At 53.9% G+C, this 115343-nt stretch carries 91 protein-coding genes, 1 tRNA gene and 2 pseudogenes (2 of these 94 running past the window's edge); 73 read left to right on the plus strand and 21 right to left on the minus strand.

From position 1 onward, the window contains the following. From F605_RS0105655 to F605_RS0105695, 9 genes are all read left to right on the plus strand, one after another. Positions 1 to 344 carry the final stretch of a hypothetical protein gene (locus F605_RS0105655; protein ID WP_022864923.1) on the plus strand. Its footprint begins 418 nt before the window's first position, so 344 of the gene's 762 nt are visible here — the last part of the coding sequence; its start codon lies beyond the left edge, outside the window; its stop codon occupies positions 342 to 344. A gap of 78 nt (positions 345 to 422) precedes the next feature. Then, positions 423 to 1748, plus strand: a complete 1326-nt coding sequence (gene hisD, locus F605_RS0105660) for a histidinol dehydrogenase (RefSeq protein ID WP_022864924.1) — start codon at positions 423 to 425, stop codon at positions 1746 to 1748. A gap of 19 nt (positions 1749 to 1767) precedes the next feature. Further along, positions 1768 to 3018, plus strand: coding sequence for a dicarboxylate/amino acid:cation symporter (locus F605_RS10095; RefSeq protein ID WP_022864925.1), 1251 nt, complete (start codon positions 1768 to 1770; stop codon positions 3016 to 3018). Positions 3019 to 3152: 134 nt separating this feature from the next. After that, entirely contained in the window at positions 3153 to 4277 is a 1125-nt protein-coding gene (locus tag F605_RS0105670) for a histidinol-phosphate transaminase (protein WP_022864926.1), read from the plus strand. Beyond that, positions 4274 to 4873, plus strand: coding sequence for an imidazoleglycerol-phosphate dehydratase HisB (gene hisB, locus F605_RS0105675; protein ID WP_022864927.1), 600 nt, complete (start codon positions 4274 to 4276; stop codon positions 4871 to 4873). Before F605_RS0105670 ends, hisB begins: the two co-directional genes overlap by 4 nt. Then, positions 4870 to 5637, plus strand: a complete 768-nt coding sequence (locus F605_RS11540; protein ID WP_022864928.1) for a hypothetical protein — start codon at positions 4870 to 4872, stop codon at positions 5635 to 5637. Before hisB ends, F605_RS11540 begins: the two co-directional genes overlap by 4 nt. Then, positions 5630 to 6268 carry an imidazole glycerol phosphate synthase subunit HisH gene (gene hisH / locus F605_RS0105685; protein WP_022864929.1) on the plus strand — a complete coding sequence of 213 codons (639 nt, stop codon included), beginning with the start codon at positions 5630 to 5632 and terminating at the stop codon, positions 6266 to 6268. The genes F605_RS11540 and hisH overlap by 8 nt, the downstream gene beginning before the upstream one ends. Positions 6269 to 6277: 9 nt before the next feature. Continuing rightward, positions 6278 to 7003: a bifunctional 1-(5-phosphoribosyl)-5-((5-phosphoribosylamino)methylideneamino)imidazole-4-carboxamide isomerase/phosphoribosylanthranilate isomerase PriA gene (priA, locus tag F605_RS0105690; protein WP_022864930.1), complete on the plus strand. Its 726-nt coding sequence runs from the start codon at positions 6278 to 6280 to the stop codon at positions 7001 to 7003. A 1-nt stretch (position 7004) separates the two neighbouring features. Then, positions 7005 to 7784, plus strand: a complete 780-nt coding sequence (locus F605_RS0105695) for an SseB family protein (RefSeq protein ID WP_027723636.1) — start codon at positions 7005 to 7007, stop codon at positions 7782 to 7784. A gap of 40 nt (positions 7785 to 7824) precedes the next feature. Here the strand turns inward: F605_RS0105695 and F605_RS10105 are convergent, their stop codons facing one another. The 3 genes from F605_RS10105 to F605_RS0105710 are packed head-to-tail and all read right to left on the minus strand — an operon-like array spanning position 7825 to position 10507. Further along, positions 7825 to 8817 carry a metal ABC transporter permease gene (locus tag F605_RS10105; RefSeq protein ID WP_022864932.1) on the minus strand — a complete coding sequence of 331 codons (993 nt, stop codon included), beginning with the start codon at positions 8815 to 8817 and terminating at the stop codon, positions 7825 to 7827. After that, positions 8817 to 9551, minus strand: coding sequence for a metal ABC transporter ATP-binding protein (locus tag F605_RS10110; protein WP_022864933.1), 735 nt, complete (start codon positions 9549 to 9551; stop codon positions 8817 to 8819). The genes F605_RS10105 and F605_RS10110 overlap by 1 nt, the downstream gene beginning before the upstream one ends. Then, positions 9542 to 10507 (minus strand): metal ABC transporter substrate-binding protein, encoded by a 966-nt coding sequence (locus tag F605_RS0105710; RefSeq protein WP_022864934.1) that lies wholly within the window; start codon positions 10505 to 10507, stop codon positions 9542 to 9544. Before F605_RS0105710 ends, F605_RS10110 begins: the two co-directional genes overlap by 10 nt. A gap of 242 nt (positions 10508 to 10749) precedes the next feature. Between F605_RS0105710 and F605_RS0105715 the strand changes: the two genes are divergently transcribed. The 6 genes from F605_RS0105715 (at position 10750) to F605_RS0105740 (ending at position 18551) form a co-directional block, all read left to right on the plus strand. Beyond that, positions 10750 to 12144: a glycine--tRNA ligase gene (locus tag F605_RS0105715; RefSeq protein ID WP_022864935.1), complete on the plus strand. Its 1395-nt coding sequence runs from the start codon at positions 10750 to 10752 to the stop codon at positions 12142 to 12144. A 13-nt stretch (positions 12145 to 12157) separates the two neighbouring features. Then, positions 12158 to 13507, plus strand: coding sequence for a YibE/F family protein (locus F605_RS10115; protein WP_022864936.1), 1350 nt, complete (start codon positions 12158 to 12160; stop codon positions 13505 to 13507). Further along, positions 13497 to 14711: a tRNA dihydrouridine synthase DusB gene (gene dusB, locus F605_RS0105725; RefSeq protein WP_022864937.1), complete on the plus strand. Its 1215-nt coding sequence runs from the start codon at positions 13497 to 13499 to the stop codon at positions 14709 to 14711. The genes F605_RS10115 and dusB overlap by 11 nt, the downstream gene beginning before the upstream one ends. 35 nt (positions 14712 to 14746) lie before the next feature. After that, on the plus strand, positions 14747 to 16000 hold the full coding sequence (locus F605_RS0105730) for a deoxyguanosinetriphosphate triphosphohydrolase (RefSeq protein WP_022864938.1): 1254 nt from the start codon (positions 14747 to 14749) through the stop codon (positions 15998 to 16000). Positions 16001 to 16049: 49 nt separating this feature from the next. After that, complete coding sequence (gene dnaG / locus F605_RS0105735) at positions 16050 to 18071, plus strand: DNA primase (RefSeq protein WP_022864939.1); 2022 nt, start codon at positions 16050 to 16052, stop codon at positions 18069 to 18071. Between the two features lie 219 nt (positions 18072 to 18290). Continuing rightward, positions 18291 to 18551, plus strand: a complete 261-nt coding sequence (locus F605_RS0105740; RefSeq protein WP_022864940.1) for a DUF1540 domain-containing protein — start codon at positions 18291 to 18293, stop codon at positions 18549 to 18551. A gap of 200 nt (positions 18552 to 18751) precedes the next feature. Here the strand turns inward: F605_RS0105740 and F605_RS0105745 are convergent, their stop codons facing one another. Continuing rightward, positions 18752 to 19726, minus strand: a complete 975-nt coding sequence (locus tag F605_RS0105745; protein WP_022864941.1) for a diaminopimelate dehydrogenase — start codon at positions 19724 to 19726, stop codon at positions 18752 to 18754. Between the two features lie 96 nt (positions 19727 to 19822). After that, entirely contained in the window at positions 19823 to 20608 is a 786-nt protein-coding gene (locus F605_RS0105750; protein ID WP_022864942.1) for a glucosamine-6-phosphate deaminase, read from the minus strand. A gap of 194 nt (positions 20609 to 20802) precedes the next feature. Between F605_RS0105750 and F605_RS0105755 the strand changes: the two genes are divergently transcribed. The 4 genes from F605_RS0105755 (at position 20803) to F605_RS0105770 (ending at position 25035) form a co-directional block, all read left to right on the plus strand. Then, complete coding sequence (locus F605_RS0105755; protein WP_022864943.1) at positions 20803 to 21846, plus strand: LacI family DNA-binding transcriptional regulator; 1044 nt, start codon at positions 20803 to 20805, stop codon at positions 21844 to 21846. Positions 21847 to 22029: 183 nt separating this feature from the next. Then, complete coding sequence (locus F605_RS0105760; RefSeq protein WP_022864944.1) at positions 22030 to 23394, plus strand: MFS transporter; 1365 nt, start codon at positions 22030 to 22032, stop codon at positions 23392 to 23394. Positions 23395 to 23400: 6 nt separating this feature from the next. Further along, the gene (locus F605_RS0105765; protein WP_022864945.1) at positions 23401 to 24246 is read left to right on the plus strand and encodes a phosphatidylinositol-specific phospholipase C domain-containing protein; all 846 of its coding nucleotides are present in this window, start codon (positions 23401 to 23403) and stop codon (positions 24244 to 24246) included. A gap of 9 nt (positions 24247 to 24255) precedes the next feature. Beyond that, positions 24256 to 25035 carry an inositol monophosphatase family protein gene (locus F605_RS0105770; protein WP_022864946.1) on the plus strand — a complete coding sequence of 260 codons (780 nt, stop codon included), beginning with the start codon at positions 24256 to 24258 and terminating at the stop codon, positions 25033 to 25035. A 255-nt stretch (positions 25036 to 25290) separates the two neighbouring features. Here the strand turns inward: F605_RS0105770 and F605_RS0105775 are convergent, their stop codons facing one another. The 3 genes from F605_RS0105775 to F605_RS10120 all read right to left on the minus strand — a co-directional run bounded on the left by F605_RS0105775 (position 25291) and on the right by F605_RS10120 (position 31118). After that, positions 25291 to 27660 carry a glycogen/starch/alpha-glucan phosphorylase gene (locus tag F605_RS0105775; protein ID WP_022864947.1) on the minus strand — a complete coding sequence of 790 codons (2370 nt, stop codon included), beginning with the start codon at positions 27658 to 27660 and terminating at the stop codon, positions 25291 to 25293. A 172-nt stretch (positions 27661 to 27832) separates the two neighbouring features. Continuing rightward, positions 27833 to 29566, minus strand: a complete 1734-nt coding sequence (locus tag F605_RS0105780; RefSeq protein WP_022864948.1) for a glycoside hydrolase family 13 protein — start codon at positions 29564 to 29566, stop codon at positions 27833 to 27835. A 31-nt stretch (positions 29567 to 29597) separates the two neighbouring features. Next, positions 29598 to 31118 (minus strand): DEAD/DEAH box helicase, encoded by a 1521-nt coding sequence (locus F605_RS10120; RefSeq protein WP_244865187.1) that lies wholly within the window; start codon positions 31116 to 31118, stop codon positions 29598 to 29600. A 358-nt stretch (positions 31119 to 31476) separates the two neighbouring features. On the opposite strand from F605_RS10120, the gene F605_RS0105790 reads away from it, so the two are divergent. Continuing rightward, complete coding sequence (locus F605_RS0105790; RefSeq protein ID WP_027723640.1) at positions 31477 to 32082, plus strand: ferritin-like fold-containing protein; 606 nt, start codon at positions 31477 to 31479, stop codon at positions 32080 to 32082. A 150-nt stretch (positions 32083 to 32232) separates the two neighbouring features. Here F605_RS0105790 and F605_RS10125 read toward each other — a convergent pair whose 3' ends face one another. Beyond that, entirely contained in the window at positions 32233 to 32460 is a 228-nt protein-coding gene (locus tag F605_RS10125) for a DUF3107 domain-containing protein (protein WP_022864951.1), read from the minus strand. A gap of 261 nt (positions 32461 to 32721) precedes the next feature. Between F605_RS10125 and F605_RS0105800 the strand changes: the two genes are divergently transcribed. Further along, entirely contained in the window at positions 32722 to 36006 is a 3285-nt protein-coding gene (locus tag F605_RS0105800) for a PD-(D/E)XK nuclease family protein (RefSeq protein WP_022864952.1), read from the plus strand. Further along, positions 36003 to 39491 carry an ATP-dependent DNA helicase gene (locus F605_RS0105805; protein WP_022864953.1) on the plus strand — a complete coding sequence of 1163 codons (3489 nt, stop codon included), beginning with the start codon at positions 36003 to 36005 and terminating at the stop codon, positions 39489 to 39491. Before F605_RS0105800 ends, F605_RS0105805 begins: the two co-directional genes overlap by 4 nt. A gap of 15 nt (positions 39492 to 39506) precedes the next feature. Here F605_RS0105805 and F605_RS0105810 read toward each other — a convergent pair whose 3' ends face one another. Then, on the minus strand, positions 39507 to 40589 hold the full coding sequence (locus tag F605_RS0105810; protein ID WP_022864954.1) for a phosphotransferase: 1083 nt from the start codon (positions 40587 to 40589) through the stop codon (positions 39507 to 39509). Positions 40590 to 41097: 508 nt separating this feature from the next. On the opposite strand from F605_RS0105810, the gene F605_RS0105815 reads away from it, so the two are divergent. From F605_RS0105815 to F605_RS0105845, 6 genes are all read left to right on the plus strand, one after another. Beyond that, positions 41098 to 41421, plus strand: coding sequence for a hypothetical protein (locus F605_RS0105815; RefSeq protein WP_022864955.1), 324 nt, complete (start codon positions 41098 to 41100; stop codon positions 41419 to 41421). 210 nt (positions 41422 to 41631) lie between these two features. Continuing rightward, entirely contained in the window at positions 41632 to 42132 is a 501-nt protein-coding gene (locus F605_RS0105820; protein WP_022864956.1) for a PH domain-containing protein, read from the plus strand. Then, a complete protein-coding gene (locus F605_RS0105825) occupies positions 42133 to 43815 on the plus strand; it encodes a PH domain-containing protein (protein ID WP_022864957.1) in 1683 nt (560 codons plus the stop codon). 298 nt (positions 43816 to 44113) lie between these two features. Further along, on the plus strand, positions 44114 to 45001 hold the full coding sequence (locus F605_RS0105835; RefSeq protein WP_022864959.1) for a patatin-like phospholipase family protein: 888 nt from the start codon (positions 44114 to 44116) through the stop codon (positions 44999 to 45001). A 136-nt stretch (positions 45002 to 45137) separates the two neighbouring features. Then, positions 45138 to 47810 carry a YhgE/Pip domain-containing protein gene (locus F605_RS0105840; RefSeq protein WP_022864960.1) on the plus strand — a complete coding sequence of 891 codons (2673 nt, stop codon included), beginning with the start codon at positions 45138 to 45140 and terminating at the stop codon, positions 47808 to 47810. Then, positions 47807 to 50158 carry a YhgE/Pip domain-containing protein gene (locus tag F605_RS0105845; protein ID WP_022864961.1) on the plus strand — a complete coding sequence of 784 codons (2352 nt, stop codon included), beginning with the start codon at positions 47807 to 47809 and terminating at the stop codon, positions 50156 to 50158. Before F605_RS0105840 ends, F605_RS0105845 begins: the two co-directional genes overlap by 4 nt. A 98-nt stretch (positions 50159 to 50256) precedes the next feature. Here F605_RS0105845 and F605_RS0105850 read toward each other — a convergent pair whose 3' ends face one another. From F605_RS0105850 to F605_RS10130, 4 genes are all read right to left on the minus strand, one after another. Beyond that, positions 50257 to 52578: a YhgE/Pip family protein gene (locus F605_RS0105850; RefSeq protein WP_081639152.1), complete on the minus strand. Its 2322-nt coding sequence runs from the start codon at positions 52576 to 52578 to the stop codon at positions 50257 to 50259. Positions 52579 to 52617: 39 nt separating this feature from the next. Further along, on the minus strand, positions 52618 to 53142 hold the full coding sequence (locus F605_RS0105855) for a dihydrofolate reductase (RefSeq protein WP_022864963.1): 525 nt from the start codon (positions 53140 to 53142) through the stop codon (positions 52618 to 52620). A 9-nt stretch (positions 53143 to 53151) separates the two neighbouring features. Beyond that, complete coding sequence (locus F605_RS0105860; protein WP_022864964.1) at positions 53152 to 53946, minus strand: thymidylate synthase; 795 nt, start codon at positions 53944 to 53946, stop codon at positions 53152 to 53154. 120 nt (positions 53947 to 54066) lie between these two features. Further along, on the minus strand, positions 54067 to 54897 hold the full coding sequence (locus tag F605_RS10130; protein WP_022864965.1) for a hypothetical protein: 831 nt from the start codon (positions 54895 to 54897) through the stop codon (positions 54067 to 54069). A 132-nt stretch (positions 54898 to 55029) separates the two neighbouring features. Here F605_RS10130 and F605_RS11040 point away from each other — a divergent pair, with 132 nt between their 5' ends. The 7 genes and pseudogenes from F605_RS11040 to F605_RS0105895 all read left to right on the plus strand — a co-directional run bounded on the left by F605_RS11040 (position 55030) and on the right by F605_RS0105895 (position 63256). Next, entirely contained in the window at positions 55030 to 55548 is a 519-nt protein-coding gene (locus tag F605_RS11040; RefSeq protein ID WP_022864966.1) for a DUF2505 domain-containing protein, read from the plus strand. A 67-nt stretch (positions 55549 to 55615) separates the two neighbouring features. Next, positions 55616 to 57064 carry a sensor histidine kinase gene (locus F605_RS0105875; RefSeq protein WP_027723642.1) on the plus strand — a complete coding sequence of 483 codons (1449 nt, stop codon included), beginning with the start codon at positions 55616 to 55618 and terminating at the stop codon, positions 57062 to 57064. Beyond that, positions 57065 to 58003, plus strand: coding sequence for a TatD family hydrolase (locus F605_RS0105880; RefSeq protein ID WP_022864968.1), 939 nt, complete (start codon positions 57065 to 57067; stop codon positions 58001 to 58003). It begins immediately after the preceding gene. 205 nt (positions 58004 to 58208) lie between these two features. Continuing rightward, positions 58209 to 58397 (plus strand): annotated as a pseudogene (locus tag F605_RS11640) (ubiquitin-like domain-containing protein); the annotation flags it as partial. Between the two features lie 594 nt (positions 58398 to 58991). Beyond that, positions 58992 to 59261 (plus strand): annotated as a pseudogene (locus tag F605_RS11610) (aggregation-promoting factor C-terminal-like domain-containing protein); the annotation flags it as partial. 12 nt (positions 59262 to 59273) lie between these two features. Next, the gene (gene rsmA, locus F605_RS11460) at positions 59274 to 61388 is read left to right on the plus strand and encodes a 16S rRNA (adenine(1518)-N(6)/adenine(1519)-N(6))-dimethyltransferase RsmA (RefSeq protein ID WP_022864970.1); all 2115 of its coding nucleotides are present in this window, start codon (positions 59274 to 59276) and stop codon (positions 61386 to 61388) included. Further along, entirely contained in the window at positions 61385 to 63256 is a 1872-nt protein-coding gene (locus F605_RS0105895) for an ABC-F family ATP-binding cassette domain-containing protein (RefSeq protein ID WP_244865182.1), read from the plus strand. The genes rsmA and F605_RS0105895 overlap by 4 nt, the downstream gene beginning before the upstream one ends. A gap of 80 nt (positions 63257 to 63336) precedes the next feature. Here the strand turns inward: F605_RS0105895 and F605_RS0105900 are convergent, their stop codons facing one another. Continuing rightward, positions 63337 to 63873, minus strand: a complete 537-nt coding sequence (locus F605_RS0105900) for a MarR family winged helix-turn-helix transcriptional regulator (protein WP_022864972.1) — start codon at positions 63871 to 63873, stop codon at positions 63337 to 63339. A 298-nt stretch (positions 63874 to 64171) separates the two neighbouring features. Between F605_RS0105900 and F605_RS11410 the strand changes: the two genes are divergently transcribed. The 5 genes from F605_RS11410 to pth all read left to right on the plus strand — a co-directional run bounded on the left by F605_RS11410 (position 64172) and on the right by pth (position 67872). Then, positions 64172 to 64243 (plus strand) — tRNA-Gln (locus F605_RS11410). 55 nt (positions 64244 to 64298) lie between these two features. Beyond that, positions 64299 to 65318, plus strand: a complete 1020-nt coding sequence (locus tag F605_RS10150; protein WP_022864973.1) for a bifunctional UDP-N-acetylglucosamine diphosphorylase/glucosamine-1-phosphate N-acetyltransferase GlmU — start codon at positions 64299 to 64301, stop codon at positions 65316 to 65318. Positions 65319 to 65388: 70 nt separating this feature from the next. Further along, a complete protein-coding gene (locus F605_RS0105910; RefSeq protein ID WP_022864974.1) occupies positions 65389 to 66366 on the plus strand; it encodes a ribose-phosphate diphosphokinase in 978 nt (325 codons plus the stop codon). A 194-nt stretch (positions 66367 to 66560) separates the two neighbouring features. Further along, a complete protein-coding gene (locus F605_RS0105915; protein ID WP_022864975.1) occupies positions 66561 to 67184 on the plus strand; it encodes a 50S ribosomal protein L25/general stress protein Ctc in 624 nt (207 codons plus the stop codon). A gap of 91 nt (positions 67185 to 67275) precedes the next feature. After that, on the plus strand, positions 67276 to 67872 hold the full coding sequence (gene pth, locus F605_RS0105920; protein ID WP_022864976.1) for an aminoacyl-tRNA hydrolase: 597 nt from the start codon (positions 67276 to 67278) through the stop codon (positions 67870 to 67872). 22 nt (positions 67873 to 67894) lie between these two features. Here pth and F605_RS0105925 read toward each other — a convergent pair whose 3' ends face one another. Continuing rightward, entirely contained in the window at positions 67895 to 69025 is a 1131-nt protein-coding gene (locus F605_RS0105925) for a hypothetical protein (protein ID WP_156005300.1), read from the minus strand. 56 nt (positions 69026 to 69081) lie between these two features. Here F605_RS0105925 and F605_RS10155 point away from each other — a divergent pair, with 56 nt between their 5' ends. From F605_RS10155 to F605_RS0105960, 7 genes are all read left to right on the plus strand, one after another. After that, positions 69082 to 69546 carry a ribosome maturation factor RimP gene (locus F605_RS10155; RefSeq protein WP_022864978.1) on the plus strand — a complete coding sequence of 155 codons (465 nt, stop codon included), beginning with the start codon at positions 69082 to 69084 and terminating at the stop codon, positions 69544 to 69546. Between the two features lie 17 nt (positions 69547 to 69563). Continuing rightward, a complete protein-coding gene (gene nusA, locus F605_RS10160; RefSeq protein ID WP_022864979.1) occupies positions 69564 to 70553 on the plus strand; it encodes a transcription termination factor NusA in 990 nt (329 codons plus the stop codon). A gap of 308 nt (positions 70554 to 70861) precedes the next feature. Beyond that, the gene (infB, locus tag F605_RS0105940; protein WP_022864980.1) at positions 70862 to 73678 is read left to right on the plus strand and encodes a translation initiation factor IF-2; all 2817 of its coding nucleotides are present in this window, start codon (positions 70862 to 70864) and stop codon (positions 73676 to 73678) included. Positions 73679 to 73747: 69 nt separating this feature from the next. After that, positions 73748 to 74323, plus strand: a complete 576-nt coding sequence (gene rbfA, locus F605_RS10165; protein WP_022864981.1) for a 30S ribosome-binding factor RbfA — start codon at positions 73748 to 73750, stop codon at positions 74321 to 74323. Between the two features lie 9 nt (positions 74324 to 74332). Further along, entirely contained in the window at positions 74333 to 75379 is a 1047-nt protein-coding gene (gene truB, locus F605_RS10170; protein WP_022864982.1) for a tRNA pseudouridine(55) synthase TruB, read from the plus strand. Positions 75380 to 75388: 9 nt separating this feature from the next. Beyond that, on the plus strand, positions 75389 to 75541 hold the full coding sequence (locus F605_RS11415) for a hypothetical protein (protein ID WP_022864983.1): 153 nt from the start codon (positions 75389 to 75391) through the stop codon (positions 75539 to 75541). Between the two features lie 3 nt (positions 75542 to 75544). Further along, positions 75545 to 76534, plus strand: a complete 990-nt coding sequence (locus F605_RS0105960; RefSeq protein WP_022864984.1) for a bifunctional riboflavin kinase/FAD synthetase — start codon at positions 75545 to 75547, stop codon at positions 76532 to 76534. Between the two features lie 20 nt (positions 76535 to 76554). On the opposite strand, the gene F605_RS0105965 is transcribed toward F605_RS0105960, so the two are convergent. Both F605_RS0105965 and F605_RS10175 read right to left on the minus strand, forming a co-directional pair. Continuing rightward, on the minus strand, positions 76555 to 78141 hold the full coding sequence (locus F605_RS0105965; protein WP_022864985.1) for an aspartate:alanine exchanger family transporter: 1587 nt from the start codon (positions 78139 to 78141) through the stop codon (positions 76555 to 76557). Between the two features lie 48 nt (positions 78142 to 78189). Continuing rightward, on the minus strand, positions 78190 to 79053 hold the full coding sequence (locus F605_RS10175) for a TetR/AcrR family transcriptional regulator (protein WP_022864986.1): 864 nt from the start codon (positions 79051 to 79053) through the stop codon (positions 78190 to 78192). 82 nt (positions 79054 to 79135) lie between these two features. Between F605_RS10175 and F605_RS10180 the strand changes: the two genes are divergently transcribed. Continuing rightward, a complete protein-coding gene (locus tag F605_RS10180) occupies positions 79136 to 83713 on the plus strand; it encodes an acyl-CoA dehydratase activase-related protein (protein WP_022864987.1) in 4578 nt (1525 codons plus the stop codon). A gap of 430 nt (positions 83714 to 84143) precedes the next feature. On the opposite strand, the gene F605_RS0105980 is transcribed toward F605_RS10180, so the two are convergent. Further along, entirely contained in the window at positions 84144 to 84701 is a 558-nt protein-coding gene (locus tag F605_RS0105980; RefSeq protein ID WP_156005303.1) for a hypothetical protein, read from the minus strand. 316 nt (positions 84702 to 85017) lie between these two features. Between F605_RS0105980 and F605_RS0105985 the strand changes: the two genes are divergently transcribed. The 25 genes from F605_RS0105985 (at position 85018) to smpB (ending at position 114441) form a co-directional block, all read left to right on the plus strand. Further along, on the plus strand, positions 85018 to 86997 hold the full coding sequence (locus F605_RS0105985; protein WP_022864989.1) for an acyltransferase family protein: 1980 nt from the start codon (positions 85018 to 85020) through the stop codon (positions 86995 to 86997). Between the two features lie 211 nt (positions 86998 to 87208). Continuing rightward, positions 87209 to 88612 carry a DUF2252 domain-containing protein gene (locus tag F605_RS10185; RefSeq protein ID WP_022864990.1) on the plus strand — a complete coding sequence of 468 codons (1404 nt, stop codon included), beginning with the start codon at positions 87209 to 87211 and terminating at the stop codon, positions 88610 to 88612. A 353-nt stretch (positions 88613 to 88965) separates the two neighbouring features. Next, on the plus strand, positions 88966 to 89235 hold the full coding sequence (gene rpsO / locus F605_RS0105995) for a 30S ribosomal protein S15 (protein WP_027723647.1): 270 nt from the start codon (positions 88966 to 88968) through the stop codon (positions 89233 to 89235). A 207-nt stretch (positions 89236 to 89442) separates the two neighbouring features. Further along, positions 89443 to 91797, plus strand: coding sequence for a polyribonucleotide nucleotidyltransferase (locus tag F605_RS0106000; protein ID WP_419184828.1), 2355 nt, complete (start codon positions 89443 to 89445; stop codon positions 91795 to 91797). Positions 91798 to 91870: 73 nt separating this feature from the next. Further along, positions 91871 to 92275, plus strand: a complete 405-nt coding sequence (locus tag F605_RS0106005; RefSeq protein WP_022864993.1) for a hypothetical protein — start codon at positions 91871 to 91873, stop codon at positions 92273 to 92275. Positions 92276 to 92339: 64 nt separating this feature from the next. After that, complete coding sequence (locus tag F605_RS10190) at positions 92340 to 93659, plus strand: M16 family metallopeptidase (RefSeq protein ID WP_022864994.1); 1320 nt, start codon at positions 92340 to 92342, stop codon at positions 93657 to 93659. Positions 93660 to 93668: 9 nt separating this feature from the next. After that, the gene (locus F605_RS0106015; protein WP_022864995.1) at positions 93669 to 94145 is read left to right on the plus strand and encodes a hypothetical protein; all 477 of its coding nucleotides are present in this window, start codon (positions 93669 to 93671) and stop codon (positions 94143 to 94145) included. Between the two features lies 1 nt (position 94146). Continuing rightward, positions 94147 to 94902: a 4-hydroxy-tetrahydrodipicolinate reductase gene (gene dapB / locus F605_RS0106020; RefSeq protein WP_022864996.1), complete on the plus strand. Its 756-nt coding sequence runs from the start codon at positions 94147 to 94149 to the stop codon at positions 94900 to 94902. A gap of 1 nt (position 94903) precedes the next feature. Then, positions 94904 to 95476: a GNAT family N-acetyltransferase gene (locus F605_RS0106025; RefSeq protein WP_022864997.1), complete on the plus strand. Its 573-nt coding sequence runs from the start codon at positions 94904 to 94906 to the stop codon at positions 95474 to 95476. Positions 95477 to 95539: 63 nt separating this feature from the next. Beyond that, positions 95540 to 96442 (plus strand): 4-hydroxy-tetrahydrodipicolinate synthase, encoded by a 903-nt coding sequence (gene dapA, locus F605_RS0106030; protein WP_022864998.1) that lies wholly within the window; start codon positions 95540 to 95542, stop codon positions 96440 to 96442. A 156-nt stretch (positions 96443 to 96598) separates the two neighbouring features. Next, positions 96599 to 98290, plus strand: coding sequence for a ribonuclease J (locus F605_RS0106035; RefSeq protein ID WP_022864999.1), 1692 nt, complete (start codon positions 96599 to 96601; stop codon positions 98288 to 98290). Beyond that, positions 98291 to 101617 (plus strand): bifunctional lysylphosphatidylglycerol synthetase/lysine--tRNA ligase LysX, encoded by a 3327-nt coding sequence (lysX, locus tag F605_RS10195; RefSeq protein WP_022865000.1) that lies wholly within the window; start codon positions 98291 to 98293, stop codon positions 101615 to 101617. Positions 101618 to 101644: 27 nt separating this feature from the next. Continuing rightward, complete coding sequence (locus F605_RS0106045; protein ID WP_022865001.1) at positions 101645 to 102595, plus strand: PfkB family carbohydrate kinase; 951 nt, start codon at positions 101645 to 101647, stop codon at positions 102593 to 102595. Between the two features lie 103 nt (positions 102596 to 102698). Continuing rightward, on the plus strand, positions 102699 to 105206 hold the full coding sequence (locus tag F605_RS10200) for an FtsK/SpoIIIE family DNA translocase (protein WP_022865002.1): 2508 nt from the start codon (positions 102699 to 102701) through the stop codon (positions 105204 to 105206). Positions 105207 to 105256: 50 nt separating this feature from the next. Further along, positions 105257 to 106465 carry a CDP-diacylglycerol--glycerol-3-phosphate 3-phosphatidyltransferase gene (gene pgsA / locus F605_RS11050; RefSeq protein WP_081639161.1) on the plus strand — a complete coding sequence of 403 codons (1209 nt, stop codon included), beginning with the start codon at positions 105257 to 105259 and terminating at the stop codon, positions 106463 to 106465. 176 nt (positions 106466 to 106641) lie between these two features. Continuing rightward, on the plus strand, positions 106642 to 106962 hold the full coding sequence (locus F605_RS0106060) for a helix-turn-helix domain-containing protein (protein WP_022865004.1): 321 nt from the start codon (positions 106642 to 106644) through the stop codon (positions 106960 to 106962). A gap of 4 nt (positions 106963 to 106966) precedes the next feature. Next, entirely contained in the window at positions 106967 to 107221 is a 255-nt protein-coding gene (locus F605_RS10210) for a DUF3046 domain-containing protein (RefSeq protein ID WP_022865005.1), read from the plus strand. Between the two features lie 280 nt (positions 107222 to 107501). Next, positions 107502 to 108575: a recombinase RecA gene (recA, locus tag F605_RS0106070; RefSeq protein ID WP_022865006.1), complete on the plus strand. Its 1074-nt coding sequence runs from the start codon at positions 107502 to 107504 to the stop codon at positions 108573 to 108575. Positions 108576 to 108596: 21 nt separating this feature from the next. Continuing rightward, entirely contained in the window at positions 108597 to 109181 is a 585-nt protein-coding gene (locus F605_RS0106075) for a regulatory protein RecX (protein WP_022865007.1), read from the plus strand. A gap of 30 nt (positions 109182 to 109211) precedes the next feature. Beyond that, positions 109212 to 109691, plus strand: coding sequence for a CinA family protein (locus tag F605_RS0106080; protein WP_022865008.1), 480 nt, complete (start codon positions 109212 to 109214; stop codon positions 109689 to 109691). Positions 109692 to 109732: 41 nt separating this feature from the next. Continuing rightward, positions 109733 to 110854 (plus strand): peptide chain release factor 2, encoded by a 1122-nt coding sequence (gene prfB, locus F605_RS0106085; RefSeq protein WP_022865009.1) that lies wholly within the window; start codon positions 109733 to 109735, stop codon positions 110852 to 110854. Between the two features lie 107 nt (positions 110855 to 110961). After that, complete coding sequence (ftsE, locus tag F605_RS0106090; protein ID WP_022865010.1) at positions 110962 to 111654, plus strand: cell division ATP-binding protein FtsE; 693 nt, start codon at positions 110962 to 110964, stop codon at positions 111652 to 111654. An 8-nt stretch (positions 111655 to 111662) separates the two neighbouring features. After that, positions 111663 to 112577 carry a permease-like cell division protein FtsX gene (gene ftsX / locus F605_RS0106095; protein WP_022865011.1) on the plus strand — a complete coding sequence of 305 codons (915 nt, stop codon included), beginning with the start codon at positions 111663 to 111665 and terminating at the stop codon, positions 112575 to 112577. Positions 112578 to 112579: 2 nt separating this feature from the next. Then, positions 112580 to 113899: a peptidoglycan DD-metalloendopeptidase family protein gene (locus F605_RS0106100; RefSeq protein ID WP_022865012.1), complete on the plus strand. Its 1320-nt coding sequence runs from the start codon at positions 112580 to 112582 to the stop codon at positions 113897 to 113899. Positions 113900 to 113925: 26 nt separating this feature from the next. Further along, positions 113926 to 114441 carry an SsrA-binding protein SmpB gene (gene smpB / locus F605_RS0106105; RefSeq protein WP_022865013.1) on the plus strand — a complete coding sequence of 172 codons (516 nt, stop codon included), beginning with the start codon at positions 113926 to 113928 and terminating at the stop codon, positions 114439 to 114441. Between the two features lie 147 nt (positions 114442 to 114588). Here smpB and F605_RS0106110 read toward each other — a convergent pair whose 3' ends face one another. Together F605_RS0106110 and F605_RS0106115 are read right to left on the minus strand one after the other, a co-directional pair. After that, positions 114589 to 114837: a WhiB family transcriptional regulator gene (locus F605_RS0106110; protein ID WP_022865014.1), complete on the minus strand. Its 249-nt coding sequence runs from the start codon at positions 114835 to 114837 to the stop codon at positions 114589 to 114591. 184 nt (positions 114838 to 115021) lie between these two features. Further along, positions 115022 to 115343 carry the final stretch of an FtsK/SpoIIIE domain-containing protein gene (locus tag F605_RS0106115; RefSeq protein ID WP_022865015.1) on the minus strand. 2930 nt of this gene lie beyond the right edge of the window, so only the last 322 of its 3252 coding nucleotides appear in the window; the start codon falls outside the window, past its right edge — the gene reads right to left on this strand; the stop codon is at positions 115022 to 115024.

Below are 115343 nucleotides of genomic sequence, written 5' to 3' on the forward strand. Positions count from 1 at the left end.
GGTTGTCTTTGTCCGGGGTAATGGTTTTCAACGGTTTCGGAACGTCCATGTGGCTTAGGATCGGTTCCCTGATCGTGATGGTGATTGCCCTGATTTTGGTGACCTGGTACCAGGGAGATGCGCAGGAAAAATCGAATACTTTCCTCACCGGTACCCTAATGGGGGCGGTTTGTGGTTTTATTGCCGGCCTGATTGTGGTAGCTGCCTCGCTATATCTGGTTTCCCCGATTCCTGCCTGGTATCCCTGGGTATTGTGGCTGGTCTGTGCGGTACTGCTGTACCTTACCTATCGCGGTTTCCGGGATTGGGTAATGCGGAACTTACAGAAGAAACACCAAAAGTAGTTTCACTATATAAGTCAAAATATTTTATTTATTGGACTAGACTGCGGTCTCTTTTCTCAAACCCAATAACATATCCCCATGCTGTCAATTACTGATTTCCGCACTACTATGCCAACCGGGATGGAACTGCGCCAAGCGCTACCGCGCGCCCAAATGAATATTGAGGACGCGGCAGAGAAAATTCGTCCTCTGATGCAGGAGGTAAAAGCGCGCGGTGCCGTCGCTCTGCGGGAGCTTTCCGAAAAGTTCGATGGGGTCAGGCCAGAGCATCTGCGCGTACCGGAAGAAGAGCTCTCCTCGGCATTGGAGCAGCTTGATTCGGCAGTGCGGGAAGCCATGGATATTTCTATCGCCCACAATCGCGCCGGGCATCGCGCTCAGGTTCCCAGTGAGCGAGTAACCGAAATAATGCCCGGCGGGATCGTGAAACAGCGCTGGATTCCGGTCGAGCGGGTAGGGTTGTATGTTCCCGGCGGACTAGCCGTATATCCGTCCTCCGTAATCATGAACGTGGTAGCCGCCCAGGAAGCCGGGGTAGGGCAGATAGCAGTCGCCTCCCCGCCGCAAACTCGGTTCGGAGGCAGGGTACATCCCACGATTTTGGCCGCCTGTCAGCTGCTGGGGGTAAAGGAGGTTTACGCCGTAGGTGGGGCACAAGCGATCGCCATGTTTGCCTATGGGGCTAGCGGGGAGGCGGGCATAGATCCCGATCCGCTGTGTCAGCCGGTTGACGTGATTACCGGGCCGGGAAATATTTATGTGGCGGCGGCTAAACGTTTAGTGCGCGCAGTTTGCGGAATCGACGCGGAAGCCGGCCCCACAGAAATTGGGATTATCGCAGATAAGAGTGCTAATCCCACCCTGGTGGCAGCAGATATGATTTCGCAGGCCGAGCACGACCCCAATGCGGCCTCGGTACTTTTTACCGACTCTGAGGAACTTGCGCGCAAAGTAGAAGCAGAAATCGTTCCGGCCGCGCAGGCGACTAAGCATTCGCAGCGGGTTTGTCAGGCTCTCAGTGGCCCCCAATCCGGAATAGTGCTGGTAGCCGATATTGCTAGCGCGATTGACGCGGTTAATGCTTACGCTCCCGAACACCTAGAGATTCATACCGTAGAAGCGGGAGAAGTAGCGAATCAGATCCGTAACGCCGGAGCGATTTTTGTCGGCCCCTATACGCCGGTTCCCCTGGGTGACTACCTGGCGGGCTCTAATCACGTCCTCCCTACCGGTGGTACCGGGCGTTATGAGGGCGGGCTGTCAGTAATGGCGTATCTAAAACCGGTGCAACAGATTGAATACCAGCGCGGGGCTCTAGAAAAAATGGCGCGTCCCTTAACCGCGTTTGCGGACGCCGAAGACCTTCCGGCACACGAAGAAGCCGTGAACTGCCGATTTGAATAAATAACAGATAGGAACAACGATGGCAAATAAAAATGTAGGTATCCCCAGCCTCTTTAGGCAGCTGCTATTTTGGGTGCTAGTGGCGATCGTGGCCGGTGCTTTGATCGGTATGATCCCCGGACTCCCCAAAGGGTTTATTTCTCCTTTCGCCACTTTTAACGATATTTTCGGTAAATTCTTAAGTTTTTGTATCCCCCTGATCATTTTGGGGCTAGTAGGGCCGGCGCTCGCAGACCTAGGGCGCGGAGCTGGTAAATGGCTATTGGCCACAGTCGCGATTGCCTACGGATCCACTTTGTTCGCCGGTTTCGGCACCTACGGGATTGCGTCGCTTGTTTTCCCGCGCATCCTCACCGAATCAGCTCCCGAACTTAAAGAGCCCAAGAACGCGGTGGCCTCCCTGCTAGGGGATAACCTGAACATTACCCCGGTACTGGATGTGACCGGTGCTTTGATTTTGGCTTTCATCCTGGGCATTTGCATGGCGGCGCTGAACACCCCCACTTTGCATCGCGCCTACTCGGAGTTCCGGGATATCACCATGTTGATGATTAAACGGGCGATTGTGCCGCTGCTGCCGCTATTTATTTTCGGTACCTTCCTCAATATGTCCTACTCGGGGCAGATTGCCCTGGTCATCAAGGTAATGATCAAAGTTATTTTGGTGTCAGTGATCCTGACTGTGGTGCTATTACTACTGCAATACACCGTGGCCGGTGCGATTGCGAAAGTTAACCCCTTCACTGCACTAGGCCGGATGGCGAAAGCCTATTTCACCGCGCTGGGGACTGCTTCTTCGGCAGCTACCATTCCGGTGACCTATCAGTGTGCCCGTAACAACGGGGTTTCGGCAGAGATCGCGGGCTTTACCATTCCACTGTGCGCCACCATCCATCTGGGTGGCTCCACGGTGAAAATCACTGCCTTTGCCCTGGCAGTCCTGCAGATGACCGGACAATCCGTTACCTTCGGGAAGATGGCGATGGCCATCATTATCTTAGGGATCACCATGGTGGCGGCACCGGGGGTTCCCGGCGGCGCGATCGCTGCTGCGCAGGGAGTTTTGATGGGCTTCCTGGGCTTCTCTCCCGAGCTGTATTCGCTGATGGTCGCACTCTATGTGGCGATTGACTCCATTGGTACTGCCACTAACGTGACTGGGGATGGTGCTATCGCCCTGGTGGTGAACACGCTGGCGGGCGGCTCCCTGGGTAATGAAAAAGGTAAAGCCATGGCCACCGCTGAAACCATGGTTTCGGCCTCCGACTAAGTAACTAAAGTATTTTGCCCTCGCCGCTATTGGCCGGTTTCGTCCTCAGAAAAACCGAAACCTGCTAATCGGCGAGGGCAAAACAATATCTGGGTAATGCCTTTAGAATGGGAGCCAGAAAGGATCGAAGATTTATGGAACAGTCCCCCTTGCTGCCGCTGCGAGAAGAACTCGCCCAGGTTACCCCCTATGGGGCGCCGCAACTAGAGGTGTCTGCCCGGCTGAACGTAAACGAAAATCCCTATTCTCCCAGCCTCGAGATGATCACCGATATTACCCAGGCGGTTAGCGAGGCAGCGGCGGGTCTTAACCGTTACCCGGATCGAGATTTCACTGCCCTGCGGGAGGCCTTAGCCGGCTATATTAAGCGCGAATCTGGCCTGGACTTTCCGGTCGAACAAATCTGGGCAGCTAATGGCTCCAATGAAGTGATGACCCAACTGTTGGGAGCCTATGCAGGGCCCGGACGCACGGTTTTGGGAACCGAGTATTCTTACTCGATGTATCCGGAGTACGTGCGGGGCGCGCACTCGAAATATGTGACGGTTCCCCGACAAAGCGACTGGAATCTAGATCTGGATGCCCTGCTGCAGGGGCTGCAGGAAGTGCGACCTAGTGTGTTACTGCTGGCAAATCCGAATAATCCGACCGGGACTGCCAGTGGCGAAGCCGAATTAGTACAGATTTTGCAGCAAGCTAAAGAAACCGGGCCGGAGATTAATGGCAGACCCACCGCTACGGTAGTGGTAGTGGACGAGGCCTACGGGGAGTTCCGGGATCCCGAGCAGCCCAGCGCCCTCGCCCTGTTAGAAAAATTCCCGCACTTGGCGGTATCCCGTACTATGTCCAAATCCTTCGGGATGGCGGGGCTGCGCCTAGGATACCTGGTGGCGGCCAAAACGGTGATCGCCGATATTATGCGGGTGCGTTTGCCCTATCACCTTTCGGCACTCACTCAGGCAGCGGCAATCGCGGCTTTAGGACACGCTGAGGAGCAGCTACGCCAGCTGGCGGAGCTACGCGAGCGCCGCGATGCCTTGGCAGCATGGCTGGAGGCGAAGGGCTACACGGTACCTAAAACCCAGGCTAACTTTGTGCTTTTTGGCCCCTTCCCGGATCGACACCAAGTGTTCAGTGATTTATTGGACCGTGGGGTGTTAATCCGCGAGGTTGGTCCCGCCGGGTTCTTGCGGGTCAGTATCGGCACCGCCGCAGAAGATCAAGCATTTCGTAAAGCATTCGAGGAGGTAACCAAATGAGCCGCAGGGGGAAAGTCACCCGGAAAACCGCGGAATCAGAAATCACGGTAGAAATCAATCTAGATGGTACCGGGAAAAGTCAGATTAGTACGGGGGTACCGTTCTATGACCATATGCTGACTGCGCTTTCGAAACATTCCTTGATTGATATGAATATTGCTGCTCGCGGCGATATTGAGGTGGATGTGCATCACACGGTAGAAGATACCGCGATTTGCCTGGGTAAGGCGCTGCAGGAAGCTCTGGGGGACAAAGCAGGGATTCGGCGTTTTGCTGATGCCACTGTCCCGCTCGATGAGGCGTTAGCCCGGGCAGTGGTGGACGTGGCCGGACGCCCCTATTGTATGCACAGCGGAGAGCCTGCCGGCCAGGAATATCACCTAATCGGCGGACATTTCACCGGGGCAATGACCCGGCATGTGTGGGAATCTTTTGCCTATAACGCTGGGATCTGCCTGCATGTGGAGGTACTTTCGGGGCGCGACCCGCACCATATCGTAGAGGCGCAGTTCAAAGCGGTCGCCCGGGCGCTGCGGGGAGCGGTGGAAACCGATCCGCGGGTTACCGGCATTCCTTCCACTAAGGGTGCGCTGTGAACGCTGCAAACTTTCCCGAACAGGACGATCCGCGCGATAAAGAACCGCGCGAGGAAAACTCGGCGGGCGATAAAGAACCCGTATCTAAACCCGAGGATTACTTTGATCAGGTGATCGCACAATCCGGGATTAATGGGGAAGAGCTCGATGGCTTTAGCGAAGAAGTTGACCAAGATCTGCAGGCCTGGCAACACTTAGAGGCGCTGCCTCCGGAGGCCGGAGATGTGGCGCTAGTACTGACCAACCTGCTAGAGCCGGTGCCACTAGCCACGATGATGGCGGCTCACGAGATTGATGCCCGGATCGTGGAGACCGAATCCGGATGCGTAGTGTGGAAACGCCTCACTCCCACTCCCGATGATGAGTTAGAGGCGCTGCTGGGGGAGGAGCGACCAGTATCGCCCGAGGCCGAGGCGCTCGCCCTCGCGGTTTCAAAGATTACCCCCTACGGGGCAGTGCTGTTTGTTTCTACTTTGCGTTCGGATCACGATGATGACCCGGGGGTACAGGGGCAAATCACGGCGCGCGTGTACTATGACGGGCATTTTGATCGTACGATTCCGGCGGGCCCCTTGGTTTCTTGCGCTGATGAACGAGTGGAAGATCTACTGCTCGGGCGGACTTCTCCCGAAGACTATCCCGAGATTCGTCCCCCACGCTTGCGCGATTTACCGGGGATTTTGCTGCGGCAGCTGCGGGGACTGCAAGAAGATATTAATCGCCGGGAAGACCCAGATAAGCGGGAGGAAACAGGCGGTGAGTAAAAAGGTAGCGGTATTCGACTACGGCTCCGGCAATGTGCGCTCCGCGGTTAACGCCTTAAAGCGCGTCGGGGTTGAGGTTACTCTAACCAGTGACTTTTCTACCTGTCTGGAGGCTGACGGTCTACTAGTACCAGGGGTAGGAGCCTTTGCAGCAGTGATGAAGGATCTACATGCTCGCCGCGGTGACACTATTATTGACCGGCGTTTAGCAGGTGGACGGGCGGTGCTCGGTATCTGCGTGGGGATGCAAATACTGTTCGAGCGCGGCCTCGAGCACGGTGAGGACACTGCTGGGATGGGGGAATGGCCAGGAACGGTAGAAAAACTCCCTGCCCCGATTCTGCCCCATATGGGCTGGTCAAAGATACAGGTAGGGCAGGGGTCGCAGCTTTTTTCCGGGATTAAAGATGAGCGTTTTTATTTCGTGCACTCCTACGGGGTAACCGCTGATCCTGCGGGGCATTATCGGCAGGCTTCTCGTATGAAACCCCCTATTTTTTCCTGGGCAACCCACGGGGAGCCGTTTATCGCCGCGGTAGAGAACGGGCCGTTAGCGGCCACCCAGTTCCATCCTGAAAAATCCGGCGACGCTGGCATGGAACTGCTACGCAACTGGACGCAAACCTTCTAAGGGAGAAACATGTTAGAACTTTTACCGGCAGTAGATGTGGTGTCTGGTCAAGCGGTGCGCCTGCATCAAGGCAAAGCAGGTAGCGAAAAAGTCTATGGGGTGCCTTTAGAGGCTGCCTGCAGCTTCCAGGAGGCGGGAGCCCGCTGGCTACACCTGGTGGATTTGGACGCGGCTTTCGGCCGGGGAAATAACACCCAAGTGGTGCAAGAAATCGTTGAACAGGTAGATCTACAGGTAGAGGTATCAGGGGGGATCCGTGACGACGAATCTTTGGAACGAGTACTAAACGCCGGAGCCCGCCGGGTAAATCTAGGAACTGCCGCGATTGAAAATCCGGAGTGGACCTGTCAGGTGATCGCCAAATACGGTGACCAGATTGCAGTGGGGCTGGACGTGCGCGGACATACTCTTGCTACTCATGGCTGGACCAAAGATGCCGGTGACCTCTTTGAAATGATTGCCCGGTTAGATGCGGCTGGCTGCGCACGCTACGTTGTTACCGATGTAATGCGCGATGGTACCTTGACCGGCCCGAATACCCAGTTACTTAAGGAAGTATGTGAAGCCACCCCGGCGAAGGTAATAGCCAGTGGGGGAGTGAGCACTCTGGATGATTTACGTACTTTGCGGGAGCTGACCAGCATCGGGGTTGAGGGCGCGATTGTGGGCAAAGCCCTGTACTCCGGGCAGTTCACCATGGAACAAGCCCTGGCGATTGCTAGCGGGAGAGCCTAGTTTGGAGATTCCCAGCCACGCCCAGGCGGAATCCGCCGACACTAAATCTCTGCCCGCCAAGCAAGAAAACGCGATTTTACGTGCCCTGGCTCGTAATAGTAATTCCGCCGATAAAGGCGAGATAGAACCGGCTATGGCGGCGGCTTTTAAGCTTAACGATCTGCGCGAACGCCTTAAGTCGATAGCGGCGGCACTAGGCTCCGGGAGGGTTATCTTGCCGGTGTTGCCTCATGAAGTCGCCCCTGAGGGGGATTGTCCCAGCGGGCAGCTGCCTCAGATTCGTTTAAAAGGTGCCTCCGGGGGACTGGCAGTCCCCATTTATTCTTCGCTGGAGACTATGAATAAGGCCGCAGATGCGGGTTTGGGACATGAACTCGCGTCTTTCGCAGGGGCGGAGCAAGTCCCGCGCCCGCTACCAGTTGGTGCCCGCGCCCTCGCGATTGCCGCGTTAGATTCCCCCGGTCGGATGCTGTTAGATGATACCTACCTCTTGCCGCGCCCGCTGCTCAATGCTGTGGCCTGCGCTGATACTTGGGTTCCCAGTTGGGAACATCCCGCTTTACTAGCGGAAGTTTCCCGCTTAATCCGGCAGGTGCTTCCGGGGGCGGAATGGGAAATTATTCCGCAAATCGCCGGTCCCGATCGACTACTAGTCGCAGTAGCCCCTAATCTTCCGGGGTTGGCCACCGCTTTGGAGGCTTTGCAAAAAGGGCTTAATGCCTTGGACAATTTGGATACGGCCGCTGATTTATTGGAGGTAACTCCGGTGCCAGCTACTTAACCGAAACTAGCTGCGGTTAAGTGGTAAACCTCGGGCAGGTCTAATGATGCCCGCAGTTGCTAGGTTCTTGCGGAGTTTGCAGATGCCGGCGGTACACCAGGGGTCGCAGCGCCGCCGCCAGCGCATAGAGGATGATTAATCCCATCACGATCGCCGATCCCGAGGCAGCGGCCGTAAAGTAAGAAAAGACCAGCCCGGCGATACACATCACCACTCCCAGTAGCATCGCCCAGCCCATAGTGGCGCTAAAAGAGCGGGCATAAATCTGGGTGATGGCTACCGGCACAATCATCAGCGCCGAAACTAGCAGCACTCCCACTACTCGCATGGCAGTCGAGACTGTCAGGGCGCTAACTACCGCTAAGCAGATAGTCAAGAGCCGCACCGGAATTCCCGAAGCCAAGGCGAACTCCTCATCGTCACAGATGGAGAAAAGTTCGCGGCGCATTCCCAGGCCAAACACTAGGATCAGTACCGACAGGGCAATCGTCAGGTACACATCCGACCAAGAAACGGCGGCAATGGAACCGAATAGGTAGGAATTTAGTTGGTTGGTAGTGCCCCCGGCGAGGGAAATCACCAGCACCCCGGAGGCGATCCCTCCATAAAAAAGTAAGGCCATCGCTACGTCGCCGCTGGCGCCGCCTTTGGCGCGTACCAATTCAATAATCACGGCGCCTACGATCGAAGCGACCACTGCTCCGGGGATGGCTAAGGTATCCCCGCCCGCAACTTCTGTTAAGTTACCTACTACCCAACCGAGTGCCACCCCGGTAAGAGCCACGTGTCCGATCCCGTCACCTAGTAAGGATAGGCGGCGTTGCACCAGGTAGGTGCCAATAATGGGGGCACTCAGCCCCACCAAGACGGCCACGATTAGGGAACGGAGAAAGAAGGGGGAGGCTAGTAAACTGCTCCAATCTGCAGTAAAGTTCGGCACCAGTGTGCCGCGGCTAGGGGAGGGCGCGAAATTAACCTGCAGATCTGTCGCAGCTAGAGTCAGGTAGGAAATACCGGTGGTGGGAGTAATCATTATTCTTTCCCCTCCGCTTCCGGGAGCGGAGACCGCGCCTCCCTAGGGTTATCGCTGGCAATCTGTCCGGAAACTAAAGTTATGGTGCGGTCGATCAAGGGAGCTAAGGATCCATGCTCATGCAGCACAATCAACATAGTTTTTCCGGCAGTTTTTGCCTCCGCAATGGTGGCAGCCAGACTCTTCGCACTTTGCCGGTCAATCCCGGCCAAGGGCTCATCCATAATTAAAAACTCCGGGTCGCGCACCAGGGCGCGAGCGATCAAAACCCGCTGCTGCTGGCCGCCCGACATAAACTGAAACTTTTTGTTCTCAGAGCCGGCTAACCCCACTTTTGCTAGCGCCTGGCGGGCGCGTTCCCGGTCGGAGCATTTCGGGCCAAATCGTCCTCGTCGCAATAGCCCGGAGCGTACTACCTCCAGGGCAGTAGCCGGAACCGTGCCGAGGGCGCTTTTACGTTGGGGAACATAGCCAACTTTGGCGAGGGCTTTAGCATAATGTTTCTCGCCGGGGCGGGCACCAAAAATCTCTAAGCTCCCCGAGGAGACTGGATTCAGTCCCACTGCGGCGCGCACCAAAGTGGATTTTCCGGAGCCGTTTTCCCCGCACAGCGCCACGGTAGTTCCGGGGGTGATCTGCAAATTGATATTTTCTAGGATCAAATTGCCCTGTAGGGCGACGGATAAATCCGTCGCCCTAAAAGGTAGAGATGTTTTGGTCTCAGTTACTGACATTTCATCGCTTTACTCAGTTTTTGTAGATTGTCTTGCATTACCTGCAGATAATCGCGGTTCTTATCTACTTGGATTTCCAAGGGGTCAAGTACCTCAGATTTAATCCCGAGTTCCTCAGCCAAAGTTTTAGTGTCTTTATCTCCGAGGGCGCTCTCAGAAAACAATACGTTGACTTTCTTGGCCTTCGCAATATTAGCCACTTCTTGTAGACGAGTCAGCGAGGTTTCGGCTTCCGGATCCACACCTTTAACCCCAACTTGCTCAAATCCGTAGCGGTCTGCCATGTATCCGTAGGCTTCGTGCGCGGTAACTGCAGTAGGGGTGGCGCATTTATTTAGGCCAGCGCGATATTCTTTATCCAGGTTGGCTAGTTTGTCTTGCAGAGCTTTTCCGTTTTTCTGGAAAGTGTCGCCATGATCCGGATCGGCCTTGGTAAGGGTGGCAACTACTTGCGGTACCACTTGGGATAGGCGTTGGGGATCTAGCCAAAAGTGCGGGTCGAATGCACCATGGTGGTGATGCTCGTGACCAGCTTCTTCGTGTTCGCCCTCATGGTCGTGGTCGGCTTCGTGTTCACCTTCATGCTCCGCTGCTTCCTCGGCAGATAGTTTCTTAAGCTTAGCGGCCTTGGCTACATCCAAAGTATTCTTCGGGGCGGCTTCCTTTACCGCATCGTCAACGGCGGCTTGGAATCCCGATAGATAAATCAGCGCGTCCGCCTGCGAAATGGTGGTGAGATCTTTCGCGGATAGCTCTACGTCGTGGGCTTCTCCCGAGGGAGTCAGGTTGGTTACGTCCACTAAATCTCCACCCACTTGGCTGGTTACGTAGGCCAGGGGATAGAAGGAGGCAACGGCGTCGACTTTCCCGCCGGCCTCTTTCCCGCTTTTGGCAGTCGCGGAACATCCGCTCAGCGCCAGAGCGGCAATGGCGGCAGCGCAAATTACTTTTTTCATTCTTTTATGCATAAGCCCTAATATAAACGATAACCGTTCTCAAGAGCAAGGGGTGGCAAACCTGTTCAAAGTGCTAAAAACTCCAGGTAATAACGAATTTTTAGTTATTTTAGGCGGGTAAATCCCGGTTTTAGAGTTGTAAGTCACGCTCTGGCGTTCTGGTTCTGGAAAGTGCAGGCAACCCGGTAGAATCTGGGGTGGTAGCGCCTTGGCGCAGCAAGTTGAGCTTAAGGAGAAAAACAGTGGCTGAAACGCCCTCGAAGTTGGATAGTGTCATCAATCTAGCAAAGCGACGCGGCTTTGTTTACCCCTGTGGTGAAATCTACGGCGGAACCCGCTCGGCCTGGGATTACGGCCCGCTAGGGGTGGAGCTAAAAGAGAACATTAAACGCCAGTGGTGGAACCGGATAGTGCGCTCGCGCGCCGACGTAGTTGGCCTGGATTCCTCGGTGATTTTGCCGTCAAAAGTCTGGGAAGCCTCCGGGCATCTGAAAGCCTTTACCGATCCGTTGATTGAATGCACCGCTTGCCACACCCGTCACCGCGAGGATGACCTGCAGGAAGCATATGCGGAAAAACATCAATTGCCCTCCGCTGATGAGGTCTCCATGGAGGATGTGCCTTGCCCGGCCTGTGGCAAGCGTGGACAGTGGACTGAGCCGCGTGCCTTCTCAGGACTGCTTAAAACTTTCCTGGGGCCGGTCGACGATGAAAAAGGTTTGCACTTCCTCCGGCCGGAAACCGCACAAGGTATTTTTATTAACTTTGCGAATGTGATGTCCTCTGCCCGGATGAAACCGCCCTTCGGTATCGGGCAGATTGGAAAGTCTTTCCGCAACGAAATCACCCCCGGAAACTTTATTTTCCGTACCCGCGAGTTCGAACAGATGGAACTAGAGTTCTTCGTAGAACCCGGAACTGATGAAGAATGGCACCAGTACTGGATCGATGAACGTCTCGATTGGTACCAGAACTTGGGGATCAGCGCCGATAACTTGCGTCTATACGAACACCCCAAAGAAAAGCTGTCTCACTATTCCAAGCGCACCGTGGATATCGAATATGCCTTTGGATTCCAGGGATCGAAATGGGGCGAGCTCGAAGGTATCGCTAACCGCACCGACTATGACCTGGGGGTACACCAGCAGGCATCGGGCAAGAATTTGGATTATTTCGATCAGTCGAAGGGGGAACGCTGGACACCTTACGTGGTAGAGCCCTCCGCGGGATTAACCCGTTCTCTGATGGCCTTCATGGTAGAGGCCTATAACGAGGACGAAGCCCCCAATGCCAAGGGAGGAGTCGATAAGCGGACGGTACTGCGTTTAGATCCGCGCCTCGCCCCGGTTAAGGCCGCGGTGCTGCCGCTTTCGCGTAAAGACGAGCTGACCGGCCCGGCGCAAGAGATCGCCCAAGAATTGCGCATGCACTGGAACATCGAGTATGACCAGGCCGGACAGGTTGGCCGCAGGTACCGCCGTCAAGATGAAATCGGTACTCCTTTCTGTATCACTTATGACTTCCAGTCCGGGGAAGACCAATGCGTAACTGTGCGTGACCGGGACTCGATGGAGCAAGAACGGGTAAAGATCGCGGAGCTAACCTCTTACTTGGCGACCCGTTTGGTGGGCTGCTAAAGGCAGGACGCGTTTGCATCAGCACGTCAGATCTTCGCGTAGGGCTCGCCCGGATTCGCGAGCCCTACGTCGCGCTCGGCGGGTTTTAACCGCGCTGATAGTGCCCGTATTACTGGCGATTATTATCGGTATTATCGCGCTTTACAGTCCGAAACCCATAGGGGACGCCCAGCAGGACTGGTCCCAGCAAGCGGCTAACCGTTTAAGCGGGCAAGTGACCGGCTTGGACGGGGAAAAATGTCTGATTCCGGGGCTGAAAATGCCAAAGGGGTCCGCTGATCCCACTAACGGTTTGCCACAAACCCAACCATTGGTATGCGTGAAGGTACTGGAAGGGGAATGGCAGGGCAAAACCGTCCCCGTTAGAGTACCCGAAGAATCCAAGTCTGCGATCCGAGTCGGGACTGCGGTATGGATGATTTACGACACCGACGCTATGGCTACAGGTACCCCTTTCCTGTTCACCGATGTAAAACGGGGAAACGCCTTAGCAATCATGGGGCTGCTTTATATGATCATCGTGATCGCGGTGGCTGGAAGACGGGGCTTCCTAGCACTATTGGGGCTGCTGGCCTCCACGCTGGTGATTGTATTCTTTATGCTGCCAGCCCTAATGTCCGGAAAACCGCCCATGTTGGTGACCTTAGTGGGGGTAGGGGCGATTATGTTCCTCTCGGTCTACCTGGCGCACGGGATTACGATCCGCACGACTACCGCGCTCCTCGGAACCTTGTTAGGGCTGATGGTTACGGTTTTGCTCGCCTATGCCGGCACCCGGGCAGCCGGGCTAACCGGAGCTAGTGACGAGGACGCCCTGATTTTAGGCACCCAGCTGCCTGCCCTGGCATTGCCCTCCTTATTTATGTGCGGGATCGTGGTGGCCGGTTTAGGAGCCTTAAACGATGTGACTATCACTCAGGCTTCTGCAGTTTGGGAACTCGACGAGACCGATCCCCAGATGCCGCGGCGCAAACTGTTTTCTCGGGCGATGCGGATTGGGCGTGACCATATTGCGTCTACGGTTTATACCCTGGCTTTTGCCTATGTAGGTACGGCGTTGCCAACTTTGATTTTGGCGATGTTATCGCAGCGTCCTTTCTTAGAGCTGCTGACAGTTTCCCAGATCGCGGAGGAAATCGTGCGCACCCTGGTGGCCTCAATCGGGTTGGTACTGGCGATTCCCGCGACTACGGTGGTGGGTACCTTCCTCGTAAAATTTGTGCGAGCTTCCTCCCCCTCGCTTCCGGGAGCGCCTTCTTTTTCTGCAGAAGATCCAGAAGTAAATAAGCGGGTAGACTCGCAAACTTGGGGCGAGGGCACGAAAACCATAGCTCCTTCCGGAGGTGGCCGACATGTCCACTAAACTCGGGGAAATTACGGTGGGCACTCCCATCGCGCTGGCGCCGATGGCGGGGGTAACCAATGCTCCTTTTCGCCGCCTCTGCCGGGAACAGACGCTGCAAGCGCTAAAAGATTTAGGGATTACCGCTACTGACGGGGCAGCCAGCGGGCTCTACGTTTGCGAAATGATTACTGCCCGCGCCCTGGTGGAAGGTAGTTCGCGCACTCTAGATTTAATCAAACCCGACCCGGAAGAGACTTTTCGTTCCGTCCAGCTGCACGGGGTAGACCCGGAAACTATGTATCAAGGTGCCCGGATGCTGGTGCGTCAGGGCCTGGCTGATCACCTGGACATTAACTTTGGTTGCCCGGTGCCTAAAGTGACCCGCAAAGGTGCCGGGGCGGCGCTACCTTGGAAAATCGAGCGCTTCGGACAGATAGTGGCGGCAGTAGTCGCTGGGGCAAGGGACGGGGAAAAGGACTCTCCGCGGGATCGGTCCGTGCCGGTGACTGCCAAGATTCGCATTGGGATAGACGCCGATCATGAGACCTATCGGGATGCTGGAAAACTGGCGCAAAAAGTAGGGGCGAGTGCCGTGGTGCTGCATGGCCGCAGCGCTAACCAATACTATTCTGGCAGTGCTAACTGGGAAGCGATCGCGCAGCTGCGACAAGATTTAGAGATTCCAGTCTGGGGAAATGGCGATATTTTCTCTGCCGAGGACGCCCTGGCGATGTTTCAGCAAACCGGGTGTGCAGGCGTAGAGATTGGTCGCGGATGCCAGGGGAGGCCGTGGCTATTTTATGACCTGGCCAGTGCGCTTAACGGCTCGGATAATCGGGCTCGCCCCAACTTGGGACAAGTGTGTGAAATGGCTTTGCGACACACCCAGATGCTTAGCTCGTGGATGGGCAACGAGGAGCGCGCCCTGCGGGATATGCGCAAACACCTAGGGTGGTATTTCCGGGGCTTTGCGGTCGGGGGAGACTTCCGCCGCGCCCTCACCAGTGCTAATAGTATGCAAGAGCTAGAGCAATTGTTTTCTACCCTGGATTCGGATTTACCCTTCCCGCCAGCAGCAGAAGGTAAACGTGGCCGGCGGGGAAACCCCCGCAAAACCCACCTGCCGGAAGGATGGCTAGCTACCCGCGAGGTCGATGCGGCTGCTGCCCGCATCCTGGAGGCCGCTAAGTTAGATACTTCCCTTGATCAGGGCGGCTATTAAAGGAAAATACTCACATACCGGCTAGAGTGAAATATATGGAAACCGCGCCCTATTCTCCCCGTGACCGCGAACGCTGTCAGGCGGAGCCGCCCAAATCGTCGCATCGCACCGAGTTCGCCCGGGATCGCGCCCGGATTATGTATTCCTCGGCGCTGCGGCGTCTGGGCGCCAAAACCCAGGTGCTCGGTCCGGCCACCGATTCTTTTATCCGCACTAGGCTTACCCACTCCATAGAGGTTTCCCAGGTCGGCAGGTCAATCGCGCAAGAGATGGGATGCGATCCCGATATCGTGGATGCTGCTTGCCAAGCCCATGACCTGGGACATCCACCTTTTGGGCATAATGGGGAGCGCGCACTCGACGAAGTAGCCCAAGACATTGGCGGTTTCGAGGGGAACGCTCAAACCTTCCGCTTACTAACCCGGCTAGAGCCGAAAGTGATCAGCGAGGAAGGGCGTCCTCTGGGGTTAAATCTCACCCGCGCCACCTTAGATGCGGTTTGTAAATATCCCTGGCTAAAAGGGCAGGGCGCGAACAGTGAATATTCGCGTAAAAAATACAATTGCTATCGCGAAGACGCCCCGGTCTTTAACTGGATGCGCAAATTTTCTCCCCCGCATCAACGCTGCCTAGAGGCGCAAATCATGGATATATCTGATGATATTGCCTATTCTGTGCATGACATAGAAGACGGTATCCAAACCGGGGAGCTGGACCCGGCTACCTTGGGGGAGAGTAAATCTTTAGAGCTGGTGTTTGAAACCACGACTGCCTGGTACGGGGATACCTCCGGAAATGAACTAGAAAATGCGTGGAAACGGATTTGTGCCCTGCCCCAATGGCTAGCTAGTTTCGACGGTTCCTATCAGGATATGGCGCGGCTAAAAAATATGACTTCTCAACTGATCGGGCGTTTTTGTTCGGCAGTTTCAGCCGCGACTTTACAGGCGGCAGGAACCGGTCCCCTGCATCGTTACGATGCAGATTTAGTCATTCCCGAAGCTACCCTAGCGGAAATCAAGCTGCTAAAGGGGATAGCCGCCGCCTATATGATGGCGCCCCGTGAAACCGAACCTATTTACTTAGCCCAACGCACCACTATCTATGAACTTGCCGACGCCCTCTGGGAACGCCCGGAGGAGCTGGAAGAACCTCATCGCGCAACTTGGCGCGAGGCGAGTGGAGATGACGGCCGGTTGCGAGCCCTGGTCGATCAAATCGCATCTTTGACCGACACTACCGCTAACCAGTGGCATGCCCGTCTGTGCGGCATGTTCCGTTCGCTGTAAGATTCGGAACCCGTATCCCGTCCGCGTCGCCCTCGCCTATGATTAAGACATGGCTGGGTTAATTCGACGCGAAGATATCGATCAGGTACGCGAGCGTGCCCGCATTGATGAAATCGTGGGCGAACAGGTGGCTTTGCGCCCCGCCGGAGTCGGGGCTCTAAAGGGGCTTTGTCCCTTCCATGACGAACGTACCCCCTCTTTTCATGTGCGTCCTGCCCAGGGCTATTATCACTGCTTTGGATGCGGTGAAGGTGGGGACGTGATCAAGTTTGTCGAAAATATTCATCACCTTTCTTTCGCCGAAGCGGTGCAATATTTGGCGGATAAAACCGGCGTCACCTTGCATTACGAAGAAAGTGGAGGTGGGGATAGGAAAGATCCGAACCGGGTTTCCCGGGCACGGATCCTGGAAGCCAATCGCAATGCCGCCCAGTTCTTCCGTTCCCAGCTGGGCAGTAAAGAAGCGGTCGAGGCGCAAAAGTTTTTGAGCGCTCGCGGTTTCGATGCCGACGTAGCGGCCAAGTTCTCATTGGGATACGCTCCTGCCTCCTGGGATGCGCTACTTTCCTATCTGCGTAAACGGGGATTTACTGAGCCAGAATTGGCGGCATCGGGACTGTTTTCCCGGGGACAACGCGGCCCCTATGATCGTTTTCGCGGGCGGCTCATTTGGCCCATATCTAATCTAACGGGAGAAATAGTAGGTTTTGGGGCACGCCGGCTAGGTGAGGATGATAAAGGACCTAAGTATCTGAACACTCCCGAGACTGCGGTCTATAAGAAGTCCAAGGTGCTGTACGGGATCGATATGGCTAAAAAAGCGATCAGCCGGCAGCGCCGCATCGTGGTGGTGGAAGGCTACACCGATGTGATGGCTGCCCATCTGGCGGGGGTGGAATGCGCGGTTGCTACCTGCGGTACTGCTTTTGGTTCCGATCATGTGCAGATTGTCCGTCGCCTTCTCGGTGATAATGCTGATCCGGCAGCCGGGGTGTTGCTATCGTCGGGGAAGGCGCGTGGTGGGGAAGTAATATTTACTTTCGATGGTGACGAGGCCGGACAAAAAGCGGCTTTGCATGCCTTCGGGGAAGATCAGGCTTTCGCTTCCCAAACTTTCGTGGCGATTGAGCCTTCGGGTAAAGATCCTTGCGATTTGTGGCAAGCACAAGGAGCCAGTGCGGTGCGGGCACTGGTAGATTCGCGGCGTCCCCTTTTTGAGTTTGTTTTACGCACTATCCTAAAAGCTTATAACTTGGATACTTCCGAAGGGCGAGTAAACGGTTTGCGGGCGGCTGCCCCGGTGGTGTCGCGGATTAGGGACGTGGCGTTACGTTCGGAATATACTCGCCGCCTCGCCGGTTGGGTGGGGATGCCGGAAGATGAAGTGCGCCAGGTAGTGCATAACGTGTCCCGGGCGCAAACCAGATCCGCTGCCGGGGCAGAAAATATTCCTGCAGCCAGCCCCTATGTGTCCAGAGGAGCCGCTGGATCTGGACAGGGCGGGAACTCAGCCGCGCCTGCTGCGCCCCCGGCCATTACTTTGCCCGACAGTTCCGATCCGGTAGCCAACCTGGAACGGCAAGCTCTGGAATGTCTACTGCAGTTGCCTGCCAGCCTATTTGGGCTCGGGTTGGAACAGGTCTCTCCGGAAGCTTTCCGGGTTCCCATGTTTAGCGCTCTATTTTCGGCGGTTTCTTCCCTGGGAGGATTAGATAACTATGCAGAGCTGTGGCGGGGTGCCGAGGACGAGCTGGGGTTGAAAGGGCAGCGCGCGATCCTGCTAGCGAATAAACGCTGGGTGGAACTTGTAGGATCAAATATCCCTCCGCAACTGCAAAGTTTAGTATCGGCACTAGTAGTTTCTCCGCTTCCGCAAGATGATCCCGCGCGTCTAAATGACTACGCCCGAGGGGTGTGGGGAGCAATGATTCGCGGTGATCTCTCCCGCCAAATCGCGGAGATGAAGGCGCGATTGCAACGCTGCGACCCCCAGGATGAGCAATACCAACAGATTTTTTCTACCTTAATGAACCTGGAAAATACCCGCCGTAACCTGCAAGAATCTAAATAAGAAACAACTTAGGTACGCAATACTAATTTAAGTAATGACACTATTTCTATTTAAATTTAGGGAATACTATTTCATTTATTAGAAGACAATAGCCTTTCTACCAGCAGTTATGTGCTTTTATTTATAGAGGCGACATTTCGGCATTTAATTACTTTTACTTCGTTGATTCCCTTTGTAGATTGAAACTGTCTTTATAAAAACTTCAAAGGAGGAACACAAATGGCAATGCCAGGAGTAAAATGTTCAGCTAGTGATTGTGCCTTCAACGACAATGGTTGCAACGCTTACGCGGTAACCATCGCAAAGGGTGGATGCGCAACCTTTATTGCCCTCGACGAGAAGGGTGGACTAGGAAAAGTTAATTCCCAGGTTGGGGCTTGCCAGCTTGCAGACTGCAAATTCAATAAGCACCTGCTCTGCCAAGCTGATTCCGTCAAGGTAGGCGACGATGAAAAATGCCTTACCTTTGCTACCGCCTAAGTAAACGGGTGGACAGCAGCTACGAATCCGGATTCTTACCTAAATGGTAAGGATTACAGCTTAAAGGGGCTGAGGAGTAAAACTACTCCTCAGCCCCTTTAGTTATTGGTTCCACCCCGCAGGCAGAGCTTCGCTTCAAGATTTGCAAGCCTAAAGCTGTTCCCGGCTGAAGGGTTCTTGTCTGGAGTTAAAGGAACTAGCTATAGCAGTTGGGCACGTAGCTGCTCGGGCGAGGACGGAGAATACCAGGCAGGAGGGATATCCAGGACGCTGGCAGCCCCGCGGTGGCCATGTTCGTGCAGACGAACGAGGGCGCGAGCGCTAGCGGCCACCATCGAGCCGGTGAAATCGGGGTTGGAGTCCAGTTGTAGCTGGAAACGTGCCAAGTGTTTGATTCCCTCGCGGGTATGTCCTACCCGAATTACCTCCCCGCCATGAGGCATCCCGGCGTGATCACGCGCCAGCTCCTCGGCAGAAATAAAGTTAACGGTGGTTTCATAGTCCGCAAAATATTTAGGCATTTCCTTGATTTCGCGGGTAATCCGCTCTTTATCGGCTCCGGAAGCAGCTACTACGTAGCAGAGACGAGTATGTTTATCTGCCGTGGTCAGCTGGGGATGTTCGCCGCTTTCTACCGCTCGCATCGCTTCGGGGTTGGGGACGGTATATTGCACTGCGCCCTCCACCCCTTCGATACGGCGAATCGCGTCCGAGTGACCTTGAGAAACCCCGCGCCCCCAGAAAGTATGGGTATAGCCATCCGGAAGCACCGCTTCGGTGAGAGTCCGGGCAATCGAGAACAGACCGGGATCCCATCCGGTGGAAATCAGGGCAGTATGTCCCGCTTTCTTGGCCGCGGCATCCATATCCGCAAAGTAGGCAGGAATATCGGCATGGGTGTCAAAAGAATCTACCGTATTGAAGTAGGCGACGGCCGCCGGTCCCTGGGTGCGCAGGTCTGTAGCGCTGCCTCCGCAGCAAATACAAACGTCAACTTTTCCCTTAAAATCAGCCATCTGGCTTAGAGGGAAAACCGGGGTACCGGCGGTTTTTAGGCTCTGCGGATCCCGGCGAGTAAACACCGCTACCGCTTCCATATCATCCGCGGCGTTGACGGCTCTTTCAACTGCCCGTCCCAGATTGCCATATCCATTGATTGCAACTTTTATCGTCATAGCCAGATATTACAATCTGGGATTAGCTCCATGTAAAAGCTGCCCAAAACTTAGACAAGGTGAGGTCTAAGTTTTGGGCAGCTACGGGAGCTTTCTTTAGGCGTCTAGCGGAATATCAGGGTATTTGGCCTGCCAAGTTTCCCGATAATAGTCGGCCAGCTTTAGTTTGCTAGCGGCGGCATTATCTACAATCACCACTACGTCCAGGTGGTATTGCAGGATTGAGGCCGGGCAAAAAGCACTAACCGCGCCTTCTACCGTGTCTGCCACCGCGTCAGCCTTTTGCTCTCCAAAAGCCAGCAGGATCGCTTGGCGCGAGCGCATGATCGTCGCCAGACCCTGGGTGATGGCGCGGCGGGGAACTTTTGCTTCCTCACCATCAAAGAAACGGGCATTATCACTGATCGTGCGGGGAGCTAAGGTAACCACATTGGTGGGGTTAACTAGGCAGCCGGAGGGCTCATTGAAACCAATATGGCCATCGGCACCAATACCTAGAATTTGCAGGTCAACCCCGGAGGTAATCGCTTCCTCGTAGCGGCGAGCTGATTCTTCCGGGTCGGGAGAAAGCCCATCGGGGGTATTGAGGTTTTCGTCCTTGAGTCCGGTCTTCTCCGCGCCTACCAATTCGCGGCGAAGCACATTGCGATAACGCTCTGGATGGTCAGGGGCGATCCCTACGTATTCATCTAATGCCCACCCGGTGCAGTGTTCTAAAGTGAAATCTGTTTCGGTGTGGGCTTTACGTAGCTCCGCGTAGAGCCCTTCGGGGGTGGAACCGGTAGCTAAGCCCAGCCGAAAACCGGGTTTTACTTGGGGAACAATCAGTTTTGCTGCCAGTTTTGATCCAGCTTCCGCAGTGGGAGTAATCGCAATTCGCATTTTGGTCTCCTTCGGTAGGAATTATCCAGCTTTGGCTAGCTTAAGTCATGGTTGGCTTAGCTCAAGTCATTGTTATCTTCTCACGTTGATTCGCGCTCGTGGCTACGGCGCGCGTTAACCGTAAAATTGTTTTCCTCTAAAACTAGGGAGCTAAAACATGAGAAAATAGATTTACGTGGTCGTGGGAGGAAGAAATGACGCAACGCAGAAGAATTACCTTAAAAGATATTGCGGAGGAAACTGGCCTATCGATTTCCTCGGTATCGCTTGCGTTGCGCGATGATTCGCGCATATCGGAACCAGTGCGTACGCGTATTAAAGAGGTAGCTCATCGCTTGGGATACCAAGTAGATCTTTCTGGAGCGATGCTTAGAAGCTCTAAACCTAAGATAATCGGAATCGTTGCGCAGCTGGATCAGGAGTTACATAACAAGTACGTCGCGAGCATTAACCGCTATGCGCAGGCAGCTGGTTACCGTACGATTACTCAAAACGCGTCGCTGTCTAATGGCTATCGGCAGAGCCTAGAAGCTCTTTCGCAGTTGCGGATTAATACCAGTGTCGCGATTAATCCTGATTTTTCCGGTGATGAACTTCCTCCAAATCTAGCCCCTGCGGTAGTAGTAGGTCAGAGCAGGGTTGCAGGTGCCGATTTGGTGCGTTCGTCAAACTATACGGGGCTTTCCGAACTGGTATTACATTTAAAATCATTGGGTCATGCGGAAATAACCTATTTAGATGGCCCGCAAAGCTATTCGTCTAAAATTCGACGCGAATCATTATTACGAGCTGCTGTTGAGGCGGGGATAAAGGTTCACCCGATTCCGGCCGGAAATACGGTGGATGATGGTTTCGGAGCCGTACAACAACTTTTGACTGAATCCTGGACTCGGCAAAAGAATCATCTCGATTCAACGAAACTAGCTTTGTCAGGAATTACTGCGCTTGCTTGTTATAACGATCAGGTGGCAGAGGGCGCTATGGTAGCTCTTTATCGTGCTGGCTTTTCAATTCCAGGAGATGTCTCGGTGACTGGCTTCGATAATTCACTGGGGGCAGCATCTGTAGCTTTTAACCTGACCACGGTAGATAGGGGGACTGCGAAGGTCGCTGAGCATGTGACCCAACTAGCGATTAGGAGAGCTGAAAAGCAGATTGAATCGGTGGAAGAAATTACTGTCGAAAGTTCCTTAGTGGTCAGGCGATCAACCGGGCCGGCCTTCTTCCTACAAAATTAGCTCCGACAATCTAGTTGAACGTTAAAGCAACAATTAGGATAAATGATCATTTATTACCTGTATGCCTTACGACATGCCTGATAAATTAAATTCAAACGTTTGACTTAAGTTTTTAAATCGTTTATTTTGTTCTTGTGCCTCTTGGCGCGTTTAAGGGTTATTCGGAGCAAAGGAGCTACGTATATGCGAACTAAATTGAAAAATCTGGGATTCACTGCGACCTCATTTTTGTCGTTGGTGCTGATTACGGTAAATGCCCAGTTGATTTATGCTTTTTGGGATATTAGAAATACCATCCCTAAAGATTTTCCTACAGCCATGGGGGTCACTGACGCTCAGGCCGGAAACCTGTATTCAATGCAGGGGTTAGTTATCATCCTGGGAACGATCGCATTGGGATGGATAGGTGACCGCTTTGCAATTCGCACGATTATGCTGATTTCTTCACTGGGGGCTGGGGGCGTCTCCCTCTTTATCACCGTCTTTTCCCCCAATCTTTCTTTTGGAACTTTGCTAGTCTGCTTCTTCCTAATGCTTCTATTTACAGAGGTACTGTTCAAACCGGCGAACTTTAAAGCCGTGAGTCTTTCAACCACTGAGGATCATCAGGGAACCGCCTTTGGATTTTTCGAGTTTGGTCGCGGGCTATTAGCTTTCTTGGTTTCTTTGATGTGGACGGTGATGGTTGCTTCCGGTGCCAGCGCCCGCACTATTATGTACACTTCCTCAATAATCGTTCTGGTTGCAGGACTAATGGTATTTTGGGCGGTGCCTAAGGGTCAGAAAGTTGGCGATGAAGACACCCAAACTTCTAACACCCTGGAAGCTATTAAAGGAGTTGGCAAAGTAGCAAAGCTACCGGTCGTCTGGTTGACTGGTATTAATGTATTTTGCATTTACGGAACTTTCGTAGCTGCTGGAACTTATTTTGCTCGTTTCTTGCAGGCTGGATACGGAACTTCCGCAGTTGCAGCAGCAACTTTTGCGACTACGGTAATTGCTCTGCGCATGTTGCCCCTGGTATCAACAATCCTGGTTGAGAAAGTGTTTAAATCAACTGTTCGGTTTATGAGAACTATGGAAATAGCTCTGGTAGTCATGCTGGTAGTCATTGCTACTATCTTCTTTAGTAATAGCCCAGAAATTACTTCCTACCCAGCCGGGAAAGTTCCGGAAGGACTCATTTCTGGTGGGATGTTCTGGACACTAATTGTGATGATGCTGCTTGCTTCGGCGACCACCTTTATGATTCGCGGCGTTTACTATGCTCCTATCGGAGAATTTGGGGTGGCCAAGAAGAATTCTTCGGCAGCCATGTCCTTTGCGATTACCGTGGGATATATCCCTGCTTTGCTAGCTCCCATTGTTCTGGGGGGTCTAATCACTCCTTCGGTCACCAACGATAAGGGGGAAGTAATAACTGAAGTACTTACTTCCACCAATATTTTGGGGTCGGCATTCCTAGGATTAGCGGTGTTAGCTCTGGTGGCGGCGGTAATGTCGCACATCATGGTGAAAATGCAACAGCGTCAAAAACAGGGGAACTGAGGGAAAATGGTAGATTTATCAAAACCAGCAGACTGGATGGCGGGATATCCTGATTCAGTTCCTATATGTGATCTCACCATCCCGGGAACTCATGACTCGATGACCGCGCCTTGCCCGCAAAGATACTACAAAACTCAGACGCTATTGTTGCAAGATCAGCTGCTCGCCGGTGTGAGATTTTTAGATCTGCGAATCAGAAGCACTTTAGTGGCTGCGCACCGCGAGTGGATAAGCGACATTAAAGCTCAAGATATTTTGGAAACTATTCAGAACTATCTCAGGGAGCATCCCCAGGAATTTCTATTAGTTAGATTCCAAAATGCCAATGAAAATAAGGATGACTTTCCGCAATATTGCGAACAAATAGTTAAACTTATCGAAGCAAATCGGGATTTATTCTTTCTTTGGGAGGAAGAAAATCAGGTTGCCATTAGTGAGTTAACTTTGGGGCAACTACGCGGAAAAATATTGGCACTGGAATGTGCCCCCCGACAGTATCAAGCAACTCATTTGGAAGATTGCATCTGGGCATATCCTTGGCATGAAGCGGAAAAAATCCGGCTTCAAGACTTATGGGATGGCCCCAGCTTAGAAGATAAACAGCAGGCAATCTTGCAGTTGTCGGAAGATAACTCTCAGGGGGTGCTGCGTTTGAATCATATTAGTGCCACCAATGGTGAGTTAGGGTTTCCAGATGCTTATGCGAGTGCTTTAAATCCCTGGATCTGCGATATTTACGCAAACAAGGAATCTAGATGCAAGCAAAGGCCCCAGGTATTAATTTGTGACTATCTGACCCCCGAGCTTGCCCAAACTCTGATAACAGCTGGGCGAAATAGTTGCCAAAGTTAGGTGAGGAACATGGAAAACGATAAGTGGCAAAAATTATTAGATTGCGCGGTATCTACCGTAAAGCAAGCGGCTGAAATGGCGCTTGAACCGGGAATAGAACTGAATATCGAAACGAAAAGCAATCGCAATGATTTAGTTACCGATGTCGATAAGGCGATAGAGCAATTTATAGCTGATCAGATGACGGCGGCTACCGGCTATCCTGTCTTGGGAGAAGAAGGGCATGCGGTTGATTCTTTCGAAGGTAGAGTCTGGCTAGTAGATCCCATCGATGGAACCATGAACTACATTGAAACCCGACGAGACTATGCAATTTCCTTGGCGTTGTGCGAAAACGGTGTTCCGGTTTTGGCAGTAGTACAAGATGTGGCAGCCGACAAAACCTATACTGCCACTTTAGGGGGAGGGGCGTTCTGTAATGGAACCCCCCTGGAAAAAGTTGATCCCGATGTTGATTTTCAGCAAGTAGTACTGCTAACCGATCTCAAAGAGATTCGCGCACTTCCACGTTTAGCCCAAGTACTAGCGGAATCTCGAGGTCACCGTCGTTATGGTTCAGCCGCACTGGAAATGGTAGAAGTAGCCGCTGGTAGGGCAGGGGGATTTGTCCATTTATGGGTGTCCCCTTGGGATATAGCTGCAGCTACTTTAATCTGTACCGAAACTGGATGCTTAGTTTCCCGTTTTGATGGTTCCAATATGGATGTGCGCCAAAAAGGTTCAGTTATGGCTGCTTGGCCAAAGGTACATTCCGGATTGCTGTATCGGTTGGTGCAGGCACCAAATTAGGAACTATTGGTAATCTTCTGCCAAGGTCTGACTCCACCTTTGGCCAGAGGAATCGCCCAGATAGGTAATGGCTGGGTGGAGGAAGGATTCCTCCACCCAGCCATTACTCCTAAAAGCTAGCTGCTATCAAGAAGTGCCAGTTGATCTGCCAGTCTTTCCAAAACCAAGTAGACGGAACTTGCTCTCAACTTAGCGTTGGGTCAGCAGTCTCCTATGCTACTAGCTCTGTTTAGCCGCAAGCACCTGGCGGAGAAGCTAGATTTTTTGGCTCTCCAGCTTCCATACCTGTTCAGCGTAGTCACTGATAGTGCGATCAGCGCTGAAGCGTCCGGACTCACAGATGTTGATCCAGCATTTACGTGCCCATTCAATTTGGTCAGCATATTCGAGAGCAGCGCGATCACGTACTTCCCGATAATCAGCGAAATCACCAAGTACGTAGTACACGTCAGCCGGTTCGTAGCCGTTGGAATCTAGTAGCGACCCCAGCAGATCATGGAACAGACCGGTACCACCATCATCTAAGGTGCCATCAACAAACGCATCCAAGGCACGTTTAAGTCCTGGCACGGTCTCATATAGGTTTCGCGGATCGTAAGTGCGTCGCAACTCTGGAAGTTCTTCTTCCTTGGCGCCGAAAATGTAGGCGTTTTCTTCACCCACAGAATCGACGATCTCCACGTTGGCACCATCTAAAGTACCCAGACACAGGGCGCCGTTCATCATGAACTTCATATTCGAAGTTCCCGACGCCTCTTTACCAGCAGTAGAAATCTGTTCGTGAATATCGGCAGCGGGAATAATATGTTCCGCCGGCGAAACGTTGTAGTTTTCGACGAACACTACCTGAATAATTTGGGAAACCTCGGGGTCACTGGCGACCAGTTCCCCAATCGTATTAATCAGCTTAATAATCGCCTTGGCACGTACATAGCCCGGAGCAGCTTTCGCCCCGAAAATGAACACCCGATGCGGCCAAGGTTTCTGCGGATTCTCTTTGATCCGGAAATAGAGATCCAAAATGTAAAGGGCATTTAGCAGCTGGCGCTTATATTCGTGCAACCGTTTAATTTGCACATCGAAAATCGCTGACGGATCAATCTTTTCCCCGGAACGCTGCTCCAACCACTTGGCAAAATCCCGTTTGTTATCGGCCTTTACCCCCAGTAGCTGAGCCATTAGATCCGAGTCACCAGCGAGCTTACGCAGGCTCTTGAGCTGATCCATATCGGTAACCCAATCAGTCGAGCCCAGCTTCTCAGTAAGCAGGCTAGCTAGACGAGGATTGCACTGTTTCAGCCAGCGCCGCGGCGTAACCCCATTGGTCTTGTTGTTAAACTTTTGCGGCCAAATCTCGTACCAATCTTTCAAAGTCTGCCGTTTAATGATCTCGGTATGCAGAGCCGCCACCCCGTTAATCGAAAATGCGGCATAGCAGGCAATCCAAGCCATATGGATCCGTCCGCCATGAATCGGCGACATATAGTCAATCCGGGCAGCGTCAAAGCCCAGCGCCTCCAGTTCCATCCGGAAACGGCGGTCAATCTCCGCTACAATCTCCAAAATTCGGGGGAATAGCCGCTGGAAAATCGCGTATTCCCAGGTTTCGAGAGCTTCAGCGAGCACCGTATGGTTGGTGTAGGCGAAAGTGTTCTGCACGATCTGCCAGGCATCTTCCCAATCCATCCCGTGGTCATCGAGCAAAATCCGCATCAGTTCCGGAATAGCCAATACCGGGTGAGTATCATTTAGCTGAATACAATTGTATTTCGCGAAATCGCGCAGGTCATCGCCATGATGCTTAATGTAGTTCTCTACCATGTCCTGCAGGGAAGCAGACACGAAGAAGTACTGTTGGCGCACCCGCAGCACTTTGCCCTCGAAAGTAGTGTCGTTGGGGTAGAGCACCCGGCACAGGTCAGCTACACGTTCCCGCTCGATAATCGCATCGGTGAAACGCTGAGAGTTGAAAGCCTCATAGTCGAACTCTTCCATTGGCTCTGACTTCCACAGGCGCAAGGTGTTGACGTTATCGGTGCCATAGCCGGTGATCGGCATATCGTAGGGAATCGCCCGCACCTGCATATCCGCGAAGTTAATAAAACGCGGTTCTTCCTCGCGGCGAATGACGAAAGGATAGCCTTCCTCCATCCAGGGATCCGGATGTTCCCGCTGGTTACCGTTTTCGAAAGCTTGTTTAAATAGTCCGTAACGGTACAAGATTCCATATCCGCGCACCGGTAGGTTCATAGTGGCGCAAGAATCTAGGAAACAGGCAGCTAGACGTCCCAAGCCTCCGTTACCCAGAGAGGCATCGTGCTCGGCCTCCAGAACGTCGGTGAGATTCATACCGAAGGCGTTAGTAGCCTCTTTTGCCTGCTCTAACAGTTCCAGGTTATCCAGGTTATTGAGCAGAGCTCTGCCCATCAGGAACTCGGCCGAAAAGTAATGCTCTTGGCGTCCCGCCGCATACTTTTCGGTGGTTGCTTCCCAGTTTTCGGCGATACGTTCTACGATCGCTTGTGACATTCCCGTCCAAAACTCCATAGGGGTGGAGTCTTCAGCGCGGCGTCCAGAAATAGAACGGGTAAATGAACCTAAAGAATGGGTAAGGTTGTCTGCCATATTCAATCTCCTTGCAAGGCTTACGATTCCAAGGCTATCGGTTAAAGGTGAAATGACCGACCTAAATCCACTATTTTGGCAGTGGTGTTAGTTACACCTGTTTCATCTTGCCATTTGCCGCTGTTTTCGGAATTCTTCGGGAAAAGTCTGCGCAGCTAAGCACCGAAAATCCCTAGATTTCGATCCACAGAGTTTGTCCCGGAGCTATTTGATCTTTTCTGCTGTGGTTTGAGCTAGGCGAGGAGCCAATCCCCGGGGTAGCTAGGACTATTTTTGCTGAAGCTGCTACCGTGATCTTCGGCAGCGGTCGCATGCCTATTCCCAGGTTAGTTACTACCACCACTTGACGCCCGTTCGCTCCGGTAACCTGCAAAGCCAGTACTTCGGGATCGCTGTCTAGCCAGGTAGATTCGCCCATTCCGAGGCCGAGGTCGCGGCGCACTGCAAGCATTTTGCGGTAAAAGTTTAACGGAGAGTTCGGGTCAGATTCTTGTGCCTGCACCGACAGCCCACCCCAATTATCCGGTTGCGGCAACCAGGCCGGGCTAGCTCCCGCAGGGGAGAACCCAAAGTTAGAACCAGGATCATCTGACCAGGGGAGCGGTACCCGGCAGCCGTCCCGTCCTCGTACCCTAAAATCGGAACGCTGCCAGGTGGGATCTTGGCGAGCCTCATCTGGAAGGGTCGTGGCTTCCGGCAGCCCCAATTCTTCCCCGTTATACAGGTAGATGGAACCAGGTAGCCCCGCGAGGAACGCGGTTGCCGATAGTGCCCGAGTCAATCCGATTTCTTGATCTGGTTGCGGGTCACTTGCCCCGATTCCGTTGTCGGTATTCGCTCCACTGGGGTAGCCGAAACGGGTGGCATGGCGGACTTTGTCATGGTTAGAAAGCACCCAAGTGGGGGGAGCCCCTACCGAGGCAGAAGCCTCTTGGGTGCGCCGGATAACTTTTCGTAGGGCGGCTGGCTCCCAGTGGCAGTTGACTACCGAGAAATTGAAGGCCTGGGACATTTCGTCTTCCCGCACATACATAGCTTCTTGTTCCGGGGTATTGACCCAGGCTTCGGCTACTAGCATCCGGTCACGGCCATATTCATCTAGCACTTGGCGCCATTCGCGATAAATATCGTGGACTCCCGGCTGGTTAAAGAACGGCCCCACATCGAGGGCGCGTCCATTGTCGCTATTCGGGCCTTCGTAATTTAGGCGATCCGGCCCCACCAAGTCATCGGGCAACGCGGGGTCTTTCACTAGGCCATGCGCGACATCTACCCGAAAACCATCTACTCCGCGGTCTAACCAAAAACGTAGGTAGGAGCGGAAAAAGTCGTGAACTTTAGGGTTCTCCCAGTTGAAGTCGGGCTGAGAGGCATCAAAAATATGCAGGTACCACCAGTCCCGGTCGCTAGCTTTACCAGTTAGGGGCTCCACTTTCGACCAGGCAGATCCGCCGAACATAGACCCCCAGTTGTTGGGAGTAGTATCCGCGCATTTGCGGAACATATACATATCGCGCGCCGCATCTCCCGGCTCCGCGGCTAGCGCCTGTTTAAACAGGGGGTGATCCCAAGAAGAATGATTAGGAACCACATCAATGATGGCTTTCATTCCCCGAGCGTGGAGATCGGCGAGTACCTTGTCGAAAGTCTCCAAGTCGCCATATTCGGGATTAATATCCAGATAATCGGATACGTCGTAACCAGTGTCGTGTTGGGGAGAAGGATAGAAAGGAGAAAACCAGACCGCATCAATCCCCAGTTTTTCCAGGTAGTCCATTTTTTCCAAAACCCCGGCCAGATCGCCGATCCCGTCCCCGTTAGAATCGGAAAAAGAACGGGGATAAATCTGATAGATGGCGGCACTACGCCACCACTGATCCCAGTCACCTCGTTGCACGCGGCTCATTTTCTTCTCCTCTGTGGTTGTTTAAACAGTCTTAGTCCTCACTGCCTTTGCGGCGACGCCGACGGGCTCGGCGCGGACGAGGCTGGCGTTGCGTACCGGCACCTTGGTGGCTATCGCGTTCCCGACGCCGATCGCGTCCATTCCGGGATCCTTTACCCCGTCCGCCTCCAGAGCGACCGCGAGAATTTTGCCCGCGCGGGGAGCGCCCGCGACCGCGCCCATGTCCACCGGTTTCCCCTAGGTCTTCGAGCTTTTCGGCGGCGAGACCGGCACGTTTACGCATCGAACGCGGCAAGCGCCCGCCCGCGTCCTCGGGAATATCCAAATCGGTATAAAGGTGAGGACTGGTGTGGTAGGTTTCCACCGGTTCTTCTATTCCCAGGGAAAGCTCTTTATTTATCAGCTTCCAGCGGGGAACATCATCCCAATCTACGAAGGTAATCGCGGTTCCGGAATTACCGGCGCGACCAGTACGCCCAATGCGGTGGATATAGGTTTTGGCATCCTCGGGGCACTGGTAGTTGATCACATGGGTTACATCATCGACATCAATACCGCGCGCCGCAACATCGGTAGCTACCAGCACATCGACTTTTCCGTGTCTAAAAGCCCGTAGTGCCTGCTCGCGGGCACCCTGTCCTAAGTCGCCATGCAAAGCTGCGGTCGCGAATCCCCGTTTGCCGAGATCTTCCGCAACCCGAGCAGCAGTCCGTTTAGTGCGTGTGAAAATAATGGTGAGGCCGCGCTGGCGCGCCTGCAAAATCCGAGCTACTACCTCAATTTTATTGAGGGCGTGGCAGCGGTAAATCACTTGCCGCGTGGTTTTTACCGTGGCGCCCTGGTCATCGGGATCTTGTGCCCGAATATGAGTGGGATGCGACATATAACGCCTGGCTAAGGCCACTACTTCCCCGGGCATAGTGGCTGAAAACAGCATAGTGTGGCGATTTGCGGGGGTGCGGGAAAGTAGCACCTCTACATCGGGGAGGAACCCCAGATCGAGCATTTCATCGGCTTCATCGAGCACCATAGTGCGTACTGACGACAAGCTCAGATACCCCTGTTTCATGAGGTCAATCAGCCGTCCGGGGGTGCCGACTACAATCTCGACTCCTCGTTTTAGATCCGCAACCTGGGGTTCGAAAGCGCGTCCCCCATAGATTTCACAAATGCGTACCTTGCGGCGGGCAGCTGCCTGTGCGGTTTCTCTTGCCACCTGGATAGCCAGCTCCCGAGTGGGGAGCACAATCAACGCTTGTGGATGGCCGGGATCTAGCAAATCTTCGAAACCGTCCTCATCTGGGCCCACCACGTCCTCTAGCACTGGGAGCGCAAACCCTAAGGTTTTACCAGTGCCGGTCTTCGCCTGCCCGATAATGTCATGGCGCTCTAGCGCTACTGGCAAAGTGAGGGCTTGAATCGGGAAGGGATGCACGATTCCGGCATCTTTAAGCGCCTGGCATTGCGGAGCCGAGACCCCGAAATCAGCGAAAGTTTTTTCGGAAAGATCCATAGAGGAATCGCCCACCACATCGGCTTCCGCCTGTTGAATCTGTGGCTCATGTGCTGCGGAAGTGTCAGCGATTCCACTGGTTGCTTGGATATTTTCTTCAGTTGTCAATCGAATACCTTTCACGGGGATTTTCCCCTGGAACTATGGAGGTAGCCGATCGCAAAAAATCTTGGCTCTCCGCTAGAGAGGCCGGGGCGAGGCGCCCGGAAAAAATACTTCAGTTACGAAAACGATCGGTCAACCCGTCTTCTTCTCTTCTATCCTATCCCACCGTTTCGCAGGGTAAACAATAGGGGTAACGCAGCTAACAGTTAGTTAGAAGCCATTTTGATAGTTAGAAGCGTCTGGAGCCGTTGAAAAGCGAGAATCAAATCCGCAAGCGCGTTAGTCTAAGAGGGTGAGTGACGCACAAAGACTGGGACTTATCGGATACTTCACCCTGGCTATGCAGCAGCGGTTAGCAAAAGACGCTTCGCTGTGCCCCACGGTGGATCAAGAAATCGCTTTAGGGCAAATGTCGGCGCGAGCTTGGGAAAACTATGAAAAAGTAGCCCAGGTCAGCCAAAACGTTGGGGTTGAGCTGCCAGAAGAGATGAAGCAATATCTGGGGCTGACCGTTCAGCTAGAGGAACGCCTGCGGCCCACTGATTGGTACGAACGCCTCGTTAAAAGCTACGTAACGATTGGGGCGATGGCCGATTTTAACCGCAGCTTAACTGCGGGACTTTCCTCGCAAGCACAAGCCGAACTCTCCGAGGTCGCGTGGGATTGCGGGCAAGAAGGATGGGCGGTGCCGGTAATCACGCAAGCGTGTGCCACTCAAGTGACGGTACCAGCGCGGCTGTCTCTGTGGGGACGGCGGGTGCTCGGAGATGTGCGTTCTACTTTCCGCCAGGCCATCGTGGGCTATCCCGAATTAACGGCTGAGGGCGGAGAAGATATCCCCGAGGCGATCAAGGAACATCACCGCCTCCGGATGGAGCGTACCGGGCTGAAGGCTTAAAGCCTTTGGAAGCTATAACGCCCCGGTAGGCTTGATATAACCCGGATAGATACCGGGTGTCTGCTAAGCGCCAGCCGCTACCGAACTTCTGGTAGCGGCTGGGAACCTTGCGGGCACCGGCAAGCCGATTAGATCGCTTAGATCGGGTGCTTAGCCGATTCCGAATCCCACCCGCTGCGGTTGCGTCTCGCTTATCTGGCAGTAGGCAATTAAGTGCGGGTTGATAAGTACCTGCTGACCCTGCTTATTGGTTAGCGATAGCAACTCTTCGGGTTTATCTAAAGCTGCCTGCAAGGTGGCTTTAACCTGGTCAGCGTCCATGGCTACTTCCAGTTCCAAAGTTTTGGCTACGCCTTTAAGTCCCAGTGAGATATTCACGTTTTCCTCCGTTTAGCAATCTTCTAGGCTTATCCTACCTGCTCGCTACCGGGCTATGCCCGCTTGCTTGCTAACAGCTAAAGCTTTAGGGATGCTCCTGCTTGTTAGCAGTCGCCTCCTATGAACATGATGTCTGTGCGAGTTCCAGCTGTGAACGGAAAACTCCCAGGATATTTGCGGTGAAGTCGAACCAGGAACCAGGAAATCACGGCAGGCAAAGAAAGCATTAACGACACCGAAGTTTTTTCTATAATTGTTTATATGGCAACCTTTACTCTGCGCGCAGTTCCTTTCCCGGTGGAATTGGAGTTACCTGAGCTAGGCGAAAAGGAAAAGCAGATACTTGGCAAGCTGCAATCTGCTAGTTCGCTAATAGTTAGAGGAGCGGCCGGCAGCGGAAAAACCATTTTAGCTTTGGCAGCTATGGAGCAACTTTTCTGCCACCACAGCCAGATAATAGGAATAGCTCCTTCCCGTTCGCGAGCAGAATATTTAAACACTGCCAGGATCAGTCGGAAACTCCCTATTTCCCGTCCGTTCATTACCCCTACCGCCTTGGCCTTCCAAGTGCTTAAAGATTTTGCTAGCGCGCGCCGCGAACAACTTCCGGAACCGGTACTGCTGACCGGATCACAGGAAGATGCCCGGATTCATGAACTGTTAAGTCAGGTAGATGCGCCTTGGCCGGAATATATTGGCTCCGAGGTAAGGCAAACTGATTATTTTTGCTCTGAAATACGTACCCTGTTCGCCGCTTGTGCTCATTGGGATATCAGCGCTCAACGTTTAGATGAGTTAGGGCGCGAACTCGCGGTTCCCGAGTGGCAGGCGGCAGCGGTATTACTTAGTCAATACGAACCGTCTTTTAAAGACAACAGCTGGGATGCCGCCCGAATGCAAGATCGCGCGGGGCAAGTTTTAGGTGGTTGGGAACAAGATGCGGCTTTACTATCACCTCCCCAATTACCGGAGTGGGTAGTGGTAGACGACCTGCAAGATTGCCCGGCTTCTACCGTGCGGCTGTTAACGGAAATGGGCAAGCGAGGCACTAAAATCTTCGCCCTCTACAACCCCGACGTGGCAGTGGAAACTTTCCGTGGGGGATATCCGCAAGGGGGTAGCTATCTAGCCGAACAGCTAAATTGTCCCCAGGTGACGCTAGAGGAATCTTTCCGGGAGACTTCGGGAGGGCTACAGCTTACAGATCCGCTTAGCCACCAGGTAGAGTGCGATAGTGCGCGCGAACAAAAATTTGCAGAGTTTTCTACTGTTTCCTCCCAGGCGCGGGCGATTGCCGAATACTTGCGCTATCAGCACTTAACCCGACAAGTTCCGTGGGCAGAGATGGCGGTTATTGCTCGTAATCGCTCCCAAATAGACGAGATAGTTTCGCTTCTACGGGGTTTGGAGATTCCAGTAAACGAGCGTCAAAGACCCATACTTTTTAAAGCTAACCACGTTACGGGTGCCTTACTATCGCTTTTTACTTTGCCAGGACAAAGCGAGCTCGCCAAACAGTGGGGAAGGGGTAATCCCGAGATTTCCTCTGTAGATGAAGTTTCCTGGGCCCCCTCACAATATTTGTTAGCTGACAAGGTAATTTCCCCGCGGGGGAAAGCGATTAGACACCTACTTCGCTCTCCGCTTTTTTCTCTAGACTCCCTGCAGATGCTGCGTTTGGAGCGTTCGTTAGTGCGCGCCGGTATCGGTGTAGAAGCAAAAATAGAAGATTTTTATGCCGCCATCGGCACCCCCCATTTCCCGGTCACCCAGGTAGAGATGGTAGAGGGCGGGCAAATCTATATTCGCTGTCATCAAGTTTTAACTGCAGCAATAGCTCAATTGGATCAGCCTCCACTGGTGGTGCTAGACAAAATTTGGACGTTATTGAATCTAGAAGATTCGTGGTGTCAGCGAGCACTTGCCGGAGAAGAGTTCGCTGATCAAGCTTTAGATGCGGTTATTGCCTTAGTTCGCCATGCAGAGATTTGGTCGCAGCGTCACTTAAATGCCAATATGAGTGACTACTGTGCGGTGCTCTCGCGGCAAACTCAAGCCGAGGACGTACTTACCGATACCCATGGGATAGGTTCGGCGGTAGCTTTGGAAACCGTGTTTTCCGCGGCGGGTCGCACCTGGGACACCTGTGTAATCATCGGGATGCAGGACGGACAGTGGCCAGTTATCTCCGAGCGAGGTTCTCTGCTGCGTTCGGGGGAAATCTCTGATTTTCTCCATGCTACGGCGCTGCTTAGTCCCACGGGAAAGCTACAGTTAGCTCCCGGAGAGTCCCGCAGTCGTGCCCTCGAGAGGGAACGATCCCTCGCTAGGTGTGCCCTTAGCCGTGCCCGCAGCAATATATTGGTTACCGTGCGCTGCGACGCTGAGGATAACCCTTCGATATTTTTTGATAATCTGCGTGCCCACTTGGAAAATAGCAAGTTTTCTGGCGCGCAATACCTGGGTGCTGATTGGGATCAACAACTAGGAGCGGACACCGACCCGGAAAACAGAAACCGGGGCGGACATCAGCTATTTCCATCTTTGCGTTCCTTGGTGGGGCATTTAAGGGGGGTACTCGCCGGCAAGACGGATGATGCAACTCGTAAAAAAGCAGTGGAAACTTTAGCCTATTTAGCTTCTCAGGGGGCGCGGTTTGCTAACCCTGATACTTGGCGTCAGGTGGGAATAGATAATAGCTGGTGGACGAATCCCGCCGGATTAAAATCTGCCGCTGGCCGAGCAGTAATATCCCCCTCTGCCTTAGAGGACTTGAACGAATGCGAATTTCGCTGGCTGCTCTCGCGGCGGGGAGGGCAGAAAGTCGAAGCTACTGGTAACGCCGCTTGGGGAACTCTGGTGCACCAGATTGCTGAAGAGATGACGGATAGCAGCCTGCAGGAGCGCCTGGCGTTCTTTTACGCTAACTGGCCGCAAGAAACAGAAGCTTTCTTTTCTCGCCAAGACGGGAAAAAACGAGAAGAAATGGTGCGTCGTCTCAGCCGCTATTTAGATGATCATCAAACCCCGGCGGTAACCGAAATAAGCTCCTATGCGGTGGTATCCGACTTAGCGATGGTGGCCGCCCGGTTAGATCGCCTGGAAGCTGGCGAGGACGGGATTAGAATCGTTGATTTTAAGACAGGTAAAACGGTTCCTACCGCAAGAGAATTAGCTGACCATTTACAGCTGGCCTGCTACCAACTGGTTTTAGAAGCTGCTCTCCTAGGAGGTGATAGCCGATCCCGGCAGATGCTGGCACCACTACTAGCGCAGACACCAGAGCAGATTCAAAGCGCCAGTTTGATCTATCTGTCCAAGCACAAGCGGAAAGCTAGGGGAGAAACCGACTACGAAGAAATCCCGAAGGAAATGGTGCAAGCCCCATTAACTGAGGAGCAAAAAGGATTGTTAATAAGCAATATTATCCAGGCGGCAAAAGTGGTTTCCGGGTCGGTATTTCGCGCGGTTGAGAACCAACGCTGTGACCGTTGTTCCTTGCGTTCTTGCTGTCCTCTACAGGCTGAAGGAGAACAAGTGCTATGAGTAATATCCAACAAGTTAGGTACTCGCCAGCGCAGATAGCTAAAGCCATTGGGCAGTATCGTCCGAACGCAGATCAAGAAAAAGTTATTACTGCCCCGGTTGATCAACCGATGATGGTCATTGCCGGAGCGGGTGCGGGAAAAACGGCTACCATGGCGTTTCGAGTGGTTTACCTGGTGGCCAACGGTTTGGTAGCTCCCGATCGGGTGCTGGGACTAACTTTTTCAAATAAGGCGGATGCAGAACTGGGAAGCCGCCTGACTGACAATCTGCAGGTTTTGGCAGCCAACCCCGATTTTTCTGAGGTGGCGGAGGTATTAACTGATCCGGAGACCGGCGGCACCATCCTGCCCGTAACTTCTACCTATAATGCTTTCGCGAATCAGATAGTGCGCCAATATGGTTCTCGACTGGGGATTTCTCCGGCCTGCATACTACTAGATGAGGCACGCCGCTGGCAGATCATGTATGAGATCGTCAGCACTTGGCCAGGGGATTTGACTACCGATAGCAGTATTGCGACCACGGTCAGTAGGGCTTTAGCTATCGGTTCTCAGGTACGCGACCAGCTATTGGACATAGCGCAGGTGCGGGCGGGACTAGCCCAGATGCGGGAACTTTATAGCTTAGGCAGGCCGAAAGGAAGATCCCAGAAACCCAATGCTAATATGCAAAAATTCCTGGATTCTCTAACCCATAGGGGTGAATTGCTGGATATTTTCGCAAGCTATGAGGAATACAAGAAAGAAAATGGTTACCTCGAATACGCTGATCAAATCTACTATGCGGCCATGTTGGTTGCGCGTTTCCCAGATATTCGAGGTACGCTGCGGCAACGCTATGACGTGATACTGCTTGATGAGTTTCAAGATACTTCAGTGGCGCAGCTGAGACTGTTTTCTACTATTTTTGCTGGTAAAGGAGCTATGGCGGTCGGTGACCCTAATCAGGCTATCTACGACTGGCGAGGTGCCTCCGAGCTTTCTATGCAAAATTTCTTAACCGAATTTGGAGTTCCGCCTGAAGAAATGACCAGCCATATTCAAGATATGCCGGTTACCTATCGCAACCGCGAAGCGATTCTAGAGGCAGCCAATCAGGTAGTGGCGCCGTTAAGTAAACTCGCAGCAGGAGAAAAAGCCCAGCAAGTTGAGCAGCAAATTCGTTCCTTGATTCAGGTGCCTAATCCGGAATATGGATTCGATCCCGCCCCCTCCCCGGAGGTCTTTGCCGCTCCCGCGTCCTCGGTAAAGGCAAAAGAACTAGTTACTTGTCCGCAAAAGCGAGATGACCCCGGTAAAGTCCATCTCTATTTCGCGCAAGACTGTGAAGAAGAAGCGGAATTAGTGGCAGATTTTTTTGCCGAGCGCTGGGGTGAAAGAGACAAAATAGCTCTCAAGAATAAGCAGCTCCCACCGCAAAAGCAGGAAAGCCTACCTACCGGAGCAATACTGCTGCGTAAGCATTCCCAAGGGCCAGTAATCACTCAGGCTCTGCGTAGACGGGGACTTCCAGTAGAAATTACCGGGGTCGCTGGTCTCATCTATGATCCGGCAGTTGCCGATGTGATCGCGGCACTGCAAGTATCCGCAGATGCCGGACAAGGCGATTACCTCATGCGACTAATCATTGGGTGCGGCGTTAGCCCGGCAGATATTGACCTGTTGTGGAGATGGGCGCGGCATTTGGCTAACCCAGATGACATTCCCGATATAAATCCGCAAGCCTTCTTGATGGATGCGTTAGATAACCTACCGGAAGCGGGATGGACATCTGCGGGAGCCGGTAGCGGATTTAGCGCCGAAGCACATCGCCGCCTGAGTATTCTCCGTGCCCAATTAGCTACGGTGCGCCGCCATATCCATGACCCGCTCGGTCTATTAGTACAACGCACAATTTTTGCCCTAGGTTTGGATCTCGATGTCAAAATCCGTCCAGATGGGGGAGTGTCTGAGCGTTGCCTGGCAAGTTTCGTGAAAATTGCCCGCGAATATGAAGCCACCGGAGTTAGCGCAAATCTGCACAGCTTCTTGGATTGGCTCCGGCTTGCTGATGAACAAGGCTCCGGCCTCGACATGCCACTACAGGAACCTAACCCGAATGCTATTCAATTGATGACTATCCATGCCGCTAAAGGCTTGGAGTGGACGTGGGTGGCGATTCCCGGACTCGATGAAAGTCGTACCCACCAGGGAAACCTTCCCAAAGCTCCCTTCAAAGCGGGGAACGGCAAATGTAGTGAATCCTCCTGGATTACCGATGTCGCGATGATTCCCTATGACTTGCGTCCCGATAAGGAAGTGCTGCCAACTATTGAGCGTGGCTTGGAAGAAAGCGGTTATGACTTTGAAGGAGAGGCTTATTCGGATAATCCCAAAGTGCTAGAAAGCTATAAATGTGCCTTGGGCTTTACCTCGCAGTTAGCTGACCGACGTCTAGCCTATGTAGCTTTTACCCGCGCGGAGTCAGAACTGCTAATTGGTGGCAGTGCGCATACCGCTACCGCCGTCACCGAACGCGTACCCTCCCAATTCTTGGTGGAAATAGATTCCACCGGGAAAATGCGCGAACTCCGTAACCGGGAGCCGGCAGGAGATGGCGATGAATGGACGCCCGTACCGAGCGAAATACTCTGGCCGACCTCTCCGTCTGTGCAGTTATCGCGGCTTTCAAATGCTGCAAACGAGCTGCGGACGCTAATAGATAATGCGCACAGTGATAGCTTGCTGCATAGTTTGCTATCTGCAAAAGATACCGAGGAAATACTAGCTTTGGCTGACAGTCATTCTCCTTGGATGCAACAGGCGGTACAGCTAATTCGCGATGAACAAACTGAAAACGAAATTCGCGGCCAAGTGGAGCTTCCAATTTCCAGCGGTGTTACCAGGGCGCGTCGATTACAAGAGGATCCGGCGGGCTTTGCATTGAGTCAGCGGCGTCCGCTGCCAGAATTTCCTACCGGAGGCGCTACTTTAGGGACTTTATTCCACGAATGGGTAGATCAGGAACTGCGGGGATCTGTTTATTCCTTGCCCCAGGATTTAGATAAAGGGCTGGCCAAATCGCTACGGAGATTACAACAGAAATGGAAATCTGGAACCGTACACCCTGATCGCGGTTGGGAATATCTGGAATCCGAGATTGAATTTGCGGCGCCGCTGGCGACAAAGCTCGTCGCCCGCATTGATGCGATTATGCGTAACCCCGCTACCGGTAAACCCGCGATTATTGACTGGAAAACCGATTCGTTAATCTTTGATAGTTCCGGCAAGATTGCCGCCGAGAGCGAAGAGAAGGTGGCAAACTATATGCGGCAAATCAATACCTATCGCTTGGTTTACGCTGATTCGCTGGGGTTGCGCTTGGAAGATGTGGAGGCGGCACTTTATTTTGTACGCTACGACTTACTATGCCACCTGGACGATTGGAGTGAGCGTCTGAACCTTCCCCAAAAACTCGAAGAGCTATTTCCGGAGCTGATTTAAGCGTTCTAGGAATATCTACTCGTTTTCGTTAGCTGATGAGCCAGCAGCCACGGGTTCGTCCTCGTCTGCGGATTCTTCCTTAGTCGCTAGCGGCTGAGCAGCAGCAGGGGAGTTTTCCGGGTCATCGCTGGTGGTGTCTTCTGGGGTCTCTAGATTTTTCTGGGTAGATTCATCGCGGAGGACGGGCAACAACCCGGTACTATCTAGGGTGTCTGCTAGCTGCGAGATTAACTCGCGAGCGTCGGTGATGATGTCTTCACTATTTTGGTGTACCCCGTGCATGAGCCATTCCAAGAGCACTAACTCCGAATTAAGCTCAATTCGCGCGTTAAGCTGGGGATCTTCGTAAAGCCGGAGTTTTCGATACTCCTCTAGGACGGTTTTGGCGAATTCGTCTGAAGATGAGGAAACTACCCAGGCTAAGTCGCGGGCAGGATCGCCGAATCTTGCCTGTCCGAATCCGGTGAGGCCACTGATAACTTCTTTGTCTATATATAGGTAGTTTTCTTGTAAATCCGCGTGGATAAAAGCACTTGCGAAACGCCAGAGGGAAATATCTTCTAAGCGTTCCTCCCAACGTTGCCACAGCCGGGGCGGTACGGCGTGGGTAGGGGCGGCTTCGTCTAACAAACTTAGCCAGCGTCTGCGAATCTGGTCAGCAGAAAAAGTTGGCCGCTCGGCGGCCTGTAGAACCCGAGCCGGAAGCTCATGCAGAGCAGCTAGCGCGGCCCCGAGGGAGGCGGCAAGTTTATCTGAAACCGTTAGATCTTCTGCGCGAGCGGGCCGGCCAGGGAAAGCGGGATGAACGAGGGCGTGCTTTCCACCCACTATCCGTACCGTGTGGGATGGCCAGGGTAGGCAGAAGGGCAGGCGCGCGCCATCATGGGAGAGCGCCTGCATAATCTGAGTTTGGGTTTGTAGCTGATTGTCAGCATGCTCAGTGGTAGGGCAGTTGACTAGCCACTTGCGTTCAGCGGTATCTTGAACTGCGCATACCCGTAGATCTTCGGTTTTAAATCGGGGTGAGCATAGCGAAACGAAGTCGGTTTCGGGTAGCGCAGCGGCGGCCATTGCGGCTAGGGGAAGGAAATCATCCATGTCATTCACGGTTTTAGGTTATCAACTAAGCCACGTTTGTGGGTTGAAGCAACCGGAATAGCTCCATTTTCGGCTGACCTATATATAGGTAGAGAGCGAAATCTTAAGAGAGAATATTAGGAACCTGGTGTGTTTACCTCTCCCGGAAGAAGTAAGGCGGTGCACGCCGGGAAGATTTTGTGTGGCGCTAGGCACTAAAAGATTTGAAGTGATGAAAAAGTTATTAAATCTAGGTCACAGATTGTAGAGTCTGAGGAAGAAAAACCTGGGTGCTGCCAATACTTACCGGCCGGTAAGTATTGGCGTTACAATTTCGTTACAATTAATAATCTGTCTAACGCTGCAGGTCAAAGAGGCTTATTGGAAGTTGGTCTACTTTCCACCGCATAAGTTTTTGAGAATTGTGACACGCATCACCCGTAAATTAGAGCAATTAGCTTGCTTTCATTTGACCGGGTGGTAATATTAATACCAACAAGAAAGAATTCAGGTCGTGAGGGAGACTGAAATGGACAAGGGAACTTCGATCAAGAAGATGGCCGCGTGCGGAATCGCTGCGGCAGCGTTGATTCCTGCTGGCGTGCTCACCGCACAGGCTGCCGAAGGGCTGTCCAATGAGGGCGTTGAGACCACCGTTCAGATTCAGGCTCGTACGACCGAGGTTAGCGGCAACCTAACCGCTAACGATGTTGATGCTACGGCCTATGCGGCCAACAATCTCTCCGCGATTGACCGCATGGGCGGCGCCGGCTCCCTCGCCGGAATTGTTATCTTGGGCGGTATCGGTGCAGCCGGTGCTATTAGCCTTACACGTTCCTTTATGATCGGGTAGATCCTCTTACTACCTGAGAAACCCCGGGCATCCCTCAACTGCCCGGGGTTTTTTGTACCCGGAAAAAGGGGTGGAAATAAACATAAGTTTTATGTTGGGGGGACTTTCTCCGTTTTTGGGATCCTGCGGAATAAGGATTGCTGACTCGGCCTGGTATTGTCTCTTAGCTCCGGGATGGCACTGATAGGATAAAAGCAAAAAGGACTTTAGATGGTTTCCTCTCAAATAGATCCATTTGCGCCGGCAGGAGTGAAGTTTCGTCCGGTTTCCCTGGAACTTATTAAGGTACGCCTAGCAGCGGTCGCACTCGTTCTGGTTTGCTTCATAGCCGTGGCGATAATTCTTTTTTTCGTCCTCCCCGAAAAGTGGATCGGTCTAATATTGATCGCGCTGGTGCTGGCAATAGCCCTCTGGCTGATATGGCTAATTCCACGGCAAGTGCGCGCTATGGGCTGGGCAGTTACGGGAACTGACTTGCAGATTCGCAAAGGGATTATGTTCAAGTCCTTAACTGTGGTTCCCTTGGGCAGACTGCAGTATGTAGACGTAGAAGAAGGCCCCGTCGCCCGTCATTTTGGGATCGCGCAGGTAAAACTGCATACTGCCTCCGCGTCGACAGACGCAGAATTGCCGGGAATTCCGCGTGAACAGGCCGCGCAACTGCGGGAAGAGATTTCTGAACTTGCCGAAACCAATCTTGAGGGTATTTAGATGGGCGATCAATACCAGGCATTAACAAATGAAAACTCTTCGGGATATTCCGAGGACAACACTGCTACAGCTGATAACAGACAGCATTCCCTGACCGTGGCCGATGCTGTTAGTGCCCCTGCCGGTCGAGCAGAAGAATCTACTTGGCGACGAGTACACTGGCTCACCCCGCTCCTGCAAGTGTGGCAGGCTCTGGTGATCATCGTGGTAGTCGTCCTAACCCAGTCGCTCAATAACGTGATCATGCTGATCAAGAACCTCCGGGAAAACGTACCGGGACATCCGGGGATATTGCTGCTAGTGATTGCGGTACCGCTGGCGATGCTAGCGCTGTTAATCATCTACCTGTATTTCGCTTGGCGAGCGACCTCTTGGAAAATAACCGCTACCGACGTGCAGTATCGCCGCGGGATTTTCTTTAAAAAGCACCGGAAGATTCCCCTAGATCGAGTGCAATCAGTAGATGTCTATCGGCCGTTAGCTGCCCGTATATTTGGCTTGGGAGCCTTGCGTGTGGAGTCGGCAGGTGGGCAAGGCTCCCGGGTAGAAATACAGTTCCTCGCCAACAAATATTTAGATCGAGCACGCCGGGAGGTAGTTGCTCGCATAGCTGGGCGTTCCCTCACTGATGAAACCTCTCATCAGACGGGAGCTGAAGGCTTGGTCGGCACGGATCTTTTTGCCGAGGACGATTATCACTTAGCCGCAGACGAGTATGAAGTCTATCGGGTTTCACCAGGACGCCTGATAGCCTCAGTGCTGCTGACTTCCGAAGTTGTTTGGCTGCTAATAATGTCACTAATTGTAGTAATCTGCGTGGTCGTTCTTTTCTTTATGGCGGATCTGACTGTGGAGGGGATAGCCGTGGGGAGTATTATTCCCACCATTATTTCCATTGGAATTATTCCCCTAATGATACTGTCTTATGCCTGGTCACGTTTTAACTCCGGTTTCAATTTCAGTGCCAACATTACCCATGACGGTATCCGGGTCACCTCGGGTCTGCTTGCGCTCAAATCCCAGACTTTGCCACCGGGACGGATTCACGCAATTCGTTTTCTACAACCTTTATTGTGGCGACCTTTTGGCTGGTGGCAAGCTGAAGTTACCCTCGCCGGTCACGGCGTGGAAACCAGTGGCAACCAAAAGAAGCAAGCTGCCGATAACCTGCTGTTGCCAGTAGGAACTCTAGAGCAGGCAAAAATAATTTTAGAAATGGCGATTCGGGATTTAGGGATTAACGAGGGCGCAGAAAGGGAAAAGCTGCTGCAGGAGGCTTTTGACGGTACGAACTCAGATTCGGTTGCCTCTTTCACTACCATTGCTAAAAAAGCCCAGATAATGGATCCTTTCGCCCGTTTTCGCCGTGCCTTTGCTGTTACCGACACCGTGCTGATCTACCGTGATGGATGGATACGGCGCAAAGTTACCTTTGCGCCCCACGAACGCGCGCAATCGGTAACTACCAGCGCTGGTCCCGTGCAGCGGCATCTGGGAGTGGCCGGGGTGCGCCTAGACCTGGTACCCGGCACTGCCACTATGAAGGTTAAGCATCTAGATGCACAGGTGGCAGCTCAGTTAGCTAAGGACGAACTGGCCGCCTCGAAAGTGCGCTCCCGGGTGGAACCAAACGCCCAGTGGGCGGAACGCATGCTGCAAACCCTCCGCCCCATAGGACAGTAATTGCGTCACTGCCACGAGCCGGGCTGGCTCGATAAAAGCACTCCGGGGACTCCATGACCTGCTACGCAGGTCAAGCTCCTCTCGTATCTTTTATCGGCCGCGCCCCGGATTGCCAGTTGCTGGCACTACTAGCGCGGAAAATTTTTCTTCCTGCCGAAGATTGGGGAAACCTTGTGCTGTTTGTCGAATTCTTATGCCACCGCACCTGCTCAGATAAAACTTAGGCAAACTGGAATGCTGAAGTTACCCGAGTCTAGTACTATGTCAATCCGTATGATTGGTTTTGAGGTGAGATGGTATGCAACAGTTTGAGAATAATATCTTGGACACTGCATTGCTGCTCGAAGGGGGAGGGATGCGGGGTAGCTACACCGCGGGTGCCATAAATATGCTCCTGGAAGCGGAAATCCACTTGAATTATGTCGCGGGAATTTCTGCAGGTGCTACCAACTTGGTGAACTATTTAGCTCGTCTTCCGCAGCGTTCAAAGCGCTGCTTTGTGGATATTAGTTCTGACCCCGACTTTGGCGGATGGAAAACGGTGCTAAAAGGTAAGGGGATTTTCGACACTCACCACATGTACTACGACCTGACCGAGCCTGGGGGAATGCTCGAGCTAGACTATGTGCGTTTCGCAGCAAATCCAGCCGAATGGCGGATAGGTGTATACAACGCGCAACGCGGAGAGGAAATATATTTTTCCCAGAATCAGGTGGATTCGGAGCAAAAGCTGACTCACGTATGCAAGGCTTCGGGATCCATGCCTATAGCTACCCCAGTCACTTATATAGCAGGTGAGGCCTGCATGGACGGAGCGATAGGCCCCAGCGGTGGAATTCCCTTGGACGTGGCGCAGGCAGATGGTTACGAAAAGTTCCTGGTTCTGCTGACCCGACCGCGGGAATACCTGAAAGAAAATCGCCTACCCGATTTGGCTTATCGCTGCTTGCTAGCGCGGTACCCGAAGGCTGCTCAGGCTCTTATTGAACGCCCCATAAATTACAACCGAACCCGAGCCGAACTAGAACGTTTAGAGTCCGAGGGTAAAGCTTATGTGTTCTATCCGCAGCATATGGGGGTGGCGAATTTTGAAGATAATCCCGCCAAGCTGGAAGAAAATTTCGCCGCCGGATACGAACAGATGCGAAGGGAACTTCCAAAGGTCAAAGAGTTCTTATGGGGGTGAATCTGAGCGGGTATCCCTGATCTGAATCCGGGGATGAACGCGCAAGACCTATGGAAACCCGGATTCTTTCGCGTGGGATTTCAGATGGACAACAGCATGCACTGTCAGAATTGCAACACAAGGTTATGATTACAAGATGAAAGATAGCTGTCGGGTGCTTACTCGTGACGTAAAGCGGATTTTCGCGGTTCCGCGATCCCTGATTATCGTCATCGGTATCTTGGTCACCCCAGCCCTGTACACTTGGCTGAATATTTTGGCCTTTTGGAACCCCTACAACGCAACGGAAAACCTCCCCATTGCGGTAGTGAATAACGATGTGGGAACGGAATCCTCACTGACTGGTCAGCTAAATGTTGGCGACCTGGTAGTTGACAAATTGTCAGAGAATAAGCAGCTGGGCTGGCAGTTTACAGATCAAGCCACAGCCAATCACAAAATCAGAACCGGGGAAGTTTATGCGACTTTTGTCATCCCCAAGACCTTTAGTAAAGATTTAGTCGATATTTTCAGCGGCCAACTCCATCAGCCGACCATCGCATACAACGTAAATGAAAAGAAAGGCGCTATTGCCCCTAAAATTACCGATGCGGGATCAAATGAACTCGATATTCAAATCACCTCAACTTTCCGGGGCAAGGTAGGCGAGGCCATTGCGCAAGCTTTGCGCGACGGTGCCCTAGAGATCGACATAAATGTTGCTGATGCTCAGGGCAGTGCTTTAGATGCCTTGGGCGGCATTAACCGGGATCTGGCCGATGCGCAAGGCACCTTGGATTCCGCCAGTGCATCTTTGACAGGTTCCTTACAGACTATGAAAAAAGTCCGGGCTACGCTGGCTGCAGCTGACCCGGCATTGGCTGATGTTTCCGCGGCTTTGAGCGACGCGCAAGATGTTTTAGGGACAGTCGTCTCCGATGCTTCCGAGTTTGCTGCCCAGGCGGGACAAGCCAGTATTAGCGCCCAAAAAGCACTCAATGAATCCTCAGCGGCCGCGGATTCAGCGGTCTCGAATGCGACAAATAAACTCGCCGAAATAGACTCGCAGCTGCAATCCGGCATTAAAAGAGCGGATACTTCGATTGAGAAAATGCGTGAGCAGATTGCGATTTTAGAAAGATTCCCGCAGACACAAAAGCTCGCTGCGAAGTTGAAATCTCAGCTGGACGAGATACAGGATCTGCTCGACAAGGTCGGGAAAACCGGTTCGGATGCTACCAAGGCTAGCAAGGATTTGCAGGCACTGATGAAATCCTTTAATCAGTCTCTGACGGACGCGCAACACGGCTCCACTGGTTTGCGGGAGCAGTCCACTCGAACCGCATCTCAGTTAAACTCCCAGGTGACGCAACTGTCGGCGCAGTTGGGAGCCATCAACTCCGCGGTGGGCACCGCGCGGATTTCCCTTAAAGAAATTTCTACACTGACCCACGGGATCGATGACCAGATTAGGGATACCCAAAATGTGCTTGATCAGATGCAGGACAACCTGAACCTGCTGTCCAATACGGCTAGCGGGGCGCAAACCGATGTGGCGACTCTGGCTACCGCGCTCCGGACGGGACCCTTGGAAACAGTCATTGGGCTCGATCCGACCAATATCGGACGCTACCTAACCTCACCAGTAAAATTCGACCAGCAGACGCTCTTTCCCATCAACTCTTATGGTTCGGGAATGGCGGCCATGTTCCTCAATCTCTCCCTGTGGATTGGTGCGCTCATCCTGGTCATAATTTTCCGGGTAGAAGTCGATAAAGAAGGCTTTGACTGGTTGAGTTTGCGCTCGGCTTATCTGGGGCGATTCATGCTCTCCGGGGTGCTGTCCATAGGGCAGGGGCTAATTGTCAGCGTGGGTAGTTTGCTGCTGGGAGTGAAAGCCGCCAACGCTCCCGCTTTCATTGCTACCTCCATGCTGATCGGCCCGTGTTATTTGGCAATTATCTATGCTTTAGCAGCTGCGTTCAGTCACGTGGGACGAGCCCTGGCAATTTTGCTGGTGGTGTTGCAGATTCCCGGCGCCTCGGGCATCTATCCAATCGAGCTCATGCCCAGATTCTTCCGCCAACTGTACCCAATGCTCCCGTTTTCTTACGGCATCGACGCGATCCGAGAAACTATCGGCGGGTTCTATCACGGGCGGTTCTGGCATGTTATGACGATTTTATTGCTCATGAGCGTCACCATGTTCCTGCTAGGGTTTGTGGGGAGGCGTCGTTTCGGTTACTTCACCCAGTTGTTCTACGATGATTTGGCTCGCACCGAACTGGTCGTGAATGAAGACGTTCAGCTACAAAGTCGCGGTTACCGCTTGAGTAACATCATTGCGCTGCTAGCGAACCGGAAAGAATTTTCCACCCGTATCCGGCGACGTCAAGAAGAGTTCAATGCCCGCTATCCCGCTTTGATTAATGGACTGAGCAGCGTGGGGATTTTGGGACTGGTTGTGCTCGGGATGATTTCCTGGCTTACCTCCGCCAGTAAACCAGTGCTTCTGGGGATAGTAGCGGTTTGGGGAGTGGCCATCATGGGGACTCTGGTTGGCGTAGCGGTACTCAAGAGCTCCATCGAACGAGCCGAGAGGCTGTCGCATCTGACGGAAGATGAACTTTTCGAGAGCCTTGCTCGCCAGCGAGAAGCGAATGCTATAAAAACCGAAAATCGGTCGGAGAACCCGAGCAGCGAACATTACCGCAGTCGCAGTAAACGTCGCCTCCTTAGCGCGTCTGTGCGGGCAGACGCTGCGGATGAAAGTACCGAGGAATCGTTGGGCGAATCCGATGCCTCCGCAACCAGTGAGGAGACGCGATGAACGAAGTACTTTTCATTATCCGAGACGACTTTCGTCAGATTCGCAGCAGTATCATGGTTCGGATTTCCCTGGTCCTGTTGATTGTCGTTCCTATGTTCTTCACCTGGTTCAACGTCTTGGCTACCTGGGATCCCTTCTCAAATTCGGGACGGCTGAAGATTGCCGTGGCCAACACCGACGAGGGTTACACCAGCAAAATACTGAACGTCAAAGTCAATGTGGGGGACACGGTACTCAAAGAACTGGCAGTAAATGACCAGTTTGATTGGATAATAACCAGCAAAGATCAGGCTTTGGAGGGTACGCGTTCGGGGGAATATTACGCGACAATTGTGTTACCGGAGGATTTTTCAAAGTCCATGTTTACCTTCTATGCCGGCGGAGCTGCCCCGGCAAATATCACGCTGCACACCAACGAAAAGAAGAACCCACTCTCAGCCAATCTCACCACGCAAGGCGCTCAGGGGGTCACCGCGCAAATCAACACGGCTTTTTCGCAAACCTTGGCAGAAGCCGCCGTGGCTATCGCTGAGGACGTGTCCTCTTATCTAGAGACTGCTGATACTCAGGCAGCTCTGGATCGGCTGAGCAACCACCTCGAAACCCTCTCTGCACAACTGAATTCCGGGGCGAACACCGTTAGTTCTCTGTCTACCTTGATAGGTTCGGCGGTGCCGCTGGCCACCGGAGCAAAACAGCTGGCTGCAGGGGTGCAGGATTCCTTTGAGGAGGCTGTTGACTCCACATTTGATTCCGGGAGAAAAGGTGCTGGCGGAACCACCAATCCCTTCGCATCCGTATCCTCTAGGCTCGACGATGCGGTGAGACTGGCAGAAGGCAATATCTCCGATCTGCAAAAACAATTAGACAAATTGCTGAATTCGGCAACTAGCGCCAGCCAAAGCAGTGCGGACACAGTCGAACAGCTGAAAATCTTGTTGGATAAACAAATCGCTGGTTTCCAACAAACGCGGGACGCACTCGAGCGTGCACTGGGGCCGGACGGGGCGGATTTAGAAGGGAAGGATCCGGCTGTCGACCGCTTGCTGGCCGAGATGGATGCGGCGATTACTCGCCAACAAATCTTGTCGGAGCGACTGGGCAGTATTGCATCTGACCTCCGCAGGGGAGTAACTGTAGATTCTGACCTGAGAAAGAATGCCCGTCAAGCCATAGCAGACGCGCAAAAAGCTATTGCTACTGCTCGATCCAATTTTGAGAAAAACTTACAGCCAAAAATTGAGAGCCTGCGTAAGAACCTGGATTCTGCCGGAAAAAATGTGAAGATTTTCCGTTCCTATCTGCAGGCGGTGCAAACCGATCTGTCGGAAAGTGCGGGCGGGATGATTGCGAGTATGCGTCGCTCCCAAAAGACCTTGGACAATACCGCGAAAAAGATGCGTGACGGAGCCCGCCGCTTGGATCAGGCTCGGGAACAGATTTCATCTGCCCAGTCGCAAGGGGACTTGAAAAAAATCGCCACCACCTTGGGAGCTGACCCCAAAGATTTTGCCCGTCTAATTTCTTCCCCCATAGCGGTAAAACGCAATGCGGTGTTCCCAGTCGTCACTTTTGGGGTAGGGATGACTCCACTATTCACCGTTATCGCCCTATGGGTGGGGGCGCTTCTGGCGGGGGTTTTCCTGCGTACTGATGTTTCTGAGAATGTGGGCAAACGCTACCTGGCCAGTAGGGGAGCCCGGAAAGATCCTGATGCGACCGCTGGGGCAGATGCGAATGCGGAGGAATCGTCCCGGTTGGAAGGGGCAGACACGGAAGCTAGTGAAGCAGAATCGACTCCAGAGGCGAAAACAGCCGCTAAAGCCGCGGGAAAAAAGCCTGTATTTACCGGGGCTCAAGAGTACCTGGGGCGCTACTTTATGTTTTGGGTGATTGGGATGGCGCAATCCACGTTGCTGATGGTTGGGCTGATTGTGTTTGTGGAGATCAAACCAGCCCATCCCTTCCTACTGATCTTGGCAGGATGGGTAATTTCCACCGTCTTTACCGTTATCGTGTATACCTTGGTGGTAGCACTTGCTAATGCGGGTAAAGCCTTAGCGGTGTTGTTACTGGTGTTACAGATTTCTGCTGCTGGTGGAGCATATCCGTTGGAACTATTGCCGCAATGGTTCCAAAACATCAGTCCCTGGCTGCCCGCCACCTATGCGATTAACTTAATGCGTTCGGCTATCGCCGGGATTTATGCGGGGGATTTTGCTTATAACCTGGTGATACTCCTGGTATTCCTGATTCCGAACTTGGTGCTGGGGCTAGTTTTGCGGCGTACGATTGCCGGGCGGATCCACGATATGGCCAAAGAGGTGGAAAAAACGAAAGTCATGTAGCCCGGGCAGGGTGTGCGCGGGGTGGCCGGGCTTTGCCAGTGGAAGGTCGGGAGGAAAAATCCAGCCTCCTCGCGCCCTGGCAGTCCCGCGCCACCGAATCAGCTACGCAGGTTTTCTTTGGCTATGTGGGTGCTGCGGTCAAAGTCCTCAACGTTATTGGCGGAGTTCGCGCCTAAGGGGGAAGAAACCAAAGGCACTTTCTTGAAAGTCAGCGCCGGGTCGTAAGGCATGGGACGCTGGCCTTTGCGGCGCGCGGTGGAAATGATGGTCGCCACCCAGGCCAGGAGCGTCCAGATCGCCAGCACCAGTAGTGCCTTGCCAAATAACAGATCTCCGCCGGCGATCGCGGCGCGGATAGTACGCGCCACATGGGTCATGGGGAGCAGGGGGCTGAGGAACTGGAAGAACCTCGGCGCGGTTTCTACCGGGAAAGTTGCACCGGTGGAGGTAATTTGCAAACACAGTAGGATTACCGAAAGGGCGCGTCCTCGATATCCGAGGGCGGCTACACAGGCTTGGTTTACTGCCACGAATCCAATGGAGGCTAATACTGCTATCAGCAATAGTGCCCCAAAATTTTGGGCATCTAGCTTTAGGAACAGTTGCAGGCCAGTTACTACGGTAACTGCTTGCAGAGCTCCGAAGAGCGACCCGATCGCCATAGATCGGAAACCGCAGCTCCAGAAACTCTCTTCGGGGCGACGCCGTAAATCTAGAGCCGGGAAAATCAAGAAGATCGCAATCCCACCGATCCACAAGCAGAGCGCCATGAAGAAGGGGGCGAATCCGGCGCCGTTATCATGGACCGGGTTTTGACGGATAGATTCCACATCGGCGACTCCACTAGCCGCTTGGGCGACCTTTTGGGCCTGTCCCTTTTCAACGGTAGGCACCTGCTTAGCGCCATCGCGCAGTCCATCTTCCAGGCTGGAAGCACCTGCAGTCAGTTTTCCGATTCCACTCGATAACTGTTTTCCGCCATTGGAGGCTTTGCTCGCCCCTTGGGAAAGGGAATCAAGACCGCCACTGAGAGCATTAGCCCCCGTGCGTAACTGCGCGGAATTCTTATCTAGGGTAGAGGCTCCGGCAGAAAGCTTCTGCACCCCCCGTTGCGCCTGGTCTAAACCATTCGCCAAGGCATAAGTGCCATCTTTTAGAGTCGGCTTTTGCTTTCCGGCTTGGGCGGGCGGAGTGAGAGCGGTTTGCCGGCTCAGCTCCTTAACTCCTTTATCGGCTGCGTTCAGCTTCGCTTTCATTTGCTGCGGGTCAAGCTGGGATAACTTTCCTACCATTTGTAGCATTCCCTGTGCTTGAGCAATCTTTGTCGAAAGTTGTTGCAGGGTTAATCCCTGCTCAGAAGCCATTTTGGCTAGAGCGACGCACTGGGGAAATGTGGGAAGCACTGCGGGAGGTACCTGCGCGCACTGGTCAACTGCGCCCTTAAACTGGGTAAGGAACTGGGCGATTTTTGCGGTATCGACTCCAGAATTTGCTAGGGGAGCCAGCAAATCAATCAACTGGTTCCCATCTTTTGCCAGTTTGCTAACTTCAGGTTGCATAGCAGCTATCTGCTGGTGAATTTGATCAATACCGCCATCAACTTGTTTGGCTCCCGCAGTTAGTTTTGGCATATTCCCATTGAGCTGCCCTAGTCCGGAGCTGAGACTGGAAACCCCGCCGGTATAGGCGGTGATTCCATCCCTTAGTTTCAGGGAGCCATCGCGAATCTTGACACTGCCATCAGCTAATTCGCCTAATCCCACTACTAGGGTATCGGCTCCACTTCCTAACTGATCTCCGCCGTCGGCAAGTTTTCCGGCGCCAGAGGCCGCATCGAGGAACCCATCCTTTAGAGGGCCGGTGGAAAGCAATAGTTGATCGATATATCCGGCGGCGCCCTCAGTAGAGAGCGCCGCTTGGAGAGCTAAAGCTGCCGAGGTGGCCATGGTACCTTGCAGATAGTTCACCGCGTCATCGGTTCGCAGCTCTAATTGAGCCTTTCTCGCGGGAACTTCATTTTCTGGGTCGGCGAGTTTGGAATAAGCACTAGAAAGATTATTGGGGATGAGGAGTAGTGCCTTATAGGTACCATCTTTTAACCCGGATTTAGCTTGCGGTAGGGAAGCTTTCGTCCAGTCGAAACCGGGGGCATCGTCTTTATAGAGTTCTTTTTCCAGGCTGGCACCCAGATTGATCGTCTTTTCGCCATTAGCGCTGATAGCGGTAGCTGGTTGGTCTAGGTTTACCACTGCGGCTTTCAGGAGGTTAACCCGTTGCATCGGATCCTCGTACGCCCAGGTAAACAGCCCGGAATACATTAACGGAATCACCAGGATGCCGAGAATTACCACCAGGTTGGAAAGAGTGTTCCAACGGTATTTCTTCTCCATCGTGCCTCCGAATGTTTTTGACTCACTCATTTTCTAAATGGTTAGGATACCCCTAGGTAATAGGCAGTGTTAACTGTTGTTTAGGCTGGCTTTTCGGTAGTAAACCAGCTTCCAGCGGCAATCCCCAGAAACAGGGCGAAACTCGCTATCGGAACGCTCAGTATCCATTTCCCAAAGCTGCGGAGAAATAGTGGGGGCGTGGGCATAACTGGGGTCATCTCCTACATCTAAATCCAGGTAGCTAACCACTAGTTCATCAGCTATCTCCATCCCCTCTTCATAGAGGCGGGCTCCACCGGTGATCCAGCATTTTTGTGCCCCGGAGGCTGCTGCCAATGCTAGCGCTTGGGGAATAGAGGTCGCTACTTTCGCCTCGCTAGCCTGGTAATCCTCTCGCGTAGTTAGCACAATATTTAGCCGTCCGGGAAGAGCTCGTTTCCCTAAAGCTTCAAAGGAACGGCGACCCATAATAATCGGACTTCCGATAGTGGTGGCTTTAAAATGTTTGAAGTCAGCGGGAACATGCCAGAGCATTCCCTGGCCATTGCCAATTACACGGTGCGCGGCTTGCGCCCAGATCATGCCAATCTTCATCGCTGCCTCCTAAACCGCTATCGGAGCCTTAATGGTCGGATGGTGGCGGTAGTTCTCAATCTCGATATCTTCCCACTTATAGGCATAAAGATTGTCGGCGCGGTTAAGACGCAAAGTGGGGAAGGAGTAGGGCTCGCGGGAAAGTTGCTCGCGCACCTGCTCTACATGGTTGTTGTAAATATGGCAATCCCCGCCGGTCCAAATCAGCTCCCCGACTTCTAGCCCGCTTTGTTGAGCCAGCATATGGGTGAGCAAAGAATAGGAAGCGATATTAAAAGGAACGCCCAGGAACATATCGCAAGAACGCTGATACACCTGCAAAGACAGGCGTCCACCTGCCACATAGGCTTGGAATAGTAGGTGGCAGGGGGCAAGCGCCATTTTATCCAGCTCAGAAACATTCCAAGCAGATACCAGCATCCGGCGCGAGGACGGATCATTCTTAATGGTAGAAAGCAGGTTTTCGATCTGGTCGATATTGCCATGAGGGCTGGGCCAAGAACGCCACTGCACCCCGTAAACCGGCCCTAGCTCGCCCTCTTTATCCGCCCAATCATCCCAAATATGAACGTTTTTGTCCTGTAGGGGATGCACATTAGAGTTGCCGGATAAGAACCAGAACAGTTCCTCGGCGACTCCCCGCATGAACACTCGCTTAGTGGTAATCAGGGGGAAAGAATCTCCCAAGTTGTAGCGTAGCTGGGCTCCGAAAAGTGAGCGGGTGCCGGTTCCGGTACGATCGGCCTTCTCGCTGCCAGTTTCTAAAATCTTGGCCAGTAAATCTTCATATTGCCTATCTGCCACGCCGTTAACCTTTCGCTAGTTGTTTGTCCATATTCTAGCCGGTTATTAGCAATTTTATCGCTACCGTTATTTGAGAGCTGAAAACGGAGGTACAGAAAAGTTTTCGGCAGGCGTAGCGCCTTAATCAGCGAAGAAATCAACCTTTTTCGGGGAGGAAACTGCAGGATCTGCAGTTAGATCGATCACCGGTGCCAGCTCTACCATCAGGTCCCGGGCAGATAATTCTCGCGCCGATCCCAAGGCGGCCTTCACGCCCTCGGCAGTACGCCGCGCTACCGCCTTGCCGGATAGATACCCCACCCCGGCGCCAATTCCGAAGGGAATTAGCCGTCCGGCGATCCGGCCGGCAGCGCGCCGAGATAGCTTCTTGGAAGCGTATTTCATCAGCGCTTTGTTAACTTGCCCCAAGGTGGGGGAAGACAGGTTTTTGAGGGAGGTGCGTGCCCAAGCTAGGGTACTCAGTCCCAACTGGTCAGAAACTATCGCCGCGCCCTCTTCTCCGAGCAGGCTAGATAGCACTAGAGCGCGACGCTGTTCCCGATCGGCAGGACGTACCCCCTGCAGGCGGGAGACCCCCAAAATATAGATCGTGGTCTGCACGGCATAGACCGCCAGCTCCCCGGCAGTAAGTCCCAGTGCCACTCCGGTACCCCCGCCCGGCAACGCCGCTCCCGCTCCCACTGCGGAGGACGCGTAGGCAGTACGCTTAATGTATTGTTTCGTTAATATCTTTTCCAGATCACCGACATCTGCCTGCGGATGAGCCTTAGCTAGTTGCAGCAGCTTCTGGTCAATATGTTCACTAGGAATATCGAGGACGGCATCCACTACTTCCCCAAAACTAGAGGCATGACGGACTTTCGTCGCCGACTCGCGCAGCGCCGCCGCCAGCTGTTTCTGGGAGGCGCGCTTTTCGGAGCGCAAAAACTGGGGAGGTTTAAAATCAAACATTTAGGTTTCTCCTGGCCGGCATAGTAACTAAAGCGGATACCATTAGAATGGCTTATGATTATTTAGGATAGTCGCCTCCGGTGGATGGGGCGAGCATACAGACCTTTAAAGCGCCGTAGAAAGGGATAGTACGTGCGTGATTTTGAACTAGAAGTTGAGTATCCGTCCTCTCCAGAGCGGGTTTGTCAAATGCTCACCGACCCGCGCTTCTTAGAATTTCGCTGGAGGCAAATCTCGCAAGTTCAATGTCAAGTCCGGGTGGAACAGGCGGGTAGCGGGACTTTTGTGTCGCGCGCAAACGTTAACCTTGCCGAAGTTAAAGCCCCACTGACCTATGCGCGATTGCTTCCCGATGAACTAGAGATCGAAGTGGTGGAAAACTGGATCACTAGTCCCCGCCCCGGCTTGCTGGCACAAGGGGACTTTGAAGTCCGTTTTGACCGAGTTCCGGTACAGGTAAGAGCTGAGAGCTTTCTGAAGGCTTCCCCTAAAGACCCGGAGAAAACCCTCCGAAATATTTCCGGGAATCTCCAGGTTAATATGCCGCTTATTGGGGGAAAAGTAGAACGGGAACTTCTGTCTCACCTGCAAGTTTTTTCCGGGGGAGAAGAAGAGGCGGCAGAGAGCTGGCTGGCAAACCACGCCGGCTAGACCCCCGCCGATCTGCTCCAGGAATAAGCGAACGAGTACCTAGCATAGACTGGTACTCGTGAGTGGGATGCGGGAACTGATCCGCCGGTACGGTAAGGATCTATCAGAAAGCGATATCGACCATCTGCATATGTTGGTGGGCGACTGGCAGGTGCTATCGGATATTGGTAGCGCTGACTTGATTTTATGGATTCCCGATGACCGCGGGCGTTTTGTAGCGCTTGCTCACGCCCGGCCAGGATCCGGTTTCACTATCCACCTGGATGATGTGGTGGGGCTGTCGGCTTCTCCGAAACGTTCCGGGATGCTAGCTTCTGTCTTCGCCCCTGACTCGCAGCCCACGGTACCCGAGGTCAGGTGGGCGGGATCTTATTCGGTGATCGCTAGCGCGCTTCCGGTAAGGCATGAAGGTCGGGTAATAGCCGCACTTACTCAAGAGGTAAACATTCAATCTTTGCGGGTGTTTGAGCAGCAAGAACAGTGGTTTCATAAAACCGCAAATGTGCTTTGTGAAATGATTTCTTGTGGGGTGTTTCCCAATGCTGCCATTCCCCCTGCTACCAGGCACGGGATGCCGCGTTTGATCGATGGCGCCATTAATTTGGATCCCGAAGGGCATGTCCTGGATCTCACTCCGAATGCCCGTTCCTGCTTGCGGCGCTTGGGGGTACGCGAAGAAGTCAATGAGGCGGTGCTCGCGGAACTGATAACCGAAGTTATTCAAGACCAATCCGAAGTAGATGAGGCTCTTCCCGTGGTAGTGATGGGGAAGGCTTCTTGGATGACGGAAGTGGAATCTTCTTCCGGGATCGTGTCTTTTCGGGCGTTGCCGTTAGAACAGAACGGTGAACGAGTTGGGGCGCTTTTGCTATGTCGGGACGTAACAGAGATGCGCCGCCGCGAACGAGAATTAATGACTAAAGATGCCACCATTCGCGAGATTCATCATCGGGTAAAAAATAATCTCCAAACCGTTTCTGCGCTTTTGCGCATGCAGATTAGACGCTCAGATTCCGCGGAAGTTAAAGCTGCGCTAGGAGAGGCGGAACGGAGGGTAGCGGCTATTGCTCGCGTGCATGAAGAGCTATCGCAAACCGTGGATGAAACCATTGAGTTTGACAATATGATCTCCCGTCTATTGCGGATGGCGGCGGCGATGGCGACTACTGATCAAGCGGTCGAAACTGCTTTTACCGGTAGCTTTGGGATGGTGGATGCGGATGCTGCCTCGGCCTTAGCCGTGGTGATTTCCGAGCTGGTGGCCAATGCGGTTGAACACGGCTTAGGACAGCGGGGTGGCAAAGTCACCCTGGAGGCTAAACGAGAAGGAAAACACCTAGATGTGTGGGTGCGGGATAATGGGTGCGGACTGGGGGATAAGCCGCTAAACGGTTTAGGAACTTCGATCGTACGCACTTTAGTGCGCGGTAATTTAAATGGCACCATTGACTGGAGTTGCCCCGAACAAGGTACCCAGGTGCATATCCATGCCCTAGTCGAGGAGGCTGCTAGCTAGATGGGGAAATCACGTAAGCGGCGCGGCTGGCCACAAGTCCCTGCGCCTTTGGCGGGCAAAGTCATAGATAATCACACCCATTTACCCCTGTGGGAAGAACAGATTCCGCTGGTAGAGGGAGTTCGCCTCAGCTTGGAAGAACAATTGGAGCGGGCGCAGCAAGCGGGGGTCAGTGCCCTGATTACCTCTGGCTGTCAGGTAGATGAGTTGGCTCCCACGGTGCAGATCAGCGAAGAATATCCCCAGGTGTTTTGTGCCTTGGCAATTCACCCTAATGAGGCAGCTTTGCATGCGAAAGTGGTAGCTACCGCCCCCGATGGGCAAACTTATCAGCTGCAACCTTGGCATGAAAAATATTCCCTTGAAGAAGCGGTAGGCCAGGTTTATATGGCCGCAACTTCTTCCGCTAAAACCGTGGCTATTGGGGAGAGTGGGCTGGATTATTTCCGCACTTCGCCCCAGGGGAAGGCAGCGCAGCAGCAGAGCTTTCGAATGCATATTTCCTTAGCGAAGGAACTGGGGTTACCTCTGCAGATTCATGACCGGGAAGCTCATGCAGATACTATTCGGATTTTGCTGGAGGAAGGGGCCCCGGAGCGTACGGTTTTTCACTGTTTTAGTGGCGATAAAGAAATCGCGCAGGTGCTGGCCGATAATGGCTGGTATGCCTCCATTGCCGGGCCGGTTACCTATAACGCCAATGAGTGGCTGCGTGAGGCGGCAGCGGCAATGCCTTCGTCGCTTTTACTGGTGGAAACCGATGCGCCCTATTTAACGCCCCATCCCCATCGCGGGCAGCCGAACGCCTCCTATATGACGGTGTGGACAGTGCGCAAACTTGTAGAGATTACTGGAAGTACGGAAACCGACCTGGCGCGACAGCTGGTAAATAATACCCGCCAGGTATATGGTGAGGCAGTCGCGGCTTTCGCTGATTAGCGGATGGTTAAAACAGCTTCACAAACTCGGGTGGGGGTACTAACATAACCGTTAGGGTGCCACTAGCTGTAGGTCACAAAAAGGTAGTTATTTTATAACGATCAGGTTACAGTTAGGGGGAAGCGAAAATAGTTACCGTTCTACGGGTATTAGAGACGCAGTGAGGAACCAGTTGAGCAGGAAACATCGACGCACCAGCGCCAAGATGACGGCGATCTTTGCCGGAATTGCCTCCGCCATTGTTTTAGGTGGGGGAGTCGCCGTGGCCAGTGAATACAAGACGGTCACAGTTACCGTTGATGGGGCTAGCCGCCAGATACAAACCATGAATCGGACCGTAGACCAGGTGGTTTCCGATATGGGGATCAAAGTTGGGCAATATGACCAGGTGATTCCCGGCCTTGATACTCAGATGTCTCGTAACCAAAAAATAAAAATTGTGCATGCGCGCCCGGTGGTGCTGCAAGGAACTAAAGATGCAAAGATTGGTTGGGGGATAGCCGACCATGATGCCCCGAAGCTAAAAGCAACTTTCCGGGTTGATGGGCAGGAAGTTAACGGCAGTTACCAAGAGGGCGCGGATCCGCGGGCAGCGGCACAGGCGGCCGGGATTGAACTCTCGGCGCTAGACCGGGTCACCGTAGAAGAAACCAGTTCCAGCACTGCTACGATTAAGATTTCTCGCGTGGAACGGGGAGTTACTAAGCAAGAGCAGGTTTCAGCCCCTCCAGTTAAAGAAGTGGCAGACCAAACTTTAGCTCCCGGAGCCAAAGTTGTAGAGGATGAAGGCAAAGAGGAAGTCACCGCGAAAAGTACTTTCGTTGAAAAGGTCGATGGCGCCGTGGCCTTTCAGTCTCCAGAACAAGTAACTACCCTGGTTAAAGCGGAACCGAAAATTGTGCGGGTGGGACCAGCAGATACCTCGGAAGGAACTGACTATGGGCCGGTAGTGCCGGCAGGGCAAGCGCAAGAGATCGCCCATGAAAAGGTAATTGCGCGTGGCTGGTCTGAAAGCCAGTTCACCTGCCTGGTAAAACTGTGGAATCGTGAATCCGGATGGAATGCTGCCGCCCACAATGCTAGTTCCGGTGCCTATGGAATCCCTCAAGCTTTACCGGGAGGCAAAATGGCCTCTGCCGGAGCAGATTGGCGTACCAACGCCGCCACGCAGATCGAGTGGGGACTGGGCTATATCGCCGGCCGCTACGGTGACCCCTGCGGCGCCTGGCAGCATTCCGAACGAGTTAACTGGTACTAGTAAGCTAGAGGGGTGGAAAAAAACCTCCCAGTTAATTTGCTGACCGCCAGCGTGATTAATCAGCTGTGTCGGCAGCTGAATATTCGCCCGACTAAACAGCTGGGACAAAACTTTGTTACTGAGCCCAGCGCTATCCGTAAGATCGTGCGGGAAGCGGACATAAAACCTAGTGACCAGGTGCTGGAAGTTGGTCCCGGCTTGGGGTCGTTAACCCTAGGGCTGCTAGAAACAGGCGCTACGGTGGCAGCTTGTGAAATTGATGCGCGACTTGCCGCTTTTTTGCCGGCAACTATTCGCTCTCACGCTCCGGGCGCTGCCAGTAACCTGTACTTGATTCAAAAAGATGCCTTAAAACTAGTCCCGGCAGATTTAACGGGATTAACAAGTATTGCGGAGGGTGCTAAGGAAGCTGGCAACGAGCGCGAGGGAAATGTCGCGGATGTGTCTTCGGGATTGAGCAGAGATTTTTCCCCCACGGTTTTGGTTTCCAATCTGCCCTATAACGTGGCAGTCCCGGTCTTGTTGCATTTGTTTGCGGCTTTCCCCAGCCTGGAACGCGCTTTAGTAATGGTGCAAAAAGAGGTGGCGCAGCGCCTGTGCACCAATCCCGGGAGCAAAGTTTACGGGGTTCCCAGCGTGAAAATCGCCTGGTACGGTCGAGCGCGAATGGGCTCAGATATTTCTCGGCGAGTTTTTTACCCACAACCGAACGTGGATTCGGCGCTAGTAGAGATTACTCGGCAAAGGCACTACCTGTTAACCCGTGAATATGGGGAAGGGGACAGGAATTTTAAAGGTGATGACACCGGGGAAGAGATCCTTTCTGACCAGCAGGTAAAGTCAGTGCAAGCTTTAGCGCTCGAGCGGGAAGCAGTCTTCAATCTGATTGACCAGGCGTTCGCTTCCCGGCGCAAGATGCTGCGAGCAGGATTAAAAGCTTGGGCGCAGCCTTTGGTAGCAGAAGCTCTCTTGCGAGCCTGCGGGATCGATCCTACCGCGCGCGCGGAAAACCTGGAGATTAACCAGTATGTGGCGCTTGCCCGGCTGCGCAAGGCTTTGCTAGCAGGTTTTGAAAATCTGCCGGAGAGCGCGAAAAGTCCCGGCGAGCAAATCTCTTCAGAAGCGTTAACTGCGGCTGGCGACGTGCCCGGTTGCGGCGGTGATGCCAAGGGGGAAAGTGCTATTGCCAGCGCCAACGCTAAAATAAACCTTTTTCTTGCCTGCGGAGAATCCGTAGCGGGGTATCACCGGCTCTCCACGGTATTTCAAGCTGTAAGTCTCAAAGAAACCGTAGAGATAACTCTGCAGCCTACCGGTATCGACCTGGAAGTTTCCTTTAGCGCCCCGCCCACTGCGGTGGGATATCATCCCGGACGCGACCAAGAGGCGCTTTCGGGACTAGATCCCCAAGACAACCTCGCTACCCGGGCGTTCCTGCTAGTAGCCGCGGATTGTGGCTACCAGGGAGGGGCGCAGATTCGGATCAATAAACAGGTGCCGGTAGCTGCTGGGATGGCGGGTGGATCTGCCGACGGGGCGGCAGCGTTGCTGGCCGCTAACCAGGTACTGCAAGCCGGGCTAGACCTAGAGGAGTTAGCGGAAATGGGCGCCTCCCTGGGGGCAGACGTGCCTTTTGGACTCTATGGCGGAACCTGTTTCGCGGATCGGAGGGGCGACCGGATTACTCCCTTGCCGCCAGCAAAACCTCTACACCTGGTGGTCGCAGTTTCCCCCGAAACTCTGCCTACCCCGCAAGTTTTTAAACGATTTGACCAGGCGGGCGCAGCACGAACAGTAATGCCGACGTTACCGGAAATAACCCCCCTGCTAGAGTCACTTTATGCCGGAGATTTCGGGGCCCTCGCAAAGTTAATTCGTAACGACTTGCAAGCCCCCGCGCTAACTCTAATTCCGCAGCTAGGAGCAACTATAGAGGCTGCCGGGCAGCAAGGCGCGATTCCCTTTATATCCGGTTCGGGACCCAGCGTCATTTGCCTGGTAGACAACGCAGAAAAGGCGGAAAAGGTGGCCAGGGAACTTGCCCAGTTAGCGCAGGTTGCCTACACCTTGCCGCTGACCTTTTCTGCCCCCGGAATCGCTCTCGCCAGAAAGCAGTGGTGGGCGTGAGCATCTTTTTAGCTGGAACCCACGAAGCCGGCGCCCTCGCCGGGCCGCGCCGCCTACTTTCCGGAATAACCGTTAGCCTCGCTCCCTGCGATCGGATCGGAATCTTAGGCCCCAATGGCGCCGGAAAATCTACGCTGTTGCGGCTGCTGAGCGGAACCCAAGAACCCGATAGTGGCAGTGTTACCTATGCACCCGGGGTAAGTTTTGCCTGCCTCTCTCAACAGCAAACCCTGGATCCTGCCCTGAGCGTGAAAGAGGAAGTCCACGGAAACATCCCCGATTATCAGTGGGCATCGCAGCCGCATTTACGCCAAATCGATGAGGGAATCCTGCCGGATATAGCGTTATCGACCAAATGCGCCGAACTTTCTGGGGGACAGGCACGGCGGGTAGCCCTGGCGCGTACCCTGGGCAAAGATGCCCCCATTTTGGCTTTAGACGAGCCTACTAACCATTTAGATGTAGAGGGGGTAGCCTGGCTGGCGCGCTACCTCAATAACCGTTTTAGCTCCGGAAATGGGGCTTTAGTGGTGGTTACCCACGACCGTTGGTTCTTGGATGCGGTTTGTAACCGGATTTGGGAGGTAGTTCCGGGAGTTGACCCCGGATATGGACGGGAGCAGATACCCGGACACGTGGAAGAATACGAAGGTTCTTACGCCGCCTATGTGCTGGCTCGGATGGAACGGGCGCGGCAAGCCCAGGTGGCGGAAGAAAAACGCCAAAACCAGTTACGCAAAGAACTAGCCTGGCTGCGGCGGGGAGCCCCGGCGCGCACCTCCAAACCGAAGTTTCGGATTGACGCTGCCGAAGCCCTGATTAGTGATGTTCCTCCGCTGCGTGACAGCGTAGAGTTAGTGCGCCTAGCCTCGGCGCGCCTGGGGAAACGAGTAATCGAGCTAGAGGACGTGTCCTTTTCCTATCCCGGGTCAAAGCGAAAAATCTTAAATCAGGTGACCTGGCGGCTAAATCCCGGTCAGAGAGTAGGAATCATCGGGGTAAATGGAGCAGGTAAATCCACTTTGCTGGGGATCATGAGTGGGAAACTCAGCCCGACTGCCGGCAAAGTTAAACGGGGAAAAACTGTGCAGTTAGCCACCTTAGAGCAAACCCCTCGGATTCAAGGGATGAATCCTGATTTGCGGGTGGTGGAAGCCATATCGCAGATTAAGGAACGAATCCAGTGGGGAGAACAAGAAATTACCGCCGCCAAACTGGTAGAAAAACTGGGCTTTAGTAAAGAGCGTGCCTGGACTAGGGTAAGTGATCTTTCGGGCGGAGAAATGCGCCGGCTACAGATCGCCTCTCAGCTGTTGGCCGAACCTAATGTGTTGATCCTGGATGAGCCCACCAATGACCTAGATACCGATACTTTGGCGCAGTTAGAGGATCTGCTGGATTCTTTCCCCGGCACTCTGGTGGTGGTCAGCCACGACCGCTACCTGCTGCAAAGGGTGACTGATTCGCAGGTGGCGCTGCTGGCTGATGGTACTTTGGCGGCGCTGCCTGGTGGAGTGGAACAGTATTTGCAGCTGCGGGCAGCCGGGGAGATTTCTGCCGGCAGCGACTGGGATAATGCTGCCGATAAAACTACCGGTGAGGATAGCGCAAAAAGTAGGAAGCCAGCGCAAAAAAGCGGGGCAGAGATTTATCGGGCGCGAAAGCTACTTTCGGCTACTGAAAAGAAACTTGATAAGCTGCACCAGCAGCTAGGGCAGGTAGATCAGGAATTAAGCGAGGGCGCCGCCGATACTTCCCCCGAAGGCTTGGTGCATCTGCAAAAACTTAATCAGCGCCGCGCCCAATTGGTTAGTGAAGAAGCGGAGCTAGAAGAAAACTGGTTGCGCCTGTCAGAAACTTTGGAATAAGAGGGGATAACCTGGGCAAAGTGCGCCCTATGGTATCGAGAAACAGTCGGTAAGGGATGAGGTAGTTAAAAGCTACCGGTTTAACGCAGCGGGCGTACCGGAGTGCCCTCAAAAGGTAGCAGCAGCCGCCGCAATAGGCTAGACAGATCTTTTCGTTCGTCCTCACTTAAAGGTGCCACTAGCTCTGATTCGCGCTGCAGCAGTTCCTTGAGTGCTGAATCTACCCGTCTAACGCCCTCGTCGGTGAGAGTTACTAGCACCGCACGGCGATCATGCGGGGAAGGGGTGCGTTTTACCAACCCTTTCTTCTCTAGGCGATCAATCCGGTTGGTCATGGTGCCGGAGGAAACCAGCAGTTCCTGTAGCAGGGTACCTGGGGTTAAAGAATAGGGCGCGGCGGCGCGGCGCAGCACCGATAGTACGTCGAACTCCCACGGTTCCATACCTTGAGTATTAAAGGCTTCTTTACGTGCCAAATCCAAGTGGCGAGCTAAGCGTGCGACTCGGGAATAAACCTCCATCGGAGAAACATCCAGATCGGGACGCTCAATCTGCCAAGCCAGAATGATACGGTCGACTTCGTCAGTGGCGTCGGAGGAAATATTCTGTGAAATCACAAGCTAAGTTTACTTGAAGTCGAGACAGTGGTCTACGTTTGATCGCCATGAATCTCATCACGAAGTTAGGTTTACCTAAAATATGGATCTGGCCACAGAAATTGAGGGGTTGTCGGTGCGTTTTTCGGCTTCGTTTCTGGGAGTTTTCATGCCGGTTAGCAATCGTTTTTACCTCTATCGTGGAGTTATTCCCCAAAGGTGCTGTGACAGACAGGTTAACGAATTAAGCAGGAAAAACTGCGGGAACAGAACCGTGGTTTTAGGAAACTTTTTTGAATGTGTAAGATAGAGAAAGTATTCCGCCCTGGTGTATAGGTAACACGCGGGCTTTTGGTGCCTTGAGAGCCGGGTTCGAATCCTGGGGGCGGAACTGGCATCTGAGGTGCCTACTATTTCCAATCCGGCTACCTGTAAGGGGTCAAATCGTGGAAAATGTGCCGTCTGCAGCGATTGTTTTAGCAGCTGGTAAAGGTACTCGGATGAAATCTACCCGTCCCAAAGTTCTACATTCTTTGGCCGGTAAGGCGCTATTGGGACATGCTCTGGATGCGGTTGCCGCTCTTAACCCCAAGTCATTATGTGTAGTGATTCGCCATGAGCGCCAGGCGGTCGCCCGGTACGTTAACGAAAATTATCCGCAGGCAGTCTTAGCCGATCAGGATGAAATTCCGGGAACTGGGCGGGCGGTGCAATGCGCCCTCGGAAAATTGGCACAGCAAGGCGAGCTGACCGGGACTGTGGTGATCACATCGGGTGATGTGCCCCTACTGGAAAGCTCCACCCTGGAAAAACTGCTGGAAACCCAGCAGCTATCCGGAAATCAGGTGACGGTGCTAACCACCCTGGTGCCTGACCCCAGCGGTTACGGACGGGTCATCCGTTCTGATTCTGGGGCAGTTAGCGCCATTGTCGAGGATCGCGACTGCGAAGAAGGACAGCGCAATATTCGAGAGATTAATGCGGGAATTTATGCTTTTGACGCCCAATTTTTAAGCCAGGCGCTTTCAGGTCTGGATACCGATAATGATCAAGGTGAGGTTTACCTGACGGATACGATTGCCTTAGCAGCTCGTAGCGGACGGGCGGGAGCTTATCTCATCACTGACTATATGCAGGCGGAGGGGTGTAACGACCGGGCTCAGCTGGCAGGCTTACATCGCGAATATAACCGGCGGATTCTTAACCAGCTCATGAAAGAGGGGGTTAGTATCGTTGACCCCGAAACCACTTGGATTGAAAAAAGCGTCAAAATTGCTGCCGATGCCCGGGTATTGCCAGGCTGTGATTTACATGGAAACACGGTCATTGCGACCGGAGCCGAGATCGGCCCCTTTACTTCCCTCACCGACGTAAAAGTGGGGGAGGACGCGCAGGTGCGTCGCTGTGATTTACGGGCAGTAAATCTGGCTAGCGGTTCCAACCACAGTTGCGAAACCAATCTCTAGGCGCATGCGGACTTGTAGAATCAAATTAACGGTATGGCGATTTCAAGCCGAAAATGAAAGGTAAAAAGTAATGACGGGGATCAAATCTGCAGGTCAAAAGCACCTTTTGATTGTACCGGGACGGGCATACCCCGAACTTGCCCAGGGAATTGCCGACGAACTCCATACCGAAGTGTTGCCGACCGTTGCTTACGACTTTGCCAATGGCGAGATATATGTACGCTTCTCCGAATCAGTTCGGGGTGCGGACTGCTATGTGGTGCAATCCCATACCGCTCCTTTGAATAAGTGGGTAATGGAACAGATGATTATGGTGGATGCCCTCAAGCGGGCATCGGCAGCCCGAATAACCGTAGTGGCGCCTTTCTTCCCCTACGCGCGGCAAGATAAGAAACACCAGGGACGGGAACCGATCTCTGCTCGTCTAATCGCCGATTTGTTCAAAACTGCTGGTGCTGATCGGTTGATGAGTGTCGACTTGCATGCCGCCCAGGAACAGGGATTCTTTGATGGTCCCTGGGATCACCTTTATGCGCAGCCGGTACTGATCGATTATGTAAAAAGGCGGGTAGACCAAACCAATCTGACGATTGTTTCCCCTGACGCTGGCCGAATTCGGGTGGCAGAAAAATGGGCGAATAAACTTGGAGGCTGCGAACTAGCTTTCGTGCATAAGACCCGGGACACTACCCGTCCCAATGTGGCAGTAGCCCACCGGGTGGTAGGTACGGTTGAGGGTCGTACCTGTGTTTTGGTTGACGACCTGATTGATACCGGCGGTACGATCGCGGAAGCGGTGAAAGTTCTACTGCATTCCGGGGCGAAAGACGTGATTGTAGCGGCGACTCACGGGGTACTTTCTCCGCCCGCCGCCGAGCGTCTTTCTACCTGTGGGGCTCGTGAAATTATTGTTACCGACACCCTGCCGATTTCAGCAGATAAGCGTTTCCCGCAGCTAACGATCCTGCCGATCGCGCCTCTACTGGCCAGTGCGATTCGTACGGTGTTCGATGACGGCTCCGTAACCGCCCTCTTCGATCAAGAATAGAAATCCGCTGGCAATAAATGTGAGTTGCCAAACCTTTTAGTCCTTCCGAGTTTACCTGACCGGATTGGGACTATATCCTAAAACTAGGTTGCCTCGGCGAGGGCGCATCTGCGCCGTTATCGACGTGGCCGTGGGGAGATCCCACGTCCTCCGGGGTTCCGTAAATATCTGCAATCCTAAGGAGGAACGAAATAATGGCTTCAGAGCTATCTGCACAACTTCGTAATGAAACCGGTAAGGGTGCGGCGCGTCGGGCGCGTCGGGCTGGTCAGATTCCGGCAGTACTCTACGGGCACACCGTAGAAGAAAACCTGCACCTAAACCTGCCGGGACACGAGACTTTCCTGATCGTAAAAGATAACCCGAACGCGATTATTAACCTAGATGTAGACGGGGAAAAACACCTGGTACTACTAAAGGAAATTCAGCGTCACCCGGTTCGTCGCGATATTCTCCACATTGACCTGTTGGCGGTTAGCCGCGACGAGAAGGTGGAAGTGGAAGTACCGGTTTCGGTTACGGGCGAGCCTGCTCCCGGTACCGTGGTCAACTTGGAAATCTTCGACCTGCCGGTACAGGTTTCTCCGCTGGAGATTCCCGAAGAAATCGTTATCAACGTGGAAGGCTGGGAGGAAGGCCGAGTACTGCGCGCTAGCGAGCTAGAACTGCCGGCAGGCGTAGTTACCACTTTGGACGACGAACACGATGTGCTCTCGATTACTCTGCCGGAAGAGATGCCGGAAGAACCGGCAGCTGAAGAGGCCGAAGAAGGCGAAGAGGCTGCTGAGGAAGAAGCTAAGGAAGAATCCGAAGAGTAACCACTGCTGTTATGGTTCGGGGAGGGCAACTGCCCTCCCCGAAACCAATTCTGTGGGGTAGAGACGTTATTGAGGTTATTTGGGGGTTGAAATGGAACAGCCTTGGCTGGTGATTGGCCTGGGAAATCCAGGTGAAAAATATGCGGGAACCCGTCATAATGCCGGTCATCTGGCGATTGATTACTTGGCGCAAACCCAAGGAGAACAGCTGCGACGCCATAAAACTGGCTGCCAGGTAGCAACCCTACATCTGGGCATGCCGGGCACTCCCGGACCGGCAGTGCATTTGGCGAAGCTGGATTCCTTTATGAATACTTCCGGCATCCCTACCGCTAAACTGGTGAAGTTTTTCGGGATTGATCCTGCCCAGAATCTGCTGATTGTGCACGATGAACTGGATTTGGCGGCCTACGATTTACGGCTCAAACGGGGAGGCGGCGAGGGCGGACACAACGGCCTGCGCTCCATTAGTCAAAACCTGGGCACTAAAGACTATGCGCGTCTGCGGATCGGGATTGGACGCCCTCATCCCCGGCAGGATCCCGCCGATTATGTGTTGTCCCGTTTTCCTCGCGGAGAACAAGGCACCCTCAAGGATGCTTTAGATCGCGCAGGGCAAGCGATAACTGACGTGGTAACCATGGGGTTTGTACGGGCGCAGCAGCGGGTGAACTCCCAGAGTCTTTAGCGCTGGTAACTAGGCAGCTGTCCTATTGGGTAGCAGGCGCAGTGCTGATTTTTACTTTCGCATCCTTCGTGTTCAACCCGGGGAGCGGTCCCGCATCGTGCCCTAATTGGGCTTGTAAATCTACCAAACTGGCCAGGGTGGGGGACAAAAGCGCCTGTTGTACATCCGGGACTAAGGGAAGTATATTCATTTGCACCTGGCAGGCCTGTCCTAATGCTTTTGCAATTGCTAACTTATCGGCGCCGTTCACACCGGAATCGGGCGGATAAACCGCTTCCCGCGGATCCACACCTAACTGGGTAACCAGTTCTTGTAGCTGCCGCAGCAGCAGGGGAGTTGCTACCTTGGAAACCAGGTTTTTTAGCGGTATATCCTGGCTTTTCGCGACGTTTTTCTCGATATTGAAACGCAGAGAGTCTAATTGTCTGATCCCGCGGGAGAGTTCGTTTTTTTGCTGCTCACTTAGGGAGTCTGCGGACTTAGTCGGTTGGGCTTGGGCTGTTGCTGCTTTATCGGGGTGCCACTTGCCTTCCTGGTAGCGTTGCACCGCTAGCGGGGTGGTTTTGGCAGGTGGTAAGGCAAGAGAGGACGCGGACGCGATTTGTTTGTTTTCCCGTTCCATTGCCACCCCGGTAGCGAATAGGACTTTTGCTAAGGACGCGGTTTCCTGCGCGCGCGCGGTACCCTCCTCATCGCCCTCGTTTTCCGCTAGCTGCTCCCGTGTTAGATAGGTGAGCACCACGGCGTCATTTAAGATATCAGCCTGGCAATCTGCCAGTTTATGAACCAACGCTTGTCCATTTCCGGGGACGCGATAATCGGCGGGTTCTGGCAGGTTTTCTGGTTTTTCTTTCCCTGACAGTTTCACTTGTTGGTGTGGCCAGCGCTGCCCCAGGACTTTTCTACGGGCAGTGAAATTATCTTTGAAAGTCGCTAACTTGGGGTCGCCGGCAAAAATATTTTCAATGCCGGTAGCGATCGCCTCCTGACAGGAACTGGCGCGATAGCGCGCCATCTGCGTGAGGCTCGCAGTTACGGCGTCGCCGGAACCATCATCAATGCGCACCCCGCAGCCAGAAAGGCTCAACGAAGTAACTAACAGCCCAGTAAGGGGAACAATCCAGGTTTTTTTCATCAAAGTTAAGTTTGCCACGGGTAACATATTTTTTGAAATGATAAAACGGTGAGGCGAACAAGAGACGAGGAAAAATGACGAAGCCTAGAACTAATTTGGAAAATGAACTTTTTGACCTGCTGCGTCCAGATTGCGAGGCAGCCGGCCTTTACTTGGAGGAAGTCTCGCTCAAGCGGGCTGGGAAATACACTCGCCTGGTGGTGACGGTAGATTTACCGCGCGGTCCGGGAGCCGTGAATGAAGAACAGCTCTCCCAAGCAACTTTGGAGATTTCCCGGCATCTAGATGAAGCCGACCCGATTAAAGGAACCTATAACCTGGAGGTCTCTACTCCCGGGATTGAGCGGCCTTTGGAGGACGAACGCCATTTTTCTAGGGCGATAGGCCATCAGGTAAAGGTGAAAATATGTGATGGCACCCTGGAAGAGGGTAAGCTGGTGGCTACGACAACTGAAGAAATCGAATTGGAAACTGCCGCTGGTCGGCGCACTATCGCTTTAGCAGATATTACGCACGCCCAAATGGTGGTGCAGTTCTAAAGCTCGTAAGGAGCATCATGGATATTGATATGGCCGCTTTACGGATGGTGGAAGCGGAGAAGGGCGTCAGTCTCGATACCCTTATGGCTGCTATCGAAGACGCTTTACTAAAGGCGTACCACAATGCCCCGGGAGCACTTGATGATGCGCGGGTAGAAGTCGATCGCAAAAATGGCCATGTAATGGTGATGGCAGCCGAGATTGATGAAGACGGCAATAAAATCGGCGAATTCGATGACACCCCCTCGGGTTTTGGTCGGATCGCCACTACCACTGCTCGCTCTATTATTATGCAGCGGCTGCGGGAAGCCGAGGACGAGCAGGTACTGGGCTCTTTTAGAGATAAAAAGGGCGAAGTGGTTTCCGGGATTATTCAGCAGAGCCGGGATAAAGATGTAGTAGTGGTCAAAGTCGGCGAATTTGAGGCGGTTCTACCGAAAGCCGAACAGGTTCCGGGGGAAAAATACCACCATGGCCAGTGGATCCGGGCGGTAGTGATAAAAACTGCGCTTGGAGAAAAAGGGGCACGGATCGAGGTTTCACGCCGTCATCCCGACCTGGTGCGCGGACTATTTGCGCGGGAAGTCCCGGAGATCACCTCTGGAGATGTGGTTATTGAGTCGGTGGCGCGGGAAGCTGGTTACCGTACCAAGATCGCGGTGCGTTCTACTCGTCCCAATATCAATGCTAAGGGGGCTTGTATTGGGCCGATGGGGCGGCGCGTGCGGGCAGTCATGAATGAACTAAACCACGAAAAAATCGACATTATTGACTATTCCGAGGACGTGGCTACTTTTGTCGCTAATGCGCTCTCACCTGCGCATGTTAGCTCTGTCACGGTAGAACCGGCCGAACATGTATTAGCACATGTGGTAGTGCCAGATTTCCAACTGTCGTTGGCTATCGGTAAAGAAGGACAAAATGCGCGTCTAGCTGCCCGTTTAACGGGAGCCAAGATTGATATTAGGTCTGATATGGATCCGGAAACGACTAGTGAGGAAGCTTAAAAGCTTGCTGCTATTTGCGGCTAAATCTCTAGCTGGCTTCGGCTTATTGAAGTTAAGGCGTTAGTATAGATATCGGAACCTAACTTTGGTTGCAATGGACGCACCGGTTCTAGGCTGATGCCTTGGCCGGTGCTTTCTTGTGAGCAGGCTAGGGTCGTTTAAGCAAGGTTACCGGCATTTACACCCAGTGGATGCCCGATACAGGAAAGCAGGGTTGGAAGCTGATGGTCACCCGATGAGCAACCAGCGATGATCTGCCAATTTAAGCAATAGCCTGCTCCATGCTGGGCAGGCCAGCAAGGAGAATTGTGGCAAAACTTAGAGTTCATGAGTTAGCGAAAGAGCTCGGAACCACTTCGAAAATTGTGCTGCAGGCACTGAAGGACTCGGGGGAGTTCGTTAAAAGCGCGTCCTCGACAATTGAGGCTCCGGTGGCGCGGAAAATGCGAGAGCATTTTGCCAAGCTGGCGGAAGAGGTAGAAACTGCAGCCCCCAAGGTGAAAGCGGCAAAGAAGAAAGTCGCTAGTTCCGCCGCTAAAACCAAGGTAGCGAAAGCGCGGGCGACAAAGAGTACTAAATCGGCTGCCCCCAAACCGGCGGATCCAGCAGAGGTAGACACTGAGTCTACGCAGGTAAAACCCCAGGAAAAAGTGGAATCACCTGCCCCTGCTAAGACATCTGACTCTAGCGCGGCGCCTAAACCAGGGCCGAAGCCGGCGGCTAAGCCGGCCGCGAAAGCAGATAAAACGAAATCTTCAGAAAAATCGGAGCGTCCCAGTCCTAAACCTGGTAAGACGGGAGCCAAACCCGGTCCCAAGCCAGCTCCGCGTCCGGGCGGTCCGCGTCCGGGGAATAATCCTTTTGCGTCTTCACAGGGAATGCCGCGTCCGGGCGGTCCGCGTCCGGGCAATAATCCTTTTGCATCTTCACAGGGAATGCCGCGTCCGGGCGGCAGCTCGGGGCAGCGGAAGAACGCTGGTCGGGGACGTCCGGGTCGAGGAAATCGGCGCGGTGGGAGTGCAACTCCGAATGTGATGCCCGCCCATTCTGCGACTGCTCCCATGATGGATCAGCCGGCTCCTTCGCGCGGTCAGCGCCGCGGTGGAGGCGGTCAGGGTGGTCCCGGTGGTGCGGGCGGTCCGGGTCGTCCCGGCGGTCACCGGATGAACAACCGCGGTCGCGGTGGTTTTGGCGCCACCCAAGGCGCATTCGGTCGCGGCGGATCCTCGAAAGCGAAACGTCGTAAGTCCAAACGCGCTAAACGCGCCGAGTACGAGCAACAAATGGCTCCCAAGATTGGCGGGGTGCAGGTTCCTCACGGGGATGGATCGACGCCCCTGCGCCTGCGTTCGGGAGCTTCGCTCGCGGATATGGCAGATCGGATTGACTGCGATCCCGCATCCTTGGTGACTGTACTTATGACCTTGGGTGAGATGGCTACCTCTAACCAGTCTTTGGACGAGGACACTTTGATGACGCTCGGCTCTGAGCTGGGTTATCAGGTGCAGGTAGTCTCGCCAGAGGATGAAGACCGCGAACTGCTGGAATCCTTTGACATTGACCTGAAAGAGGAAGAACAAAGCGACGAAGAGGACGCCCGGCCGCGTCCTCCGGTGGTTACGGTTATGGGTCACGTTGACCACGGTAAAACCAAGCTATTGGACGCGATTCGCGATACCGATGTGGTCGGCGGAGAGCACGGCGGAATCACTCAGCATATTGGTGCTTACCAAGTAAACATTGATATGGATGAAACTCGCCGCGCGATTACCTTCATCGACACCCCCGGTCACGAAGCGTTTACCGCTATGCGTGCGCGCGGGGCGGAAGTTACCGATATCGCGATTTTGGTGGTAGCTGCCGATGACGGGGTAATGCCCCAAACGGTGGAGGCGATTAACCATGCTCAGGCCGCCAATGTGCCGATTGTGGTAGCGGTCAACAAAGTTGATAAACCCGAGGCCAACCCGGATAAAGTCCGGGGGCAACTGACCGAATACGGTTTGGTGTCCGAGGAATACGGTGGCGACGTAATGTTCGTTGATGTCTCTGCTAAGCAGCGTAAAGGCATCCATGAATTGCTAGAGGCAGTACTGCTAACTGCAGATGCGGCACTGGAACTGAAAGCTAATCCGGATGCAGCGGCACGCGGGGTAGCGATCGAAACTCGCCTGGATAAAGGACGCGGCGCCGTGGCCACCATTTTGGTGCAGCGCGGTACTTTGCGAGTGGGCGACTCCATCGTGGTGGGCTCGTCGCATGGCCGGGTACGTGCCATGCTCGACGAATACGGTAACCAAGTTGAGGAAGCCGGCCCCTCGTTCCCCACGGCGGTACTGGGACTTACCAGCGTACCGGGAGCAGGTGACTCCCTACTGGTAGCGGAAGATGAACGTACTGCCCGCCAGATTGCCGATAAGCGGCAGGCGCAACAGCGTGCTGCTCAGCTGGGTAAACGTCGCAAGCGGATTTCGCTGGAAGATTTCAATGCCGCTTTGGAGCAGGGCAAGGTAGACACTTTGAACCTGATTTTGAAGGGCGACGTTTCCGGTGCGGTGGAAGCTTTGGAAGATTCACTGCTCAAGATCGATGTGGGCGAGGAAGTGCAGTTGCGGATTATTCACCGCGGCGTCGGCGCGATCACCCAAAACGATATCAACTTGGCCAGCGTGGACAACGCGGTGGTAATCGGCTTCAACGTCCGTCCGGCACAGCGAGTGGCCGAATACGCTGACTCGCAAGGCGTTGATATGCGCTTCTACAACGTCATCTATCAGGCGATTGAAGATGTCGAGAGCGCGATGAAAGGAATGCTCAAGCCCATTTATGAAGAAAAGCAGATGGGTACTGCTGAGATCTTGCAGGTCTTCCGCTCCTCCAAGTTCGGCAATATCGCCGGTTCGCTGGTGCGCAAGGGTCTGATCAAGCGGGGCGCGAAAGCCCGCTTGGTGCGTGACGGCGTAGTAGTTGAACCGGAGCTGGAGATTTCTTCTTTGCGTCGCGAAAAAGACGATGTTACCGAGGTTCGCGAAGGCTACGAATGTGGTATTTCGCTGGGCGTCAAGGACATCCAAGTTGGCGACGAGATCGAAACCTGGGAAATGGTGGAGAAACCGCGCGATTAGCGTTACTGGTCGGTTTTCCGGACGCCGGGAGAGGGCGTCCGGAAAACCGCATTAGCTAAAGGAGTTTTCATGGCTGATCAGGCTCGCAGACGCAAAGTTGAAGAGCGGATCCAAAATACGGTGGCGCGGCTTTTAGAGCGGCGCATCAAAGATCCGCGCATCGGTTTCACTACCATCACCGATTGCAAAGTTACCGGGGACTTGCAACACGCCACCGTTTTTTACACGGTTTTTGGAGATGAGGACGAGCGCAAGAAAACCGCGCGTGCTTTAAATAGTGCCAAGGGCTTGATTCGCTCGGAGGTAGGTAAGGCGCTAGGAATTCGTCTTACCCCCACGATCGAATTCGCTCTTGACGCGCTGCCGGAACAAGCCGCCAGTTTCGAGGAGAAACTGGCTAGTGCCTTGCAATCTGATCAGCAGCTGCGGGGAGCTTCACAGGCGGCATCCTATGCCGGGGAAGCAGACCCCTATCGCAAACCGCGGGAGAAGAAGGTTTACGAACCGGAATCGCCGGTGCCCACATTCACCGAATTTACGCTTACGGAAGAGGACGCGTCCTCGGAAGAAGCGACGGTTGCGGTCGAGGAATACCTGGGTAGCGAGACTGGTGATCTTCGCGAAGATTCCGGCTTAGAAAGTTAAGTAACTGCGGTGCTAGACGCGCTCAAAGAGGCTCCAGATTTTGCTCCCGCCGGCGCAGCGCTGCAGATTCCGCGTGCGGAAAACACTGCCCCTGGCGGGGTAATTGCAATTGATAAACCCTTAGGGATTACCAGTCATGATGTAGTGGCGCGTCTGCGGCGTCTGGCGGGAACCCGCAAAGTAGGACATGCTGGCACCCTAGACCCGGCGGCTTCGGGAGTATTAGTTGCCGGTATTGGGCGGGGAACTAAGCTTTTGCAATACCTGCAAGGACAAAGGAAAACTTATGTGACCCGGGTGTGCTTCGGAGTGGAAACCGATAGCGAGGACGCCGAAGGCACCATTACTGCTACCCGCGGAGCTACTTTAGCGGATCTGGATGATCTAGAAACCGCGCTGGCCTCCTGGCGCGGGCAAGTAATGCAGGTGCCGAGCGCGTTTTCTGCCCTGAAGATTCGGGGTAAACGTGCTGCTGATCGGGTGCGCGCCGGTGAAGCAGTACGTATGGAATCTCGCCCGATCACTATCTATGAACTAGTTAGCCTGGGAGAGCCGAAAGCGGGAGAGCTTGCGGGCACCAAGGTGGTTTACCAAGACCTGAGAGTTACCTGTTCGGCCGGTACCTATATTCGCGCCCTGGGAAGAGACATAGGAAACCAGCTGGGAGTGGGGGCGCACCTGCTGGCACTGCGTCGCCTCGCGGTCGGTTCCTTTAGCGCTAGCGGCCTTGCCCGTCCCAATGCGCCTTTTAATGCCTATAGCTTGGCTGAGTTATCGCAGCTGGTAACGGCGGGACAAGCGCTGCCGATTGTGAGCCTGGATCAGATCTGTAAGGAACTGTTCCCCAGCTGCCAGGTGACCCCCGAAGTTATCACCGCTCTAAGTTACGGCCAGCGTCCGCAAATCTCCGCTGAGATGCGGGGCGCACTGGATAAAAAAGATGCAAATACGGCCGAAAAAATCTATGGCTTGTATTTGCCGGGGCAAAAGATATCGCTATTGGCGTCGCCAGTGGAGGGCAAGTGGCGTTCTGTACTAAGTTTACAAAGTAGGTAAAGGAGGAACATGAGCGAAGAAAATAAAGGTACTTGCGGATGTGGCTGCGGCTGCGGAGGTAAAGGAAAAGGTCGCAAGACGGCGGAAGAAAAACGTACCGGGGAACTGGGAGTACCGGCGAATGGCCGGCCAGAACTCAGCGTGCGGCAAAGCGAAAAATAGATCGTGGAAATCTGGACTAACTCCCCGCAGCTGGAAAAAGGCCAGCGCAGCGTGGCTGCCATCGGGATTTTTGATGGGGTGCATAAGGGACACACCCGGATTTTAAAAACCGTGGTGGAGCGGGCGCGGCGCGCGGGAGTCAAAGCGGTGGCGATTACTTTCGATCCCCACCCTTCCCAACTGCATAATCCGGAAAACCCCACGCTTTTGATCCAGCCGCTGCCCGATCGCCTCGACGCGATGGCTGCGCTGGGATTGGACGCCACCTGGGTAGTGCCTTACACCTGGGACTTAGCTAATCAGAGTCCCCAATCGTTTATAGACCACTATTTTGTAGCGGGACTGCGAGTTAAAGAACTCGTGGTCGGCGAAGATATGCAATTCGGGCGGGGTAACCGCGGCGATATCGAGACTTTGCGCGAGGCTGGCCGCACCCAAGATTTTCAAGTTATCGAAGTTGCCGATATTACCGACCAGGACTCGCGCCGCTATTCCTCTACCCGGGTGCGAGCCTGTTTAGCAAAAGGCGACGTGGAAGGGGCAGCCCGAATTTTAGGGCGCAGTTATCGGCTGCGAGGAATCGTGGAACGCGGTTTTCGTCGCGGACGTCAGTTGGGATTTCCCACCGCAAATCTGGGAAAAACCGCAGGTCTAGCGATTCCAGCCGATGGAGTATACGCGGGTCGATTAATCCGTTCTGTGCCAGGCACCAATGCGGTTGAGCATCTGCCGGCCGCGATTTCGGTAGGCACCAATCCCCAATTTTCCGGCGAGAAAGTTACAGTAGAAGCCCATGTACTGGGGCGAGCTGATCTTGATCTTTATGACGAGCCGGTCGCCATTGATTTCCTGGCGCACCTGCGAGATATGCTCAAGCTAGAGAGCGTGGAAAAGCTGCAGTCGCAAATGGATGAAGATCTGCGCGCTTGCAGTGAAATTTTGGGGGTTCCGCCGGCAGGCAGGGTTAATCCCGAAGAGGTAACCGCGCTCTAGGTCCGCTGGTCGTAACCTGTTTAAAGCACCATCACGATCTGCACTAATACGATTTTCGCGATAATCCCGAGGGCGAAGGTCGCGGAATATCCAGATTCGCAACGCTCATCCGGGATGGTGGTCTGTACGTGACTGAGGATTGCAGGCTGCCCCACGAAACCAGCAATCGCTCCCGCCATCCGGGCAGTGGAAAGCCCCAAGATTTTTCCGAGCAACCAGAATGCCACTAGCACCGGTACCATTCCGGCAGCTGCCAGCAACCCGATTTTTATCCCGGTGAGGGAGAAGGCTTTGGCCGCAAAGGCTTGCCCGGAAGATAAACCTACTGCCGCCAGGAATAACACCAGTCCCATCTGCCGCAACATATTATTTGCCGAGGGCGCCAGAGAGAATACCAGCGGCCCCAGGCGGTCGATACGCCCTAATATTAATCCCACTACCAGCGGTCCGGCAGCGGCTCCTAATGCGAGCGAGCCTAAAGACCCCAGGGGAATGGTGATTAATCCTAGTGCCACCCCCGCGGCAATCCCCAGTCCGAAAGGCAGATAATCGATGGCAGAGATTTTATGTTCCGAATCCCCGAAAGTTTTCGCGATATCACCTTCGCGTTCCACTGGATAAACCACTAATACCCGGTCGCCCATTTGTAGAAGGGTTCCGGCGGTGGCCAGCATATCGGTATCGCCGCGGCGCACCCGGGTAAGCAGTGATTGGAAACGAGCGGGCAAGAACAGATTAGCGACCGGGGTTCCTACCAGGCGGCTATTTGAAACCGTGAAGCGTTTAAAGTTTACTGCCGTGCGGTCATTGGAAATATCTTCCTCAATCGGTTTTCCTAGCGCCTGCCCGGCAGTTTTAACTGCCTCTGGGAGGCCTACTAAGAACGCTAAATCACCGGCTTGTAGCTCCCCATCGGGGTGAGCCACCCGCATTTTGCCGTCCCGCAGCAGATAAGAAATCCGTAGTTCGCCCTCTGAAGAGCCCACGACCTCGGCAATCCCGGGGATTTCCTGGATTCGTAGCGGACGATCTACCCGAATGGTTTGGGTAGCGAGCCCGGCAGCCGATGCCGGATCGGGATCGTTTTTTGCCGGAAGTTTTATCCGCATTAGCACTGTCACTACCACCATGGTTACGATGACCCCCACCGGGTAGGCAATCGCGTAGCCTACTGCCGGCTGAGCGCTTCCTCCGGCAGCATCGGTAGCTGCGGCCAGGGCAGGGGTAGTGGTAAGTGAACCGGCAAACATTCCTCCTAGTAGCGGGGAGCTCAGTCCTAGAGCTTTACCGCCGAAGGCTACAAGCACAGCGTATAGGGCAAGCAGCGCAACTGCCCCCAGCAAAAGGGGAGCTTGTTTGCGTAGGTCGCGAAAGAAAGAGGCGCCGGCGGCGAGGCCGATAGTGTAGACAAAGAGAGCCAGGCCAATGGCAGAGACCAGGGAAAGATTTTCTCCGAGCGCCGGATCCAAGGCGCCGGCGGCGAGACCTACAAATAAGGCTCCGGCAGCTCCAAATTTTAGGGGACCGAAAGGAATCGAACCGAACAGGGTGCCGAGGGCGATTACTAAAAATAGGGTCAACAGGGGAGAAGAGGCGAGTATTTGCATCACCTCTTTAGGATATCCAGGTTAATCTGTAATACGCATTCTGCGATGTCAGCTAGCTGTTGAGGTCGCGTTCTCGCTGGAGTGTGGGTCAGGTACCAGCGAGGGGAAGACTTCGTGCGCCAAGTTCTCGATTTGGGTTTGTAGAATTGGCGCCAGCCGGTTTTGCAGTTCGCTCCGCGGCATGGAGGCTACCGGCTCTAACTGGATAATGTAGCGCATGGTCGCCACCCCGTAAATCATGGACATAATAATTTCGATAAGCGCGTGAAAATTGGTTTCCAGCTTTTCATTCACGGCTTTTCCGGAAGCTATTTGCAAAGCATTCAATACTTCGGCGCCCCCTTTTAGCAGGTTGTCACTCATATAGGCGCGAAAACGTTGGGTGGTTTCGGAATCGGTTATCAGGGCGCGCATCAGCGCTTTCATCCGATCCTTGGTGAGGCGCTCTTCGTAAAGGGTGAAGGCAAAATCAAGGAGACGGTCTGCTAACCCCTCTATCCCGGGTTCCCATAATTGCAGGATTTGCTCCAAGGGATCCAGGGGTAAATCAAAACAATCGCGAAATAGCCGCTGTTTGGAGCCGAAGTAATAGCTAACCATCGCGGGGTCGCAGCCTGCCCCCTTGGCGATAGAACGCATAGTGGTGCCGTCATAGCCACGGGAAATAAACTGGGATTCGGCCACCTGCTTGATTTCTTTACGCATTTGCCCGCGCGCTCCCCGCGGGCCTCTCCCGTGATTAGTGGAAGTAGATCCTGACTTTATATCCCGAGCGTACGAATTAGGTAATATTTTCTTTTCATAATCACCGGTGGCTAATTCATCGCCCCTGAAACTTTCTCCGGAGACTCTTTTGGGTTTGCTTGAGCTTTCTTGCCGGTCGGAGGGGTTTTCTCTTGTTTTTGCATTCATGGTTTTATCCTAATTTCAACACCCTGTGAATTTAGCATTTTCAGTTTACTTTGAGGTGGTGATTACAACTCCGGGAGATGCTATGAGTAAAACAACTGCCGCCCTTGAACTCGCGGACGGAAAACACGCTGCCGCAAGCGAAGGTAAGCAGGCGTTAAGACTAGGTATCGATATCGGTTCCACCACGGTAAAAGCGGTGCTAATTGCCGGGCGGCAGGTAATGTTATCCGACTATCGCCGCCACCACGCAGATGTGCGTGGGGAACTGGCCGGCCTGTTGCGCGATATTAACGCCGCGCATCCGGGAATTACTGTAAAAGCGGCAGTCACCGGTTCCGGTGGGCTCTCGGTTGCCGGAGCTATGAAGGTACCGTTCGTGCAAGAAGTTATTGCCGGCACCAAAGCGGTGGGTGACACTCACCCGCAAACCGATGTGATTATCGAGCTGGGCGGGGAAGACGCCAAAATCACCTATCTGCATCCCACTCCGGAGCAGCGCATGAACGGCACCTGCGCCGGAGGCACCGGCGCCTTCATTGACCAGATGGCCACCTTGCTGCACACCGACGCCTCAGGCCTCGATAAACTTGCCGCGCGCGCCAATCAGCTCTATCCGATCGCCTCGCGCTGCGGGGTATTCGCTAAAACTGACCTGCAGCCCCTACTGAACGAGGGTGCCGCGCACGAAGACCTCGCGGCCTCGATTTTTACCGCAGTCGCCACCCAAACCATTGCGGGACTGGCATGTGGACGCCCGATTCGCGGAAACGTAATGTTCCTGGGCGGGCCGCTGCACTTCCTCCCGAATCTGCGCAAAGCCTATGAGGAGCTGCTCCCTAAAGCCGATAGTTTCTTCACCCCGGAGCACGCCGAACTTTATGTGGCGCTGGGGGCAGCGCTGAGCGCTGATAAAGGTGAGCCGCGCCCTCTGCAGCAGTTAATAACTGACCTGACCACCGGGAAAATCGATACCGATTCCCAGCGAATGCGCCCCCTATTTGCTAATGAAGAAGAATTCGCGGAGTTCCGCGCCCGCCACGACAAAGAAGTAATCCCGCAACTACCGTTGTCCGAGGCGCGAGGGCGCTGCTTCCTGGGGGTAGATTCCGGATCCACCACTATTAAAGCAGTCGTGATTGACCAGGATAAACGGATCGTATTCACTCACTATGCCTCTAACGAGGGCGATCCGGTTTCAGCGGCGGTGGAGATTGTGCGCCGCATCCGCACTGAACTGCCCGAGGGCGCCTATATTGGGCGCGCCTGCTCCACCGGTTATGGGGAGGGGCTGGTGAAAACCGCCCTCAACCTGGAGCAAGGGGAAGTGGAAACTATGGCGCATTTCCGCGCCGCGGAAGACCTGCTGCCCGGGGTGTCTTCGGTAATCGATATCGGCGGACAAGATATGAAATATCTGAAGATTCGCGCCGGAGCCGTAGATTCCATCTCGGTGAACGAAGCTTGTTCTTCTGGGTGCGGATCTTTCTTGCAAACTTTCGCTGCCACTATGGGAACCAGTGTGCAAAGCTTTGCCGCCGATGCGGTAGCTGCCAAGGAACCGGTGGATTTAGGGACGCGCTGCACCGTGTTCATGAACTCTTCGGTCAAGCAGGCACAAAAAGAGGGGGCGAGCCCGAAAGATATTGCCGCGGGGCTTTCCTATTCGGTGGTGCGCAACGCCCTCTATAAAGTTATTAAACTCAAAACCCCAGAAGAACTGGGCGAAAAGGTAGTTGTCCAAGGGGGAACTTTCCTTAACGATGCAGTCCTGCGCGCTTTCGAGCTGCTAACGAAGCGGGAAGTGGTACGCCCCAATATCGCCGGCTTGATGGGTGCCTATGGGGCGGCTTTGATTGCCAAACAAAGTGATGACGGGCAAGGGGAATCCACCTTGGCAACCCTGGAAGACTTGGAGAAATTTCAGGTAGAGACCACCCGCAAGACCTGTAGGCTGTGCCAAAACCACTGTCAGATGACCATTTCTACCTTCTCGAATGGGGAGCGGCACGTGTCGGGGAACCGCTGTGAACGCGGCGCCTCCCTAGAAAAAGTACCCAAGAAGTCGGCGCTGCCGAACCTGTTCGATTGGAAATACAAACGGATTTTCGGGTACCGCCGCTTGACCGAAAAGCAGGCATTCCGCGGGGATATCGGGATTCCCCGGGTGCTGAATATGTACGAAAACTATCCGCTGTGGTTCACCATGCTCACCAAGCTGGGATTTAGGGTGATGGTTTCGGGGCGTTCCAATCATGACCTGTTTGAAACCGGGATGGAGTCGATTCCGTCTGAAAATATCTGTTACCCCGCGAAACTGGTACATGGTCATATCGAGTCGCTGCTGAAGAAAGGGATAAAAACTATTTTTTATCCCTCGGTGATTTATGAACAACAGCTGGTGGAAGGCACCGATAACTGCTTTAACTGTCCGGTGGTGGGTACCTATCCCGAGGTTATCCGTAACAATATGGAGTCGGTGCAAGACAGCGACGTCCGCCTAATCAGCCCCTTCTTAAACCTGGGAAATCGGGAGTTCCTGCCTAAACGGATCGCGGAAGTATTCGCTGATTGGAACGTGACCGAGGCAGAAGCCAAAGCCGCCCTCGATGCGGCCTGGGAAGAGGACGCCGCCGTCAAGGCAGAGATTCGGGAGAAAGGCCGGGAAGCTTTAGCGTGGATTCGTGAAAACGGGGTGCGCGGGATTGTGCTGGCTGGGCGCCCCTATCACCTGGATCCGGAAGTTAACCACGGGATTCCGGAGTTAATTATCGGTTTGGGAATGGCGGTATTTACCGAGGATTCGGTGGTAGATGGTCGCCTGGAGCGCCCTTTGCGGGTGCGTGACCAGTGGGCTTATCATTCTCGGCTATATGAGGCCGCCGCCCGGGTGGGCGACGAACCTGATCTGGAATTGGTGCAGCTAAACTCTTTTGGTTGCGGAGTGGACGCGATTACCGCAGACCAGGTGCAAGAGATTTTGGAGGGGCGTGGAGACGTCCACACCGTCCTCAAGATTGATGAGGTTTCCAACCTGGGAGCCGCCCGGATTCGGCTGCGTTCCCTAGATGCGGCCACGCGGGAGCGGGAAAGCTCCACGGTGCTTACCTATCCCAGTGCGGATCGGATCGGTGACCCCGATGCGGCGCCAAGACAGGCAAAGGAAGCGGCGGTTCCTACCCGCATAGATCCGGCAGCCGAAGCCGCCGCGGAAGAAGCTCGCCTGGCGAAAGCCGGCCATGTGCAGGTGCATTCTAAATTCACCGAACAGATGCGCAAAGATGGTTGGGAGATTCTGGTTCCCCAAATGGCACCTATCCAGTTCCGACTGGCGCAGCCAGTGGTGCGCCGCGCCGGGCTGAATGTGCGATTGCTGGAACATACTTCCCGCGAATCGATGGAAACTGGTCTCAAGTTCGTGAACAACGATTCTTGCTACCCCGCGATTGTGGTGATTGGGCAGCTGATTGAAGAGTTTACTTCCGGGCGTGCCAACCCCGATAAAACCGCGGTGGCGATTTCGCAGACCGGAGGAATGTGCCGGGCAACAAATTACGCGTCCTTGTTGCGTAAAGGGTTGCGTGATGCCGGGTATCCCCAGGTACCGGTGATTGCGGCCTCGGTGCAAGGCATTGAAGAAAATCCCGGATTCCAGCTGTCTTGGTCGGAAATCCACCGGATTTTGCAAGCTATCTGCTTAGGCGACATGCTGCAGACCGTGCTCTTGCGTATTCGCCCCTACGAGCTGGTGAAAGGCTCGGCGATGGAGCTGTATCGGCGTTGGGATCAGATTATCCAGGAATGGTTTGCGGCTGGGAAATACTCGGCTACTTGGGGCGGTCGCCTCAGCTATTCCCGCTTGATTAAGGAATGTGTCAAAGAGTTCGATGCCTTGGCGTTGAATGATGAGCCGCGCCGCCCCCGGGTTGGTTTGGTGGGAGAAATCCTGGTGAAGTTCCACCCGGATGCTAATAACCACGCAGTTCGGGTGATTGAGGAAGAAGGCTGCGAAGCGGAACTGCCTACCCTGATCCAGTTCTTCCATTACTCTCTGGCCAGTGGAAACTTTGAACGGAATGAAATGGGCAATTCCCGCAAAGTTAAGTTAGGGATGGACGCGGGTCTGTGGGCCTTAGAGCGCTATGAGGACGCGATTCGCCGGGCTTTCGCCAAAACTAACGGCAAGTTCGAGATGCATCGGCGAATCAAAGATATGGCGGCGCGTTCTGTCGATATTGCGGGCATGGGTAATCAGGCTGGTGAAGGCTGGTATTTGACCGCGGAAATGGTGGATATGATCGAGCATGGCTGCCCCAACATTATTTGCGCCCAGCCTTTCGGCTGCCTGCCGAACCACGTGATTGGTAAGGGAATGTTCCGCGCGCTGCGCAACCGCTACCCGGAGGCCAATGTGGTGGCGGTCGACTATGATCCGGGTGCCTCGGAAGTTAATCAGCTAAACCGGATCAAGTTGATGATTGCGACTGCCCTGCGCGGTGAAGAAGTAGCTGATGATTTCGAGGATCTGCCCGAGGAAGCGAGTGGGTCAGGCTGCGGGTGCGCGTCCTCTTGTGGCAGCGGAGTGCAGTGGAATTCTGAAGTTCAAGTCAGTCCCGCAGGTAGACGTTCCCTGCCGATTACCCCGGTAAGCGCCGCGCGCTAAAACTGGCGAACTACTAGCCGAGGACACCCCATTGTGACCCCGGTAATACCGATATTAACCCCTCGTGTCTCTTTTTCGTCCCGAAAAGGAATAGATTTCTTAAAACGCCCGGAAAGTTTCTTATTGAAACTTCCGCAGACAGATTTGCCTGACACCTCAAAATTTTTACTTCTTACGGCAAGAAAGCATCAAAAAATAAAGATATTAAGGCTATGAGGTAAAGATGAGGCCCTAGGCGATGTTTCGGCGGTCAAAAATAATTTCCATGCTAGGGAGTTCAGAAAATCTGCCGCCTGGTTTGCCTCCTCAAAAACTGCCCAATCTTCGGGATCTTTACCTGCGATAACTCTTTGCGCGTGTGTCAGGGCGCGAGCCGCCAAAGCATTGGGGCGTAGGTGGGGCGGGAGGACCTGTAGATGTCGGTTAATTATCAGTAGAATAAGGCATATATCAGCAAAAATATCCCTCCGGAGGCAATAATCCCCGCTACCGCTGAAAGAATAAGCAATCTTGGTTTTGTGCGTCGCAGTGATACCAACAGACCGATACAGGGAATAAAGCCCGTGATGGCTACGACTACCAGTATCTCTAAGCTGCGCAGGTCTACGCCTTGAAGTAATGCCACCACTACTGGACCTAGAATCAAACCTAGGGGGAAGCCGGTGGCGATAGAACGTTGAGTCAACGTTCCATAATGGGCAAAAAATGCCATTGGACCAACAATGACTCCACACCCTAACCCTAATAGCGTCCAGGTGAGGGCGATCTGTGTAATATCGCTGCTAGCTGCGCCTGGACGCAAGTTGTAGATCGGTATTGCACAGTAATAGATTGCTAACGCAAACAGAATTGAAACGGAAGCTACACTCGCAGCGATTTTCCAGGATTTAGAGAACCAGCCCACCACGACCGCTATCATTACGAACCCCAGTCCGGAACTGGCGAGCTTCGTCATAATCGTGATGAACACTCCCGAAAATGGGAACATATCATTTGCGACTGAACCGCAACCGATTAGCACCGCGAGGCTCAGACCGAGGGTTATAGATACGCCAGCAGTGGGGCGTTTAGAATTTTGGGCTGAAGGTAAGTTCGCTCGCGTGCTGTCTCTATTCAAAAGCTCAGCATTAAAATCACTGGTTTCATGCACCAGCTAATCTTATCCCGACTTCCGGATACTTCCGGCAGTGACTTATTGTTTGCGGCAGGGTGGGCTGGGGGCTGAAATGGGGATACCGGAAATTGCCGGGTCTGTTTTCGAAACCTTTTGTAAGGCGGGATTTTGCGCGCGCTAGACTTTAGGCATGGAAAATGATGAACGTTTCCCGCTAACTTCCTCCAAAAAAAGCTTATCAACAGGCAAAACTATTTCTAGAGGACGCCCGAGTGTCAGAATAAAAGCACTGGATGGGATACGTGCATTAGCGATTGTGGCGGTAGTGCTCTACCACCTGCGTCCGAGCGTGTTACCCGGCGGATTCATCGGGGTCACCGTATTCTTCGTACTCTCCGGGTTCCTGATTACTCGCTCTATCGTCAGCGCCCTCGATAAAGGGAGTTTTTCTTATCGGCGCTACCTTTTGCGGCGTTTATGGCGACTATTTTTCCCGATAGTTATCACTATCGCGCTTAGCGCGGTGCTGACCTATCTATTCGCCCCCAGCCTGCTGCTGAAAGTACAAAGTGACTGTCTACCGGCGACCTTGTTTGTCAGCAACTGGTTTTATATTGTCCGCAACGTCCCCTATTTCGCGGCGGCAGGCTTGCCTTCTCCGCTCACCCACCTGTGGTTCCTGGGGGTACTCGCGCAGTTCTATGTGCTCTGGCCGTTGATCGTCTACTTGCTGTTGAAAGTTAGGCGGGCCGCCCCAGCGATTACCGCGGTTCTGATCCTGTTCTCTACGGTGGCGATGTCGATCTTTTGGATGGTGGGAGAGGACGTTACTCACGCCTATTACGGGTTGGATACTCGCGCCGCAGAGCTGCTGGTGGGTGCCTTCTTAGCGCTTATCTATCCCCAGATTTCCCCAGAAAACAGTGTTTCTGCTTTTCGGGCCAAGACCGAGAAAAGCGAGATGTTGCAGGTGCTAGCAGCGGGGAGCCTTGGATCACTGATAGTTTTCGCTATCTGGGGAAGTGGGGACACGCCTGCGATTTATTTCGGTGGGTTCTTACTGGTGGCAATGCTAAGCGCGGTGATAGTTAGGGCGGCGACCTTCGAGGGGTCGGAGATTTCGAAACTGTTAAGCAACCCGGTTTTCAATTACCTGGGTTCCCGTTCCTTTTCCTTATATCTGGTGCATTTTCCGATTCTGCTGCTACTGAATCCAGCTACCCGTACGGTTCCGCCCTCCGGGTGGCAGCAGCTTCTGCAGCTACTGATAGTGGTAGTTGCAGCGGAAGTTTTCTATCGTCTGACAGAATCGCCGGCAAGCTTGCTGAGTTCCCTTTGGAAAAAGGCGGGAGAAAGGAAAGTTGCAACACTTAAGTCGCAGGATCCACTCCGCACCCTGCAGCTCAAGGTATTCGCAGTGCTTTCGACAATATCGCTGATAGTAGCAGTAGTACTGTCGTTTTATCCCGCTAACTGGGAGCAGCTAGCCAAAAATCGGGCGGTGCACTTACGTCCGGAACTTGCCGCTAGTGCGACCTCGTCCTCTCATTCGGAGAAGCAAAAAACGAAAGAAAAAGACGAGAAAAACAAGTCACCAAAAAAGCAAGAAGAAAAACCCAAAGGGCTAAAACCACTAGCCAAGAAGGTGCCCAATAACTTGGATACCAGCGGCTGGCAGATCGATCCTGCCACCGGTACCTGCAACGCGGACGTGCTCATTATTGGAGACTCAATAACCGAGGGGGCAAGCGCCGCGATAAAGAAAGTGTTACCGCAGGCAGTTATCGATGGGAAAGTTAGTCGCCAGATTCAACGCGGCCCGGACGTGTTCGCAAAATACAAGAATCAGGGAATTCGTCCCCGCGTTCTTGTTTATGCCTTAGGTAGTAACGGGGTATTGTACGGCGACCGGCTGGTGCAGAACCTGATAGATACTGCTGAAGGAAGACCAATGTATTTGGTGACAATCCGTGATCCGAATCCTTTGCAAGATATAAATAATGAAATATTGAACCGATTGGCAAACAATAATCCGAATGTGGGGATTATTGACTGGTGGGCAGCCAGCGAAGGGCATCGGGAATACCTGGTAGATGATGGCACTCACCCCACAAATGTCGGCAACGAGGTGCTCGCCAACTTGTACAAGCAAGCCTTGTGCGGGCAGTAGGGGAACTGCGAAGAAAGGAGCTATTGGAATTTTGTCAATAGCCCGCGGTAGGGGATAGGTCTGCCGCAGTTATCCGGATTTTCCGGATAACTTGCGAAGGCAGTTTCCAGCGTCACGAGGGCCACTCGCAGCACCACGGTGAACGCCGTTTTAAACCGTGAAAACGTGTCAATATCTGCCAAGGACACCTAAAGAATATAGAGTTTATAACGTGAATATTCCGGTGCAATATCGTTCCCTGCTCGCTCCTCCTGAACCGCGCGAAGATCGCTATCAATACGGACGCTCGCTGCGCGAAACCGTTCCCTTTAGTTCCTTGGCGGCCTGGGTGCCGGTTCCAGACCGCGACCCTATCGCCCTCATTCAAGACTCCCACCAGGGCAGAGTTAAGAACCTGATCCCCATACGGGTAGGGCGCATGGCGTCCTCACCTTACGGATTCTTACGGGGAGCCGCGGTAGTGCAAGCCGCCGACTCCGCTGCCTTGCCCGCCACCGGGATTCAACCGGTAGTATGCGGGGATTCCCACCTGGGAAACTTCGGTTTTTATCGTTCCCCCGAAGGGGAACTGGTGATGGATCTCAACGACTTCGACGAGGCGCATACCGGCAGTTGGGAATGGGACCTGCGCCGCCTGACCGCCTCGATCCACGTGGCGGGGCGCGAAAATAATCTCTCCGAATCCAAATGCTCCGATGCGGTAGTCGCTTGCGTAAACGCCTACCGGGACGAAATTAGTCTGCTAGCCGGACGTCCTCTCTTTGAACGCGCCTTTAATCGGATTGACCTGGAGAAACTTACCTCTAGAGAGCTAACTCCCAAGTTGGCAAAAGAGATCGAACGCGCCGCTGCCAAAGCTATGAAACGTACCTCGGATCGGGCGCTCCCCAAGTTCGCCCAAGAATCCGAAGGAAGCCTGAAAATTACCCCCGAACCCCCGCTAACCACCCAGATTCCCCCAGCTGATTGGGATGCGGTGGCGCGCGCCCTAGACGAATATCTGCACACCATATCCCCGCAATGGGCGCGAGTATTGGGCGGATACACCCTGGTTGATATCGCGCAGCGGGTAGTAGGAGTAGGATCGGTAGGTTTGCGCGCCTACATCGCGCTGCTCCAAGGCTCCACCCCTACGGACGTAATCTTCTTGCAGCTTAAGCAGGCACGGCGCTCGGTGCTCGCCCAATATGTGCACGGCTCCAAAGAATGGCATGCCCACCAAGGACAGCGAGTAGCTGAATATCAAAAAGCACTACAAACCGTTTCTGACCCGCTGTTAGGCTGGGCAAGCGTAGGGGAGCGACAATACTATGTGCGCCAGTTCCGCAATATGAAAGGAACCGTGCCCCTAGATCGCCTGGGAGCCAAATCCCTATGCGACTATGCGGGAATCGTAGGGCTGTTGCTGGCGAAAGGCCACGCGCGCACCCATGGCGCCTCCAAGATCTCCGGCTACCTGGGTAAATCCGATAAACCGGGGCAAGCTCTCGCCACTTTCGCCCGCGCCTACGCCGACCAGACCGAGGCGGACCACGTCGAATTCCTGCGAGCCATCAAAGACGGGCGGATGCCCCAGCCCGAGGGCGAAATGGGAAGTGCCTTCCGCGCGGGGTAGGACGCGTGAGGAGGAAATTGGCTAGTGCCGCACCAGCGCGGGGGCTTGGTTTTATCCGAGCAGGCGCGGTGGGCATAAGAATTCGGAAAATGCCTGCGGTCTTTTTCCGAATTCTTGGGCGGGAGGAAAAACCAAGGCTCCGCGCGGAGCCCACCCGGTGCTTGCGCCCTCGTCCTCGCTACCTTCGCATTAGCCGCACCTGCGCGTGTCCTAGTTCACCAGCGCCAAAATAGGATTGCCAGCAGCGCTAATGTTAGGCTAGTAAAGCCGTTACAAGCCGGCCACGGATGCGTCATGCCCGGGTGAAACTGCCCCGGAGCTCCGTGCAACAAGTAGAAGAAAAGGAGAACCCAGTGGCACTGAGTAAAGAAGAAAAAGCCAAGATTATGGAAGAATATGCGACCCATCCCGGTGATACGGGTTCGCCTGAGGTTCAGATCGCGCTGCTTTCCAAGCGGATCTCGGATCTGACTGAGCATTTCAAAACTCACCAGCATGATCACCACTCCCGTCGGGGACTAATGCTACTGGTGGGGCAGCGGCGCCGCCTGCTAGGCTACCTGAAAGACATCGACATTGAACGTTACCGTTCTCTGATCGCGCGTCTCGGTTTGCGCCACTAACATAGAAATATCGGCCCGGTTAACGCCGGGCCGAATTGCTATCACCCCGGTTTCGGTCTTCGGTGGTGGCCTCCGGATCAGGCGCTGCAGTTTCTAGTCGCCTTTCTCCGTGGGTCTCGATCGTTGACCGCCCATCACAAGGTGATAGCTCTCAGGAGGGCATTGGCCCTAGAAGATGGAATATCAAGGAGTAAATAAAAGAAAATGATGGACGATCCAGAAGTGATTGCCTCCGAGGCAATCATCGATAATGGTCGTTTCGGACAGCGCACCGTGCGCTTCGAAACTGGCCTACTCGCCCAACAGGCTGCCGGCAGTGCGCTGGCTTACCTGGATGATCAAACCACGGTTTTATCTGCCACCACGGTAGGGAAAAACCCGCGCGACCAGTTTGATTTCTTCCCACTCACCGTTGATGTGGAAGAACGTCAATACGCGGCCGGACGTATCCCCGGAAACTTCTTTCGGCGGGAAGGCCGTCCCGGCACTGAAGCGATTTTGGCTGCTCGCCAAATCGACCGTCCGCTGCGCCCCTCCTTCGTAAAAGGGCTGCGTAACGAAGTGCAGGTTGTAGCCACCGTGCTGACCGTACACCCCGACGACGCCTACGATGTGCTGGCCATTAACGCCGCCAGCATGTCCACCCAGATTTCCGGTCTGCCCTTCTCCGGACCGATCGGTGGCACCCGGATTTCCCTAGTCGATGGCCAGTGGGTAGCATTCCCGCGTTACAGCGAAATAGAACGCTCCACCTTCAATATGGTGGTTGCGGGTCGGGTTATTCAGACCGCTGACGGTGGCGAAGACGTCGCCATCATGATGGTCGAGGCTGGCGGTGGTGAAGGTACCTGGGAGCTGATCCAGCAGGGACAGACCGCACCTACCGAAGATGTAGTAGCTGCCGGCCTCGAGGCCGCCAAGCCCTTCATCAAAGAACTGTGCCGCGCGCAAGCGCAGGTAGCGGCCAAGTGCCAGAAGGAAACCCTAGAGTTCCCGCTGTTTAAAGACTTCGAGGATGAACACTGGGATGCCGTGGCCGAAAACTGCCGCGAACAGCTTGACCAGGCCGTACAGATCGCCGAAAAGCTTGACCGGCAAGACCGGGTTGATGAAATCAAGGATCAAATGCTCGCCGATCTGGAAGAGCGTTTCCCCGAAGGCGAGAAAGAGCTCAAAGCGGCTTTCCGCGCCCTCGAAAAAGAGCTAATCCGTACCCGCACCCTGAACGAGGGCGTGCGGATGGACGGGCGCAAACCGAACCAGATTCGCTCGCTCTATGCGCGCGCCGGAGTGCTGCCCCGCCTGCATGGCTCCGCGATTTTCCGTCGCGGCGAAACCCAGGTGCTGGGGGTAACCACCCTGAACATGCTGCGTATGGAACAGCAGCTAGACAACCTGGGGCCGGAAACCCGCAAACGTTACATGCACCAGTACAACTTCCCGCCCTACTGCACCGGCGAAACCGGGCGCGTAGGCAGCCCCAAGCGCCGGGAAATCGGGCATGGGCATCTCGCGGAAATGGCGCTAGAGCCAGTACTTCCCTCCAAGGAAGAATTCCCCTACGCTATCCGCCAGGTATCCGAAGTGATGGGGTCGAACGGCTCTTCATCCATGGGTTCGGCCTGTGCCTCCACGATTTCGCTACTGAACGCGGGCGTACCGCTAAAGGCGCCGGTCGCCGGGATTGCGATGGGGCTAATGAGCGAGCCGGGCGAGGACGGCACCACCAAGTACATGACCCTGACCGATATTTTGGGAGCCGAGGATGGCTTTGGAGATATGGACTTCAAGGTCACCGGTACTCGGGACTTCATTACCGCCCTCCAGCTAGATACCAAACTGGACGGCATCCCCTCTGACGTGCTGAAAGGTGCGCTAGCTCAGGCAAAGGAAGCCCGCCTAGAAATCTTGAACCTGATCGAACAGGCGATTCCGGAACCGGACGAAATGAGCCCCTATGCTCCGCGCATCATCACCGTCCAGGTACCGGTAGACAAGATTGGTGAAGTCATCGGCCCCAAGGGCAAGATGATCAACCAGATTCAGGAGGACACCGGAGCCGAAGTCGTGATCGAAGACGACGGCACTGTCTATATTTCTTCCTCTGATGCCGAATCTGCCGAGGCTGCCCGGGCAGCAGTTAACGCGATTGCTAACCCGCAAATGCCTGAGGTAGGGGAGCGTTTCGTAGGAACCGTGGTGAAGACCACCTCCTTCGGAGCTTTCATTTCCCTGACCCCCGGCAAGGACGGGCTGCTGCACATTTCGCAGATCCGCCGCCTGGTAGGGGGTAAGCGCATCAACCAGGTCGAGGACGTACTAAACGTGGGCGACCAGGTGCAAGTAGAGATCGAAGAGATCGACGAACGGGGCAAGCTGTCGCTAGGTGCAGTCTTAAGCGAAGAGCAGGAAGCCGAGCTAGCCGAAAACGAGGCTAAGCAGGAATCTCGCCGTTCCGAGGACGAAGAGCGCCCGCGTCGCTCTCGTAACCGCTCGCGCCGGCATCGCAACAATCGCCGCGATGATCGCCGCGAGGAACAAACAGATAGTGACGGCGAATAGTCGCTAATAAAGTTGGCGAGGGCGAGATCATCTCGCCCTCGCCTCCTTTAATTTTTAAGAAAAGAGATCCTAGATGCGCAGATACTTCGACCTAGTAGTGGCCGGCAGCGTGCTTTTCCTATGCCTGTTCTTTGCTCTGATACTACTGTCGGTTTCTACCACTTCCGACTCCGGATTCCTAACCATGTTTACCGGGTTTCTGGCGCTGGTTTTCGGGGCAGTGGCAGGCGGATTTCAACTGGTGTTTGCGGGTTTGCGTCTGATCTTTAAACTAGAGCCTCGCCGGTTCTGGGCTCGCGCTACCTTAATCGCATTGGCATTCACCGCTTTTTCCCTAATCTCTGCCGCTGTCGCCGACAGCGCGGAAACGGGACTATTAACCTTCGCCTTAGGGATTTTCACTGTCCTCGGCGCGCTGCAATACGGATGCTCCCATGCATTAACTGCCTCCCCAACAAGGACAACCACCCGAGCATAGCCCCGGGAACCCGGAAGAAACCGGGAAACTGTAGCGAAAACTATCAAACCCAAATAAGAGAAACATGCCTGAACAAAACTTTTACGAACTGCCGCTTTCTGCCACTGCCCCCCGCCTTAGCGTCAGCGAAGGGGAAACCCTGATTGAGCGTTCGGTACTTGCCGGCGGTATTCGCCTGATTACACAACAGGTGCCGGCTTCGCCCTCGGTAGTACTGGGGTTTTGGATTCCTGCCGGTTCCCGCGATGAAGGCCCAGAGCATCTGGGATCCACCCACTACCTCGAACACCTGCTGTTTAAAGGATCCGCTACCCGCGATGCCCGGGAAATCTCCCGGGCATTCGATGCCGTAGGAGGGGAACTAAACGCCGCGACCGCTAAAGAATCCACTCACTATTATTGCCGGGTGCTCTCGCGCGACCTGCCGATGGCGGTGGAAGTCCTTACCGAAATGCTGGCTCGCCCCACGCTGGCACCGGCAGATTTTGAACTGGAACGGGCAGTTATCCTGGACGAACTGGCCATGTCCCAAGATGACCCCCAAGATGTTGGCTATGAAAAGTTCTTGGGTGAACTATTCCCCACCTCCCCGCTGGGACTGCCGGTAGGAGGCACCGCCCAAACCGTAGCCGCCACCCCCTTAGAAGCGGTGAAAGCCCATCATCAGCGCTGGTACCAGCCTCGGAACCTAGTAGTTGCGGCCGCTGGAGATATCGATCATGATCGCCTGGCGCAGTTGCTTTTGGCAGCGGCAGAGAAAAACGGTTGGGAGCTTCCCGCGCAAACCGATCCGGAAGTTCCCCAGCGCGCGCAGCCGGATCCGGCGGTGCTGGCCAGCACCACGGTAGAAAAGACTGTGGAACAGGGACAAATATTTATCGGAACCCGGTCTCTGCCCGCTAATGACCCCCAGCGCGACACTCTTAGTCTGTTGCTAACGGTGCTATCTGGGGGAATGTCTTCCCGACTCTTCCAAGAAATCCGGGAAAAACGGGGACTGGCTTACTCCACTTATGCTTTTGACTCCGCCTATAGCGATAGCGGATCCTTCGGCCTCTACGCCGGGTGCGCCCCCGCTAACTTGGAGCAAGTGGGGCAACTACTGGTGACGGAGCTCGAAAAACTCGCAGAATACGGTGTTCCCGAGGACGAACTAGCGGAAGCATTAGGTCAGCTCAGCGGGGGAGTGCTGCTGGGGATGGATGATAATCGGGCCCGCATGGCGCGCCTGGGGCGCGCGGAAGTAAATGGAGGTCGCTTGCGCACCATCGAGCAGTTAAACCTTGCTCTGCGAGCAGTAAATGGCGCACAAATTAGTGAGCTGGCAGCGCAATTTCTCGGCTTACCACAGGTGAAAGTCGTGGTACGCCCGGCGGTGGCATAAGCTGAACGGGTGAAGATAAAGAAACTTTTCCCAGTTATTGCTGCCGCGGCGCTGCTAGGTGCCTGCAGTCCTTCCGCGCAGCCGTCCGCTCCCGACAAAACTACCAATAACCCGAAAGTGACTAGTTCCGTTTCGGCGAAGCCTACTACCCCCACCGCTTCGCCGAGCCCGACAGTGGCGTTTACTCCCAAAGACCATCTGTCGGAAGCGCAAAACTCTTTCGTTAAACAGGTGATGGAAAAGAACCACTATGACCAGCGTACCGCCGAAATAGTGTTAGGCCCGGTACAGTCCCTGTGCGGACTGCTAGATACTAAGCAACCCGATTCGGCAGCGAATAAACAGACTCTGTCCGATATCTATACCAAAGTAGATTCTGCTGAGCTCCGGCAAGAATGGTACAACAATCTGCAGATAGCTGGGCAAACTCTGTGCCCAGATAAAGCTCAGATTATTAACGCGAATAAACCCGAGGGTGTGAGCTAGAGTGAGCGAAAAACTAAAAGTGGCGGTGGTTGGTGCCCAGGGGAGGATGGGCCAGTCCGCTTGTCAAGCGATCGCAGAATCTGCAGACTTACAGCTAGTTGCCCGTCTGGGCAGTAAAGATGAGATCACTTCCCAGACTCTGGCCGGCGCCGAGGTCGCAGTCGAGTTCACCATTCCGAGCGCCAGTTTTGCCAATACCGCCGCGATTTTGCGCAGTGGAGCCCATGCGGTAGTCGGAACCTCTGGTTGGGACGAGGACGCACAGGCAAAAATCCAGGAAGTGGCGCGCGAAACTGGACGTAACGTATTGATTGCCCCTAACTTTGCCCTCTCAGCGGTATTAGTGATGGCTTTTTCTCGCTTGGCGGCGCCTTTCTTCACCTCCGTCGAGATCGTAGAAACTCATCATCCTAAAAAACTGGATGCCCCTAGCGGGACGGCGCTGGCAACCGCGCAAGCAATGGCGGCTGCCCGCAGGCAAGCCGGTGTGCCTGCAGCTCCCGATGCCACCACCACCGATCCTCAGGGAGCGCGCGGCATGAAAGTCGAGGATGTGGGGATCCACTCCCTGCGGATGCTCGGTGCCAATGCGCACCAGGAAGTGCTGCTTTCTAACCTGGGGGAACAGCTGCGGCTGCGCACTGACTGTTTTGATCGCTCCTCCTTTATGCCCGGGGTATTGCTGGCAGTCCGGAAAGTGGCAGCTGCGACTCCCCTTACGGTGGGGCTGGATAAAATCATGGATTTAGGGATTTAAGGTGAGTAGTCCAGCTAATGCTAAAGAAACCGTACGCTTAGCGAAAAGCGAAGATTTACCGACTTGGGGACGCATTCAGGCACAGGCCATGCAGGCAGACTTGCAATCCCATTTGGGACAGATTGGTCCGCAAACCTTAGCGCTTATCGATCCGGAGCAGATCACCCGTGCCTGGCAGCAGGCGCTATTTAGCCCGCCCTCGCCAAAACATCATCTGCTTACCGCAGTAAATGAAGGACAGGTGGTCGGTTTGGCAGCGATTGCTCCCGCCCCCAAAATGCTGGTGCAACCCAAGCAGTCACCGCTCGCAGAAAAAAATGCGGATGCCGAAATCGTGGCTTTAGAGGTTTGCGATTGGGAAAATAACCTGGGTGACGCCTCCCGCCTGGTAAATGCGATCGGCGATATGTTGCGAATGTCCGGGGCGAGCCGGGTACAGATTTGGCTAGCGGCCGAGGCGCCAGAAAAAATCCGTTTCTTTAGTGAATGCGGATTCGCTCCCGCCGGTTTGCGCCAAGGCTTAAAAGTAGGACATGAATCCATGGTGCAACATCTGTGGTTTACTGACTTGTAGATCCTTCCCGCTCGCTTTTTGGACGAAAGAAAAATCTCCAGGTGGCGTAGGTAGAGTAGGGATATGAGCAACGCAGATTGTACTTATCGGCTTCCCGCACCGGTTGGGGTAGCAATGGTGACCCCGTTCCACCCGGATGGCTCCGTAGACTACGATGCCGCCGCCAGCCTGGCGAAACATTTGGTAGACCAGGGGATAGATCACCTGGTACTTTCGGGCACCACCGGGGAATCACCGACTACTCACCTGGATGAAAAAGAACAGTTGATTAAGTCAGTCCGTCAAGCGGTAGGCAAAGATCTCTATATCACTGCGGGGGCGGGCTCTAATGACACCGAACATTCGGTGCGAATGGCACGCAGTGCCCAGGCGGCGGGAGCTGACGGGATCCTGCTAGTAAGTCCCTACTATTCGCGACCCTCCCAAGAGGGGCTCTACCAGCACTTTGTCAAGGTAGCTAGCGAAACAGACCTGCCGGTGATGCTCTACGATATTCCCGGACGCACTGGGGTAGCCATCAGCGATGAACTGATGAAACGTCTGGCAGAGATCGACAATATTGTGGCGGTAAAAGATGCTACTGGCAAAGTGGAAGTCGGGGCGCGGCGCATCGATGAAACCGGTTTGGCTTTTTATTCCGGCGATGACGGCCTCAACTATTCTTGGCTTACCCAGGGCGCTGTGGGGGTAATCAGCGTGGTGGGGCACGTAGCCGCCCCCAGCTATCGCAAAATGGTGCAGCTGGTAGAAAACGGAGACTACCAGGAGGCGCTGCAACTCTCCCTGGAGCTAGAACCCCTAGTGAAAGCGTTAATGGGAGGGGGACAGGGCGCGGTTATGGCTAAGCACGCCCTCGCCCTACAAAAAGTTATTCCCTCCGATACTCTGCGCCTGCCGCTAGCTCCGGCCAGCGAAGAGGATATTGCGCAGCTGCGCGCGGCTCTGGAAAGTTTCGGATTGCTCTAAGTTTCTGGACGCGCCTCCTCGATACCCAGGTGCTTAACGGATATCCCGAGTCCAGCATTGCGGGTCTAACCCCCTTACCTGCTTTAAAGGGGGTATTAAGCGTTCAGTGCGCGCGGAAGTTTGCTATAGGCGGGCAAACTCGGGACAATTGGAAACGTGAATCCGCTGTATCCTGAACTTTCTTTACCGCCGAAACTCAAATCCGACACCATCCGGGTAGTTCCCCTGGGAGGCCTGGGGGAAGTCGGGCGGAACATGACCGTAATCGAGCTGAACGGCAAAATCCTGATTGTCGATTGCGGGGTGCTTTTCCCCGAAGAAATCCAACCCGGCGTAGATCTGATTCTCCCCGATTTTTCCTATCTGCACGGACGCATGGATGACGTAGTCGCACTGGTGCTCACGCATGGTCACGAAGACCATATCGGGGCGGTACCTTATCTGCTGCGCCTGCGCGAAGATATCCCCATCTACGGTTCCCAACTCACCCTAGATTTCCTGCGTCCCAAACTTGAAGAGCATCGACTCCCGGCGACGCATCTACATCAGGTACGCGAGGGAGAGCGTATTGAGCTAGATATTTTCGCTTGCGAATTTTTGGCAGTCACCCACTCGATTCCCGATGCGCTCGCAGTGATGATCCGTACCAAATCCGGAAACCTGCTGGTCACCGGCGACTATAAAATGGATCAGCTGCCCCTAGATAAAAGAATCACCGATCTGCGCGGCTTTGCTCGTATGGGGGAAGAGGGTGTTGACTTATTCCTCGTGGACTCCACCAATGCGGAAGTCCCTGGTTTTATCGCCCCGGAAAGAAAAATCGGTCCCGTAATCCGCCAGGTGCTCTCCGAATCCACCGGGCAGGTGGTAGTAGCTTCTTTTGCTTCCCATGTGCACCGCGTGCAACAGGTGCTGGATGCTGCCCGGGCAGTAGGACGCAAAGTGTGCTTGTCGGGGCGGTCAATGGAACGCAATATGAACATTGCGGCGCAGGCCGGTTACCTAGAGCTGGATCCAGACGTAGTGGTGCGCGCCGACGAGCTCAAACGTTTGCCCCCCAATAAACGAGTGTGGATGGTAACCGGTTCCCAAGGCGAACCCATGGCAGCGCTCTCGCGGATCGCCCAAGGCGAGCACCGGTTGGTGTCCCTAGAACCAGAAGATACGGTGTTACTGGCCTCTTCCTTGATTCCCGGGAATGAAAACTCGGTTTACCGGGTAATTAACGCGCTGATGCGCCAAGGTGCCAATGTAGTCCATAAAGGGAACCGCGCGGTTCATGTTTCCGGGCATGCCGCCGAAGGGGAACTGCTCTATACCTACAACATTGTGCAACCTAAGAATGTAATGCCGATTCACGGTGAAATCCGGCATCTAATCGCTAATGGGAAGATAGCCCAGGCTACCGGGGTACCGGAAGAAAACGTGGCTTTAGCCGAGGACGGGGTAGTAGTCGACCTCAAAGATGGGCAAGCGCGGGTCGTAGGACAAGTTGATTGCGAATACATATATGTTGACGGCGGATCTATCGGAGAAATCGATGAAGACCAGTTAAAGGACCGCATGACCTTGGGAGAAGAAGGCTTCGTTTCCGTATTTGCCGCGGTAGATGTGCCCACCAAGATTATTGCTGCCGGCCCGCATATTACCGCTCGGGGAATGGCCGAGGACGAGGGGGTGTTCCGGGAAGTACTACCGGACGTGACTGAGGCGCTGCAAAGAGCGCTAAATCAAGGAGATAGCGACCCTTATCGCTTGCAACAGGCAATGCGCCGCGCTTTGGGGCGTTGGGTGGCGCGTCGGTTGCGTCGTCGTCCCATGATCGTACCGGTAGTTGTGGAGATTTAGATGCGGGTAGCTGGAAAAGAAAAATCGCATAGTTCTTGGCGTCAGCGCGTCCCCGCCTGGATGGGGTGGATCTATACTATTGCCGCCCTATTTTGTCTGGTAATGATTCCGTTCCGCTATGCCGTGGGTCACCATATTGGGCGTTTTACCTACCTGGTGCTAACCGTTCTGGGAGTTCCCTCTACCGCCACTTTAGGGACTGCGGTTTTATTGGCTTTCTTGGCGCTACTGTGTTTTTCCCGCAAACGGATCGGAGCTATCGTCCTTATTGCCTTGCAGGCTCTGCACGGTCTGCTCTGCCTGGTAGCTCTGATATTTTCTTTCTCCAACCCCGACTTTGACCTGACAGACCTGATCATCCTGGGTACACGTCTGGCGATAGCGGCGTTGATTCTGGCGGTGCTATTCGCATCGGCGCGCAGTTTCTGGGGAAAAATCAATGCCCAATCCGCCTGGAAAGCCCTGGTTATTCTAATAAGCGGTCAGTTGCTGGTGTTTGGAATTGGGTTCGCCATGGCTCGGGTGATTGCACCGCGCAGTTGGGCTAGTAGTCCGCTAGCACTGTGGGTATATGCGCGGATGTCAGGTTTGCGACTGCACCGCGGGTTCAACATCCACTTTATGTTCGCCCATCAAGCAGGTTTTCGCGCCCTCAGCTTCTTCATCATGGTTCTTTCCGGGCTGGTGGTAATGATCGCCGCCAATCGTTTTATCCTCGGTCAACGGGTAAAGGCTCGCACGCGCAGTGAAGATCTAGCGTTGCGTTCCTTATTGATCAAATGGGGGAAAGCTGACTCCTTAAGCTACTATGCCACCCGGGATAACCGGGCGGTGGTTTTTAGTGCCGATGGGCAAGCGGTGGTTTCCTACGGGGTAGCTCTCGGGGTGGCCTTAGCGGCCGGAGACCCGATAGGTGATCCTTCTTCCTGGGAAAATGCAGTGCAAAGATGGAAGTCCTACTGCTATCGCCAAGGATGGATTCCGGCGGTAATTTCTGCTAGTGCCCAGGGGGCGCGTATCTATCGCCACCAGGGACTAAGGGTCCGCAAAATGGGCGACGAAGCCATTATCAGTCCCGAACGTTTTGAACGTAACTCTAGCGCCGGACGTGCCTTGCTAGCGGCACAAAGAAGGGTTGCCCGGGCGGGAGTAGAGATCGAAATCTGCAGGCAAAGCGAACTTTCTCCGGCCCAGCTGCGGGAAGTGGCGATGGTGGCGGAGCTATTTAGGCGAGGTAATGAACGCGGCTTCTCGATGAGTCTCGATAGAATGTTCGCTCCCCAAGAGGGCGAGCAGTTGATAGTAACCGCGCGAGGCAAAGATGGGCAGTTGCAATGCCTGCTTACTTTCGTTCCCTGGGGGCAGCGCGCCGTCTCCCTTAATCTGATGCGCCGGGCAGAAAACGCTGTCAACGGGGTAGTAGAAGCCATGGTGCTCACCTTGCTGCAGCAAGGACCCGAAAAAGGTGTCGAGCGTTTCTCTTTGAACTTTGCGATGTTTAGAGAAATCTTCGTAGAGGGCGAGGCCGTTGACGCTACTATCAATGATCGGGTAAAACGTGCCCTGTTTGTGAAAGCCTCCCGTTTTTGGCAGCTGGAATCCCTCTATGAATCTAACACCCGTTATAACCCGAAATGGTTGCCGCGGTATTTCTGTTTTTCTTCCGATCCCTTAGTGCCCTTATCGCTACTCGCAGCGGGAATGTTAGAAGGGTTTGTGCCCGCGCCGGAGGCGGCTTTGCGCGGGGAGCCCTTTGAATGGGAAGTAGATAGCCAGTATCTTAGCGAGCTGGAAGCGATGCGCAGCGAATACACCGCCGCCAAGCTGCAGGTAAAACTGAGTGAACAGCAACGCTCCCGGCGCGCGAAAGCGGAAAAGCTAAGTGCAGCCGGAATAGAATCCTTCCCGGCAGGTTTCGATTTAGGGATTCCCCTATCACAGGCGAAAGCCTGCCTTGATGCGGGTGAAAATGGGAAAACCTTGCGTACCCTGGGCCGAATTGTGGCTCGGAGGAATCACGGCGGAGTAGTGTTTTGGGATTTGTACTACCAAGGAACCTATCTGCAGGTAGTACTGGAGCGAGGTAACTTGAGTCCCGAGCAGTTTGCCCATCTGCGACTACTAGACCTAGGGGATCTGCTAGTGGTTAACGGCAAGTGCGGAGCCTCCCGCACAGGCACGCCCTCTTTAATAGCGGAAAGCTGGACGCTGGCGGCGAAAGCCTTGCGCCCGATTCCGCATCCGGCTGCGCGTTTGGACAGTACCACCCGTACCCGCGAACGCACCATGACTCTGCTCAATGATGCCGCGGCGATGCGTCGCCTCCAGGCACGTTCACGGGCATTAAGTGCGGTACGCAAAGAACTGATTGATCGCGGCTACCTGGAGGTGGAAACCCCCATGTTGCAGGCGGTGCAAGGTGGTGCCAATGCCCGCCCCTTCGTTACCCATTCCAATGCCTACCAGGTAAATATGTTCTTGCGGATCGCCCCGGAACTGTATCTAAAACGCCTGGCTATAGCAGGGATGGGGGCAATCTTTGAGATGGGACGCTCGTTTAGGAACGAGGGCGCGGACGCCACTCATAACCCTGAGTTCACCTCCCTGGAAGTCTATAAAGCCGGCTCTGATTACCGAGAGATGATGACTTTGACCCGCGAGCTTTACCAGGCGGCGGCGCGGGCGATTCACGGTAAAGAAATTGCTCTACGCCCGGTAAATCCGGAAGCTGCTGGCGCCGGTAGCAGCGACGCAGATTTTGAGGAAGTCGATATCTCTGGCCAGTGGCGGGTAATCTCGGTTTTCGATGCGGTATCCCAAGCGGTAGGAACCACGGTTACTCCCGACACTGGCGAAGATGATCTCCGGAGCCTGTGCGCCCAGCACCACCTCACCCCGCCGCCGGGCGCCAACTGTGGCACCCTGTTGGGCACGCTTTATGACGAGTTAGTAGAGGCACGCACGGTAAAACCTACCTTCTACTGTGATTTCCCAGTGGAGTCCTCTCCACTCACCCGCAGGCACCGCAGTGACCCCCGTTTGGCGGAACGCTGGGATCTGGTGGCTTTCGGGATGGAGCTGGGAACTGCCTACAGCGAACTAACTGACCCTCGCGACCAGCGCGAACGCTTTACGCAGCAGTCGCTAGCGGCCGCGGCGGGTGATCCGGAAGCTATGAGCCTGGACGAAGATTTCTTAAACTGTTTGGAACTGGGCATGACCCCCCTGGGCGGGTTAGGACTGGGAATGGATCGGATGGCGATGATGCTGATGGGCTGTGATATTCGGCAGGTGTTGGCTTTCCCGTTCGTTAAACCTCGAAACTAAGGAAAATTTAGGCGCTAGGGAACAAGAATGGGCGGCGAAATGGCGGAAGAAAAAAACAAGTTGGTGTCGGTAGCTGCGGTGGTGTTGACCTTACCGATGAAAATGTCGCGCCTGCCAGAACGAGGCACCACCGTACTCGGCAGCGCGGAGCGTCCCGGCGTGGGGGAGGCAGCCGAAGTGATGCTGGCCGCTGCTCGGCAAGGGATACCGGTAGTAAACATGTCCTGCCTGGGAACTGGTCCCAACTCTACCCAGGCGAGGCAAGTACTGCGAGATGCCAATATTGAGACCCGCACGGTAGAAGTGGTGGGCGATATCGGGATGAAAATCCAAATGATTGAAGCGGGCGGATACTATGCTTCGGTACTCACCACCGGGGTGGAAGTTGACATCTCTGGTCGGGAGCTAGATAAAGTGTCGATGCACCCCGGAGATGTGGTTTATATTTCTGCCGGGGATCTAGCCCACACCTCCTATAGAGCCGCGCTTGCCCAGTGGCTTCCCTCATTACCGGAGCAAGTAACAGTAGCGATGGCGGCTACTCCCCAGATTTCGCAGATCAAACCGGAGTATGTTTCCGAGGTCTTGCCGTATGTGGATGTGGTTACTTGCAACGAATATGAATCCCAGTTCCTTCCCGGATCAGTTGGACATTTGACCAGTGGTTACGTTGCGGAAAAACTGCCCGAATCAGCTTGGGTGGTAGAGCGGATTGGTTCTTATGGGGCAAAGTTAATCGACGCAGAGCGGCAAACCATGGTTCCCTCGCTGAGTATCGAAGTGGCAGATACCTTGGGAGTGGGAACTGCTCACACCGGAGTGTTGCTGGCGGAATTAGTCAAAGGACACGATCGGCTGCAAGCTTTAGAGCGAGCCAATGTTGCCGGGGCAATGGCGGCAGAAAAACATGGAAACGACACCTGCCCCCGGGCCTGTGAAATTGAGCAGCGGCTTAGTGAAGTTCCTGCCTACCGCTAATCACTTGTTTTCAAAAAGCTAATCCGCTGTGAACAGGGAAGCTACTTGCTGGCGGCGTGGCAATCGGCGTCAAAAGAGTCTGGAAGGGTAGAGTGCCAGTGTTATGGTTGCGAAAAAAAATAGTAAGAAACTAGGTTCCTCTCATCCCGCTACAGATAGTTCTCGGGTGCGTGATGGGATCGCATTCCTACTAATTGCTTTAGCCACGATGTCGGCGTTAACGGAATGGTTCGCCATGGACGCGCTAGCAACCCGGGCGCTACACCACTTAGCGGCAGGTCTGCTGGGTATATACAGTATTATTGCTCCCATAATCCTGGTGGGGGCAGCGATTAGCCTCTTTCGTAACCGCGACCCGGAAGAGTCTCATCTCCATATTTTATTGGGGGCAATCGGGATAGCAGCCGCGATAACCGGAATTACTCATGTGGCTTGCGCAAGTCCGGGAATCACCGATTTTTCGGCTATTGAAAAATCCGGAGGGATTTTGGGATGGCTTTTTGGGCATCCTTTGCAAATCTTGGTGTCTGCTCCCGGTGCCGTGATTTTGCTGGTGCTTTTAGGTCTTTATTCGGCGCTAATTGCCACCGAGACTTCTATTTCTCAAGTAGTCGGGGTGGCCCGCTCTCTGGTAGCGCGGGTGAAAGCTGACGTCGCAAAATCATCAGAAGCTGGGGAGGTAGCAAGCGAATCCGATACCGGCGTGCGCGAGGATGTCCCTCAAGATGCTCCCCGTACCCGCAGACTAAAACGCTGGGAACGCACGGCAGCGGCTGAGTTAAGTGACTCGGAGGAACTAGCAGATGGTGACACCCCAGTCCTAGCGGCACAAACACCGGAACCACCGGCCTCGAAACCGGAGCCGGAGCCGCGCACTTCTCGCCTCCAGCTACCGGCAGATACCGAAGAAACCAAAGTGCTCAGCAGTGCGGAAGCAGCCCAGATGCCTGAAACCACCGATGAGGGCGAGAAAACGCAACTACTGTTACCCGGAACCGGAGAAACCGGAATGGAGTTGGCCGATGGGCAAACCTATGAACTTCCCGGGGAAGAACTGCTAGTTAAAGGTAAGCCCCACAAGGTGCGCTCGGAAGCCAATGACCGGGTAGTAGCCGCTTTGGAGGAAGTATTTACCGAATTCGGAGTGGATGTAAAAGTCACCGGATTCTCCCGCGGACCTACGGTAACTCGCTATGAACTGGAACTGGGGCCCGGGGTAAAAGTTGAGAAAATTACTAACCTGAAAAACAATATTGCTTACGCCGTGGCCAGCGCGGATGTGCGGATATTGTCCCCGATTCCCGGTAAGAGTGCGATCGGGATTGAAATTCCGAACACGGATCGCGAGATTGTGGCCCTAGGTGACGTGCTGCGCTCGGCTGCTGCGCACCGTTCGGCGCATCCCTTAATGGTTGGGGTAGGCAAAGACGTTGAGGGCGGATACGTCGTTACTAACCTGGCAAAGACTCCTCACCTCTTGGTGGCCGGGGCCACCGGTTCCGGTAAATCGTCGTTCGTAAACTCGATGATTACTTCCCTGTTAATGCGGGCTACCCCGGAGCAGGTGCGGTTGATTTTAGTTGACCCCAAGCGGGTGGAACTGACCATTTATCAGGGGATTCCCCATCTGATTACCCCGATTATTACCGACCCTAAGAAAGCAGCGGAAGCTCTGGAATGGGCGGTTAAAGAAATGGATCACCGCTATAACGATATGGCCAACTTTGGGCATAAACATATCGATTCTTTCAACCAGGCGGTGCGAGAAGGGGAAGTAGTGCCCCCGCCGGGATCTGAGCGGGAAATCAGCCCCTATCCCTACCTGTTAATTGTGGTAGACGAGTTAGCCGATATGATGATGGTCGCTCCCCGGGACGTAGAAGCCTCTATCCAGCGGATTACGCAGCTAGGACGCGCCGCCGGAATTCACCTGGTAGTGGCTACCCAGCGTCCTTCCGTAGACGTAGTCACCGGCATTATTAAAGCCAATATTCCTTCCCGGTTAGCCTTCGCAACCTCTTCGATCACGGATTCACGCACTATTTTGGATCAGGGAGGCGCCGAAGCCCTAATCGGACAGGGTGATTCCCTGTATCTGCCGGCCGGAACCGCTAAGCCGATGCGTATTCAAGGAGCCTGGGTAGGAGAGGACGAAATTCAACGGGTAGTGGATGCGGTTAAAACCCAGATGAGTCCAGAATATCGCGAGGATGTCATCGTCAAGGAAGAGGACAAACCAAAAGTTGCCGAAGATATCGGTGACGATCTGGATGACTTGTTAGAGGCTGCGCAACTGGTGGTCAACACCCAGTTAGGTTCGACTTCCATGCTGCAACGTAAACTGCGGGTAGGGTTCGCCCGGGCAGGCAGATTAATGGATTTATTGGAGTCGCGTGAGATCGTGGGGCCATCGCGTGGTTCCAAAGCCCGGGAAGTCTTAGTATCTCCCGAGCAGCTTCCCGAGATATTAGCTATGTTGCGCGGAGAAAAGCCAGTGGTTCCACCTGCAGATACGCCCTCGGAGGGGATTCCGAAAAGTGTCAACGAGCCCCCGTTAGAGGAAGTGGAAGCCGAAAGCGGAGAGGACGCGTGGGAGCTTACCGGACGCTAAGCTCCTATAATGCGTCTTTTGAGCGTAAAAAATCTATTAGAGTAGTAGTGATGGAAAGCAAAGAGAAACCCGCGGCTTCATCGGGTAAGTGGCGGCAAATAATTCCGAATGCCCTTACGATCACGCGAATTATCTTGGTGCCAATCTTCATCGCCTTGATGATTATGCAGCATTTGCGGGGGTCGGTATCCCTGCTGATGGTTTCCTTAGTGGTATTTTGCGTAGCTTCCTATACTGACCATCTAGACGGTAAATTGGCGCGTCGCTGGCAGGTGGTCAGTGATTTTGGAAAACTGGTTGACCCCATCGCGGACAAAGCCCTAATGATTTCGGCTTTTGTTTTGCTTTCTCTGTTCCAGAACCTGTGGTGGTGGTTCACGGCAGTCGTAATTTTGCGTGAGGTAGCGGTTACGCTCCTGCGTATGTATCTGTTGCGTTCTGGGGTAGTTTTGCCGGCCTCTAAAGGCGGGAAAATTAAGACCAGCCTGCAGATTCTGATGGTGTTCTTGTGGATGTTAGCGGGGATTTGCTATCCGTTTAACACCCAGGTGGGCGTCGTAATTATGTATTTGGCGATTGCGGTTTTAATTGCCGCTTTCGTGGCTACGGTACTTTCCGGGATGGTTTACTTCCTGGATGCCCATGATAATCATAAGGAACAGGCCAAAGCAGCTGGTAGTGAGGATAAGAGCGACCCGCTTAAGTCCGAAGAAGATACTGCCGAGCCCGGTGAAGGCAGGGAAGCAACCCCCTCTAAAGAGTGGGAGGAAAAAACTACCAGTTCTTTGGAGTCCGGATCTAAAGCCGATTCCGAACCGGGTGCCGGTAAGGATACGTTGGATGCTAAGAAAACCTGGGAACCGCGAGCAAAGCCCGCTGCTCGCCGGGCAGCGCATAGAGAGCAGAAAACTGAGAAGACTCCGGCGCCAGCTACCACCTCCGCTCAGGAAGCGAAGGAAGGGGAGAAGTCGACCGAGTCAGACCACAGCTCCGAGTTCCCTTCCCGGCGCACCCGCCGGGCGCAGGAAGCACGAAAGGCCGCGAGAGAAGCAAAGCTTGCGGGAGAGGGAAATGATCGAGAATCCCATTCGCGGGGGCAAATCCCTGATTTGTCGGCGGTCAGCGCTAGCCCCACGCCTAGTGCCAACCCTGAACCAGCAGGGGAAAGCCCTGAGCCCAAAGCAGCTGAGCAGATGTACGGGGAAACCCCTCGATTTGCCATGACGCGCTCGCAGCTGCGGAAACAGCAGAAGAAATAACCTAAGTCGGGTAAGTCACTGCAGTGTGAACGCTGGCACTATTCGTCGATGAGCGGAATGAATCGCGCGGACATGGTGTTGGAACAAGTGTGAGTCCAAGAGAGTATCAAAAGACGCCTGCTGGAGTTCCTCAGGATGGGAAGTCCAAGCACGGGCAGCAGATAGGGGGATATGCTATGGATATGACAGATAAAGATACGGGGAACAAGACTCCGTTGCTGCGCGAAGAGATTGGGCAAGTATTGCGGATGGTACGCCGTTCCCAGGGTCGTACCTTACGGGAAGTTTCCACCAGTGCTCAGGTGTCGTTGGGTTATCTTTCTGAGGTAGAGCGCGGACAAAAAGAAGCTTCTTCGGAACTGCTGGCAGCTATTTGTGATGCTCTCGAGGTGCCGATGGCAATGATACTGCGGGAAGTTTCTTTACGAGTGGCCGTAGCGGAAGGCCTGTCTGTGCGTCGCCAGGTGCCAGAAGTACCGGTACATTCGGTAGTCTAGCCAGGTGAAACGTTCAGAGTTCGACTTTGCCCTGAAAGCCGTGTTTGGATCGGCTTTCGGGGCATCTTTACTTTCAGATTTATATTTACCTGATTTACAGGCCACTCCGGCGCAGGCTTTGGCGTCGGGAGTAGCTCCGCAACAGATTTGGGATTCCCTATTGGCGCAAACCGATAGCGATCCGCAGCTGCGTTTTATTCATCGCGCTGACCGGAGAACTTTAAATGAGCTGGCGCGCCAAGGGCTACTGAGGAGCTAGCCGGATTAAGACTGTTATTTTTGTTTTGCTCCCTTGTAGAGAAATTCTGGCAGCTATGAATATCGCTTTCGGCGTTTCATTTGTCGAACATCTGTTCGCTCGGTAGAGTTGTACCCAGACGCGCAGTCGGTGAGTTTTCCCTTGCGGATTATCGTCAGGCTGTTAAGCGTATTTGGCCGTACGTAGCGTTAGCTTGGAGCCTCGGAGAGGGGCACCCCAAGTCCAAAATACCCAGGCCAGCCCAGTAATAGTTCGGAGAGAACCAGAGAGGATCGACACCATGGCAAAAAAGACCGCAAAACGGCAAGTAAATGCAGGCGGAAACCGGGAGCAAGCCCTAGATATGGCGCTAGCAGCCATAGATAAACAGTTCGGGAAAGGCTCAGTGATGCGCCTAGGGGAAAACACCCATCGCCAAGTAGAAGTCATCTCCACTGGTTCAGTGGCCCTAGATATTGCCTTGGGGGTAGGAGGACTGCCCCGCGGGCGAATCATCGAGATCTACGGTCCGGAATCTTCCGGTAAAACCACCGTAGCCCTGCACGCAGTAGCGGCAGCCCAAAAGGCCGGCGGTAATGCTGCTTTTATTGACGCCGAGCACGCCCTCGATCCCGAATATGCCAAGAAACTAGGGGTAAACACGGATGAACTCTTGGTAGCCCAGCCCGACACCGGGGAGCAGGCGCTAGAAATCGCGGATATGCTGGTGCGATCGGGGGGAATTGATATTTTAGTTATCGACTCGGTAGCAGCGCTGGTTCCCAAGGCGGAAATAGATGGGGAAATGGGGGACTCCCATGTGGGCTTACAGGCGCGGCTAATGAGCCAGGCATTGCGAAAAATGACTGGAGCGCTTTCTGCCACCGGCACTACCGCGATTTTCATTAACCAGTTGCGTGAAAAGATCGGGGTTTTCTTTGGGTCTCCCGAGACTACTACCGGCGGTAAAGCCCTTAAGTTCTATGCCTCGGTGCGGATCGATGTGCGCCGGATTGAAACCTTAAAGGACTCCTCGGGGCCAATTGGTTCACGTACCCGCGCTAAAGTCGTAAAAAACAAGATGGCACCGCCTTTCAAGACTGCCGAGTTCGACCTGATGTATGGCGAGGGGATTTCTCGCGAAGCTTCGATTATCGACTTGGCCACCGATCTGTCAATCGTGCGCAAATCGGGCGCCTGGTACACCTATGAGGGCGATCAGCTGGGGCAAGGTAAAGAAAATGTGCGTCAATATCTGAAGGATAATGCCGAACTTGCGGATGAAATCGAAGAAAAGATTCTGAAAGCAGTAGGCATTATTCAAGAAGATGCTGGCGAAGATACCGCGGATGCGGATGCCGATAGCGACAAGTAAGGGCGATTTAGCTGCATCTTCATGGTTAAGTATTTAGATCCAGAAAGTGACTTTGGCCTTCCGCGTCGCCGGAAAAAAAGCCCCGATCTGGCGGTGCGGCGGCAAAAAAATGCTGAACTTCCGACCGCGGAAGCTTTAGCCGCGGCGCGGGAGGCGGCACTGCGAGTCTTAGATCGCACCGCTGCCTCCAGCTCGCAGATTCGTCAAAAACTCACGAAGGCGGGTTTTCTACCGGAAATTGCGGAAGAAATCGTGACCCGTTTTGGGGAAGTAGGGCTACTAGATGACCGCGAATATGCGGCCATGCTGGTGCGCACCCGCTTTCAAGAACGCGGCCTAGTGGGCAGGGCACTAGTCCAAGAGCTAGACCGGAAAGGAATCGATCCCGGCCTACAAGCAGAAGCCTTGGAACAGATCACCCCGGAACAAGAAGTGGAAAACGCGCAGCGATTGGCGGAAAAAAAGGCGCGCTCTCTGCATAACGTGTCCTATAGCCAGGCAATGCGCCGGATCGGTTCTTTTCTGGCTCGCAAGGGATACTCTCCCAGCCAGTGCCGCGAAGCTACTCGCGGTGCTCTGGCAGACAGGGACTTCGAAACCGAATAACGGGCGGCCTGCTCGTGTAATGATGGAACTATGAATCAAGAACTAGATGCCCTTGCGCGCCGTTTGCAAGAGATTCTGCGTGAAAAGAACTACACCATTGCCTGCGCCGAGTCCTTAACCGCCGGGCTGGTATGCGCCACCCTGTGTGATATTGCCGGAGCCTCCGACGTAGTAGCCGGGGGAGTCACCACCTATCAGACCCGCACGAAAAGCGAAGTCTTAGGGGTCTCCCGTTCCCGCTTACAAGAAACTGGGGCAGTAGATCCGGTGGTAGCCGAAGGGATGGCACTGGGGGTAGCAAAACTTTTTTCTGCTGACGTGGCTCTGGCCACTACCGGGGTAGCTGGTCCCGGAAGCCAGGACGGACATAGTGCCGGTACCGTGTTTATCTCGGTTACTAGCCCTGCCGGGGGAGCGACTACGGAACTTTCATTATCCGGGGATCGCAACCAGATTCGCCTGCAAACGGTGGCGGCCGTCCTCCAGCTGGCGATCGAGGCTTTAAGCTAGGCGCTTATTTGCAGTGAGGTTTCCTCGGGTAACCTAGAAGCGTGGCATACGATTACGAAGAGGAACTAGGTAAGGCGCAAACTACCTTAGAGAAGATTCGGGCAGTTACTGATCCTGAAAAATTGGGCTCTCAGATAAAAGAACTGGAACAAGCTAGCGTAGACCCTAATCTTTGGGATGATCCCGAGCATGCTCAGCAAGTAACCTCGCAGCTATCTCACCTAAAATCCCGTCTTGACCAGGTTGCACGCCTAGATCAAAGCGTAGAGGACGCCCTAACCCTGCAAACCATGGCGGGGGAAGAACTGGGGGAAGATCGCGAAGAAATCCTGGCTGAACTGCGCACCCTCCTAGAAAAATTGAATAAAGAGCTCGCTGAACTTGAGGTTCAAACCCTACTTTCCGGTGAATACGACGAGCGGCGGGCAGTGGTTACTATCCGGTCTGGAGTGGGAGGAGTAGACGCCGCGGACTTCGCGGAAATGTTGCTGCGAATGTATCTGCGCTGGGCCGAGCGTCATGGCTATCCTACGCAGGTGATGGATACTTCTTATGCCGAGGAAGCCGGCATCAAGTCCGCTACCTTCCAGGTAGATGCTCCTTATGCCTACGGGACTTTATCAGTAGAGGCGGGAACCCACCGCCTGGTGCGACAAAGTCCTTTCGATAACCAGTCCCGCCGGCAAACTTCTTTCGCCGCGGTAGAAGTAATCCCCTTGATTGAATCCGATGACCAGATCGAAATTCCCGAATCCGATTTGCGGATCGATGTGTTCCGCTCTTCCGGGCCGGGGGGACAATCCGTAAATACCACCGACTCGGCGGTGCGGATGACCCATATTCCCACCGGGATCGTAGTCAGTATGCAAAACGAGAAGTCCCAGATTCAAAACCGGGCGGCGGCGCTGCGGGTATTGCAATCCCGACTATTGCAGTTGCGACATGAGGAAGAGCAAGCCAAGAAAAAGGAACTCGCAGGAGAAGTGAAAGCCTCCTGGGGAGACCAAATGCGCTCCTATGTGTTGCACCCCTACAAAATGGTGAAAGATCTGCGTACTCTCGAGGAATCATCACAGGTAGATTCGGTATTGGATGGAGATATCGATACTTTCTTAGATGCCGGGATCCGGTGGCGTAAAGCCCAGGAAGAAAGTGAGAACTAGCACGTCAAAGCGGTAAGCGTCCCCTAATCGGCGTGTAAGCACCAATGCCGCTTCCCTAGGCGCTAAGTTGGTCAGTGCCGGAGGCTCCAACAGCTAGTGGGGGATGCATGATTACTTTTGACGATGTCTCGATGGTTTATAAGCGGGGGGCTCGCCCTGCGCTAAACCACGTGAGCACCAATATTGAGCGGGGGGAGTTCGTGTTCCTCGTGGGTAAATCAGGTTCGGGGAAGTCCACTTTCCTAACCATGATTTACCGCGAAAACAGTCCCACAGAAGGTACCGTGACGGTGCTGGGTAAAGATGTTGGTCGGCTCTCGCGGTGGAAAGTTCCGAAGTTACGTCGCCAAATCGGTACGGTTTTTCAAGATTTCCGCTTACTGGATAACAAATCCGTGGAAGCGAATGTGGCCTTAGCGATGCAGGTAATTGGACGCCCTCGCCACGCTATAAAAACAGAAGTGCCACAGGTATTAGCGCTGGTGGGGCTAGAGGGCAAAGAGAAACGGATGCCCTATGAGCTATCTGGCGGGGAACAGCAGCGGGTAGCGATCGCTCGCGCGATGGTCAATCGTCCCGAGATATTGCTGGCCGATGAGCCCACCGGAAATCTGGATCCGAAAACCTCGTTGGGGATTATGCGTCTTTTGGATCGGATTAACCGCACCGGAACCACGGTGGTGATGGCTACCCATGATGATGAAATCGTAAATCAGCTCCGCAAACGAGTGATTGAACTGGTGGATGGAGAAATAGTGCGCGACCAGGATCGCGGCGTGTATGGATCGAGTCGGAGCTAGGAGAAAAAATGCGTTTGCGGTTTATCCTCGGCCGGGTATTTTCCGGGATGGGACACAATATGGCAATGACCATTTCGGTGGTGCTGGTGACCTTTATTTCCCTGCTGTTTGTGGGGGTAGGGGGCCTGTCCCAGATGCAGATTTCTGCGATGCAAAAGGAATGGTATGCGAAGGTGGAAGTGAGCGTCTATATGTGCGCTCAGGACGACCAAGTAGGTAACTGTAATGGTCAACAGGCTACTAAACAACAGATCCAAGATGTTCGCGACGAGTTAGAACGGGGAACTTTAGCTGACTATATTGACCATTACGATTTCCAGAATCACCATCAGGTATATGCAGATTTTCAAAAGCAGTATGGGGATACCACTTTAGGAGAAGCCACTAAACCGGAGATGTTACCCCAGGCTTTCCGGATCAAGATGAAGGATCCTTCCCAATACGAGATTGTCTCTGCCCAGCTAGAGGGACAGCCAGGGGTGGAGCAGGTTCAAGATCAATCGCAGCTGGTTAAACCACTAATGAATCTGTTTAGTCAGGCCAGTCGGATTTCTTGGGGATTGGCGGCCGTGATGGCGATTGCGGCAATCTTATTGATTGTCACCACTATTCGTCTTTCGGCCATGTCACGGCAGAAAGAAACCGAGATTATGCGGATGGAAGGTGCCTCCGGACTGTTTATCCAATTGCCCTTTATGATTGAGGGCGCGTTGTGTGCGCTCTTGGGTGCCTTGCTGGCTTGTGGGGCGCTCTATGCCGGGGTGAAATACCTGGTACAAGGGTGGTTGCAAAAGACGATTCCCTTCATCCAGTTTGTAAATCTGCGGGAGGTAGCAATTTTGTCCGGCATCATCGTGGTGGCGGCTTTAGTCCTTTCGATTATTGCGTCCCTTGCTTCCTTAGCTAAATACGCGAAGGTGTAACCATGTCTTTTAGAAAACGTCTAGGAAAAATCCTCAGTGCCACGTTAATAACTGGATCCTTGGTTTTGGCCGGTGCCTCCAGTACTGCGCTGGCTTCCGATCGCTCCAAAGCAGCGGATAAAGAAAAAGCTGCTTCCAGTAAGGCAGCGCAGCTGCGGGCTTCTTTGGAGGACGTTAGCGCGGATTTGGCTCAGTCGGTGATCGCCCTGGAAAACACTAAGGATGCGCAAAAAACTGCCCAGGGAGCATATGACGAGGCAGTACGCCTACAGTCCAACGCAGCGCGAGACCAAGCTCAGGCGCAAGACCAGTTGGATGTGGCTAGTGCGCAGCTGAAACGGGTAGAAAAAGCCCTGGCCGTCTCGCAGGCAAAAGAGAGTGAAAACTTGAGCAATATCGGGCGGGTGGCTCGAGAAACCTACACCAACCCGGAGGTTGGGGGTTCTTTCGAGTTTTTCATTTCCGATAAGGATAGTGGAGATATCACCACCTACGCCCGTAATGCTCAATTGGCTGCTCAGTTGCAATCGGATTCTTTAAAGACTGTACAAGACCAGATTGTGGAGCAAAAAAATTCACAGATGGAGCAGCGTGAACTAACTTCTCAGGTGCGAAAGTTAAAAGAGCAGGCGGACGCGGCTTTGCAGGCCGCGGAGACTGCAAAGAACGCGAAGCAGACAAAACTTGCGGAGTTAAATCAGACTCTGGAACAAAAGAAACAACAAGAAGCTGAGCTAGCTGCCAAGAAAGGCGAAATTTCAAAACAGCTGGAGCAAGCCGAACAGGAGCAACAAGCGGCGCAAGAGCGGATTAGGCAGATTGATGCCCAAAACCGCCGGTCTCAGGAAGCTAAGGCCGCTACGAATAGCAGTGCTTCCCAGAGCGGAAATGCGGGGAGCAACAGCGCTGGTTTTATCTCCGGGGGAATTTTTCAAGCTCCGATTAAGGGCGGGATTCACCTTACTTCGCCCTTCGGCTACCGAATTCATCCGGTGACTGGGCAGCGGCGCCTGCATATGGGAGCCGATATTCATGCTGCCTGTGGGTTGCCGCAGTATGCAGCCGCCAATGGCACCGTGGTGTCTACCCGTAATGAAGGTACTGGGGGAAATACGGTGACCATTAACCATGGGATACTGGGAGGAAGCTCCTGGGTTAGTGTTTATCGCCATATGACTCACTTTGCTACTAGCCCAGGGGCGCGCGTGGCAAAAGGACAACTGATCGGTTATACCGGCGCTACCGGTAGGGTAACCGGCTGCCACGTTCATTTTGAGCTGTGGAAGAACGGCTCGGTAATAAATCCCATACCCCTGCCTTAACGATTATGCGATAGCGTAGGAACGCTATGAGTAAGAAAAACAAGGGTCAGGGTGCGCCCGCTTCCAGCAAGACGGGGGTACAGATGATTGCGCGCAATAAAAAGGCGCTGCATGACTTTTTTATTGAAGAATCCTATGAGGCAGGTTTGGTGCTTACCGGCACCGAAGTGAAATCCTTGCGGATGGGCAGAGCCTCTTTAACCGAGTCATGGGTAGAGATTGATCGCGGGGAAGCCTGGCTGCAGCATGCTCATATTCCTATGTATATTAACGGCACCTGGTCTAACCATGCCCCGCTACGTAAACGGAAACTGTTGCTGCATCGCCGAGAAATAGATAAGTTAAGCGGTCAAGTAGCGGCTAAGGGGCATACGATCGTGCCGTTAGAGCTCTATTTTTCTGCTGGCCGGGTAAAGGTAAAAATTGCGCTTGCTCGCGGTAAACAAGAGTGGGATAAACGACAAACCTTGCGGGAGCAGCAAGATAAACGGGAAGCTCAACGAGCGATGAAGGATTGGAATCGGCGGGCGCCTGCGGGGTAGCTCCGGTGCGGTAAACAGCCGGAGCCGTTTATCCCTCCTGGGAATCCGGATAGACTGCGCTTTTGCTAAGTTGGAATCAGAAAAGAATAACTCTCTGTTAGCTTGCTCGAAAGCAAGAAAAACAGAGAGTTATTTTTAGTCTGTCAGTTAGCAGGCGCGGCGGGCACGAGCTTTGCGGCGCCGCATGCTGCGCCGTTCGTCTTCGCTCTTTCCACCCCATACTCCGGCGTCCTGGTTGTTATCGAGTGCCCAAGCCAGGCAGGTTGACTCTACCTCACAGCGAGCGCAAACCATTTTTGCGCGCTCTGCCTGGGCGATGGCGGGGCCAGTATTTCCGATCGGGAAGAAGAGTTCTGGATCCTCTTCTAAACAGGCTGCGCGTGAACGCCAATCCATCTGCGTCTCCTTTAAGGTTAACCATAGGTAACGAGTTTGCGGGTCGCTGCCCGCATAGAACGCTGTCTTCGCGGGCAGCTCCTTTGCTACCTACTATTTTTTTAGTTACGAACAGATAAATCAAGGGTTTTAACAGTTCAGAGCGGGTTTTTTTGCGTGTAACCGATCACAAAAGAAGCAGATTTTAGCGAAGTTTAGGATAAATAGCGATTTGGATGGCTAAACCTTTACCTTTTTTGATTATGATTCCCCGTCCCGGAACTAACCCAATTTGATCCGGAAGCGCCTGGCAATCTATCCCTTTGAGGAAAGGACGACACTGCGCAGCGCTACCTAGAATTATTAGCACCGCGTGCTGGCGTAGCTCAGATAGCGGTCCTGAAAAGGTAGTTTGCACCACCTCCGGACTTACGGAGGCGATCACCGGCATCCTCCGGGTGGGGTCTTCCAGCTGTGGCGAGGGGGAAGCTAAAGCTGATGTTGTTTCCAGGGAAGGAGAAGTACCT

The organism is Varibaculum cambriense DSM 15806 (assembly GCF_000420065.1).
Taxonomy (GTDB): domain Bacteria; phylum Actinomycetota; class Actinomycetes; order Actinomycetales; family Actinomycetaceae; genus Varibaculum; species Varibaculum cambriense.

Excerpts from the sequence above, each read along its gene's own strand:
- smpB (WP_022865013.1), top strand. The coding sequence starts at position 113,926 with ATGAGTAAGAAAAACAAGGGTCAGGGTGCGCCCGCTTCCAGCAAGACG.
- F605_RS0105775 (WP_022864947.1), bottom strand. The coding sequence starts at position 27,660 with ATGGCAGACAACCTTACCCATTCTTTAGGTTCATTTACCCGTTCTATT.
- F605_RS0106100 (WP_022865012.1), top strand. The coding sequence starts at position 112,580 with ATGTCTTTTAGAAAACGTCTAGGAAAAATCCTCAGTGCCACGTTAATA.
- F605_RS0105880 (WP_022864968.1), top strand. The coding sequence starts at position 57,065 with ATGGGGAAATCACGTAAGCGGCGCGGCTGGCCACAAGTCCCTGCGCCT.
- F605_RS10105 (WP_022864932.1), bottom strand. The coding sequence starts at position 8,817 with ATGATTACTCCCACCACCGGTATTTCCTACCTGACTCTAGCTGCGACA.
- F605_RS0105670 (WP_022864926.1), top strand. The coding sequence starts at position 3,153 with ATGGAACAGTCCCCCTTGCTGCCGCTGCGAGAAGAACTCGCCCAGGTT.
- F605_RS10130 (WP_022864965.1), bottom strand. The coding sequence starts at position 54,897 with ATGTTTGATTTTAAACCTCCCCAGTTTTTGCGCTCCGAAAAGCGCGCC.
- F605_RS0106045 (WP_022865001.1), top strand. The coding sequence starts at position 101,645 with ATGGGCGGCGAAATGGCGGAAGAAAAAAACAAGTTGGTGTCGGTAGCT.
- F605_RS10110 (WP_022864933.1), bottom strand. The coding sequence starts at position 9,551 with ATGTCAGTAACTGAGACCAAAACATCTCTACCTTTTAGGGCGACGGAT.
- recA (WP_022865006.1), top strand. The coding sequence starts at position 107,502 with ATGGCAAAAAAGACCGCAAAACGGCAAGTAAATGCAGGCGGAAACCGG.
- priA (WP_022864930.1), top strand. The coding sequence starts at position 6,278 with ATGTTAGAACTTTTACCGGCAGTAGATGTGGTGTCTGGTCAAGCGGTG.
- F605_RS0105910 (WP_022864974.1), top strand. The coding sequence starts at position 65,389 with ATGACGGGGATCAAATCTGCAGGTCAAAAGCACCTTTTGATTGTACCG.
- hisD (WP_022864924.1), top strand. The coding sequence starts at position 423 with ATGCTGTCAATTACTGATTTCCGCACTACTATGCCAACCGGGATGGAA.
- dapA (WP_022864998.1), top strand. The coding sequence starts at position 95,540 with ATGAGCAACGCAGATTGTACTTATCGGCTTCCCGCACCGGTTGGGGTA.
- F605_RS0105740 (WP_022864940.1), top strand. The coding sequence starts at position 18,291 with ATGGCAATGCCAGGAGTAAAATGTTCAGCTAGTGATTGTGCCTTCAAC.
- F605_RS0105875 (WP_027723642.1), top strand. The coding sequence starts at position 55,616 with ATGCGGGAACTGATCCGCCGGTACGGTAAGGATCTATCAGAAAGCGAT.
- lysX (WP_022865000.1), top strand. The coding sequence starts at position 98,291 with ATGCGGGTAGCTGGAAAAGAAAAATCGCATAGTTCTTGGCGTCAGCGC.
- F605_RS0105770 (WP_022864946.1), top strand. The coding sequence starts at position 24,256 with ATGGAAAACGATAAGTGGCAAAAATTATTAGATTGCGCGGTATCTACC.
- F605_RS0105965 (WP_022864985.1), bottom strand. The coding sequence starts at position 78,141 with ATGCAAATACTCGCCTCTTCTCCCCTGTTGACCCTATTTTTAGTAATC.
- pth (WP_022864976.1), top strand. The coding sequence starts at position 67,276 with ATGGAACAGCCTTGGCTGGTGATTGGCCTGGGAAATCCAGGTGAAAAA.
- F605_RS10095 (WP_022864925.1), top strand. The coding sequence starts at position 1,768 with ATGGCAAATAAAAATGTAGGTATCCCCAGCCTCTTTAGGCAGCTGCTA.
- F605_RS0105980 (WP_156005303.1), bottom strand. The coding sequence starts at position 84,701 with ATGTTCCCATTTTCGGGAGTGTTCATCACGATTATGACGAAGCTCGCC.
- F605_RS0106005 (WP_022864993.1), top strand. The coding sequence starts at position 91,871 with ATGCGCAGATACTTCGACCTAGTAGTGGCCGGCAGCGTGCTTTTCCTA.
- F605_RS0105805 (WP_022864953.1), top strand. The coding sequence starts at position 36,003 with ATGAGTAATATCCAACAAGTTAGGTACTCGCCAGCGCAGATAGCTAAA.
- F605_RS0106060 (WP_022865004.1), top strand. The coding sequence starts at position 106,642 with ATGGATATGACAGATAAAGATACGGGGAACAAGACTCCGTTGCTGCGC.
- F605_RS0106075 (WP_022865007.1), top strand. The coding sequence starts at position 108,597 with ATGGTTAAGTATTTAGATCCAGAAAGTGACTTTGGCCTTCCGCGTCGC.
- F605_RS0105825 (WP_022864957.1), top strand. The coding sequence starts at position 42,133 with ATGGGCGATCAATACCAGGCATTAACAAATGAAAACTCTTCGGGATAT.
- F605_RS0105755 (WP_022864943.1), top strand. The coding sequence starts at position 20,803 with ATGACGCAACGCAGAAGAATTACCTTAAAAGATATTGCGGAGGAAACT.
- F605_RS0105710 (WP_022864934.1), bottom strand. The coding sequence starts at position 10,507 with ATGAAAAAAGTAATTTGCGCTGCCGCCATTGCCGCTCTGGCGCTGAGC.
- F605_RS0105845 (WP_022864961.1), top strand. The coding sequence starts at position 47,807 with ATGAACGAAGTACTTTTCATTATCCGAGACGACTTTCGTCAGATTCGC.
- F605_RS0105780 (WP_022864948.1), bottom strand. The coding sequence starts at position 29,566 with ATGAGCCGCGTGCAACGAGGTGACTGGGATCAGTGGTGGCGTAGTGCC.
- F605_RS0105850 (WP_081639152.1), bottom strand. The coding sequence starts at position 52,578 with ATGAGTGAGTCAAAAACATTCGGAGGCACGATGGAGAAGAAATACCGT.
- nusA (WP_022864979.1), top strand. The coding sequence starts at position 69,564 with ATGGATATTGATATGGCCGCTTTACGGATGGTGGAAGCGGAGAAGGGC.
- pgsA (WP_081639161.1), top strand. The coding sequence starts at position 105,257 with ATGGAAAGCAAAGAGAAACCCGCGGCTTCATCGGGTAAGTGGCGGCAA.
- F605_RS0105835 (WP_022864959.1), top strand. The coding sequence starts at position 44,114 with ATGCAACAGTTTGAGAATAATATCTTGGACACTGCATTGCTGCTCGAA.
- F605_RS0105800 (WP_022864952.1), top strand. The coding sequence starts at position 32,722 with ATGGCAACCTTTACTCTGCGCGCAGTTCCTTTCCCGGTGGAATTGGAG.
- F605_RS0105840 (WP_022864960.1), top strand. The coding sequence starts at position 45,138 with ATGAAAGATAGCTGTCGGGTGCTTACTCGTGACGTAAAGCGGATTTTC.
- ftsX (WP_022865011.1), top strand. The coding sequence starts at position 111,663 with ATGCGTTTGCGGTTTATCCTCGGCCGGGTATTTTCCGGGATGGGACAC.
- F605_RS10190 (WP_022864994.1), top strand. The coding sequence starts at position 92,340 with ATGCCTGAACAAAACTTTTACGAACTGCCGCTTTCTGCCACTGCCCCC.
- F605_RS0105815 (WP_022864955.1), top strand. The coding sequence starts at position 41,098 with ATGGACAAGGGAACTTCGATCAAGAAGATGGCCGCGTGCGGAATCGCT.
- F605_RS0105750 (WP_022864942.1), bottom strand. The coding sequence starts at position 20,608 with ATGCGAATTGCGATTACTCCCACTGCGGAAGCTGGATCAAAACTGGCA.
- F605_RS0105915 (WP_022864975.1), top strand. The coding sequence starts at position 66,561 with ATGGCTTCAGAGCTATCTGCACAACTTCGTAATGAAACCGGTAAGGGT.
- F605_RS0105820 (WP_022864956.1), top strand. The coding sequence starts at position 41,632 with ATGGTTTCCTCTCAAATAGATCCATTTGCGCCGGCAGGAGTGAAGTTT.
- F605_RS0105765 (WP_022864945.1), top strand. The coding sequence starts at position 23,401 with ATGGTAGATTTATCAAAACCAGCAGACTGGATGGCGGGATATCCTGAT.
- F605_RS10200 (WP_022865002.1), top strand. The coding sequence starts at position 102,699 with ATGGTTGCGAAAAAAAATAGTAAGAAACTAGGTTCCTCTCATCCCGCT.
- hisB (WP_022864927.1), top strand. The coding sequence starts at position 4,274 with ATGAGCCGCAGGGGGAAAGTCACCCGGAAAACCGCGGAATCAGAAATC.
- F605_RS0105855 (WP_022864963.1), bottom strand. The coding sequence starts at position 53,142 with ATGAAGATTGGCATGATCTGGGCGCAAGCCGCGCACCGTGTAATTGGC.
- F605_RS0105730 (WP_022864938.1), top strand. The coding sequence starts at position 14,747 with ATGGAAACCGCGCCCTATTCTCCCCGTGACCGCGAACGCTGTCAGGCG.
- F605_RS0106110 (WP_022865014.1), bottom strand. The coding sequence starts at position 114,837 with ATGGATTGGCGTTCACGCGCAGCCTGTTTAGAAGAGGATCCAGAACTC.
- F605_RS10180 (WP_022864987.1), top strand. The coding sequence starts at position 79,136 with ATGAGTAAAACAACTGCCGCCCTTGAACTCGCGGACGGAAAACACGCT.
- F605_RS0105985 (WP_022864989.1), top strand. The coding sequence starts at position 85,018 with ATGGAAAATGATGAACGTTTCCCGCTAACTTCCTCCAAAAAAAGCTTA.
- F605_RS0105745 (WP_022864941.1), bottom strand. The coding sequence starts at position 19,726 with ATGACGATAAAAGTTGCAATCAATGGATATGGCAATCTGGGACGGGCA.
- dnaG (WP_022864939.1), top strand. The coding sequence starts at position 16,050 with ATGGCTGGGTTAATTCGACGCGAAGATATCGATCAGGTACGCGAGCGT.
- F605_RS0106000 (WP_419184828.1), top strand. The coding sequence starts at position 89,443 with ATGGACGATCCAGAAGTGATTGCCTCCGAGGCAATCATCGATAATGGT.
- rbfA (WP_022864981.1), top strand. The coding sequence starts at position 73,748 with ATGGCTGATCAGGCTCGCAGACGCAAAGTTGAAGAGCGGATCCAAAAT.
- F605_RS10175 (WP_022864986.1), bottom strand. The coding sequence starts at position 79,053 with ATGAATGCAAAAACAAGAGAAAACCCCTCCGACCGGCAAGAAAGCTCA.
- F605_RS10155 (WP_022864978.1), top strand. The coding sequence starts at position 69,082 with ATGACGAAGCCTAGAACTAATTTGGAAAATGAACTTTTTGACCTGCTG.
- ftsE (WP_022865010.1), top strand. The coding sequence starts at position 110,962 with ATGATTACTTTTGACGATGTCTCGATGGTTTATAAGCGGGGGGCTCGC.
- F605_RS0105760 (WP_022864944.1), top strand. The coding sequence starts at position 22,030 with ATGCGAACTAAATTGAAAAATCTGGGATTCACTGCGACCTCATTTTTG.
- F605_RS0106080 (WP_022865008.1), top strand. The coding sequence starts at position 109,212 with ATGAATCAAGAACTAGATGCCCTTGCGCGCCGTTTGCAAGAGATTCTG.
- F605_RS0105810 (WP_022864954.1), bottom strand. The coding sequence starts at position 40,589 with ATGGATGATTTCCTTCCCCTAGCCGCAATGGCCGCCGCTGCGCTACCC.
- F605_RS11415 (WP_022864983.1), top strand. The coding sequence starts at position 75,389 with ATGAGCGAAGAAAATAAAGGTACTTGCGGATGTGGCTGCGGCTGCGGA.
- dusB (WP_022864937.1), top strand. The coding sequence starts at position 13,497 with ATGTCCACTAAACTCGGGGAAATTACGGTGGGCACTCCCATCGCGCTG.